Here is a 113693-nt window from a genome sequence, read left to right as displayed (position 1 = left end):
TTTTGATTACCGATTGGCTGAGCAAGACATTGTGGGCTCAATTGCCTGGTCTAAAGCTCTACTGTCGGTCAACGTATTAACAGAAGAAGAGCAACAGAAGCTTGAGTTAGCGCTGAATGAGCTAAAACTTGAGGTGATGGAAGATCCTGAACAGATTCTACGTTCTGATGCAGAAGATATTCACAGCTGGGTTGAGCAACAACTTATCGGCAAAGTCGGTGACTTGGGTAAAAAGCTTCACACTGGCCGTTCTCGTAATGACCAAGTGGCGACCGACCTGAAACTATGGTGTCGTCAGCAAGGTAACCAACTGCTACTGGCATTGGATCGCCTGCAAAGCCAAATGGTGAATGTTGCTTCTCAGCATCAAGAAACCGTGCTTCCTGGCTACACTCACTTACAACGTGCTCAGCCGGTAACTTTTGCTCACTGGTGCTTGGCTTACGTTGAAATGCTTGAGCGTGATTATTCTCGTTTGAATGATGCGATTAAGCGTTTAGATACATGTCCGCTGGGTTCTGGTGCCCTTGCAGGAACAGCTTATCCGATGGACCGTGAAGAGTTAGCTCACAACTTAGGTTTCCGTCGTGCAACACGTAACTCTCTAGATTCAGTATCTGACCGTGACCATGTGATGGAGCTGATGTCGATCGCTTCTATCTCTATGCTTCACCTTTCGCGTCTTGCAGAAGATATGATTTTCTACAACTCTGGTGAATCAAACTTCATCGAGTTAGCGGATACAGTGACGTCAGGTTCATCTCTGATGCCACAAAAGAAAAACCCGGATGCGTTAGAACTTATCCGTGGCAAAACTGGCCGTGTATATGGTTCATTAGCAGCAATGATGATGACAGTAAAAGCTCTGCCTTTGGCGTACAACAAAGACATGCAAGAAGATAAAGAAGGTCTGTTCGACGCTTTAGACACTTGGAATGACTGTATGGAAATGGCTGCACTTTGTTTTGACGGCATTAAAGTGAACGGCGAGCGTACACTTGAAGCAGCGAAGCAAGGTTACGCAAACTCTACAGAGCTGGCCGATTACTTAGTGGCGAAAGGCATTCCTTTCCGTGAAGCTCACCATATTGTAGGTGTAACAGTAGTAGCGGCGATTGCGAAAGGCTGCGCATTAGAAGAATTAACCATCGCAGAGATGAAAGAGTTCTCTGAGGTGATTGAAGAGGATGTGTATGACATCCTGACCATTGAATCGTGTCTTGAAAAACGTAGCGCGCTAGGTGGTGTATCACCACAACAAGTGGCTTACGCGGTTGACCAAGCTGAGAAGCGTTTGGCGCAGCGTGACACCTCAATCGTTAAGGTTCGTCCTGCTCGTTTGACTGACATCGAAGCATTGGAAGGCATGGTGGCTTACTGGGCGAATATGGGTGAAAACCTACCTCGTTCTCGTAATGAACTGGTGCGTGATATTGGCTCGTTTGCGGTCGCAGAGCATCATGGTGAGGTGACAGGTTGTGCATCGCTCTATGTGTATGACTCTGGCTTAGCGGAAATACGTTCATTGGGCGTTGAAGCTGGTTGGCAAGGTCAAGGGCAGGGAACCGCGATTGTTCAGCACTTGGTTGAGAAAGCACGCCAAATGGCCATCAAGAAGGTGTTTGTACTGACTCGTACGCCTGAGTTCTTTATGAAGCATGACTTCTTACCAACATCGAAATCTCTGCTACCTGAGAAGGTACTGAAAGATTGCGACCAGTGTCCTCGTCAACATGCGTGCGATGAAGTGGCTTTGGAAGTGAACTTGGTCGAGCAGATTATCGCTAAGGTGAATGTTGCATAAGGCATTGATTTTATAGTCCCTAAAAAAAAGATCAAAAATCTGATCTTTTTTGGGAACAAATTAAGAAAAGCCCGGTCTATTAAAGTACCACTGCTTTTTCTTAGAATTTTCTAAGAAAGCCCTAGAATCGATTGGTTCTGGGGCTTTTTTCTATCTGCTGTTTGGCAAATTATACTCGTTCGATTGTTGTGACCAATTATCCGAGTATTGAAGCTAGCATCTAACCATTATTGCCTATCCAACAAACACCTCAGCTAACGCTTTTTGTTCCTCAAAGGCAGCACCAAAAATTTCATTATCCAATGCAGCGACAATAAACCACTGAATGCGAAAGCCGCCATCATCAAGGCGATGGCATTGATGGTTTTCGGGTCTTCTCTGAAAAATAACCACCATACTCCCCAGCTCAAGAACGACAGCACCGTGAGCTGATTCATACAACGTTGGCAGCGACCGAGTTTGTTGAAGATTTTTTCATTTTTATTGCAATGAAGACATGTCATCTTGGGCTTGATTCGCGTTATGCTTGTTGCCCTGATAATACCACGTCACAAGATATTGGATCACGGTGACATAGAGAGAGAAGATCGATGATTGAGCGCCAAGAAACCAAGCAACGTATGAGCCGTATTGTTAAACACAACGGTACTATCTACCTATGTGGCCAAGTTTGTGCTGATGCAACTAAAGGCATCACTGAACAAACACAGACAATGCTAGATAAAGTAGAAGCGCTACTTGAGCAAGCAGGCAGCGACAAAGAGCACATGCTGTCAGCAACGATTTACTTGAAAGACATGAAAGACTTCCAAGAAATGAACGCAGTTTGGGATGCATGGGTACCAGAAGGTCACGCACCAGCTCGCGCATGTGTTACTGGCGATATGGCTCGTGAAGCGCTACTTGTTGAGATCTCTGTGATTGCAGCTGAGAAGTAATTCTCTCGTATTTAGCGATAAGTAACGACTTCAAGAGATTCCAGATACCTCGTCCTTCGGTTCTGGAATGACGGATTAAGTTTTGGTTTAACTGGTGTCACTTTGGGTGGGTTCAGCTTAGATGTGTTTTGATAAGTACCGTTACACTGGTTAGTTTCGGGTTTACGGTGTAGGCAAATTATCGTCATTCCCGAAAGCGACGAAGGAGCGTAATCGGGAATCTCTGTTATTTACTCGTTGCCAAAAAGCAAAAAGGAAAGCCATTGGCTTTCCTTTTTAGTATCTAATCTATGTGTTCTGTCTCAATCAACAGAGATTAACAACCAGGACCACAATCTAGACAGTGTTTCACCATCTCTGGGCCAAGGTGCAGTTTCGCATTGAGGTCACGTAGGGCAGTTCGTACACCCTCTTCAATTACTGGGTGGTAGAACGGCATGTCTAGCATTTCAGAAACTGTCATTTTGTTCTGGTGTGCCCATGCTAACAAGTGCGCCAAATGTTCTGCGTTTGGTCCCATCATCTCAGCACCAAGGAAGAGGCCTGTACCTTGCTCACCGTATACGTGCAAAATACCTTTGTTGCGTAACATCACTCGTGAGCGACCTTGGTTCTCGAAAGACACTTCACCCGTTGCGAAACAGCCACATGTGCCTAAACGTGTGGTGATCTCTTTGTAGGTTTCGCCAACCATCGCTATTTGCGGGTCAGAGAATACCGCTGAGATTTTAGAGCGGCGTAGGCCTGCACGAATCTCAGGGAAGCGACCTGCGTTATCACCTGCAATGCGTGCTTGGTCTGCTGCTTCATGTAACAGAGGCAGTTGGTTGCTAGCATCGCCCGCAATAAAGATTGATGGTAACGATGTTTGCAGTGTGTAGTAGTCTGCAACTGGCACACCGCGATCATCAAGCTCTAGAGAGGTATTCTCTAAACCAAGTTTATCCGTGTTAGGACGACGACCTGTAGCTGCTAATACGTACTCAACGACGTTAGTTTCTAGTTCACCTTGTTTATTGATGAACTGGATTTCGACGCGAGCCTCACCCGATTCAGTGGTAATACGTTTCATGCTCTCGATTTTCACGTCGGCATCTAGGTAGAACTCTTCATTGAAGGCTTTATCTGCGTAAGCCATGATCTCTGGGTCGGTTACTGGGCCAACTTGACCACCCAAACCGAACAGTTTGGTCTTCACCCCCAAGCGGTGTAGTGACTGACCAAGCTCAAGACCAATAACGCCAGGGCCAAATACAGCAACTGATTCTGGTAAATCATCCCAGCTGAACACGTCATCGTTAATGATTAGGCGGTCGCCAAGTTCATTCCAAACGGCAGGGTATGCAGGGCGCGAACCTGTCGCGATAACAATACGCTTAGCCGTGACAACCGTGTGGTCATCAATTTGTAGCGTGTTATCGTCTAAGAATTTTGCGTAACCAGAGATCTTGTCTTGCTCTGGGATTTCATCAACGCCTTCTAAAACAAAACCAACAAAACGGTCACGTTCAAACTTAACTCGATCCATCACTTCACGGCCGTTAATCACGATATCGCCTTGTGGGTGAACGCCAAAAGCTGGAGCTTTCTCGATTTGGTGTACGCTTTCTGCAGCTGCAATAAGCAGCTTAGATGGCATACAACCAACGCGAGCACAGGTTGTACCGTAAGGGCCGCCTTCAATCATCACGACACTGTCAGTGTGTGCTTTTGCAGCGCGGTAAGAACCTAGACCTGCCGTACCGCCCCCGATAACTGCTACATCTACATTGACTTGTTTCATAATAATTTTCTCGCAATGGCTGAATTTAGTTTGAACGAACCCCTCCAACTCTGGTGATTTTTTTGAGAGCCAGGATAACGGGTTTGTTTTGTGATTCTGTTTTATTAGGTTTAGCTTGTGGTTCTTAGGTTAGCGAGTCACAAGCTATATTCTTTTTCCAAAGCTCACTTGAGAGTGGTTTGGAATAGCTAACCCACAGAGGGTGGGTTAGCTGATATTGCTAGTTCACTTAACTTAACCTAGGAAAGCTTCTAGTTCTTCGCTGCCACCGATGTGTTTGCCACCGATGAATACTTGAGGAACTGTTGTGCGACCAGAGATTGCACGCAGACTTACTGTTGTTGCGTCTTTACCTAGAACTACTTCTTCGTAGTTTAGACCTTTGTCGATTAGGTTCTGTTTTGCTTTCATACAGAAAGGACAGCCTGGTTTAGTGAATACTGTGATTGACTCTTGCTCTTTGTGCTCAGGAGCAAGGTAGTTAAGCATAGTATCTGCATCAGAAACCTTGAACGGGTCGCCTGGTACGTCTTCTTCGATGAACATTTTCTCTACCACGCCGTTTTTAACCAGCATGCTGTAGCGCCATGAACGTTTGCCGAAGCCGATGTCGTTTTTCTCAACTAGCATACCCATGCCGTCTGTGAAATCACCATTACCATCAGGGATGAATGTGATGTTTTCCGCTTCTTGGTCTGCTTTCCATGCGTTCATTACGAACGTGTCGTTTACAGAAACACAAAGGATGTCATCAACGCCGTTTTCTTTGAACACTGAGTGTAGTTCGTTGTAACGAGGTAGGTGGCTTGAAGAACATGTTGGAGTAAATGCGCCTGGTAGGCTGAATACGATAACTGTCTTGTCTTTGAAAAGCTCTTCTGTCGTTACGTTAACCCATGCATCGCCTTGGCGAGTTGGGAATGTTACTTGAGGGATTGATTGACCTTCTTTAGATGCAAACATATTGATTTCCTTAAATGATATTTTAATTTTGTTCTATTAGAGCTTAACGTTTTTCGTTGCTCTGTTTCGTTTTGTTGAGCCCATTATTAGATAAATTCTTTGATAGCTCTAATCGTTTGATGTTATGGTTTTGATAGGTAAATTCTATCAAGAGCATTTTTCTTTTAAATGTTGCTATGAAAACCCTTGTTCTTATTAAACCTGAGGTAAGAGACTGATCATGAACATTCGTGACTTTGAATACTTGGTGGCGCTCGCAGAGCACAAACACTTCCGAAAAGCGGCAGAAGCGTGCTTTGTCAGTCAGCCAACACTAAGCGGTCAAATACGCAAACTAGAAGATGAAATCGGACTTCAGTTAACCGAGCGTAGTCCAAGGAAGGTCATATTTACAGAATCAGGGTTACAACTTGTTGAACAAGCCAAGCGTATTCTCAACGAAGTGAAGACTTTTAAGGATATGGCGAGTGGACACGGTGAAGCGATGACCGGACCAATGCATATTGGTTTCATTCCAACGGTAGGTCCTTATATCCTGCCTAAGATTGTTCCTCACCTGAAAGAGAGCTTTCCTGAGTTAGAGCTATACCTGCATGAGGCGCAAACTCATCAATTAGTGAGTCAATTGGAAGATGGCAAGCTTGACTGCTTGGTACTGGCTGCGGTTGATGAAACGGCGGTATTCAAAGAGATTGATGTGTATGACGAGCCATTAAGTGTTGCGGTTCCATGTGACCATGAATGGGCTCAGCAGGACACGGTAGATATGCTTCAACTCAATGGACAGACAGTTTTAGCACTTGGTGACGGTCACTGTTTAAGAGACCAAGCCCTAGGGTTCTGTTTTGCTGCGGGAGCAAAAGATGATGAGCGTTTTAAAGCGACCAGCTTAGAGACGCTGCGTAACATGGTCGCGGCAGGCGCGGGGATTACCTTGCTGCCTCAATTATCAGTACCAAAAGAAAAGCAGAAAGATGGTGTGTGCTACGTGCCTGCGGTCAACCCAACGCCTTCACGTCGTATCGTGGTTGCGTATCGTCCGGGCTCTCCATTGAAAGGGCGCTTTGAGCAACTGGCGGAGACGATTCGTACTCAGTTGGAAAAGGTCGTTTAGCTTAACCTCCGTATAGCAGAGACAAAAAAAGGGTTGATATGAATTCAAATCAACCCTTTTTATTTGCTTATGTTGCTAGGTTCAAAGAACTGCTTAGAACAGTTCTTCTACCGTTTCACCTGAAGAGGTGGAGTAGATATCATCATTGAAACGCTCAGTGATGTACTCAGTTGGCTCAGTGCCTTTCTCGAAGTACTCAAACATTGATGAGCTATCGTACTTGTTGGTCAGTAAGCCGGTATCACGGTCAATACGAACGCGAACGATGTTTTCTGGAATCTCTTTGCGTTGTGCTGGAACGCCTGCCAATGCCGTGCCCATGAAGTCTACCCATGCTGGTTCTGCTGTCTTAGCACCGGCTTCCGCACCAGTAATCTGGTTCTTACCAAGGTTAGAGTTCGCTTTAGTGCGACCTAGGTTGCGGTTGTGGTTATCAAAGCCAACCCATACCGTTGCAACCATGCCAGGGCCGTAACCGCTGTACCAAGTATCTTTCGAGTCGTTGGTAGTACCTGTTTTGCCACCAATGTCACGACGCTTCAATGGTTGAGCACGCCAGCCTGTACCATTCCAACCCGTACCTTGGCTCCAGTCACCGCCACCCCAGATGTTGCTGTACATCATTTCACGAACAAGGAAAGCGTTCTGCTCAGAGATAACTTGAGGAGCGTATTGAACTTTCGCATCTACGTCTTGCTCGGCAAACTCATCCGCCATTGGATCGGCAGTAATAGTCTGTTTGCAATCTTCTTTACACACGACTTTAGGTGTCGCTTCAAACTCAGTCTCACCAAATGGAGTCTCAACGCGGCTGATGTAGAAAGGTTCAACGTAGTAACCGCCGTTAGCGAATACTGAGTAACCTTGCGCTACTTTCATAGGTGTTAAGCTACCAGCACCAAGCGCAATAGTCTCAGAACGAGGTACTTCATCAATATCAAAGCCGAAACGAGTTAGGTAGTTACGAGTATCATCCAAACCAACTTCACGCAGTACACGTACCGCCATTACGTTTTTCGATTGAGCTAAGCCAATACGTAAACGAGTTGGGCCAACGTAGGTTGGTGGCGAGTTCTTTGGTCGCCATGCCGTACCTTGGCTCTTATCCCATTGGTTAATCGGTGCATCGTTGATCAATGAAGCCAGTGTTAAGCCTTTCTCAATCGCTGCTGAATAGATAAATGGTTTGATACCAGAACCAACCTGACGAATAGATTGCGTCGCGCGGTTGAACTTGTTGTGTACGAAGTTAAAGCCACCCACCATCGACAATACTGCGCCGTTGTTCGGGTTCATTGCCACAAATGCAGTGTTTGCATTGGGCACTTGGCTTAGACGCCAAACAACAGGTGTTTCCGATTCTGCTGTCGCTGACTCTTCTGTCGGCTCTTCAGAGACTTCGTCACCTGTTACGGCTTCATGACGAACCCAAACTTGCTCACCAACAGCAAGAATCTCTTTTGCTTGCGAAGGAGCGGGGCCTTGTCGGTCGTCTGTTAGGAACTTACGAGCCCAGTTCATGCCTTGCCATTCGATAGTACCCTCGCCTTGGTTTTTAACCCAAACCTGAGCGCTTTTCGAATCAACTGAAGTCACAACCGCAGGGACTAGGTCACCATAGGTTGGTTGAGATTTAAGCTGTTTAACGATCTTTTCATGATCCCAAGCTGATTGCTCGGTTTGCCATAAGACTTTTTCAGCACCACGGTAGCCGTGACGCTCATCGTAGCCAAGCAGGTTCTTAATCGCGGCTTGGTTCGCTGCTTTCTGTAGTTTTGAATCAACGGTCGTGTAGACCTTCATGCCTGATGTATAAGCGGCTTCGCCATAGCGTTCCACCATCCAAGCACGTGCAACTTCTGCAACATACGGAGCACTGAGTTCAATCTCTGCACCGTGGTACTTCGAGATAAGCTCTTCACTGCGAGCTTCATCAAACTCTGCTTGAGTGATGTATTGCTCGTCCAACATACGACGTAATACAACGTTACGACGGTTGGTCGCACGTTCAACAGAATAGATAGGGTTCATTGTCGATGGTGCTTTTGGCATACCCGCAAGTGTAGCTAGTTCACTTAGTGTTAGATCCGGAAGATCCTTACCGAAGTAAACACGCGCTGCTGCGCCGAAACCATATGAGCGGTGGCCAAGGAAGATCTTGTTTACGTACAGCTCCATGATCTCTTCTTTGCTAAGCAGTTGCTCAATGTGGATCGCAATGAAGATCTCTTTAATCTTACGCATGATCTTTTTCTCATTAGATAAGAAGAAGTTACGCGCAAGCTGCTGAGTAATGGTACTCGCCCCTTGTTTTGCAGAACCCGACATAGCAACCACGATCGCTGCACGAGTAATACCGATTGGGTCAATACCTGGGTGTTCGTAGAAACGGCTATCTTCGGTCGCAATCAAAGCCTCAACTAAGTGGCGAGGAATCTCGTCATAAGTGACTGGATTACGACGCTTTTCACCAAATTGAGAGATCAACTTACCGTCTTGACTGAAGACTTGCATCGGCGTTTGGAGTTCTACGTCGCGCAAAGTGGCAACATCAGGCAACTCTGGTTTTACGTAATAATAAAACCCGAAAATTGTACTGACTCCAAGAATCATGCAAATCAATGTAAATATGAATAATCGCTTTATGAACTTCACCGGATAATCCCTGATTAGTTAAGGCTGATAAGCAGCAAACCCTTGTACTCTAGGCTAAAAACTTAGCTTTCGTTTATTAACGCTTATTTAACTAATAATCACAACCCCTAGATAATCAACGAAATGCTTGGCACTTCAGGAGCTAGGTCACATGGGTTCATCATTAATTACAGGTATAGATATAAATCATCACAGCATCAAAGCCGTGGTACTAAAACCCGTGGGGGAGTTGTATGCCCTAGTGGGATACAAAGAGCTGCCGATTTCGGACGACATTTTTACAGCTAACCATACTTTGGAGTATCAGAAAACTGTTAAGAAACTCAAAGAACTTAGGAAAGGACTGCCTTTTGGCTGTCGCAACGTCGCCATTTCGGTACCTGATAACACAGTGATCAGCAAAGTACTGCAAATAGAGAGTGAGTTAGAAGACAGAGAAAAAGAGTTTTCGATCTATCAAACCTTCGCTCACCAGTCTCCCTTTCCTATCGAGGAGCTGAGTTTAGATTTTGTAAAGCTGGAAGACAAACGATTTGGTAAAGGATCGACAAGCAGTTATCAGGTGTATGCCACTCGCAAGGAAGTGGTCGATAGCCGAGCAGATGCACTAACGAAAGTGGGTTTTAAACCTGTGGTCGTCGATACGCAGGCGCATGGGCTGCTTAATATTTGGCAATTGGCTTCGCGCTTGTATCCCGATAAGAAGAACTGGTTGCTGGTGGATGTTGGAATCGACCAAACCTCGCTAGGGGTTATCCCGCAGAGTTCAGCACCTTTCTATAAAGATATCGCCTTTGGTACGCAAGATCTTCGAAGCTCGGATAACCCGAGTGATATAGAAGGCGTGTTCGGCACGGCTGAAGATACCCACCGATTTATTGTCAATTTGATCGAAAAGCTCAAGCGTCAGTTGCAGCTCTATTCTTCAGTTAATGCACTTCAGCCTATTTCAGGGATCTGGCTAATGGGCGAGGGAGCCAGTATTCCGATGGTCACTGAAGAGCTAGAGCACCATTTTCAGCTGAGCTGTGAGTCGCTCAACCCTTTGTCTCTGTTTGAGAACAAGGTGGCGAAGCGACGTCGACTGCCGATGGACTGGCAACACTTTGGCATTGCCGCAGGTATGGCGATGAGTGGACTTAAGTGGCAGGGAGAGAAGCATGTTGCATCAAATTAACCTGCTGCCTTGGCGCGATGAGATTCGGGCTCAACACAAAAAGCGTTTTGTTCATCTAGTCATTCTCGGTGTCATCATTGCGCTTGGTGGGCAATGGGCGGTCGGTAACTACTTTCACGACCAACAAGCCAAGCAGCAAGCGCGCCTTAATTATCTCAATCAATACATCGCTGAGCTTGATCGACAGATTCAGTCATTAAAAATCGCCGAGCAAGAGCACAAAGCCATTCTCACTCGACTGGATGTGGTGGAGTCTTTGCAGCTTGGGCGCAATAAGACCACCGATTTCATGAACCTGATGCCGGAGCTGATTCCTGAGGGCGTGTATGTCGACAAGATAAAGATGAATGGTCAGGAGATTGAGATGTCGGGCATCAGCGACAGTACGGCTCGTCTCGCCACTATGTTGGACAACCTAGAACGATCTGATTCTCTGGAAGGGGTTGAGATGCACTCTATCGTTCATAACCGTAAGCGCTTCAATAAAGAGTTCCAGACCTTCAAGGTCTCTTTTGTTTTCAGTCCCGTTTCTTTAGAAAGCACCACGGCGAACCGTAAAGGGAAGGAGGCGAATCATGGCTAACTTTCAAAATTGGATGAGTTTTCAGGATCTTGATGTTGATGAGATCACCGAGTGGCCGTTGCTACCCCAGCTCTTGGTCATTCTGGTGTTGATGATATTAATCCAAGGTGTCGGCACTTGGCTTTATGTATTGCCACTCGACGATGAACTGCAACAGATGAAGCAACAAGAACAAACCTTAAAGACGACCTTGCGAATAAAGGCCAACAAGGTTGCGGCCTTACCTAAATTGCAGAGCCAGTTGGATGAGCTAACCAGTCGCTACGATTATCTGTTGGAGCAGCTGCCCGTTCAAAAAGAGCTGGCCAGTATGTTGGCGTCTGTGAATGAACTCGGCTTGGATAATTCGTTGACCTTCACTCGAATCGATTGGGGGCAAAAACAGAACAAGGAGTTCCTCTATCGTTTACCGCTCAATATCGAACTGACGGGTGACTACCATGAGATTGGTGACTTCTCAGCGGCTATCGCCAAGCTGCCGCGCATCATTAGCTTTGATGATGTGAACTGGCAGCGAGTCAGTCAAGAAAGTAGCACGCTGCACTTTAGGGTTCGAGCTTATACCTACCAGTTTAAATCGGAGGTCAATGATGAAACCCAATAGCGCGTTTTACTCAATCGTGTTGCTGCTTGCGCTGTCAGGCTGTAAAGCCAATCAAGATTCACTTGAAGATTTTGTGGTGCAGGTTGAAGCCAAGGCGAGAAAAGACGTCGAGCAACTTGTCCCTGCGACTGAGTTCTTGGCCGCGACTTATCAGCGCCGAGCCTTTCGTCCTCCCTTTGAACTCCCTAAAGAAGCCATTGTGCAAAACCAGCCCTTGGTTAAGAAAGACTGCTGGCAACCTAGCGCTCGCTCTCGTAACGGAAAGTTAGAGAAGTACCCACTCAGCAAGTTGCGTTTGAGAGGCGTGATGGGCAGTGGGTCAAGTGTGTTTGGGCTAGTGCAAACACCGAAAGGCAACGTGGTAAACGTCAAGAAAGGCCAGTTTATCGGCCTAAACAATGGCCGAGTTACTAAGGTGACGAGCCAGTACGTTCAGATTAATGAAACTCTTCCAGATGGCTTAGGTTGTTGGCATAAGCGCAACGTTAGGCTGGCTCTGAAGTAAACCAATGTCACATGATGTGGATATGAGATGTAAATATGAATAAAGGAATAAGTGGGTTAATGAGTAAGGCTTTACAAGGTTTTGCTGTGTCTGTGATGTTGGTTTTTAGCGTGCCTAGCCACGCAGAGAGCTTGCCTAATAAATTAGAGAATATTGATTTTAGGGTTAATAAGGATAAAGAGGCCGTCATCATTATTGAGCTAGCCACCACCACTGCGGTGGTCGATGTGCAGCGTGCTCAGGAAGGCTTGAGTATAGAGTTACTTAATACTCAGGTTGATGACGACAAACTCTACCTTCTGGATGTGAAAGATTTCGCCACCTTAGTTGAAGGGATTGAAGTCTACAAAGAGACACCGAGCACTCGGCTTCTCGCGACCATCAATAATGACTACCAGTATGAATACAACCTAAAAGGTCGCTTCATTGAGGTGGTGATCAGTAAGCCGGTTATCGATGAAACGACCGCTGAGAAAAACATCCTAGAGAAAGAGGGTAAGCTGATCTCAATTAACTTCCAAGATATCCCAGTACGAAACGTCCTTCAGTTGATCGCTGACTACAACGACTTCAATCTTGTCGTGTCTGATTCGGTCGCGGGGAATCTGACTTTACGTTTAGATGGCGTACCTTGGCAGCAAGTTCTCGACATTATCTTACAAGTTAAAGGCTTGGATAAGCGTGTGGATGGCAATGTCATCTTGGTTGCTCCGAAAGCTGAGTTGGATCTTCGAGAGCAGCAAGCGCTCGAGAAATCTCGTTTGGAAGAGGAGTTGGGTGAGCTCAAGTCAGAAATCATCAAGATCAATTTTGCTAAAGCCACCGACATCGCTGACATGATTGGCGGTGAGGGGGCCGTGAGTATGTTGTCTGATCGCGGTTCGATTACCATTGATGAGCGCACTAACTCTTTATTGATTCGTGAGTTGGAAGAGAACATTGCGGTGATACAAGGCATCATTGAATCCTTGGATATCCCAGTAAAGCAGGTACAGATAGAGGCGCGTATCGTGACCGTCACCGAAGGTAATCTTGATGAGCTTGGCGTGCGCTGGGGTGTTTCCTCGACTAACGGAAGCTTCACCGTTGGCGGTTCAATTGAAGGTAATCATCCATCACAAATAACACCGTATGACGATGATGGCGGTAATAGTGCGATTGATGACTACCTCAACGTTAACTTGGGTGCGACATCGCCGAATGCATCGAGCATTGCCTTTCAGGTGGCCAAGCTTGGCTCGGATACGTTGCTCGACCTTGAACTGTCGGCACTGCAACAAGAGTCGAAAGCTGAGATTATTTCTAGCCCACGCTTAATCACCACCAATAAAAAGCCCGCTTATATTGAGCAAGGTACTGAAATTCCTTACTTAGAGTCCTCTTCAAGTGGTGCTACATCGGTCGCATTTAAGAAAGCAGTATTGAGTCTTAAAGTGACGCCGCAGATAACGCCCGACAATCGCTTGGTGTTGGATTTGAGTGTGACTCAAGATAGACCTGGCCAAGTGGTGAAAACCGGAACTGGGGAAGCGGTCGCGATAGACACCCAAAGAATAGGTACGCAAGTGCTTGTTAATAATGGTGAAACGGTCGTTCTTGGTGGGATATTTCAACACAGCGTGAGTAGCACAGTCGATAAAGTTCCTGTGTTAGGAGACCTGCCTTTGTTAGGTGCATTGTTCCGTCGCAGCTACGAAAATGTGGGCAAAAGTGAACTGCTTATTTTTGTCACGCCTAAAGTTGTGATTCAGTAATGAACAATTAGATTAAAAATAAAGTTGCATTAGTGGCACCTAACCTTGATAATTTCGGGTCTTATCACGAATTATCTGTGAGGAATCGGTGCCACGGGCCTTTTAATTTCAGTACTTGTACTGACCTACCTTGTGGCGATGTCATTGAATTAACGTTGTAAATTACTGCTAAAAACATGGCTGAGAAACGCAATATTTTTCTTGTTGGCCCAATGGGCGCCGGCAAAAGTACAATTGGTAGACACCTAGCTTCCCAACTTCATATGGAGTTTTTAGACTCTGACACTGTGATCGAAGAGCGCACTGGCGCAGACATCGCATGGGTTTTTGATGTTGAGGGCGAAGATGGTTTCCGTAAGCGCGAAGAATCTGTAATCAACGATCTGACAGAAGAACAAGGTATTGTTCTTGCGACAGGCGGTGGTTCAGTGCTGAGCAAAGAAAACCGTAACCGTCTATCTGCACGAGGCATTGTTGTATACCTAGAGACAACAATTGAAAAGCAACTTGCTCGCACTAACCGCGACAAGAAACGCCCTCTACTTCAAACAGACAACCCGCGTGATGTGCTAGAAGATCTAGCTGTATCTCGCAACGCACTATACGAAGAAGTGGCGGACTACACAGTTCGTACTGACGACCAAAGTGCAAAAGTGGTAGCCAACCAGATCGTAAAAATGCTAGAAGAACGTTAAGTTCATTTTTTCGGAGAGCAAACCCATGGAACGGATTACGGTCAATCTAGCTGAGCGTAGCTACCCAATCTCTATTGGCGCCGGGTTATTTGAAGACCCGGCGTACCTTTCTTTTTTATCAGGCAAACAGAAAGTTGTTGTTATCAGTAATGTGACAGTAGCGCCTCTTTATGCTGATAAAATTTTATCGCTATTGGATCAAGTTGGCTGTCAGACTTCTCTTTTAGAGTTGCCAGACGGTGAACAGTACAAAACCCTTGAAACGTTCAATTCAGTGATGAGCTACATGCTTGAAGGAAATTACAGCCGCGATGTGGTGGTGATTGCTTTAGGTGGTGGTGTTATCGGTGACTTGGTCGGTTTTGCTGCTTCTTGTTACCAGCGCGGTATTGATTTCATTCAAATCCCAACGACACTTCTTTCTCAAGTGGACTCTTCTGTAGGTGGTAAAACCGCAGTAAACCATCCCCTTGGTAAGAATATGATCGGCGCTTTTTACCAACCGAAATCTGTCATCATCGATACTAACTGTTTATCAACGCTTCCTGAGCGTGAGTTTGCAGCGGGTATTGCTGAGGTGATCAAATACGGCATCATTTACGATGAAGCCTTCTTTGATTGGTTGGAAAAAAATCTAGAGAAACTTTATCAACTTGATGAAGAGGCACTGATTACCGCAATTGCTCGTTGTTGTGCAATTAAGGCAGAAGTGGTGGCTCTAGATGAAAAAGAGTCAGGAATCAGAGCGTTATTGAACCTAGGTCATACATTTGGTCATGCGATCGAAGCAGAACTAGGCTATGGTAATTGGCTACATGGTGAAGCTGTGTCGTCAGGCACTGTAATGGCAGCGAAAACTGCTCAATTACAGGGACTGATCTCTCAGCAGCAACTTGAGCGAATTATTTCTATACTCAAGAATGCGAAACTGCCAATCCATACGCCAGAAAGCATGTCTTTTGAAGACTTTATGAAGCACATGATGCGTGATAAAAAAGTGCTGTCTGGTCAGTTACGTTTGGTATTGCCAACAAGTATTGGTACTGCTGAAGTGGTCGCTGATGTGCCTCAAGACATCATTAAACAAGCGATCGATTTCTGCCGTACTCTTTAAATTTGGTTGTGAGGTTGCCTAGTTAAACTCTAGGCAACTGAAGCGTTTTACTGATCGATCTTATCAGTAGGGATCCCCAATGAGTTTGGCTCATGAATTAAGAGTATTAGAGTTAGAATCTCAAGTTGAGCTGCTAGAGCGCTTACAGCTTTTGACTAACTTTGGTTCAAACCTAGTCACGGTTGCTGGTAAAACTGGCTCGGGCCGTTCTTGGTTAGCTCAGCGTTATCTTGAAGCGTGGTCGACAGAAAAAAATCAGTGCTTACTGCTTTGTCACCCAAGCCAAGACGATCAACAACGCCGTGCGCTTATTCTTAGCCAAATTGTTTCCGATCCACTCTTTAATCAACATGACTCTTTATCAGATAGCCTCACTCGGCTACTGGATGGGGATGCGTGTAATGTGGTTATCGTTGTTGATGATGCCCACCGACTCTCTGAGCTATTGGTATCCGAATTATGGATGTTGGTACTGGAAGCTCAATCAAACCCTCAATGGACGATCAATATCGTTCTCTTCTCGGATACGGGTCACTTAGACACGCTATTAACACGTCTGAGTTACGGCCAACCACTCAAGCCTATCGATCTCGAGATCGATGACCTTTCGCAACCAGAAGCTGAACATTTCTTTGAATCACTGGTGATTCGATATGTTGATGATGAGTCTGAAACTCGCGTGCGACGTGCGTTTAGTAAAGCGCAACCTCTGCCCGGCGAGTTAATGGCTTTAGGAGAATTGAAAGTGGAAAAAAGGATTATTATTCGCTCAATCATTGGCTCACCAATCAATATCGCGATTGTGGTGGCCTTGTTGCTGTTGTTAATTGGTGGTGGTTATTGGTGGATGTTCAGTCAACCAACACCAGACGATAAGGCGCAGTCGCTTATCGCACCGATTGAACAGACCGCTATTCCAACCTTTGAAGTGGAAAGCGGCACTGAACAAGCTGGCGTTGATGGATCTGTTGATTCTGAAGCTGAAACCGACATGAGTTACCAAGGTGCCGATGATGATAGCTCGTCTCTGCCACCAACTGTTGTTGAAGATACCGCGAGTGTTGGGGAAGTCGAACAAGATCAGCAACGCGTTGTGATCACCTCTGACGTGGTTGATGCTCTGCTTGATGATAAACCGGAGAGTGCTGATACTAGCGCGATTGACGCGGCTGTTGAGGAAAACACAGGGGCAGCGGTTAGCGCACAACCTGATGCAGCACAAGCCGAGCCACAACCAACAGTCGATGAAGAGTCAGACCTAACTGATTCAACGCCACCGACCAAAAAGATCACCTTCTCATTTGCTCGTGAAGAGTTACAAGCTATCTCGCCACGCGCGTATACCTTGCAGTTGAGTGCGATGACCTCACTGGAAGATGTGCAATCCTTCATTGAAGAGTATGACCTTGAGAACAAGGTTCGTATCTACCCAACACTTCGTAACGACATCAAGTGGTTTATTATCACTTATCAAGATTACCCAACGATTCAAGTGGCGAGAGACGCGGTAAGTGCGTTATCAAAACCCCTTCAACAGTTGGAACCTTGGGCAAAATCGATGAATCAAGTGCATCGAGAGATAGAACGTGCGAAATAACCCTGAGCTTAGCCTCAAAATATGTTACATTCCGCAGCCTTATTTTTGAGTTGATAGATAGAGCAGTAAATGAAAAAGCAGCGTGCCTTTCTAAAATGGGCTGGTGGTAAATATGGCCTAGTTGAAGACATCCAACGTCACCTGCCACCTGCTCGTAAATTGGTAGAACCGTTTGTCGGTGCCGGCTCAGTATTCCTGAATACTGACTTTGAGCAGTACCTGCTTGCAGACATCAATCCCGATCTTATCAACCTGTATAATTTACTTAAAACCGATCCTGAAACTTACATCACGGAAGCGAAGCGCTGGTTCTGCCCTGAGAACAATCGCAAAGAAGCCTTTCTAGATATTCGTGCCCAGTTCAACGATACCGACAACGTCATGTATCGTTCGCTTGCCTTCTTGTATATGAACCGCTTTGGCTTCAATGGTCTGTGTCGATACAACAAGAAGGGCGGTTTTAACGTTCCGTTTGGTTCTTACAAAAAACCTTACTTCCCAGAAGCCGAGTTAGAATTTTTTGCTGAGAAAGCGAAAAAAGCCACCTTCGTCTGTGAGGGATACCATGAAACCTTTAGCCGTGCTCGCAAAGGCTGCGTGGTTTACTGTGATCCTCCGTACGCACCGCTATCGAATACCGCTAACTTTACCTCTTATGCAGGTAATGGCTTCAGCTTAGATGATCAGGCAGCCTTGGCTGATGTCGCTGAAAAAGCCGCAATGGAACGTGGTATTCCCGTTTTGATTTCAAACCACGATACGACCCTAACTCGTCGCTTATATCATGGTGCGGAACTGAACGTGGTGAAGGTGAAGCGCACCATCAGCCGTAACGGCGCTGGGCGTAATAAAGTTGATGAGTTACTGGCGCTTTTCCATAAAGAGAAAAACCAGCAACACGTATCAGCGGAATAGGTCTGGTCAGAATCACCTCCAAACTCATTAAATTGAGTGACCAACGGATACTTTCTTAAACTAATCTTTCGAACTGCTAGGATCTGCTTAGGTGCTTAGGTAGAATTGCACACCAAATAGTCTTGGGCTTGAGTCTTATATTTGTGTATGAGAGAGCACCAAGGCGGTGACATTCGCAATTTACTCACTCTTAAGAGGTTTGGTATGAAAGATTTTTTAATCGCTCCATCGATTTTGTCTGCAGATTTTGCTCGTCTTGGTGAAGACGTAGAAAAAGTGTTGGCAGCTGGTGCTGATGTTGTGCACTTCGATGTGATGGACAACCACTACGTACCTAACCTGACTTTTGGCGCGCCTATCTGTAAAGCGCTGCGTGACTACGGCATTACTGCTCCTATCGATGTTCACCTAATGGTTAAGCCAGTCGACAGCATTGTGCCTGAGTTTGCAAAAGCGGGCGCATCAATGATTACCTTCCACGTTGAAGCATCAGAGCACATCGATCGCACCCTACAACTAATCAAAGAACACGGCTGTAAAGCGGGCGTGGTTCTTAACCCTGCAACACCACTATCTTGCCTAGATTACATCATGGACAAAGTAGACATGATTCTACTGATGTCTGTGAACCCAGGTTTCGGCGGTCAATCTTTCATTCCTCACACATTAGATAAGCTTCGTGCAGTTCGTAAGCTAATTGATGAATCAGGCCGTGATATTCGCCTTGAGATTGATGGCGGCGTGAAGGTTGATAACATCCGTGAAATCGCAGAAGCGGGCGCGGATATGTTCGTTGCAGGTTCAGCTATCTTCAATCAACCAGATTACAAAGAAGTGATTGATGAGATGCGTGCAGAACTTGCAAAAGTTAACGCATAAAAGTAGAACTAGGGTCAGTTGACCTAAAATCAAAAATTTAGATAAAGGGGCTCATTGGCCCCTTTTTTACGTCTTATCGCTCAACACATAAGACGAATATAATTAATAGGAAAGTAAGATGTCATTAAGCTCAATAAAACTGATCGCCTTTGATTTGGATGGAACCTTGTTAGACAGCGTGCCTGATTTGGCTGTCGCCGCTGACCAAGCTTGTCAGGAGTTGGGTTTCCCTTCAGTGAGCGAAGAACAAGTTCGTGACTATGTTGGCAATGGCGCTGACGTGCTTATCGGGCGTTCACTCAGCCGCAATCTAACCGTTGACCCAAGCCTAGAGCCTGAGTTGCTGAAGAAAGCGCGCATCCTGTTTGATGATTTTTACGAACAGGGCGGCCACAAGCTGAGCCACCTTTACCCATCAGTAAAAGAGACGCTGGCTGAACTACATAAAGCAGGTTTTACTATGGCGCTTGTGACGAACAAACCATCGAAGTTTGTACCCGACGTTCTGGCGCAACACGGTATCGATAAGTACTTTGTTGATGTCTTGGGCGGCGACTCTTTCCCAGAGAAAAAACCGAACCCAGTAGCGCTGAACTGGTTGCTAGAAAAGCACAACGTTAAAGCGGAAGAGATGTTGATGGTTGGTGATTCAAGCAACGACATCAAAGCGGCGAAGAATGCGGGTTGCCACTCGTTTGGTCTGACTTACGGCTACAATCACGGTGAGCCAATTTCAGCATCAAACCCTGACTATGTGGCGGATAACGTTGCTCAATTACTAGATGTCGTTCTAGTTTCAGCATAAAGCGTACAAAAGTTAGCTAACCCACTAGCAAAATACTTATCAATGAGTACACTGGATGAGCCGCGCAGAAAGAGCTGTGCGGCTTTTCTATATTTAAGTTAAGAAGCTAAGCGTTCAATAAACTTAGCGAATAAGCAAAGGAATTAAAACCATGAGCAAGCCCATCGTATTGAGTGGTGTTCAACCATCTGGTGAACTAAGTATCGGTAACTACTTGGGTGCTCTACGTCAATGGCAACAGATGCAAGATGATTACGATTGCCAATACTGTGTTGTAGACCTTCACGCAATTACGGTTCGCCAAGACCCGAAAGCACTGCATGAAGCGACTCTAGACGCACTAGCAATCTGTCTTGCTGTCGGTGTTGATCCAAAGAAGAGCACGCTATTTGTTCAGTCACACGTACCAGAGCATGCTCAACTTGGTTGGCTTCTTAACTGTTACACGCAAATGGGTGAACTGAGCCGTATGACCCAGTTTAAAGATAAGTCTGCACGTCACTCAAACGACGTAAACGTAGGCCTATACGACTACCCCGTGTTGATGGCTGCAGACATCCTGCTTTACGGCGCTCACCAAGTGCCAGTAGGTAGCGACCAGAAACAACACCTAGAGCTAGCGCGTGATATCGCCACTCGTTTCAACAACATCTACGGTCCTGAAACGCCTATCTTCCAAGTGCCAGAACCTTACATTCCAACAGTGAATGCTCGTGTAATGAGCCTGCAAGACGCGACTAAGAAAATGTCTAAGTCGGATGACAACCGTAAGAACGTAATTACTCTGCTAGAAGAGCCTAAGTCGATCATCAAGAAGATCAACAAAGCGCAAACTGATGCAGAAACGCCACCACGCATTGCTCACGATTGGGAAAACAAGGCGGGTATCTCTAACCTGATGGGTCTTTACTCAGCAGCGACGGGTAAAACGTTTGAAGAGATCGAAGCGCAATACCAAGGCGTTGAGATGTACGGTCCATTCAAGAAAGATGTAGGCGCAGCATTGGTTGAGATGCTTGAGCCGATTCAAGCTGAATACCACCGTATCCGTGCTGACCGTGCTTACATGGACGCAGTAATGAAAGCGGGTGCTGAAAAAGCGTCTGAGCGTGCTGCAGTAACACTGAAAAAAGCATACGAAGCAGTAGGTTTTGTTACTCGCCCATAGGGTGAACTAACACAACTCGCTTGAGAATTTGAGCCCAAAGTAGCTTCTGTTTACTTTGGGCTTTTTAATGCCCATTCCATTTGCCTTCCTCGAAAACCCCTTGTTTGAATTGATAATTTACGCAGTATCTGACTAGCATATCCATCATGTTAATGCTGTGCCGATGATCTTGTTCAGTACTTCTGGACTTTATAAATTCGCACTCATTTCTATATATGTTGGAAATATATAACGTGCCAAACAATTGATGATTCCAAAGTGATAAGTTCCTCATTTTCTTGCCAACTGACTTATTCCTTTCATAAATAAACCTGATAGTTACCTCAAAATACATGACTGCCCATAGAGGGCAGTGACTATAAATCAATGAACTCAGGTGAAACGGATGGCTCTTTTACACAAACCTTCATTGCTAGCAGTGGCAATTGGTAGCTTGTTAACCACAAGCGCACACGCTGATTTGTTTATTTCACAGTATGTGGAAGGCGGCAGCTACAACAAAGCGGTTGAGATCGCCAATAACGGCGATAGCAGCATTAACTTAGATGGTTACTCACTGGCTAAGTCAGCCAATGGCAACGGATCATGGGGCGCCACTTTACCTTTAGATGGCCAAGTTTTAGCGCCCGGAGAGGTACTTGTTGTTGCTCATACCAGTGCCAGTGATGAGATTAAGGCGGTCGCTGACATTCTCAATGCTTCATTGGCTAATCATAATGGCGACGATCCACTGGCTATCCTGAATTCAGACTCAAGCGTGCTGGATATGATTGGTGTGATGGGTGATGTGGACTGGGGCAAAGATGTTACCTTGGTTCGTGCTGAGCAAACACCTTCGGCGACGTTTGACGCTTCACAGTGGGTATCGCTACCAAAAGACAGCATTGAAGGGCTAGGTTCACTAGACAATGTTGAGCTGCCAGAAGCCTTCGCTTGTACGCAAGATGGCTCTGCACCAGTATTCACCACCATTCAAGAAATCCAAGGTGAGGGCGCAACATCGCCATTCATTGATGGCTACCCGTATATCACCGACGATGAGTATTTCGTAAAAGGTGTGGTTAGCGCAGTGACAACGGGCCTAACCAAAGGCTTTTATCTGCAAGCGCTTGAGGATGACTTCAATTCAAGCACTTCTGAAGGTCTGTTTATTCACACTAACCAATCAAGCTCAGACTTAGCTGCAGGCGATGTGGTGTGTGTGAAAGGTAAGGTTCAAGAATACTACAGCCACACTCAGCTTAAAGTTGAAAACAACCAATGGCTAAAGCAGGGCGAACAACAAGCCCCTGAAGCGACGGCGATTGAAGCGCTAGACAGTGATGAGAACTTCGCTGCAACGCTTGAACGCTACGAAGGCATGTTGGTGAAAACAACCGAAGCGCTTGATATGCGTGTGACGCGTACCTTTGGTTATGACTACGCAGGTCGTCGTAATAACATGGTATTGGCGCATGAGCGTATCAACATGCAACCGAACCAGCTTTTCGCCGCAGGTTCTGATGAAGCGAAACAGCAAACAGAAGACAACGCTGATCGTCGTCTTTTCGTAGAAACGGATCAAAAAGCGGGTGATGGCCAAGTTCCTTTCTACCCAGATTTTGGCCGTACCGACATCGACCAAGATGGTTCGACCGAAGACTACATCCGTATCGATGACACGATTGTCGGCCTAGAAGGTGTGTTGACTTACAGCTACGGTGAGTACCGTTTAATTACGACTAACCAGATCTCGGCTGAAAACTTCGTTCGTAACGACCCACGTACCGACAAGCCAGACATGGATGAAGGTGACCTACGTATCGCGACCTTCAATGTACTGAACTACTTCAACTCTCCATTTGGCGGTGATGCGAACCAACACGGCAACAACCGTGGCGCGAACACCATCACTGAGTTTGAAATGCAGCAAGAAAAGATTGTGAACGCGATTCTTCGTCTAGACGCTGACATCATTGGTTTGATGGAAATTGAGAACAACGGCTTTGGTGAAGGTTCTGCTATTCAACAGCTTGTTAACCAGCTGAATGATCGCATTGAACGTAAGAAAGACCGTTATACGTTTGTCGCTGTTGATTCAAATGAAGATGGCATAACCGACGAGATGGACTCGATTGGTACTGACGTAATCACAACGGGTGTTATCTACCGCAAGAAGGTAGTTAAGCTTAAAGACAGCCGCGTTATCGCGATGCCAAGCCAACAAGCACCAGAGGTGTTAGACGATTCAGGCAAGGTGATTGAGGACGGTAAGAACTACCAGCGTGACTCATTAGCGCCAACCTTCAAGGTCAAAGGTACCAAAGAGAAACTGACCGTAGCGATTAACCACTTTAAATCGAAAGGCTCTAAGTGTTGGGAAGATGCAGCACCGGTTGAGCAGGGCGGTCAAGGTGGTGTTGATGCCGATAAGCAAGGTTCATGTGAGAACTTCCGCGTAGCTGCGGCGGTTGCACTGGGTGAAGCGCTCGATGGCATCAAAGGTCACAAAGTGATTCTGGGTGATATGAACTCGTACGGCATGGAAGATCCAATGCTGGTGCTAACGGATTACTCTGAAGAGAAATACGGTAAGCAAATCAAAGCGGCTCGTAACACTTACATTGATGGTGTTGAGCAGTTTGGTGATAACGGTGCGGTGATTACGAAGAACTACGGCTACATTAATGCTGTCGCTCAAAAGCACCCAGACAGCTGGAGCTATTCATACAATGACGAAGTGGGCGCACTGGATCACCTGTTGATCAGCGATAGCCTGAAAGACATGGTGGTGGATGCAACGGACTGGCACATTAACGGTGGCGAATCGACGTTGTTTGACTACAACGAAGAGTACAAAGGCGATCTGCCTAAGTACCAAGATCACTTCCGTTCATCGGATCATGATCCTGCGGTTCTTGAGCTAAGAGTCGGCGGTTCATTCGGCTTGGGTGCATTGATGTCATTGTTTGGCGTAGCAATGTGGCGTCGTCGCAAGTAGCTAAATCGTAAGTAGATTGGCAAACCATACAAGCAAGCCAATTCCGATAACTTAAAGCTATCTGTAAACAATTAAGGTCAACCTAGGTTGGCCTTAATTATTGGCGAAATGCAGTTTCCACTTGCCTTTCGCTATGGGTATTGCACAATACCGCCCCTATATCTCCCAATCCTTTAGTATTTAGCAAACGATTTCGACCCATGTTACTTATCATCGATAACTACGACTCCTTTACCTATAACTTGTATCAGTATTTCTGTGAGTTAGGGGTAACTGTAAAAGTTGTACGCAACGATGAGATTGATATCGCAGGTATCGAAGCGCTGAATCCTAGTCACCTTGTTATCTCGCCGGGTCCTTGTACGCCGGATGACGCGGGAATCTCTCTGCAAGTCATTGAACACTTCGTGGGTAAGCTGCCGATCTTAGGTGTGTGTCTTGGTCATCAAGCCATTGCTCAAGTGTTTGGTGGTGAAGTAGTGAGAGCTAGACAAGTGATGCACGGTAAAACCTCTCCGATACGCCACAATGGCAAGAGTGTTTTTCAAGGATTGAATAACCCGTTAACCGTGACTCGTTACCACTCACTCGTGGTGAAAAATGGCACGCTACCAGACTGCTTTGAACTGACGTCTTGGACGGAATTTGAAGATGGCAGCATGGATGAAATCATGGGTTATCAACACAAAACCTTGCCGATTGATGCGGTGCAATTTCACCCTGAATCGATTAAAACAGAGCAAGGACACCAGCTTCTCGCTAACTTCCTAGCACGCTAAGTGTTTAAATTTGCCTCTTTCTTCGCCTAAATAAGCCAGTTAAACCTGTCAGCCCATTCGTTAAGCGTTTAAATTCGGGCTTTACGCCTCTCTCTCCCTCTGACGCCGATCACTTTTTATAACATTTCTCTCTCGCTTCGCTAAGTTTTTAGCCTATGCAAAATTATTCGCCTTATTTCCTCTCGAACCCTATATACCGCTGTGCCAGTAAGGCTTTGCTATTGCTGGTTATACGTTTAGGTAAAAAAAGCTTCATAAAACAGATTAATTGATGCATAAATAGTCATAGGTAGTGACGTTTAGCTGGTTGTTAGGGATGGCTAAAGAATAATCTACTATTGAAAAGGTTAATTAAATGTAAATATAATGCTGCAGCGGGATTATGGCGAGACAAAATATCTTTGTCTCACTTATGAACCATTACGCTTATTTGCGAAGCTTGCGGTATCGAGAAGGAATGTACGATGACAGTGGAAAATAAAGTAGAACGTAGTCTGTTTAATGAGGTGATGGTGCCTTGTTATAACCCAATGGAAATGATCCCGGTAAAAGGGGAAGGCGCACGCGTTTGGGACCAACAAGGCCGAGAGTATATCGACTTTGCTGGTGGTATCGCTGTGAGCTGTTTGGGTCACTGTCACCCGGCAATGGTTAACGCCGTTACTGAGCAAGCAAACAAGATTTGGCACCTAAGTAACGTGATGACCAACGAACCTGCACTGCGTCTAGCGAAAAAGCTAACAGATGTATGTTTTGCAGAAAAAGTATTCTTTGCAAACTCTGGCGCGGAAGCGAACGAAGCAGCTCTAAAGCTAGCTCGTCGTTGGGCGGCGGATGTTCACGGTCCTGAGAAATCTGAAATCATTGCATTCAAACAAGGTTTCCACGGTCGTACTTTCTTTACTGTAACGGTTGGTGGTCAAGAAGCTTACTCTGATGGCTTCGGCCCTAAACCGGGCGATGTAACTCACCTGCCTTACAATGATATTGCAGCGCTAGAAGCACACATCTCTGATCGCACTTGTGCCATCATGATGGAACCTCTGCAAGGCGAGGGCGGTATCATTTCTCCAACGTCTGAATTCGTGAACACAGTTCGTGAACTGTGTGACAAACACAATGCACTGCTTATCTTTGATGAAGTGCAAACAGGTAATGGCCGTACTGGTAATTTCTATGCTTACCAAGGTCTAGGTGTAACACCAGACATCTTGAGCACAGCAAAATCTCTAGGTGGTGGTTTCCCTATCGGCGCAATGCTCACAACTTCTGAACTTGCGACACACCTAAAAGTCGGCACACACGGCTCTACTTACGGTGGTAACCCACTAGCGTGTGCAGTAGCAGAAGCCGTTGTTGATGTCGTTAGCCAACCTGAAACTCTGGCTGGCGTGAAAGAGCGTGAAGCTCTGTTCCGCGATGGCCTAGCTAAGATTAACGACAAGTACCAAATTTTCAGTGAAGTTCGTGGTAAAGGCCTATTGTTAGGTGCTGCACTCAACGACGAATGGCAAGGACGTGCACGTGACGTATTAGTAGCAGCAGGCGAACAAGGCTTGATGGTACTGGTTGCGGGTACAAACGTGGTTCGTTTTACTCCATCACTGGTTATCACTACACAAGAAATTGAAGAAGGCTTATCAAAACTAGACAAAGCAATCGCTACGCTAGTTTAGCCTGAGCGGCGTCATAGGAATGATCGCCACTAGAGCGATCCCATGACGTTCTGCTAAAGGCCCAAGCTTCTGGTTTTGGGCCTATTTTGCATCTGGAGGGAATATTGATGCTAGTTGTTCGCCCAATAAAACTATCTGATTACGATGCGCTGCATACCTGCGCCGTTGAGTCAGGACATGGATTCACATCTCTTCCGGTTAACGAAGAACTGTTAACTAATCGTATTACTCATTCTGAATACAGCTTTGCCAAGCAAGACGTGACTGAACCCGGTGACGAAGGCTACCTAATGGTTGGCTTCGACACAGAAACCGGTGAAGTTGCTGGTACCACAGGCATTGAAGCTTCAATTGGTTGGGACGTTCCGTTTTACTCTTACCACATCAGTAAAGTGGTTCACTCATCGCAAAAGCTTGGTGTAAATAACGTCGTGAAGCTGCTGACTTTCGGTAATAACTACACAGGGTGCAGCGAGATTTGTACGCTGTTCTTGCGTCCAGCTTTCCGCGGTGGATTGAATGGTCGTTTGATGTCGAAATGTCGCTTCTTGATCATGTCTGAGCACCCAGAGCGTTTCTCGAAAACGATTTTTGCTGAGATGCGTGGTGTATCGGATGCAGAAGGCAACTCTCCTTTCTGGCAATGGTTGCAAGAGCACTTCTTCTCGATTGATTTCACGCTTGCCGATTACCTAACCGGTATTGGTAAGAAAGGCTTCATTGCCGATCTCATGCCTAAGCTACCTATCTACGTGAACCTATTGAGCAAAGAAGCTCAGGCGGTGATTGGAGAGGTGCATGACAATACGCGTCCTGCACTCAAGCTGCTGGAGCGTGAAGGTTTCACTAACCGTGGTTATGTCGACATCTTTGATGCTGGCCCAACGGTTGAATGTGATCTTAGAAACATCGAATCGGTGCGTCACTCAATTCGAGCACAGGTTCAAATTGCAGAGCACTCTAGCTCTAAAGACTTCCTAATTGGTAATACCTCGTTTGAGAACTTCCGCGCAGTAGCCGCGAAAGGTGCGTATGACCAAGCAAGCGACACAGTGATTTTATCATCTGAAGTAGCAAGCGCTCTTGAAGTAAAAGAAGGCGAATACGTTCGCATGTTGGCTCAATAAGAGCGGCGATTATCTGTCGAAGATTTTAAGGATAGAAGTATGACTCAGTGGATAGCAGGACAATGGGTGGCAGGTCAAGGTGACGCCATGACATCAGTAAGCCCATACAACAACGAAGTAGTGTGGCAAGGTGATAGTGCAACACCAGCACAGGTTGAATCTGCAGTAGCAGCGGCTCGTGAAGCGTTTCTAGTTTGGAAAAAGCTGAGCTTTGCTGAGCGCGAAGCGATCGTGTTGAAGTTCGCGGAAAAAGTGAAAGAGAACAGCGAAGAGATCGCGCAAATTATCGCAAAAGAGACGGGTAAGCCTATTTGGGAAACTCGCACTGAAGCGGGCGCAATGGCGGGTAAGATCGCTATCTCTATCCGTGCTTACCACGAGCGTACTGGTGAAGCTTCACGTGAAGCGGCAGGCAACCAAATCGTACTTCGTCATCGTCCATTGGGCGTGATGGCGGTATTTGGTCCTTACAACTTCCCAGGTCACCTACCTAACGGTCACATTGTTCCAGCTCTGCTATCGGGTAATACCGTGGTATTCAAACCTTCAGAGCAGACACCTTGGACGGGTGAGTTCGCAATGAAGCTATGGCAAGAAGCGGGTCTTCCTGTAGGCGTAATCAACCTAGTGCAAGGCGCGAAAGAGACAGGTATCGCACTGGCTGATGCTAAAGGTCTTGATGGCGTGCTATTTACGGGTAGTGCCAATACGGGTCATATCCTGCACCGCCAATTCGCGGGTCAACCGGGTAAGATGCTGGCACTAGAAATGGGCGGCAACAACCCTATGGTGATCAGTGACCAATACGGTGATGCGGACGCAACGGTATACACCATTATCCAATCGGCGTTCATCAGTGCTGGTCAACGTTGTACATGTGCTCGTCGTCTGTATGTTCCTGTTGGCGAGAAGGGTGACCTACTGCTCGATAAGCTGGTAGCGGCTACGCAAAAGATTCGTGTTGATCAGCCTTTCGCTGAACCTGCACCCTTTATGGGCCCACAGATCTCAGAAGCAGCTGCTAAGTTTATTTTAGATGCACAAGCGAATCTGCAATCGCTAGGTGGTGTAAGCCTAGTAGAAGCAAAAGCGGGTGAAGCGGCGTTTGTTTCTCCGGGTATTATCGATGCAACCAACATTGCTGAACTACCAGATGAAGAGTACTTCGGTCCATTGCTACAAGTGGTTCGTTACCAATCGCTAGAGCAAGCGGTTGAGTTAGCTAACGACACACGCTTTGGTTTGTCTGCTGGTTTAGTATCGACAGACGATTCTGAGTGGGAATACTTCGTTGACCATATCCGTGCGGGTATTGTTAACCGTAACCGCCAACTCACAGGCGCAAGTGGTGATGCACCATTTGGTGGTCCGGGCGCTTCTGGCAACCTACGTCCAAGTGCTTACTATGCGGCGGACTACTGTGCTTACCCAATGGCTTCAATGGAAGGTGGTGAAACTCAGCTGCCAGCTACGTTTAGCCCGGGCATTGAGCTGTAGTTTAGATTGATATTGAGCTAAGGCTCATTCATTAGTTATGAGATAAGGAAGCGGCGTATCGCTTCCTTATTTTAACCACGCTCAGCATCAAGATTGGGCGGTAGATAATAATAGAAAAAGTATGTCACAGGCTGATGGCTGCTGACTCTATGTCCAGCCTCTCCCTTTCTAATCCAAATCACTAGCTTGCTAGAACCTCTGACAAGGAGTCACCATGACGCCCGATCTACTCTTTAAATCACTATGGGATGATTACATTCACAGGCTATGTCCATCGGCTGAGAAAGTACACCACTTGCTGAAAGAAGACGAAGCGCTGATTAACGATCACATTGCGCTACGTACTTTTAATGTTGCCCCGCTGGGTATTGAAACATTGGCTAAGCCTTTCCTTGAGCTAGGTTATAAAGCGTGTGGCGATTACCTGTTTGAGAGCAAGAAGCTAGTCGCGAAGCATTACGAGCACCCAGACCCAAAACAGCCGAAAGTGTTCATTAGTGAATTGAAGGTAGAAGAGTGCTCAAGTGAGCTACAACAGATCGTTGCTAAGCTCGTTGAGCAAGTCGATGCAAGCAAGCTGCAAGGTCATGAATTCCTGTTTGGCGGACGCCTTTGGGATTTAAGCTTCGCAGATTTCCAAGTGCTTGCAAAAGAGAGTGAATACGCGTCTTGGTTAGCGGCTCATGGTTACGGTGCCAACCACTTTACGGTGAGCGTAAATCAACTTAACGCCTTTGATGAAGTACAGGCAGTGAATGACTATTTGAGCGAATCTGGTTTCACTATCAATGCATCTGGTGGTGAGGTTAAAGGCTCTCCAGAGGTCTTATTAGAGCAATCATCAACAATGGCAGACAAAGTGCCAGTTTCATTTGTTGAAGGCAATGAGATGATTCCTGGAGGCTTCTATGAGTTCGCTAAGCGTTATGCGATGACGAATGGTGAGCTTTACACCGGTTTTGTTGCAGCATCGGCGGATAAGATCTTCGAAAGCACTAACGGTTAAAGAAAGATACAAGCACGGGCTTTGCCCTAGAGATGCGGGTACGCTTCGCTTCGAGAGTGTTTACAAGGCGAGAGCCTCATGTGTTCCATTCGTATCTCGTATCTCGTATCTCGTATCTTCTCTCGATAAAGAAAAAGCCACCAAATTTGCATTTGGTGGCTTTCAAATTTTTGGCTCAGTTAATCGAGATTAACGAGTGCCGTATACCACGATAGTTTTACCGTGTGCAGAAATTAGGTTCTGCTCTTCTAGCATCTTCAAGATACGACCTACTGTCTCACGAGAACAACCAACGATCTGGCCAATCTCTTGACGAGTGATCTTGATTTGCATGCCGTCAGGGTGAGTCATTGCATCTGGCTGTTTCGCTAGGTTTAGTAGCGTTTGAGCGATACGACCTGTTACGTCAAGGAACGCTAAGTCACCAACCTTTTGGCTAGTTACTTGTAGGCGGCTTGCCATTTGCGCTGAAAGACGCATCAGGATGTCTGGGTTCACTTGGATAAGTTGACGGAATTTCTTGAAAGAAATTTCAGCTACTTCACAAGGAGATTTAGCACGAACCCAAGCAGTACGCTCTTGGTCTTCTTCGAACAAGCCTAGCTCACCGATGAAGTCGCCTTGGTTTAGGTAAGAAAGAATCATTTCCTTACCTTCTTCGTCTTTGATAAGAACTGCCACAGAACCTTTAACGATGTAGTACAAGGTTTCTGCCTTTTCACCAGCATGAATCAAAGTACTTTTTGAAGGGTACTTATGAATATGACAGTGTGAAAGGAACCACTCTAATGTTGGATCGGTTTGAGGTTTACCTAGAACCATAATATCTCACTTCCTCTGCAGGGTATGCTTGCCGCTTTCCGTATTTTAGCTAAGCCTGGATTGACTTGTAGGATAAGAGCACTCGTTGAGCGCTGCAAGCTATCTTGTGTTTCGTTTAAGAATAGTATCCTTTTTCAGGTACTATTTCTTGATTTTAATCGTGACCAAGCTACGATTTTTTACGCAAAATTGTGCACATGATCACGGTATGAAAAGTAATCAACCAGAATGTCGTTTTGTTAACCTATTTTTCCGGTTTCGATGAGTTGTTGTAGGATTGGTCTTACAATGAGCTCCATAGCAAAACTCATCTTGCCCCCTGGCACCACTAGCGTGTTATGACGAGACATAAATGAGCCGTCAATCATTGCCAAAAGGTAAGGGAAATCGACGTTTTTGATGCCACGCAAACGTATAACTACGAAGCTTTCGTCTAAACTTGGAATCCCTTTGGCGTTGAGTGGGTTCGATGTATCTACGGTTGGAACACGCTGAAAGTTGATATGTGTACGTGAAAACTGCGGGGTAATGTAGTTAAGGTAATCATCCATTGAACGGACAATGGAGTCCATTACCGCTTCACGAGAGTGGCCACGATCGCGTGTGTCACGAACAAATTTTTGAATCCACTCTAGGTTTACGATCGGTACCATGCCAATCAGTAGGTCGACGTGTTGAGAGACATTGATATCGCCATCAACCACACCGCCGTGTAGGCCTTCGTAAAACATCACATCGGAATTTTCAGGGATATCTTGCCATGGCGTGAAGGTGCCTGGCATTTGATTATAAGGAACAGCTTCATCGAAGGTGTGTAGGTAACTACGTACTTTACCGGTGCCTTCGTTCCCGTATTGACGGAAGAACTCTTCTAATGCACCAAAGTCGTTGGCTTGTGGACCAAAGTAGCTAATGTGCTTACCTTGCTCGCGCGCCTTGCGGATCTCGACATCCATTTCTGGTCGAGTGAATCGGTGGAAACTATCCCCTTCAACCCAAGCAGCCTTCACGTCCATCATATTGAACATTTTGCGGAAGGCTTCTGAGGTAGTGGTGGTGCCGGCTCCTGATGAACCCGTCACCGCAATAATTGGATGTTTAGCGGACATGACAACCCTTGTCGTTTGAGTAACTTACTTGTTAGCAATCGTTTTCCACTATAACACGGCTCCTTTCTAAGCGCAGCCTAGAAGCGTTTTGTCACCTGGATATCAACGGTCTCGTGCAGTTCGGAAAACACGATGCTCACATCACCAGAAGCTAATTGATGTTTCACCTGATCAATCTTGCTTTGCAGTGAGATCTCAACGTCGCCATAGTCTGTGCCTTCACGCAGCACGAATTCTTTGATGAGGTTTTCCAGTGTCTCTGGCGCGATGTCTTGCCATGGGATGATCATAAATACTTCTCTCTTTTATGTTCATTGATATGTTGATGAGTGTGTCTAGTGGTGTTTTTAGTACAACCCCAGCTTGGGGCTGCGCTATCTTATCAAGGTTTTGCGTTTATATTTAGCAAGGCTTCGTTGTTATGCAGAACCTTGGATACTTTCATAATACGCAGGTAAGGCTTCTTCTAACCAGAATCGTGGTTTGAGTGTGCTACCAGTGATGAACCCAACATGGCCGCCTTTCTGAAATAGGCGATAATCGATATTATCCGGTAGGACGAATTTTGGAATCACATCATCGGTCATAAAAGGATCGTCTTTGGCGTGAATGATCTGTGTCGGTAGTTTGATTTTATTGAGTTTAGGAAGAGCGGAGCACTGTGCGTAGTAGTCTTGTGCGTTTTTGAATCCGTGCAGGGGCGCAGTAATCCGTTCATCAAACTCATACAGTTTGTCGATCTTCTTGATGGATTCAGCCGTGATGCCGAGTTTCTCTTGCAACAGCTTCACCTTTTTCAAGGCATTCGATTTGAGTGAATTCAGCAGGTACTTCTTATAGAGCTTCGAGAATCCGCGCTCTATGCGACTTGAACAACAGGCTAAGTCAAAAGGTGCAGAGACTATCGTTGCCGCTGACAGTAGTGGGTCATCCGCGTATTCCGCCAAATAATTCGCTAACATGTTTCCGCCCAAGGAGATGCCAACCGCCACCTTTGGATTATTGGGGAACTGAGCGTGCAGATGCCTTAGGAAGAAGCGAGCGTCTTCAACTTCACCGGAGTGATATGCGCGAGCCAAGCGATTCGGTTTACCGCTACAGCCTCTAAAGTGCATCATCACCGACAGCCAACCATCTTTAGCAAACGCATTCATTAGTCCGTTGGCATAAGGGCTCTCAAAACTGCCTTCCAAACCGTGGAACAGCACGAATATCGGCTTGTTCTTAATATCGTCACTATTTGGATTGTCGCCATCTGGCGATTCGCTCCAAGCAAGGTCGAGAAAATCACCGTCGGGTGTTTCTAAGGTTTGCCATTGCGGGTTGAACAACGCCTGCTTTCTAATAAATCGAGGCACTAAGGTTTGTAAGTGCGGATTAGATAGACCAGCTGCTGCGGTAAATATTGTCATAAAACAGTCCATGCTTCTTTTATGGGCTTTGGAAAAGTGTTGAGCTTTTAGCGAAACGCCCACGTTTTTATTTGAGCTTGGTTGATTCTCGGCATAAGCGCAAGGGTTTCACTGATACGGGCAACAAAAACATGCCATGGGTAACTGATTGAATAATATCGGAGTTAGGCTTGTTACCTGTTGTATGAGTGACGTGTTCTACCAATGGTATGTACCCGATATGCAGTAAACATCGATAACGATACCGCTCAAACAAGCTTGGGTCTTGATTGAATAAAAGGGAAAGGAAACGAGTTAGGGCTGTGGTGCTGGTTCAGAAAATGCGTCGTAGAGGTTTTCAGCCCCTAGTAAACGGCAGTACTGAAAGGCGAGAGGCGATTGTTGGTTGGCGTACAACTCTAGGGAGTTAATACAATCGACAAGATCGGATTGCTGTTGTTTCTCAAGCTGCAATTCAAACTGTAAGGCTTCACGGTAAAGTGAATCAACAACGTGTGCCTTGAGATGTTTGCGTAGCTCTCGATAACTATGGAGCAGGGTTTCAGAGCGGCTTAAGCATTGTTGTACTTTGTGCCACTCTTCTTCCGCAAAGGAGAGTTGCTGCTCATCAAGCCATTTGAGAAGCAGCAGTAGATTGACGTTGCCGTGGAACTGGTTTTGCAAAGCTAAGCACGCATCCTTTACACCGCGCACACTGTAATACTGAAGGCTAAATTGCCATAGTCGTTCCAGTGTTAGTGATATTGGGGCGTGCTCTGGGCTCATAAGCTATCCATATCCTGTTCCATCTGCTCAAGCTCTTCTTGAGTGGACATCCAATCCATTTCAACTTCTTCTAGCTGTGACTTACTGCTCGCTTGGAGAGCAAGTACTTTATTCAGTTTAGCCTTATTTTCAGCTTCATACAGTGAAGTGTCGGATAATTCTTGCTCGGCTTCTTCAAGAGCCTGCGTCAGCTTATCCATTTGCTTTTCAAATTGAGTCAGCTTTTTACGCAGTGGCGCAGTCAGTTTTCGGAACTCGGCTTCTTTGCGTTTCTGCTCTTTTTTCGCTGCTGCACTGTTGGCGCCATCTTTTGCTGGTGCCAATGCTTGTGCTTCTTTACGCTCAACTTTTTGTTGTTCGGTTAGCCACTTGTAGTAATCGCTTAGGTCACCATCAAACGGTGCCACTTGGCGATCGTGTACTAAGTACAGGTCATCTGTGGTTGCACGCAGTAGGTAACGGTCGTGCGATACGATAACCATCGCGCCTTCAAACGTCTGCAATGCAAAAGTCAGCGCCTGACGCATGTCGAGATCCAAGTGGTTGGTTGGTTCATCGAGTAGCAATAGGTTAGGTTTTTGCCATACCAGCAATGCCAATACCAAACGCGCTTTTTCACCACCCGAGAATGGCGCTACTTTATCCAGTGCTTTTTCACCTTGGAAGCCAAAGCTACCTAGGTAATCACGCAGTTGTTGTTCGGTGTGCTTAGGCGCAATCTGCATCATGTGTTGCAGCGGTGTTTCTTCTGGGTGCAGGGTTTCTAATTGGTGCTGTGCGAAGTAGCCAATTTTAACGCCTTGCGAATAGCTCAGCTCACCGCCTTGCTGTTTCAGTTCACCTGACAGCAGTTTGATCAGTGTTGATTTACCTGCGCCATTTCGACCAAGCAGACCAATGCGGCTGCCCGGTACCAGGTTTAAGCGAATCTTTTCTAGAATCAGATTGTCATCGTAGCCTGCAGATACCTCGTCCATCATCATGATTGGGTTTGGTAGGGCGTCTGGCTCTCTGAACTCAAAGCTGAATGGGTTATCAAACTGAGCGGGTAGCACTTGCTCCATTTTCTCTAGCGCTTTAATACGGCTTTGTGCTTGGCGAGCTTTTGAAGCTTTGTAGCGGAAACGGTCAATGTAGCTCTGCATGTGCGCCATTTGTTTCTGCTGCTTTTGGAACATGGCTTGTTGCAGGATCAGCTTTTGCGCTCGTTGAGTTTCAAACGATGAGTAGTTACCCGTGTATTCGTTAAGCTGTTGGTTTTCAACATGGACAATACGGTTGACGATAGGATCTAAGAAGTCTCTATCGTGCGAGATTAGCACTAGCGTGCCCGGGTAGGTTTGTAACCAACGCTCTAGCCACATTACTGCGTCTAAATCCAAGTGGTTGGTCGGCTCATCGAGCAGCAATAAGTCACTGCGACACAGTAGGGCTTGCGCTAGGTTCAAACGCATACGCCAACCACCAGAGAACTGAGTCAGGTTCCATGTCATTTGTTCTTGGCTAAAGCCTAGGCCGTCCAACAACTCGGCTGCACGCGCCTTGATGCTGTAACCACCAATGGTTTCGATCTTGCCGTGTATCTCTGCGACCAATGTCCCGTTGTCGGCTTGTTCCGCTTTCTCTAGTTGATCTTCAAGTCCACGGTATTCACGGTCGCCATCGATCACGTATTCAATTGCTGTTCTTTCTAATGCAGGCGTTTCTTGAGCAACCCAAGCCATTTCCCAATGCGCTGGTTTGCTGAATGAGCCAGCGTCAATAGACAGCTCGTCCTTGATTAAGGCGAACAGCGTAGATTTACCACAGCCGTTTTTACCAACCAAACCGATCTTGTCGCCCGGGTGAAGAGTCGCAGATGCTTGGTCAAGGAGTGGCTTACCGCCGCGTAGCAATTGAATATCAGAGAAAGTAATCATATAGAGATAGCATAGAAATTAGAGGTGAACAGACGCCTGCATAGTAGGCTGAAACCAGATAAAAGTCGATCACAATGCAATTTGCGTTATGATGCCAATAACATATTAATAACTTTTGCTTAAATTCTTGTGGCCTTGCCACCGTTTAGCCCTCAAAGGAATGTTTCAAAGGAATGAGTAATACTCCCTCGACAGACAAAGTCGTGCCAAAGGTGTTGATCATCTACGCGCACCCAGAGCCGCAAACTTCTATTGCCAATCAGATGATGATTAAAAAGATAGAGTCGCTCGGTCATGTCAAAATTCATGATCTCTACGCCATCTATCCAGACTTCTTCATCGATGTGCCTTATGAGCATGAATTACTTCTCGAGTTCGATGTGATTGTGTTTCAACATCCTCTGTTTATGTATTCCTGTCCCTCATTATTAAAAGAGTGGTTTGACCGCGTATTGGGCAAAGGTTTTGCGTTTGGTGAACAAAGCGCGCTTAAGGGTAAACACTGGCGTAGCGTTATCACAACCGGTGGTAAAGAAGAGGCGTTTGGTGCCGCAGGCTATAATAAATATCCATTACAAGAGATCTTGCAACCATTCGAACTCACCGCTGCTTTGTGTCAGATGAACTGGATATCACCTCTGGTTTTACACTGGGCACGAAATGTCTCGGATATGACGCGTTACCAACACGCTGAGGCGTATCGAAACTGGTTGCGAGACCCGCTACAAGAGATAGGAGCGAATGATGGCTCTGACTAATGATTTTTTGCAAAGTAGCGTTATATTTCTAGCGGCTGCTGTAGTCGCGGTTCCTATCGCGCAGCGAGCTGGCTTGGGCTCAGTATTGGGTTACCTTCTGGCAGGTGTTGCTATTGGCCCATGGGGGCTTGGTTTAATCAGTGATGTAGAAGCGATTCTCCACTTCTCTGAATTCGGGGTGGTGCTGCTGCTCTTCCTGATTGGTTTAGAGCTTAACCCTAAAAAATTGTGGCAGATGCGGGCGCCTATTCTCGGATTGGGTGGCGCGCAAGTGCTGATCACGACTCTGATTATTACTGCCATCGCCTGCATGTTCGGTTTAACGTGGCAAACGAGCTTGGTCATAGGTATGGGTTTAGCCCTATCTTCGACCGCGATTGCCTTGCGTGTCATTGAAGAGCGAGAGCTCGGTGGTAAAGAAGCGGGGCAGTCTGGCTTTGCGGTGTTACTTTTCCAAGATATTGCAGTAATCCCTATGTTAGCGATGTTGCCTCTCCTTGCGGGTAATACCGGTGGCAGTTGGGCGGACATGCTTTGGATGCTAGGTGGCGTGATTGGCTTGTTGGTCGGTGGTCACTTCTTGTTGAGACCGCTATTCCGATACGTAGTTATGAGTGGCGTGCGTGAATTGTTCACCGTCGCAGCGCTGTTATTGGTGATTGGTATTGCTGTCATCATGCAACAGATCGGTTTATCGATGGCATTGGGTACATTCTTAGCGGGAGTACTTCTGGCTGAAAGTGAATATCGACACGAGCTTGAGATCGCGATAGACCCATTCAAAGGATTATTACTTGGTCTGTTCTTCATCTCGGTGGGGATGGCGGTGAACTTGGGTTTACTGGCTGAAAGCCCATTCGCGATATTGATTGCCGTATCTGCATTGGTCGTATTGAAAGGTTTAGTGCTGTATGCGCTGGCTCGTATCTTTGGTACTCAAGCAAAAGCGCGTAGCCGAATGGCGATGATTCTCAGTCAAGGTGGTGAGTTTGCTTTCGTTATTTTTACCGCAGCAAGTGCTCAAGGCATCTTAAGTGGCGAACAAGTGTCGTTCTTATTGGTGGTTGTGAGTCTATCAATGGTGACCACGCCATTAATGCTAAAGCTGCAAGACCGATTCTTTGCTCGTCAACTGAATCAAATCAGTGAGAACGCGATGTCTTCGGATGTGGTTGATCGCAGTCCTCGAGTGATCATTGCTGGCTTCGGTCGTTTCGGTCAGATCATTGGTCGCTTGATGTATGCCAACAAGATTCGAATTACCGTTCTTGAAAGCGATGCCAGCCAAATACACATTTTGAGAAAGTTCGGCTACAAGGTATTTTACGGTGATTCAACACACCTAGAACTGTTACGTGCAGCTGGTGCTGATAAAGCGGAAGCGATAGTGTTGTGTACGGACTCTCCTGACGAAATCATGAAAACCGTCGATTTGTGTAAGCAGCACTTCCCACGCTTAAAGATCTTAGCGCGAGCACGAAGCCGTGTTGAAGCGTATCAATTACTTAACCACGGTGTGAGTAACTATTCTCGTGAAACCTTCCTTGGGGCTCTCGATTTAGGTCGTCAGACATTGACTGAACTTGGCATGCACCCATATAAAGCGAAGCGAGCAGAAGCACACTTTAGGAAGTTGGATAATGGTATGCTGAAAGAGTTGCTTCCTCAGCATAACGAGGATGCCGAGTTAGCCCAAAGAGCGAAAGAGGCTCGTAAAGAGCTTGAAGAGATCTTTGGACATGAGATGGAAAACGATCACCAATCTCGAAACTATTGGCAGTAGCTAGAGTGAATCGCTAATAGCTTGAGCATAGAAATAACAGTCTATAGAACCAATCTAATAATAAACGCGGTCTCTGTTTCGTCTTTAATAAAGCTAGAACGGAAGAACCGCGAATCCAGAGTAGTAAAGGATATCAACGTGAAACAGAAAAAACGCTTTATCGCAGGGGCGAGCTGCCCAAGCTGCAACACTCAAGACACGCTTCGCTGGTGGGTTGAGAATAATATCGAGCTGGTGGAATGTGTCGATTGTGACTTCACAGAGCAACGTAAACCGAAAACTGTAGAGAAATCTGAACACGCGAATCAAGAAATGATCGGTATTTTTAAGCCAGAATGATTGAGTTTCGTTAATTGATCCCCATAATATCCCGGTACAGAATTTTTCCTAAGCTCAACTGTTCGAGCTTAGTCCAAACCTCCTTGGAGCTCTCATGAAAATTGAAAAGAACGTAGTAGTTAGTGTTGCATATCAAGTGAAACTTGAAGATGGCGTAGTAGTTGACCAATCAACTGCAGAAGCTCCACTAGATTACCTTCACGGTCACAACAACCTAATTACAGGTCTTGAAAAAGAGCTTGAAGGCAAAGTTGCTGGTGACAAGTTCTCTGCAACTGTTACTCCAGAAGACGCTTACGGCGAACACAACGACGCTCTAGTTCAACGTGTTCCTGCTGACGTATTCCAAGGTGTTGAGCAAATCGAAGTTGGCATGCGTTTCCTAGCGGATACTGACCAAGGTCCAATCCCAGTAGAAGTTACTGAAGTAGACGGCGACGAAGTTGTTGTTGACGGTAACCACATGCTAGCTGGCCAAACTCTAACGTTTGACGTTGAAGTTGTAGCGGTACGTGAAGCGACTGAAGAAGAAGTTCAACACGGTCACGTACACCAAGAAGGCGGCTGTGGCAGCCACGGTCACGATCATGACCACGAAGGCGGTTGCTGTGGTGGCGAAGGCCACGACCACGGTGAAGAGAAAAAAGACGGCTGCTGCGGCGGCGGTAGCTGTGGTTCTCACTAATACCGAATTAGCGGTTTAGATTAAGAATCTTGAAAGCCTCCCTTGTGGAGGCTTTTTTCGTATTAGCGCCGAGCTTTTTGCGCCTGACTTTTAATCTACTAAACTAAGTGTCCGTAAATCTAAGCATTCGTAAAAAGTTTGGTTTTTGCTATCAGACATCGAACCGTGGATGTGATATTGATAGGCACAACATTATAAGACGACATCAGTGGAGAGTTCGCATGTCACAACCTTTTTCAATTGCCATTCATGGTGGTGCGGGAACCATCTTGCGAGAGCAAATGAGCGATGAATTAAAAACGGGTATTACTGAAGCTTTAGAGAAATCGGTTCTGGCTGGTTATCAAGTGCTGCAATCGGGCGGTGATGCTCTGGATGCGGTAGTGGCATCCGTTAAGGTGATGGAAGACAGCCCTCATTTTAATGCCGGTAAAGGTTCGGTTCTGACTCATGATGAATTTGTTGAGATGGATGCGTCGGTGATGCACGGCCGTGAAATGGATGCAGGTGCGATTGCTGGTGTCCGTCATATCAAAAACCCGATTGAACTCGCACGTGATGTGATGCTGAAAAGCGACCACGTACTACTGATTGGCGAAGGTGCCGAGAAGTTTGCCTTTGAGCATGAGTACACCTTCACTGAGCAAGATTACTTCTTCACCGAGCGTCGCTATGATCAGCTTCAGTCAATGAAAGAGAAAGGTATCTTTGCCTTGTCGGAAGCGAAATACGACGAGCAACATGCCGAGAAATACCCTGACGACAAAAAGTACGGCACGGTTGGCGCGGTGGCGTTAGACCAAGCGGGTAACCTAGCGGCTGCGACAAGCACTGGCGGCGTGACTAACAAGAAGTATGGTCGTGTCGGTGATTCTCCAATTATTGGCGCTGGTACTATTGCCGAGAATGGTAACGTTGCGATTTCCACTACCGGAATGGGCGAGTTCTTCTTAAGAAAGATGGTTGCCAGTGATGTAGCGGCACGAATGCGTTATCTCAAAGAAGATGTGCACACGGCTTGTGAACATATCATCCAAGGTGAGCTGAAAACCATGGGTGGTGAAGGTGGCTTGATAGCGATTGATGGCCAAGGTGATATCCATTTCGGTATGAACAGTTCAGGGATGTATCGTGCAAGTGTTGATACAGACGGGCGTGTAGAAGTGAAGATTTACACCGATGACTAAACCTTTGGTGGTTTGGTTCTAAATAGCAGGCATAAAGAAAGGGCGACAGAGAATATCTGTCGCCCTTTCTTTTTATTCGTCATCAACAAGCATTTCGATAGCTAACACACTCAATCGTTAGCGAACTGTAGTTGATTTGAAACGCGCTTAATAGTGCGGTGGTGGCGTTTCTTCTGATGCGTCGGCCAAGTTTGAACCATCAATGTTCTTCACTTTACCCACGACATACTTCATCTGGTCTTTCATCTTAGTGATCAACATCTGTTGCTGGCTAAGCGCTTCATTGAGTTCTTCAATGGTCTGTTCTTGGAAAGCTAGCTGACATTCTAAGTCATTCACGCGGCTTTCTAGTTGTTCAACTCGCTTTTCTGTCATCGTTCTTAATCCACATTCCAAGCTTGGGCTATGCCCGCAGAGGTGCCCGATATCACACGGTTCTTATCATCAAAGGCTGCATCATACACTACCGCACGGGGAGGGCGAGCATCTTTTAATGGCTCAGCATCGTGACGAGAAATTCGTTTTCCGTCTTGAGTATTCCACACACTGACTTGGCTCGATGGTGTGCCCGTCACCAACATACTGCCATCATCAGAAAAACGCGCGCTAGAGAAGATAAGTTGTCGCGACCAGCTCTGCAGCTGTGCTTGAGGTTCACCAGTTTCAAGATCCCAAATCATCGCTTGGTTACCGCCATCAGAGGTAAAAGCCAGTTCACCATCGCGCTGCAGCGCAACTCGTACTACTCTTTGTTCATGCTCAAAGGTACGTAATACCAAGCCTGACTCGGTATCCCACAGGTACGCTTTATAGTCGTTACCGCCTGATAATGCGTAGCGACCATTGGAAGAAAGGGAAACAGAATTAACTTTTTCTCGGTGAGCAAGGAACTCAAGACGGCGTCCGGTGACTAAGTCCACATAGATCGCTTTGCCATTAGACAGGCCAAGCAATACTTTTTCACCATTGCTAGAGATATCGACATCGCGAATTAAGCCATCGGAGATAGACCATAGCCCTTCAGCTTGTGTCCAAGAGAGGTCCCAAACGGCGAAGTTCATCTGGCTTGCGGTAATGGCAAAGCGGCCATTGTCCGAGATACGGATACGCGATACTTGGTTTTCTAATTGATCTTGTGGACCGAGTTGAGCTAACTCTTTGTTTTCGGCAAGGTCCCAAAGCAGCAGTTGTTTTTGCTGAGAGTAGAGCAGGGCGAAGCGTCCATCTCTGCTAAGGGCAAAGCTGGTGGCACCATTGGGTTCAATTTCCCAACGTTGCTCATCATCTTGGAAGAAAAAACATCCATTTAACAAGGTGATGACAATTGTACATAGCAATGAGTGGAAAAATATTCGCATCACATCTAATAATCCGGTTTGTGTCGAAAGACATATGACTAGTATATTGTTATAACTAACGTATTCACACCAATCTAATCATTAGATTTGTGCACAATAACCAATGGCTTGGCCATTAATTGGAGAATTCAATGAAATCAGTTTTAAAAGTATCACTGCTTGCCGCAACGGTTATGCTAGCAGTTGGTTGTCAGAAAGAAGAACCAAAGGCAGAAGCTCCACAGGTTGAAGAAGTTAAAGTTGAAGCAGTAAACTTTAAAACAGAAGACGACAAAGCGGCATACGCAATCGGCGTATCTTTCGCTAATTACCTAAGCACAAGCATTGATAAGCCAAGCGAACTAGGCATTAACCTAGACAAAGATATGGTTCTTCAAGGTATCGAAGACGTATTCGCAGAGAAAACTGCACTGAACGAAGAAGAAACTCGCGCAGCTCTTGAAGCTCTAGACAAGCGTGTTGCTGAAACTATGCAAGCACAAGCTGCAGAGAAATCAGCTGAAACTAAGAAAGCAGGTGATGACTTCCGCGCTGAGTTCGCAAAGACTGAAGGCGTAGAGCAAACTGAATCTGGCCTACTTTACCAAGTAATGACAGCTGGCGAAGGCGCTTCTCCAAAAGACACTGATACTGTTCAAGTACACTACAAAGGTACGCTAACAGACGGAACTCAGTTCGACAGCTCTTACGACCGTGGCGAACCAGCAACATTCCCACTTAACCGCGTAATCCCAGGCTGGACTGAAGGCGTACAACTAATGAAAGTTGGTTCTAAGTACAAGTTCGTAATCCCGCCAGAGCTAGCATACGGTGAGCAAGACACACCGACTATCCCAGCTAACTCAACGCTAGTATTCGAAGTTGAACTACTAAAAATTGATAACGCTGAAGCAGCTCCTGCTCAGTAATATCGATTAAAAACCTCGTACTAAAATACGTTGATTGAATAAAAAGCCTAACTTTGAGTTAGGCTTTTTTTATGATTTGAGGCTGAGTATTTGATTTTTAAACTTGTTCTAAATCACTAGTTGCAATGTTAGCTAGGTGTGCAATTAAAATTTTCTGATAAACTTACATAAATTTGTTGATTTTTCACACGAAGGTAAGGAATAAGTGACTACTACAGAAACAGTCAATGCAGATGTGTTACTTGAAATGGAATCAGTCCACGTTATGCCATTCAGTGAACACGATAAAATCATTCTAAGATCTTATGAGGCCGTTGTTGACGGTATTGCGAGTCTTATTGGTCCGTTTTGTGAAATCGTTTTGCACTCATTAGAAGACCTCAATACTTCTGCGATTAAAATTGCCAACGGCGAAAATACAGGTCGTCAGGTTGGTTCGCCGATCACCGATCTTGCATTGAAGATGCTGAAAGATATTGAAGGTTCTAAGCGTAACTTCTCACGTTCATACTTCACTCGCGCGAAAGGCGGAGTGTTGATGAAGTCGATCACGGTTGCTATCCGCAATGGTGAAGACCGAGTGATTGGCCTACTGTGTATTAACGTCAACCTAGACGCGCCATTCTCACAAGTGCTGCAATCTTTCATGCCTACGCAAGACGCAGACGAAGCCGCATCATCGGTTAACTTCGCAAGCGACGTTGAAGAGCTTGTCGACCAAACGGTTGAGCGCACCATTGAAGAGATCAACGCTGATAAGTCAGTATCGAACAATACTAAGAACCGTCAGATCGTGATGGAGCTATACGACAAAGGTATTTTCGATATCAAAGACGCGATTAACCGTGTTGCTGAGCGCTTAAATATTTCTAAGCACACCGTGTACCTATACATCCGCCAACGTAAAACAGAGGATGAAGAGGGTTGTTAAGCTATACACTCTTAGTCAATGGACCTGTTTATGGTTCACAGTCAGCAAGAAGTGCTTACCAGTTTGCCGTGGCTCTGATTAAACAGGGCCACAAACTTCACAGTGTATTCTTCTATCAAGATGGCGTCAGTAATGGCTCCAATCTCACCGTACCTGCTAACGATGAATTCGATTTAGCTTCTGCTTGGCAAAAGCTAGCGGATGAGCATGATGTTAGCTTAGAAACGTGTGTAGCAGCCGCGTTAAGACGTGGTGTGGTTAGCTCAGACGAAGCAGAGCAACACCAACTAAGCGCATCTAACTTAGCGTCAGGGTTTACACAGGCTGGGTTAGGGAGCTTATCGGAAGCGCTACTCACGCAAGATAGGGTGGTACAGTTTTGAGAAAGTTAGCCTTTATATTTAATAGTTTTCCTCATACTACCGCTGCGGGTAGAGAAGGGTTGGACGCATTACTTGCCGCTTCTGCTTACAGTGAAGATATCGCCGTGTTCTTTGTTGGCGATGGTGTGACGCAGCTTCTCAAAGCTCAGCAACCCGACGAAGTCCTATCACGCGACTACATCTCAGCATTCAAGCTTATGGACCTGTACGACATCGAACAGGTGTATGTGTGTCAGCGCAGCCTAAGTCAGTTTGGTCTTTCGACAGACAACCTGTTGATTGATGCAACCGCCGTTGAAGCTGATGAGTTAACGCAGAAGTTAGCTCAGTGCCAACAGATACTGACTTTCTAGGGGACGCTATGCTTCATATCGTAAAATCAGTCGACAAACTTAAACTCGCATTAACCTATTCTCAACCGCAGGATCAGTTCCTTTTGGTCGAAGATGCAGTGTACGTTTGCCTTCCAAATCATGAGTTATTCACTCAAATCAGCGCAGTTGAGCGAGTGTCGGTATTAAAACCGGATCTTGCTGCTCGAGGTCTCCAAGAACTTGCCTCCGATGTCGTTCCGCAAGTGGACTTCGACGGGTTCGTTAAACTGACGGTTTTAAGCGACAAATCAGTCACTTGGTAGCTGTGTTTTATCAGTTTGGTTAAAAGTAGACCATCCTGAGCTCTAGACGGCTAAAAAAGATCTGTATATTTCTTGACACACCTCCCACTGCTGAATAGAATTTTGCGTCCCTAATTACGACTTGTGATTAGGGATAGATTTTTCACAAAGCTTACTTTCAAGTAAATTTCAGGAGCTAGTTAATGGCAACTATTAACCAGTTGGTTCGCAAGCCTCGTGTAAAGCAAGTTGTTAAAAGCAACGTGCCTGCACTAGAAGCGTGCCCACAAAAACGTGGTGTATGTACTCGTGTTTACACTACTACACCTAAAAAACCTAACTCGGCACTACGTAAAGTATGTCGTGTACGTCTAACTAACGGTTTCGAAGTAACTTCGTACATCGGCGGTGAAGGCCACAACCTACAAGAGCACAGTGTTGTACTAATCCGTGGCGGTCGTGTAAAAGACCTTCCGGGTGTTCGTTACCACACTGTTCGCGGCGCACTTGACTGTGCTGGCGTTAACGACCGTAAACAAGGTCGTTCTAAGTACGGTGTGAAACGTCCTAAGTCTTAATGCATTTTCTTTTTTAAAAGAAAGCGTTAAGTAAGGCCAAACACTATTTTATTTATTATTCTGAAAAGTTTTGGAAAAAACCTGAAGAAGACAACGGAGAATATCCATGCCACGTCGTCGCGTAATAGGTCAGCGTAAGATCCTTCCAGATCCTAAGTTCAAATCTGAATTGCTGGCAAAATTCGTTAACATCCTTATGGTTGACGGAAAGAAATCTACTGCAGAAAAAATTGTTTACACTGCACTAGATGCAATGGCTGAGAAGTCTGGTAAAGACCACTTAGCTGTATTTGAAGAAGCTCTTGAAAATGTTCGCCCAGCGGTAGAAGTTAAATCTCGCCGTGTAGGTGGTTCAACTTACCAAGTACCTGTAGAAGTTCGTCCGGTTCGCCGTAACGCTCTTGCTATGCGTTGGGTAGTTGAAGCTGCGCGTAAGCGTGGTGAAAAATCTATGGCTCAACGCCTAGCTGCTGAAATGCTAGACGCGTCTGAGAACAAAGGTACTGCGGTTAAGAAACGTGAAGACGTTCACCGCATGGCTGACGCAAACAAAGCGTTCGCACATTACCGTTGGTAATACCTTTTTAGTGCTGCAAGGTTCCTTGCAGCACTTCTTTAGTTCCTATGCTTATGCTAGGAACTATTGCTATTTCTAGGGCATGCACTTTTTAGCGAAGCATCGCTTTTAACGCACAATCTAGGCATAGCAATAGTCCCTAAGTCTCTAATAAGAGGATTCAACCGTGGCTCGTAAAACTCCTATAGAGCAATACCGTAATATCGGTATCGTTGCTCACGTAGATGCAGGTAAAACAACCACAAGTGAACGTATTCTGTTCTATACCGGTCTTTCTCACAAAATCGGCGAAGTTCACGATGGTGCAGCAACCATGGACTGGATGGAGCAAGAGCAAGAGCGCGGTATTACGATCACTTCAGCAGCAACTACTACGTTTTGGCGTGGTATGGAAGCTCAGTACTCAGACCACCGTATCAACATCATCGACACTCCTGGACACGTTGACTTCACTATCGAAGTAGAACGTTCTTTACGTGTGCTTGATGGTGCAGTCGTTGTGTTCTGTGGCTCATCTGGTGTTGAACCTCAGTCAGAGACAGTATGGCGTCAAGCTGATAAGTACCAAGTTCCACGTATGGTTTTCGTTAATAAAATGGACCGTACAGGCGCAGACTTCTTGCGCGTAGTTGAACAGATTAAGGATCGCCTAGGTGCAACTCCTGTTCCAATTCAATTGAACATTGGTGCTGAAGAAAACTTCCAGGGTGTTGTCGATCTTATCAAGATGAAGGCAATCAACTGGAACGAAGCTGACCAAGGCATGACTTTCACGTACGAAGATATTCCTGCAGACATGCAAGAAATGGCTGAAGAATATCGTACAGAACTTGTTGAAGCTGCTGCAGAAGCAAATGAAGAGCTGATGGATAAGTACCTTGAAGAAGGTGAACTAACAGAAGCTGAAATCAAACAAGGTCTTCGTACTCGTACCCTTAACAATGAAATCGTATTAGCAACTTGTGGTAGTGCGTTCAAAAACAAAGGCGTACAAGCTGTTCTAGATGCAGTAGTTGATTTCCTTCCTTCTCCAGTCGATGTACCTGCAATTAAAGGTATCGATGAAGACGAGAACGAAGCAGAGCGTCACGCGGACGACAAAGAACCGTTCTCAGCGCTAGCATTTAAGATCGCAACAGACCCATTTGTTGGTACTCTAACCTTCATCCGTGTTTACTCTGGTGTTGTAGAAAGCGGTAAAACGGCTTACAACTCTGTGAAGAAACAACGTGAGCGTTTAGGTCGCATTGTTCAAATGCACTCAAACAAACGTGAAGAAGTAAAAGAAGTACGAGCAGGTGACATCGCAGCCATCATTGGCCTGAAAGATGTGACCACTGGTGAAACGCTATGTGATCAGAACCATAAAATTGTTCTTGAGCGCATGGAATTCCCAGACCCAGTTATTCAGATCGTTGTAGAGCCAAGCTCTCAAGCTGATCAAGATAAAATGACTATCGCTCTAGGTAAACTAGCAGCGGAAGACCCATCGTTCCGCGTTGATATGGATGCGGAAACTGGCCAGACACTGATTTCTGGTATGGGTGAACTACACTTAGATATCATCGTTGACCGTATGAAGCGCGAATTTAGCGTGAACTGCAACGTTGGTAACCCGCAAGTGGCTTATCGTGAAACAATTCGTGGTACAGCGAAAGCGGAAGGTAAATTTATCCGTGAGCATGGTGGTAAAGGTCAGTACGGTCACGTATGGCTGAAACTGGAACCATCAGAAACTGGCGAAGGCTTTGTCTTCGTGGATGAAATTGCCAATGGTATCGTACCGAAAGAGTTTATCGCTTCAGTTGCTAAAGGCGTTGAAGAGCAGATGAACAATGGTGTACTTGCTGGCTATCCAGTTCTGGATATCAAAGCTACACTATATGATGGTTCTTACCATGAAACAGATTCAAGTGAGATGGCGTTTACAATCGCTGCCTCTATGGCTTTCAGAGCGGGTGCACTTGAAGCGCAACCAGTTCTGCTTGAGCCTATGATGAAAGTTGAAGTAACTACTCCAGAAGACTGGATGGGTGACGTTGTTGGCGATATTAACCGTCGTCGCGGCATCATCGAAGGTATGGACGAGGGGACAGCTGGCCTGAAGATAATTCGTGCACAAGTTCCGTTGTCTGTCATGTTCGGTTACGCAACTGATTTACGTTCTGCGACACAAGGTCGTGCTTCTTACTCTATGGAGTTTAGTGAGTACGCTGAAGTGCCTAACAATGTTGCAAAAGCAATCATTGCAGAGCGTGGTTAAAAAAAAGGAAGGCATTTTTTTTCATTTTTTGAAAGAACAATGCGTCCAAATATTGCGCTAACGAGAGTTGGCGCATAAAATAGCAATTTCTGGCGCGTCTCGCTCAATAATGAACGTGGCGAATCATAACTAGGAAGGAACACGATTGTGTCTAAAGAAAAATTTGAACGTACGAAACCGCACGTAAACGTTGGTACTATCGGCCACGTTGACCACGGTAAAACAACTCTAACTGCTGCTATCTGTACTACTCTTGCAAAAGTGTACGGCGGTGTTGCTAAAGATTTCGCATCTATCGATAACGCTCCAGAAGAGCGTGAGCGCGGTATCACAATCGCAACTTCTCACGTTGAGTACGACACTCCAGCACGTCACTACGCACACGTAGACTGTCCAGGACACGCGGATTATGTTAAAAACATGATCACTGGTGCTGCACAAATGGACGGCGGTATCCTAGTTGTTGCTGCGACTGACGGCCCTATGCCTCAAACTCGTGAGCACATCCTACTTGGTCGTCAAGTTGGTATCCCTTACATCATCGTATTCATGAACAAATGTGACATGGTTGATGACGAAGAGCTACTTGAGCTAGTAGAAATGGAAGTTCGTGAACTTCTTTCTGAGTACGACTTCCCAGGTGATGACCTACCAGTTATCCAAGGTTCTGCACTTGGCGCACTAAACGGCGAGAAGCAGTGGGAAGACAAGATCGTTGAGCTTGCAGAAGCACTAGATTCTTACATCCCTGAGCCAGAGCGTGCAGTAGACCAACCGTTCCTACTACCAATTGAAGACGTATTCTCAATTCAAGGTCGTGGTACTGTTGTAACTGGTCGTATCGAGCGCGGTATCCTACGTGTAGGTGACGAAGTAGAAATCGTTGGTATCAAAGAGACTACTCTTACTACTTGTACTGGTGTTGAAATGTTCCGTAAACTGCTTGACGAAGGTCGTGCAGGTGAGAACGTTGGTGCACTTCTACGTGGTACTAAGCGTGATGACGTTGAACGTGGTCAAGTACTTTCTGCGAAAGGTTCTATCAACCCACACACTAAGTTTGAGTCTGAAGTATACGTACTTTCTAAAGACGAAGGCGGCCGTCACACTCCTTTCTTCAAAGGTTACCGTCCACAGTTCTACTTCCGTACAACTGACGTAACAGGCGACATCACTCTACCAGAAGGCGTAGAAATGGTAATGCCAGGTGACAACGTTCAAATGACTGTTGAGCTAATCGCTCCAATCGCAATGGACGAAGGTCTACGTTTCGCAATCCGCGAAGGTGGCCGTACAGTTGGTGCTGGTGTTGTAGCTAAAATCTTCGCTTAATAGCATTTAGATTTTTGCACTCTCTTCATTAGAAGAGCACGCATCCAAAAAGGGGAGCTTCGGCTTCCCTTTTTATTTTGGTTATAAGGGAAATTCATCGCACTTAATAACCGCAAACTATATTCTAATTTAAATACAGTTATTTACTGACCTACCTTAATAACCCCCTTCTGTAATACGACCTTCAAAGCCATTTTTACCAATTACTCGCAAAACACTATAACCAATCGATATAACCAAACCTTAAATATGACTGGTAATAAGAATAATTCCTTTTTATATTTAACCCTAAGTTAAAGGTTTAGGTTTTAGTATGTACATTTGTTTATGCCATGGGGTTTCGGATAAAAAAATCCGTAAGCTCGTAATAGAAGAGGGCATTACTGACATCAAAGGAATTAAAAAGTGTACAGCACTTGGCAGTCAATGCGGTAAGTGTGTACGTTCAGCAAAAGAAGTCATTAACGATACTGCGAAAGACCTGTTCAAACAGGCAAGCTAGTTTTGTCCCAAGGGCATTAGCTTTTTTGACACTTCTCGATTTGGTTCTACAGTTAGAAGAGCCAAAGAGGAGGGCTATGTCATGAAAGGCGATCCAATCATCATTCAACATCTCAATAAAATTCTTGGTAACGAACTCGTCGCAATAAACCAATACTTCTTGCATGCTCGCATGTACAAAGATTGGGGCTTAAAGCATCTTGCCGATAAGGAATACCACGAATCTATCGACGAAATGAAACATGCTGACCATCTAATAGAACGCATACTATTTTTAGAAGGCCTCCCAAACCTTCAAGATCTTGGTAAGCTCAAAATTGGTGAAGATACTGAAGAGATGCTTCAGTGTGATTTGTCTCTTGAGATGGAAGCGATACCTGATTTGAAAAATGCCATCGCGTACGCAGAAGATATTCACGACTATGTGTCGCGAGATCTGTTTCAAGACATCCTGGAAGACGAAGAAGATCATGTCGATTGGTTAGAAACCCAACTCGGTTTAATCAAAATGACCGGGATCCAAAATTATCTACAAGCTCAATATGTGGATGAAGACGAAGGCTAAAACTTAGCAATTAAAAGAGGTAACAGCTGAGGCTTAAACAGAGCTGTTACCTTGCTTACAATTTTCAACGGTAGGGCACTACCGCGCAATCGAAACACCCCACTTATCCCCTTAAATCGATTCTGCGATTATTTTTCAAACACAGCTTGCAAGTTAAAGTGTGATCTGTATAATGCATCGCACTGGCTAACGCTGGTTGTGAACCAATGAGCACTGAGGAGTAGGTCTTACCTAGTAATGTATACTCAGCTTATGTTCGCGGTTAATAAAAATAGTGAACTTCTTGTTTGCTTCAAAAGTTAACTGACAATGCGTCCTAATTTTGGATGCTACGGTTTCACATAAATCAATCGGCATTCTCTCGTTTTATCGGGTTTGAGTGGCGATATTGTTTGTGTAATTTTTAATAATTGGAGCTCTGTCTCATGCAGAACCAACGTATTCGTATCCGCCTTAAAGCGTTTGATTACAAGCTAATCGATGCTTCAACTGCGGAAATCGTTGAAACAGCAAAACGTACTGGCGCACAGGTTCGTGGTCCTATTCCACTACCTACTCGTAAAGAGCGTTTCACTGTTCTTACCTCTCCACACGTCAACAAAGATGCACGTGACCAGTACGAAATTCGTACTCACAAGCGTTTGATCGACATCGTTGAGCCAACAGATAAAACTGTTGATGCTCTAATGCGTCTTGATCTTGCAGCTGGCGTTGATGTTCAAATCAGCCTAGGTTAAGGGAGATAAGAATAATGATTGGTCTAGTCGGACGTAAAGTGGGTATGACCCGCGTATTTACTGAAGAAGGCGTTTCTATCCCAGTAACTGTTGTTGAGGTTGAAGCGAACCGTATTTCTCAAGTTAAAACTCTTGAGACAGACGGCTACGCAGCAATCCAAGTAACTACTGGTGCTAAGAAAGCTAACCGTGTAACTAAACCTGAAGCTGGTCACTTCGCGAAAGCGGGTGTAGAAGCAGGTCGCGGTCTTTGGGAATTCCGTTTAGAAAACGGCGAAGAGTTTGAAGTTGGCGCTGAGCTAAACGTAGAACTTTTCAACGAAATTAAAAAAGTAGACGTTACTGGTACATCTAAAGGTAAAGGCTTCCAAGGCGCTATCAAGCGTTGGAACTTCTCTACTCAAGATATGACTCACGGTAACTCTTTGTCTCACCGCGCACCGGGTTCAATTGGCCAATGTCAAACTCCAGGCCGCGTGTTTAAAGGCAAGAAAATGGCAGGTCACATGGGTGCTGAGCGTGTAACGACTCAAAACCTAGAGATCGTACGTGTTGACGCTGAGCGCAATCTACTCCTTATTAAAGGTGCAGTACCGGGCTCAACAGGCGGAAACGTGATCGTAAAACCTGCTGTTAAAGCATAACGTCTAGGAGTAAGTAATGGAATTGATGGTTAAAGGTGCTGATGCACTAACTGTTTCCGAGACTACTTTCGGACGTGACTTCAACGAAGCTCTTGTACACCAAGTAGTTGTTGCATATGCAGCAGGTGCTCGTCAAGGTACTCGTGCTCAAAAGACTCGTTCTGAAGTATCTGGCGGTGGCGCTAAGCCATGGCGTCAAAAAGGTACTGGCCGCGCACGTGCTGGTACAATTCGTAGCCCAATCTGGCGTACAGGTGGTGTTACTTTTGCTGCGAAACCACAAGATCACAGCCAAAAAGTAAACAAAAAAATGTACCGCGGTGCTATGAAGAGCATTCTTTCTGAGCTAGTTCGTCAAGAGCGTTTAATCGTTGTTGATAACTTCTCTGTAGAAGCACCAAAAACAAAAGAACTTGTAGCTAAGCTTAAAGAGCTTGAGCTAAGCGACGTTCTGATTGTGACTGGCGAAGTAGATGAAAATCTATTCTTAGCTGCTCGTAACCTATACAAAGTAGACGCACGTGATGTTGCTGGTGTTGATCCAGTATCACTAATCGCTTTCGACAAGGTTCTAATGACTGCTGACGCAGTTAAGCAAGTTGAGGAGATGCTAGCATGATCACTGAAGAGCGTATCTTAAAAGTTCTACGTGCTCCGCACATCTCTGAAAAAGCAACTATGGCAGCTGAGAAAGCGAACACTATCGTTTTCAAAGTAGCTAAAGATGCAACTAAGAAAGAGATCAAAGCAGCTGTAGAAAAGCTATTTGAAGTTGAAGTTAAGTCTGTAAATACTCTTGTATTAAAGGGTAAGACCAAACGTCAAGGTATGCGTGAAGGCCGTCGTTCAGACGTTAAGAAAGCCTACGTTACTTTGAAAGAAGGTCAAGATCTTGACTTCGTTGGCGGCGCGGAATAACAGGAGTAGTAAAAATGGCTATTGTTAAATGTAAGCCGACTTCCCCTGGTCGTCGTCACGTCGTTAAAGTTGTTAACGCTGACCTGCACAAGGGTAAGCCATACGCACCACTTCTAGAGAAAAACTCTAAGAACGGTGGTCGTAACAACAACGGTCGTATTACAGTACGTCACATCGGTGGTGGTCACAAGCACCATTACCGTCTGATTGACTTCAAACGTACTAAAGATGGCATCCCAGCGAAAGTTGAGCGTCTAGAATACGATCCAAACCGTAGTGCTAACATCGCTCTAGTTCTGTACGCAGACGGTGAGCGTCGTTACATCATTGCACCTAAAGGTGTTAACGCAGGTGACCAGATTCAATCTGGTGTAGATGCGCCAATCAAAGCAGGTAACACTCTGCCGATGCGCAACATCCCAGTAGGTTCTACTGTACACTGTGTTGAACTTAAGCCTGGTAAAGGTGCTCAACTAGCTCGTTCGGCTGGTGCTTATGCTCAAATCATCGCTCGCGATGGTGCATACGTAACTATCCGTCTACGTTCTGGTGAGATGCGCAAAGTACTTTCTGAAGGTCGTGCAACGATCGGTGAAGTTGGTAACTCTGAGCATATGCTACGTGAACTTGGTAAAGCTGGTGCTTCACGCTGGCGCGGCGTACGTCCAACCGTACGTGGTGTAGTAATGAACCCGGTGGATCACCCACATGGTGGTGGTGAAGGCCGCACATCTGGTGGTCGTCACCCAGTTTCTCCTTGGGGCGTTCCTACTAAGGGCTTCAAGACTCGTAAGAACAAGCGCACTGACAAGTACATCGTACGTCGTCGCACTAAATAATTTATAAAGAGGAATCGCCATGCCACGTTCTCTCAAGAAAGGTCCTTTTATTGACCTACACTTGCTGAAGAAGGTAGAGAAAGCGGTGGAAAGCGGAGACAAAAAGCCTATTAAGACTTGGTCCCGTCGCTCAATGATCATCCCAACAATGATTGGTTTGACCATCGCTGTCCATAATGGTCGTCAGCACGTTCCAGTTTTCGTTACCGAAGAAATGATCGGTCACAAACTGGGCGAATTTGCACCAACTCGTACTTATCGCGGTCATGCTGCAGATAAGAAAGCTAAGAAGAAATAAGGAGTAGATGATGGAAGCTTTAGCTAAACATAACTTTGCTCGTATTTCTCCACAGAAAGCTCGCTTAGTTGCAGACCAAATTCGCGGTAAGTCGGTAGACCAAGCTCTAGAAATTCTAACTTTCAGCAACAAAAAAGCTGCTGTATTGGTTAAGAAGGTTCTTGAGTCAGCTATCGCTAACGCGGAACATAACGAAGGTGCAGATATCGACGATCTAAATGTCGCTAAAATCTTCGTAGATGAGGGCCCTATCATGAAGCGTATTATGCCTCGTGCTAAAGGTCGTGCGGATCGTATCTTGAAGCGTTCAAGCCACATCACTATTGTTGTAGCAGATCGCTAAAGACTAGGAGAGTAAGCAATGGGTCAGAAAGTACATCCTAATGGTATTCGTCTTGGCATCGTTAAGCCTTGGAATGCTACATGGTTTGCTAATACCAACGAATTCGCTGACAACCTAGACGGCGACTTCAAGGTACGTCAGTTCCTTACCAAGGAACTACAAAAAGCATCATTATCTCGTATCGTTATCGAGCGTCCAGCTAAGAGCATCCGTGTGACTATTCACACTGCTCGTCCTGGCGTTGTTATCGGTAAGAAAGGTGAAGACGTAGAGAAGCTACGCGCAGCTGTAGCTAAAATCGCAGGTGTACCAGCGCAAATTAACATCGCTGAAGTACGTAAGCCTGAGCTAGATGGTCAGCTTGTAGCTGATAGCATCGCGTCTCAACTAGAGCGTCGTGTTATGTTCCGTCGTGCAATGAAGCGTGCGGTACAAAATGCTATGCGTCTAGGCGCTAAAGGCATCAAAGTACAAGTAGGCGGCCGTCTTGGCGGTGCTGAAATCGCACGTTCTGAGTGGTACCGTGAAGGCCGTGTGCCTCTACACACTCTACGTGCAGACATTGATTACGCAACTTCTTCGGCTCACACTCAATACGGTGTGATCGGCATTAAAGTTTGGATCTTCAAAGGTGAGATTCTAGGCGGTATGCCAGCTGCTAACGCAGTAGAGCCTAAAGGCGATAAGCCTAAGAAGCAGCGTAAAGGCCGTAAGTAAGGAGTCGAACGATGCTACAACCAAAACGTACTAAGTTCCGCAAGGTTATGACTGGTCGTAACCGTGGTCTAGCTAAAGGTACTGAAGTAAGCTTCGGCGAATTCGGTCTTAAAGCTGTTGGCCGTGGTCGTCTGACTGCACGTCAAATCGAAGCGGCACGTCGTGCTATGACACGTCACATTAAGCGTCAAGGTCAAATCTGGATTCGTGTATTCCCAGACAAGCCAATTACTGAAAAGCCTCTTGAAGTTCGTCAAGGTAAAGGTAAAGGTTCAGTTGCGTACTGGGTTGCTCAAATCCAACCAGGCAAAGTTATGTACGAGATGAATGGCGTACCTGAAGAGTTGGCACGTGAAGCGTTCCGCCTAGCGGCACGTAAACTGCCTGTTAAAACTACTTTTGTAACTAAGCAGGTGATGTGATGAAAGCACAAGATCTACGCGAAAAGAACGTTGAAGAGCTTAACGCTGAGCTATTGAATTTGCTACGTGAACAGTTCAACTTGCGCATGCAAGCTGCAACTGGTCAACTTCAGCAAACTCATACTCTAAAAGCTGTACGCCGTGACATCGCACGTGTGAAAACTGTTTTGACTGAAAAGGCAGGCGCATAATGAGCGAAACTAACCGCATCCAGCAAGGCCGTGTAGTAAGCGACAAGATGGACAAGTCTATCGTTGTTGCTATTGAACGCACTGTAAAACACCCAATTTACGGTAAGTTCATCAAACGCACGACTAAAGTACACGCACACGACGAAGACAACACTTGTGGCCTAGGCGACAAAGTTGAAATCGCTGAGTGTCGTCCTCTGTCTAAGACTAAGTCTTGGACATTGGTTAAAGTTCTAGAAAAAGCGAAGATTTAATCTTTGTAATTCTATAACTTATAAGCGGCTCCAAATTATTTTTTGGAGCCGCTTGTTTTTTGTCTACCCAATTTAAAAAAAGGGTGGTACAATTCGCGTCCCTTTTAAAGAGGCAGCCCGACCCGAGAGGGTCTAGTTTTAATATTTAGCGGAGCACTAACAATGATCCAGATGCAAAGTACACTTGACGCAGCAGATAACTCTGGCGCGCGCAAGGTAATGTGTATTAAGGTTCTGGGTGGCTCTCACCGCCGTTATGCACATATCGGTGACGTCATCAAGGTTACAGTGAAGGAAGCGATTCCTCGCGGTAAAGTAAAGAAAGGTGATGTTCTGAAGGCGGTAGTAGTGCGCACCCGTAAAGGCGTTCGTCGCCCAGACGGTTCTGTCATTCGCTTCGACAGTAATGCTTGTGTATTGTTAAACGACACTACTGAGCAACCAGTCGGCACACGTATCTTTGGTCCTGTGACTCGTGAACTTCGTAACGCGAAATTCATGAAGATTGTATCACTAGCACCTGAAGTTCTGTAAGGAGCGGCAACATGGCAGCTAAAATCCGTCGTAATGACGAAGTAATCATTCTTGCTGGTAAAGATAAAGGCAAGAAAGGTAAAGTAACTAAGGTTCTGACAACTGGTAAAGTTATCGTTGAAGGCATCAACCTTGTTAAGAAACACCAAAAGCCGGTTCCGGCTCTAGGTCAACAAGGTGGCATCGTTGAACAAGAAGCAGCTATTGACGCTTCTAACGTTGCAGTTTTTAACGCGGCTACTGGTAAAGCAGACCGTATCGGTTTCCGTATCGAAGATGGCAAGAAAGTTCGTTTCTTCAAATCTAACGGCGAAACTGTTTCTAACTAATTAGAAGTAATTTGGAGTTCTACTATGGCGAAACTGCATGATTACTACAAGTCGTCTGTAGTCGCTGAGCTTACCAAAGAGTTCAGCTACACAAGCGTCATGCAAGTCCCTAGGATTGAGAAAATCACCCTAAACATGGGCGTTGGTGAAGCAATCAACGATAAGAAACTGCTAGAAAACGCAGCAGCTGATATGGCAACGATCTCTGGTCAAAAGCCACTTATCACTAAAGCGCGTAAATCTGTAGCTGGTTTCAAAATTCGTGAAGGCTACCCAATTGGTTGTAAAGTAACCTTGCGTGGTGAGCGCATGTGGGAATTTTTAGAGCGTTTAATCTCTATCGCACTTCCACGTGTACGTGATTTCCGTGGTGTTAGCGCTAAGTCTTTTGACGGTCGCGGTAACTACAGCATGGGCGTTCGCGAGCAAATCATCTTTCCGGAAATCGACTACGATAAAGTCGATCGTGTCCGCGGTCTTGATATCACTATCACGACTTCTGCGGGTTCCGATGAGGAAGGCCGAGCTCTGCTGGCTGCCTTTAACTTCCCATTCCGTAAGTAAGGGTAGGGTTACTGTTATGGCTAAACAATCAATGAAAGCACGTGAAGCTAAACGTGCAAAACTAGTAGCTAAGTTCGCTGAAAAGCGTTCTGCGCTAAAAGTTATCATTAGCGATGTAAACGCATCTGAAGAAGATCGTTGGAATGCGGTTCTTAAACTGCAATCTCTTCCACGTGATTCAAGTGCATCACGTCAGCGCAACCGTTGCAACCAAACTGGTCGTCCACACGGTTACCTACGTAAATTCGGTCTAAGCCGCATTAAGGTTCGTGAAGCTTGCATGAAAGGCGAGATTCCGGGTCTTCGTAAGGCTAGCTGGTAATTGCCACTTAATCATTTGGAGTAAATCTTATGAGCATGCAAGATCCGATTTCGGATATGCTGACCCGCGTTCGTAACGGTCAGGCAGCAAACAAAGTTGCTGTAAAAATGCCTTCTTCAAAGCTTAAAGTTGCAATTGCTGCATTACTTAAAGCTGAAGGTTACATCGTAGACTTCGCTGTAAACAGCGAAGCAAAACCTGAGCTAGAAGTTACTCTTAAGTACTTCCAAGCTAAACCTGTAATCGAGCAAATCAAGCGCGTATCACGTCCTGGTCTAAGAGTTTATAAAAATAAAGACTCTTTACCTACAGTGATGGGTGGTCTTGGTATTGCAGTTGTTTCTACTTCCAAGGGTCTGATGTCTGACCGTGCTGCTCGTAAAGCAGGTCTTGGCGGTGAAATCATCTGTTACGTAGCTTAATAAGGAGTAGATTATGTCTCGTGTTGCTAAAGCACCTGTCGCTATTCCAGCTGGCGTAGAGGTGAAACTAAACGGCCAAGAAGTTACTGTAAAAGGTAGCAAAGGTGAGCTTACTCGCGTTCTTAACAGCGCCGTAGTTATTGCACAGGAAGAAACCAAGCTAACTTTCGGTCCGAAAGAAGGCGTTACTAACGCATGGGCACAAGCTGGTACAGCTCGCGCTCTAGTTAATAACATGGTTGTGGGTGTTACTGAGGGCTTCACTAAGAAGCTAACTCTTAAGGGTGTTGGTTACCGTGCTGCTATGAAAGGCAACTCTGTAGCTCTAACTCTTGGCTTTTCTCACCCAGTAGAGCACGCTCTACCTGAAGGTATTAAAGCTGAGTGCCCTAGCCAAACTGAGATCATCATTACTGGTTGCGATAAGCAAGTAGTAGGTCAAGTTGCGGCTGACATTCGTTCTTACCGTGCTCCTGAGCCTTACAAAGGTAAAGGTGTTCGTTACGCAGATGAAAATGTGCGTACTAAAGAAGCTAAGAAGAAGTAAGGTATCACTATGGATAAGAAAGCATCTCGCATCCGTCGTGCTACACGTGCACGTCGTAAGATTGCAGAACTTGGTGCAACTCGCCTGGTAGTACACCGTACTCCTCGCCATGTTTACGCACAAGTTATCGCGGCAAACGGCTCTGAGGTTATCGCAGCTGCTTCTACTGTAGAAAAAGCGATCCGTGAGCAAGTTAAGAACACTGGTAACGTTGATGCAGCTAAAGCAGTTGGTAAAGCTGTTGCTGAGCGCGCTCTTGAAAAAGGCGTAGCTTCAGTTGCATTTGATCGTTCTGGTTTCCAATACCACGGTCGAGTAGCGGCGCTAGCAGAATCTGCTCGCGAAGCTGGTCTGAAATTCTAAGGTAGGGTTGGAAGATGGCTAAAGAACAACAACAAGCTAATGATTTGCAAGAAAAGCTGATCGCTGTTAACCGTGTATCTAAGACGGTTAAAGGTGGTCGAATCATGAGCTTTACTGCACTAACAGTAGTTGGTGACGGTAACGGTCGCGTAGGTTTCGGTTACGGCAAAGCTCGTGAAGTACCTGCTGCGATTCAAAAAGCAATGGAAAAAGCGCGCCGTAACATGGTTACAGTATCGCTAAACGAAGGCACTCTTCACCACCCGGTGAAAGGTCGTCATTCGGGCTCTAAAGTTTACATGCAGCCAGCTGCAGAAGGTACAGGTGTTATTGCCGGTGGTGCAATGCGTGCTGTACTTGAAGTTGCGGGCGTACATAACGTACTTTCTAAAGCATACGGTTCAACGAACCCGATCAACATCGTTCGTGCAACGATTGGTGCTCTAGTAGACGTTAAGTCACCAGAAATGGTTGCTGCTAAACGTGGTCTAACTGTTGAATCTATTTCGGAGTAAGCACACGATGGCAACTATTAAAGTAACTCAAACTAAAAGCTCAATTGGTCGCCTACCTAAGCACAAAGCGTGTCTTAAAGGTCTAGGTCTTCGTCGCATCAACCATACAGTAGAACTTGAAGATACTCCGTGCGTACGCGGTATGATCAACAAGGTTTACTACATGGTTAAGATTGAGGAGTAATCAGAATGCGTTTGAATACTCTATCACCGGCTGCTGGCTCTAAACCTTCTAAGAAGCGTGTAGGTCGTGGTATCGGTTCTGGCCTTGGTAAAACAGGTGGCCGCGGTCACAAAGGTCAAAAGTCACGTTCTGGCGGCTCTGTTCGTCCAGGTTTTGAAGGCGGTCAAATGCCTCTAAAACAACGTCTACCTAAATTCGGTTTCACTTCTCGTAAGAGCCTAGTGTCTGCTGAAGTTCGTCTAGCTGAGCTAGCGAAAGTAACAGGTGACGTAGTTGATCTTAACAGCCTTAAAGCTGCTAACGTTATCACTAAGAACATCGAATTCGTTAAGATCGTTCTTTCTGGTGACCTAAGCAAAGCTGTGACTGTTAAAGGTCTACGCGTGACTAAAGGCGCTAAAGCTGCAATCGAAGCTGCAGGCGGTAAAATCGAGGAATAATCTCGAGGAACGAGGTACAGATGGCTAAGAAACCAGGACAAGATTTTCGTAGTGCTCAGAGCGGCTTAAGTGAACTAAAGTCGCGCTTATTATTCGTAATTGGTGCACTTTTAGTATTCCGAGCCGGCTCTTTTGTGCCGATCCCTGGTATTGACGCAGCTGTACTTGCCGATTTGTTCGATCAGCAAAAAGGTACCATCGTTGAAATGTTTAACATGTTCTCCGGTGGTGCTCTTGAGCGTGCATCTATATTAGCATTGGGTATCATGCCGTACATTTCGGCATCGATCGTAGTCCAATTGTTAACTGTAGTTCATCCAGCGTTAGCGGAACTCAAGAAAGAGGGTGAAGCAGGCCGTCGTAAGATAAGCCAATATACACGCTACGGCACGCTTGTACTTGCAACATTCCAAGCTATTGGTATCGCAACAGGCTTACCAAACATGGTCGACAATCTGGTTGTTATCAACCAAACCATGTTTACGCTTATTGCTACCGTGAGTTTAGTAACTGGTACCATGTTCTTAATGTGGTTAGGTGAACAAATCACTGAGCGAGGAATCGGTAATGGTATTTCCATTCTGATTTTTGCAGGTATTGTTGCTGGATTGCCTTCTGCAATCGGTCAAACAATCGAGCAAGCGCGTCAAGGTGAATTGCATGTGCTTCTTCTGCTGTTGATTGCTGTATTGTCTTTTGCTGTTATCTACTTCGTAGTTTTCATGGAACGTGGTCAACGTCGTATCGTCGTTAACTATGCGAAACGTCAACAAGGTCGTAAGGTTTTTGCAGCACAAAGCTCTCACTTGCCACTTAAGATTAATATGGCAGGTGTTATTCCAGCGATTTTCGCATCAAGTATTATTTTGTTCCCAGGAACATTAGCACAGTGGTTTGGTCAAAATGGTGAAAGCAGCGCGTTCGGTTGGTTAACTGACGTGTCATTAGCTCTTAGCCCAGGTCAGCCTCTGTATGTAATGCTTTATGCAGCAGCTATAATCTTCTTCTGTTTCTTCTATACAGCGTTGGTGTTTAACCCACGTGAAACAGCTGATAACTTGAAGAAGTCTGGTGCATTCGTACCCGGTATCCGCCCAGGTGAGCAGACAGCGAAATATATCGATAAAGTGATGACTAGACTAACCCTTGCGGGTGCTCTATACATTACTTTTATATGTCTGATTCCTGAGTTCATGATGGTCGCGTGGAACGTTCGTTTCTACTTCGGCGGCACATCACTACTAATCGTAGTGGTAGTTATCATGGATTTCATGGCACAGGTACAGACTCATCTGATGTCACAACAGTATGATTCTGTGTTAAAGAAAGCGAATCTGAAGGGTTACGGCCGTTAATTCGGTGGTGACAATTTCGATTCCATTTACGGAGTTTAGCAATGAAAGTTCGTGCTTCCGTTAAAAAAATCTGCCGTAACTGTAAAGTTATCAAGCGTAACGGTGTCGTTCGCGTGATTTGCAGTGAGCCAAAGCATAAGCAACGCCAAGGCTAATTAGCAGAAATTTTTACTTGAAATACAAGGTAGAGTCGAGTATATTCCTCGGCCTACCTTTTGCGTGCAAAAGAAGTAGTATGCCGCAGCGTATCCATAACGGGCTTTGCTGCGGATAATTCTTTTATGAACCCCTTAGGAGTGAATAATGGCCCGTATAGCCGGCATTAACATTCCTGATCATAAGCATTCTGTAATTGCACTTACTGCAATCTACGGTATCGGTAAAACTCGCTCTCAAGCTATTCTAGCTGAAGTGGGTATTGCTGAAGATGCTAAGATCAGTGAACTAACTGAAGAGCAGATCGATCAACTGCGTGATGGTGTAGCTAAGTACACTGTAGAAGGTGATCTACGTCGTGAAGTATCGATGAACATCAAGCGTCTTATGGACCTTGGCTGTTACCGCGGTCTTCGTCATCGTCGCAGTCTACCACTACGTGGACAGCGTACTAAAACCAACGCTCGCACCCGTAAGGGTCCGCGCAAGCCGATCAAGAAATAGTCGGATAAGGTAGAGTACAATGGCAAAACAACCAACTCGCGCGCGTAAGCGCGTACGCAAGCAAGTAGCTGATGGCGTAGCGCACATTCATGCTTCTTTCAACAACACAATCGTAACTATCACTGACCGTCAAGGCAACGCTCTTGCATGGGCTACAGCAGGTGGTTCAGGTTTCCGTGGTTCTCGTAAATCTACTCCGTTCGCAGCACAAGTTGCAGCTGAGCGTTGTGGTGAAATGGCTAAAGAATATGGCCTAAAGAACTTGGAAGTTATGGTTAAGGGTCCAGGTCCAGGTCGTGAATCTACTGTTCGCGCACTGAACGCTGCTGGTTTCCGTATCACTAACATTGTTGATGCGACACCAATCCCTCATAACGGTTGTCGTCCACCTAAGAAACGTCGCGTTTAAGTTTCGTTTCTAGGAATATTGGAGAAAGATCATGGCAAGATATTTGGGTCCTAAGCTGAAGCTTAGCCGTCGCGAAGGTACTGACTTATTCCTTAAGTCTGGTGTCCGTGCGATCGATACCAAGTGTAAAATTGATAACGCACCAGGTGTACACGGCGCTCGTCGCGGTCGTCTATCTGAGTATGGCGTTCAGCTTCGTGAGAAGCAAAAAGTTCGTCGTATCTACGGCGTTCTAGAAAAACAATTCCGCAACTACTACAAAGAAGCTGCACGTCTTAAAGGCAACACGGGTGCAAACCTGCTTCAGCTTCTTGAAGGTCGTCTTGATAACGTAGTTTACCGTATGGGCTTTGGCGCTACTCGTGCTGAATCTCGTCAACTAGTTAGCCACAAGTCTATCCTAGTTAACGGTAAAGTTGTAAACGTTCCTTCTTTCAAAGTAGCGGCAAACGACGTTGTTTCTATCCGCGAGAAAGCTAAACAGCAATCTCGTATTAAAGCGGCTCTAGAAGTTGCTGAACAACGTGAAAAGCCAACTTGGATTGAAGTAGATGCTGGCAAAATGGAAGGTACATTCAAGCGTATGCCTGAGCGTTCTGACCTATCAGCTGACATCAATGAACACTTGATCGTCGAACTTTACTCTAAGTAAGGTTAAAAAAAGAGAGGACACAATGCAGGGTTCTGTAACAGAATTTCTTAAGCCGCGTCTTGTTGACATTGAACAGATCAATACGACACACGCGAAAGTAACTCTTGAGCCATTAGAGCGCGGTTTCGGCCACACTCTAGGTAATGCTCTTCGCCGCATTCTTCTATCTTCTATGCCGGGTTGTGCCGTAACAGAAGTTGAAATTGAAGGTGTGCTACACGAATACAGCACTAAAGAAGGCGTTCAGGAAGATATCCTGGAAATCCTTCTAAACCTTAAAGGTTTGGCTGTACGCGTTGCTGAAGGCAAAGATGAAGTGTTTATTACACTGAACAAATCAGGCTCAGGCCCTGTTGTTGCAGGTGACATCACCCACGATGGTGATGTAGAGATCGCTAACCCTGAGCACGTAATTTGTCACCTAACGGATGACAACGCTGAGATCGCTATGCGTATCAAAGTAGAACGTGGTCGTGGTTACGTTCCAGCTTCAGCTCGTATCCATACTGAAGAAGATGAGCGTCCAATCGGTCGTCTACTAGTTGACGCTACTTACAGCCCGGTTGATAAAATCGCTTACGCTGTAGAAGCGGCACGTGTAGAACAACGTACTGACTTAGACAAGCTTGTTATCGATATGGAAACGAACGGTACTCTAGAACCTGAGGAAGCAATCCGTCGTGCAGCTACTATTCTAGCTGAACAACTGGATGCGTTCGTAGATCTTCGTGATGTACGTGTACCTGAGGAGAAGGAAGAGAAGCCAGAATTCGATCCTATCCTACTACGTCCTGTAGACGATCTTGAACTAACAGTTCGCTCTGCTAACTGTTTGAAAGCAGAAGCGATTCACTACATCGGTGATCTTGTACAGCGCACTGAGGTTGAGCTACTTAAAACGCCAAACCTTGGTAAGAAATCTCTTACAGAGATTAAAGATGTGCTTGCTTCACGTGGTCTTTCTCTAGGCATGCGTCTAGAAAACTGGCCACCAGCGTCAATCGCTGAAGATTAATCGAAAAGTTAGAAGGATTAGGTCATGCGCCATCGTAAAAGTGGTCGTCAACTCAACCGCAACAGCAGTCATCGCAAAGCGATGTTCAGCAACATGGCTAGCTCTCTTGTTCGTCACGAAGTTATCAAAACTACCGTGCCAAAAGCAAAAGAACTACGTCGCGTAATTGAGCCATTGATTACCCTAGCTAAGACAGACAGTGTTGCTAACCGTCGTCTTGCATTTGCTCGCACTCGTGATAACGAAGTTGTAGCAAAACTATTTAATGAACTAGGCCCGCGTTTTGCGGCTCGCCAAGGTGGTTACACTCGCATTCTTAAATGTGGTTTCCGTACTGGTGATAAAGCTCCAATGGCTTACATTGAGCTTGTAGACCGCCCAGCTGCTGAAGAAGCTGCTGAGTAATCTATACTAGATTCTTAATACAAAAAGCCGAGCATTAGCTCGGCTTTTTTGTATCTATCGAATCTGACAACACGATAAAAATTGCACCACGATGTTTGGCACTTTCACTTGCCCTTTCTAGTATGATTCTCAAAAATATCTCGTATCTCGTATCTCGTATCTCGTATCTCGTATCTCGTATCTCGTATCTCGTATCTCGTATCTCGTCTCTCGTATCTCGTATCTCGTATCTCGTATCTCTTTTCTTTCGTGCACAAAAAAGAGCACCGAAGTGCCCTTATCAAATTCTTAAGCTAGCTATTTGCTATTATTGCCATATAGCCGCAAGTGAGTCCATCAGGCCACTCGTTGCACCTTGTGACTGCAATGCCTGAAGAATGATTGGTGCAAATGTCGTAACCATTGATGGGTCCATACCTAATCCAGAAAATGCACTTTCAACAGCACCTTGTGAACTCAGTAGCGATGATAGACCAGTAGACTCAAGGCTCGACATGCCAGGAATCAGCGTAGCGAGTTCTTTGTTGTCGGTAGAACCAAGAGAGTTTTGTGCAAGGGCTAACATTGAACCAATACCGCCAATAGCTTGATCGGTAGTGACAGACGCTTGGTCGGCAACAGTATCAGCAAGAGGTGTGGTTTCATTTTGTTGAGACCACATATTCACCGCTGCCATTAGTGCAGTTTGTGATAGTTGGGAATAGTTGGTATCTGATGATGAACTGGTTTGTTCAGAGTCGCTAGTGCTCGCGCAAGAGACAACAGCAAGACTGCTTAAAACTGTGATGAGTACTTTCTTCATTATTCGTCCTTAAGTAATAAAGTAATTTACTCTTTCACTATAAACGAAAAACGGCGATGTAGTCACATCGCCGTTGCATTATTTTAATTTTATTTGCCTATAGTATTTTGTTTTACTAAAGGTTTTTATAAAAATTAAAGAATAGCTAGAAGTTCAACTTCAAATACTAGAGCAGCAAATGGTGGGATTGCAGCACCTGCGCCACGCTCACCGTATGCTAGATCTTGAGGGATGTATAGCTTCCACTTAGAGCCAACAGGCATCATTTGTAGAGCTTGTACCCAACCTTGAATTACGCCAGTTACTGGGAATTCAGCTGGTTGACCGCGAGATACAGAGCTGTCGAAAACAGTACCGTCAGTTAGTTCGCCGTGGTAGTGAACACGTACTTGCTTGTCTGCAGTTGGGATCTCGCCAGTACCTTCAGTTAGTACTTCGTACTGAAGACCAGACTCAAGAACTGTTACTTCTGAACGAAGAGCGTTGTCAGCTAGGAAAGCTTCGCCGTCAGCAGCAGCAGCTTTAGCTAGTTCTTGACGTGCAGCTTCACCGCGAGTGTGTAGCTCTTGTAGTGCGTTGTTGATTTCGTCAACTTCGATAGCTGGCATGTCACCAACTAGAGCTGTTGCGATACCAGCAGCGATTGCGTCAACGTTAAGGCCTTCAAGACCAGAACCAGCAAGTTGTTGGCCCATTTGTAGACCGATACCGTAGCTAGCTTTTTGCTCTACAGTTTCAAATTTTACTTCAGACATGAAAAGTCACTCTTTTTGTCAGTACGAAAAGGGTAAGAATACCAGTATTAGCAGCGTGAAGAAACGGCTAGTCCCTGATCACTTGTGCTTTACCGCGTCCAAATCACAGGGATGTCAATTTTCTCCCTTTGAGCCTTGTTGTGACGGAAAGATCTATACTGTTGGTACTTTGGTTTTTATACTGTAGTTATTCAATGTATAGGACGCAGTGGCATGAATCGTCGTCAAAAGAAAAAACAGAAAGTTGACCACTTAGCAGAATTCAAGGATCGACTGAATCAGGTCAAAGAGAAATTGAGTTCGATCGATGTAAATAAAATGAAAGCCTCGACAGTACAAACTTGGGGTTCATTACCGAAATTACACCAAAGACTCTTGATGGTGATTTCGCCGATCGTACTAATATTACTTTTTGTGCCGCTACCAGAACCAAAAGTAGATGTGACTCCAACTACATCGCGCGTTGCGCTTGAGATAAACACGGTTGGGTTAAGCGAACAACAAAATGCCAACAGCAACTCATCAGAACCGAGTAATAATAATTGGCAAGAGTACCTTGTTAAGCAAGGAGATACTCTGGCGCAGGTTTTTCGAAATAACGATTTGCCGTTGTCTGATTTGAACGCATTGGTGCGTATCGAAGGCTCAGACAAACCACTTAGTCAGATCCGTAAAGGTCAACTCGTTCGATTTAAGCTGGCAGAGACCGGGCAACTTGATATCCTGCAGCTAGAGAAAGGCAACACATCGGTGATGTTCTTCCGCTTGTCTGATGGTGGCTTTGGCCGTAGTAAATAAGTGCCTTACTTGAGTGATGAACTCAACAGCATGAACGTGATAGAAAAGAGCTAAGCACTAGCTCTTTTTTTTGGTCGCTTGAAAGGGGCGAGTGGCAAGATGATCAGCATGATACCGATAAAGGTTAATGTATCTGGGATTTCATCGAACCAAATGGCGCCAATTAGCGCGACAAACACCAAGCCTGAATATTCTGCCAAGGCGATTTGGCTTGAGTGTGCTTTCTGATAGGCGGCAACCGCAAGCCCGTTGTAGCTCAAGATGAGTGTTGCGCTGAGCGCTATGTATCCTAAGTGCTCGATAGATACCGGTTGCCAATACAGGAAGCACAATATCAATGATGCCGGAATTGAGAATAACGTTGTCCACCACAGCGTCGTGACCACCGATTGCTCACTCGGGAGCTTTCGAACCAATACATTGAACAGGGCTAGAGTAAGCGCAGTGCCTAATGCAAACAGTGCTGCCCAATGAAATTGAGATGGCCTTAAGACAATCAGCGCACCGATGAAACCTATGGTAGTGGCGAGCACCTTCCCAAGTGCAGGTTGCTCTTTGAGTAGAAACATAGAAAGAGGCAACATCAATAGGGGCGCTACGTAAAACACAGCGTTGGCGGTTGCCAACGTTAAATGAGTGATTGCCACAACCATACACCCACTGCCAATCAATATTAGTTGGCCTCGTATGAAGGTGACTTTGGCTTGCTGTAAGCGTCGTTGTTCCTTTTTCTGCTGCAGCCACAGTGGAGTAATTATCAGCAGAGATATCAACTGTCGGAAAAAGATATATTGAAGAGGCGGTACTTCGCCATTCAATAGTTTTACTGCTACGTCCGAAAGCGAGGCAAACAGGTTACCTGCGATCAGTAGTAGGATACCGACAGTGATATTCGACATTACTTCTCTAATCTCATATCGACGTGCGGAATATCATCTTCCAGATACATCTCAGAGATCGTCTTGAATCCATGACTTTCATAGAAACTTTCTAGGTGCTCTTGTGCACCAATATCGATGGTCGTGCCAGGCCAAAGAGACTCACAGTGTGTTAATGCTTCTTTCAATAATTGGTGGCCTAAGCCATCGCCTCTTGCTGATTGCTTAGTTGCCACTCGGCCGATGCTGGTGTTGTCATAACTCGTGCCCGGCGGCAATAAGCGCGCACACGCCACTAGCTCCTCATCGGCGTAACCGAGAAGGTGGTGAACACCAGCGAGTGTGTCTTTACCGTCAAGCTCTGGATAAGGGCAGGTTTGCTCAACCACAAATACATCTACTCGTAATTTAAGTAGTTGATAAAGCTGATGTGTTGAAAGTTCAGAGAAAGGAATTGAGTGCCAAGTGATCATGTTTACATCCAGAGGTTATCGATGCTCTGAATGTACTATGCACGATGATTGTTGGCATTAACTATTGTTAATTCGACCTTTAATTCTACTCAAGCTTATTGCTGTTATTCCTAAATAGGCGGCAATTTGATTGTCGTTGAGGCGCTGTTCAAGGTCTGGATAGTGTTCGCAGAAAAGCTGGTAACGTTGTTCAGGGGTATAGAGCAGCATGAAACGTTCTTTGTTTTCCTTATGCATCAGTTGTGTTTCTAACAGCTTTAAATACAAAGGGTTATTCGATGCACGCCACTCGATTACCGCATTCATTGGCAGCTCTAACATTGTGATGGGTGTTAGTGTTTCTAATAGGTAAGGGGAAGCTTGGTTTTTTATCAGACTCTCAAAGCCGATGATCCAATCTTGTTCCCAATAGAACTCTTTGCTGTATTGCTTACCATCATTAGTGAGGTAGCAAGCATGACACAAGCCTTCAAGTACGAAGTAGATTGAGCCTGCCATCTCACCTTGGTTAATAAGGATGTGTCTGGTTGGCAGTTCAAGTGGCTTGGCGACAGCGACTAGAGATTCAATCTGACTTTCAGAGAAGTCGAAGCTTTGCAGTTGTTCGATAAAAGAGGTGTGCATGAAAATAACCTAACCCAAATAAGTGTCGAAATCATCGCACTTATTTGAGTGCAGGTACAGAGTGGGCGAAATCAGCGTTGAGCATGTTGCTCTAGATAGTCTTGAGCGAGTTCTCGACCCATGTATTTGACTAAGGTTTTCAGTGGCACCTTCTTAAGGTTCACCACAATCAAACCATCTAACGCGTCATTAAATGATGGGTCGACGTTAAAGCATACTAACTTACCGTTCATCCCAAGATACTGGCGCAATAACACGGGTAGGCCTTTTCCTTGTTCCATACGAGCTAACACTTTAGAAAGTAGGGGCACACTCGCTAGCGACGACAATAGATGATTCTGCCAGAATACATGGCTACTGGTATTGAGCGGTGATGAAGGGGAAACCAGATTGGCCTTTTCCTCATCATAATGGTGAATTGATAAGGTAGTCGCGATCAACAGGCGCGCATTGTGGCTGTAATCATTACTGATACTGACCGGGCCAAATAGGTGGGTGTATTTAGGGTGACGAGACACAAAGGTCGCGATACCTTTCCATAATAGTAACAGTGAGTTAAGGCTCTTTTGATAAGGCTTACTTACCACGGAACGACCAAGCTCAATGCTGTTGTCTAACGTATCGATAAACTCTTGGTTGTAGTTAAACAGGCTACGGGAATAGAGTTGGTCCAACCCGTGCTCTGCGATTAACTTGTCGACCATACCCAGTCGATAAGCGCCGACCAATTCTGCCTTAGTTTTGTTCCATACAAACAGTTGATGGTAGTAAAGGTCATACTCGTCCAAATCACAGGCAAGCCCACTGCCTTCTCCAACTTCGCGGAAACTTTCTTCTCTGACTCGACCAATCTCACGCATTAAGTTGGGAATAGATTGGCTTGGTGTGCAGTAGACTTCGAAGTCTCCTTGCTCGAGCAGCTTCATCTCTTCAGGGAGTGATCCTATCTCTATTGCCAATACTTCGGGTGATATTGGCGCTATCACTTGAGTATCGAAAGAGGGCGCGTGGATTGGCGTGTTCGGACTATCTTGTTGACTCATTAGGTAGGTATTAAGTCGTAGGTAGTTGACGATATCCATCTCTTTTTCAAACGATTTTATCTCTGAATATGGAATCGATGAGCCAATCGAGATAGAGATAGTTGTCGCTTGTTTATTAAGAAGTTCACGCCCGAGTAGAGCGGTTCTCAACAGTGGGTGCACACGACCCGCTTGATAGAAAAGCTCACTGTTTTTGCCGTTGATAAAGATAGGAACCGTAGTGGCTTGATGACGTTTAACGAATTTCGCGACCGATTTGCTCCATTCGATATCCGTTAGTGTTTTTGCCCCTTTACGGTAACTCGATACTTCGCCCGCAGGGAACACAATCAACAGTCCACCGTCTGCTAAATGACGATTGGCATCTCGAATGGCTTTGGCATTGGTGCGTTTCGACTCTTTACTATTAAATACATCGACTCCGATGAAAAGATCATCCAGTTCAGGCAGTCGCTTGAGTAACTCATTCGCTAATACCTTCACATCCTTTCTTACCGATCCTACGAGATCAGCAAGGATCACGCCCTCAATGGCGCCAAGTGGATGGTTCGCCACAATCACGACTGGTCCTTCTTCCGGGATGTTTTCCGTGCTTCCCGATGCAACCGAGTAGTCGATATTGAGCGCCGATAGAGTGTAATTCATGAATTCAAAGCTAGATAACTCGTTTTTTCGATCTTGATAGAGTCGGTCTAGCTTAGATAGCCCAGTTGCCCACTCGACAACAGACTCACCTAAACCAAAAGGCGTGTAACGTGGTAAACGAAAAGGACTATCAATCATAATGAAGCTACCTTATTGACTAAAGTTGTTTAGGAAACCGTCTTGATTCTTGAAATCTTTCACACTTAAAAACGCACCGCATAACCAGACTAGGCATGCCATGCCAAACAATAACCCGCCGTCGTAACCGACAATTTCACCCGCGGCATTGAACTCAGGCATTTGAATACCGAGCGGCGTAAACAGGTGGAAAAATATCGCGCCACTCATGATCCCCACACTCATAATGGCGCCGAGACCATGCCAACGAGTGAACAACAAAATGGCCGCAATCAATTCAGCGAATCCAATCAAGTAGCCGCCGAATGAGCCGAACCAGCTTAAGCCTGACCATGTCGCTAGCGTGCCAAAGATATGCTCTGTCTCGTATGAGCCAGTGAACTTAAAGAACAGCGACTGAATAAATACAAAAGCGATAAATGCTGCCGGGAGATGTTTAGCAGGAGTGAATGTCATGGTTATTCCCTTACTTAATCAGCTGCGGCCAAGCTTTATCGGCTTGTTGAATATGCTGTGCACGGTCTTGCTCCCAAGTGGTTTGAATTTCTTGGTCGTAGTTAAGATAAAGTTTGTCATCAACTATGGTCCAATACTGTGGATCACCTGGTGCGAAGTCGTTTTTGGCTGAAACGGCCCATGCGCAATAACCACCATATTGAGGGGCATATTTTTCAGGATTATTAACAAATAAAGTCAGATTCTTTTCAGAAGAGAAATACCAGTCTGCGCCTTTGTACTCTGTGCTGAACTTCTTGCTCCCTTCAACGGGCTTCCCAGATGTGAAATAAGCCACGGTATCGTAGCCATCGAGTGCCTTACTGCTAAAGAAGCCGGTATAGATTTCATCGGCAGCAAATACGTACGGGCTAACAAGTAGCATGACCATGGTGATTAGTTTTCTCATGATGGACTCCATCTATAGATTGATTGCGGGTGACAAATCGAAGGTAAAGCGCTGCTGATTTATCTGGCATGGGTTTATTGGTTCGCAAGGTGAGCCGGGTGAATAAAACATAGAGACTTGACCGTGCAGATTACGTAAATGGGTAAAGCTGACTGTGTGTGCATCTTCACGATGCATACAGGTTGCTAAATGGGGCTGTTCACTGTGATGGTGAGAATGAAACAGCAGTAAGTTCTGTTGATTCTTGCCTGTTGCCATCAACTGGTCGTATTTAGCTTGTCGGTAGGCTTGCACTCGCTCTAAATCAACACCGGATGAGAACAGTGGTGAATCGGTCTCCACTATTTGCTGTTGAATGCCATCCCACATGTAGGCAATCACCAAACCGTTGTGTTGAGTTAGGTTCGGCGCAAAAGCCAGTAAGGTAAACGGGGCAAAAGAGTGCAGGTCGAGCTTATGGAATGCCTCAGAGAGCTGACTGATATTACGACTCGATGATAGGTTTTTAAGTAACAAACCACGGCTGACCAAAGGACCGACTGGAGCAATGCCTTGATAGTTATTGAGTAAGCATAGCGAAAGCCCGAATTCGTTGATGCTTATCCAGCTACCACCGCCTGTTGGGTCAAGTGGCATGATGATATCGACACCATTGACTCGATATTGCTTCGGTGGCATCGCCAATGCTCGGGTCTTTTGTTCATCACGATTAAAAAAGACCTGATAACCATTTTCTTCAAGTAGCCAAGATACTGAACACATGATTATTGCTCCCTCAGATAGCTACTGGTGGTTGGGGCATAACCAAAGGTGTTACAGGTTTCAATGTCTAGAAAGGTGGTGATCACCTTGATCATCGCGTAATGATGATTGGCATGCAGCGCCGCAAAAGTCACTTCTCTTTCTAGCGTAGAAGGTAGGCTTGCAAACACCTGAGTATCCATCGAAACCTCGGTTTGGATCATGATAGGCGCTTCGAGATCGTTGCGGTCTAATCGTTCAAGCCAGTTGATCACATAGTGGATCTCTTTTACTGCAATTGAGCGATCGTATTCGACTGGGTGACCACGACGACGAGTGTTGTAATCAACGGTCGCGTTCTCTTTTAAAATCAGCGCATGAAAAAGATCGAGCGTGTGGCGAGTGTGTTCACCAATAGAGCTTGTGACGTGCGGCTTCGCTCGTGTTAGGTAGTCGCTGTCAGAAATCGCTAATAGAAACTCTAAACCCTGATTCAATATCTCTACCGCTCCCTTGATACTAGGAGAGAAAGAAGTGAGGGCGCTCGGTTGGGCTATGGGGTTCATTCATGATCCTCGTACAAAGTTAGTCGGTGGTCGGATATTGCTGAACAAGACGTCGCTCTTCTTGCCACGCGTTAAATAAGCTCTTAAAAGAAGGAGGTTGGTGGCCTCTCTGTTTCTGTTGAGCGCCAATATCAAAAAGAATGCGGTATTGAAGAAGTAGCGTGGAAAATATCTCTCGCAGCGGTGTGTTGCGATCCCAGATGTGCCCAGCTTCACTGCTTGCACCATTAACCTCAAGGATAGTGAAATCCTCACCTCTCATTAGGCTGTGCATGTCCTTAAATTTCACATCGAGTCGACCAAAGTGAAAGCCATCGAAGTCGTCGAATATCTCATCTAAACGCTCGGTTAAAGCCTGAGTAATGTATTGATTGCCGTCTCGGAAGATACAGCCACGGCTATGGCTACCTGCGAATGCAAGTTGGAACTCTTCGCCCTCTGCGAGTACTTGATCCAACTTGTCTTCATGTCTTGGTAGATAAAGGTGACTGAGCTGCCCAGCACGCGGGCTATTTTCAATTAACTGTTTGAGTGTTGAGCTACCATCGCCCGTCACCATTGGCGAATATTTGAGGGTGATCGATATGATCTCGCCTTGTTTACTATTCGGGTAACGAACATAGAAAACGCCAGCCTCGGCTTGATAAGGCGCCTTTTCTTGCAGAAGAAAGCGAGCATTGTTTGGGAAGGATTCAACATACTGCTCAAGTTGATCTTGGTTGTTGATCAGCTTTACCCCAACACCTCGGCAACCAAGATCCGGTTTCGCCACAATAGGAAAATTAAGATCCGACTGGATGAGTGCACTGCGCGCATCCTCAGCTTGTTTCTTACTGCTGAGATCGGTTTTGGTTAGAGTGATAAATGGAGAGATCCAACGCTTGCTCGACGATCCGGCTAGGCTCAGTATCTCGTGTTTCGATTCGCCGACCATGCCACTGAGTTTGATGCTCGGGTTGGCGATGAGCGGCAGCGCCCAATCAAAGTGCCGTAACCCTTGCATCAGGCTTTGAATCACGACTGGAGTGTAGAAGAACCACGCCGGAAGAAACTCGTAAGGAGAGACACTGCGCACGGTATCTTTTTCAAGCAGGGGCATGCCTGCATTAATTCGATGTGCTGGAATGATGTGAATATCTTGCGGTGAACTCATGATAATCCTCTAGAGTAGGTTTTATTCATTAATCGATTGCCGACTAGCAGCAAAGCGATGGCACACGGGATGATGATCCATTGATATTCAGAGGCTTGCAGCCACGCTGATGTCCCTAAATAGTAGATGGTAGAGAAGACAACGCCAGTCCAGATTGCGGTAGCGCTAATAACGGCAAACAAGAAAGTAGGCAGTGGTATGGCGAAAAAACCACTTAAGGTAAAACCAACGGTACGAAGGCCCGGTATAAAGCGGATGACAAAAAGACTGCTGAATGCGTTTTGACGTAATTTGGTGCGAAGCGATCGAAAGTATCGGTTAGTGAGGGCTTTGTAACGAACGCCTCTGAAATAACGGCCTGATTTCCCAAGGTAATAAAGGCCAAGATCACCTGTGGCAATACCGATAAAGATCGCAAGTAACGCATATTGAGGTGGGATGAGCCCTTGAGTCGCTAAACCAGCGGCCGTAACGATGGCCAGATCTTCAAGCAGGTAAGAAAGCGCGATAATGCCAAGCATCAGCCATAGCAACGACTCCTCCCCTGAATTTAACCATGCTTGAATGCTCTCGACGGTGCCCATCAAATGTCCTTATCTAACCTATAGATGAATGGCTTATTGGCCATTCATTGAGTGTAGTAAATTAAATAGACAGGAGGAGCTCTGAAAAACTTACAGCGAATTGCTGCTTTTTTACGTTGATTGGATTCAATAGATGATTTGAGATGTGCGATTTAGACAAAGATTGAGCAGGTGTTTAAGGTTCGAAAGTTAAGGCTTTAGACTCTGAATTGAGATAAGAAAAGAAAAAGGCTGAGTCGTTAAACTCAGCCTTTTAGAAGGTTAACTATTGATTACTAGAGTAATCTATTTAGTTAGGTCAATTTGGTAAACGCCGAAACCAACATCGTCAGTCGCAACACGTTTCATTGGGTATTGACCCTTCTCTTTGATGAACTGTGCTGCTTTCTCACTTGGTGATGTTTCAAAGCGGATATCTAGCTTTTTATCCGTTTTGATTGGTGCGAATGACCAGTTGTTGTCAGCCGTTGGGCTCACTTGACCTTGCTCTTTGCTTACGCGAGAGATGTAGTTTGCAAGTACAGTGCGGTTCTCATCTGGTGCATCAAATGCGATGAAGTCTTCACCTGTACCTGGGAACTTAGCACTGTATGCACGGTAGTTGTTGGTCGCGATCAGGAAGTCTTGCTTCATGTCGATTGGCTTACCTTGGTAAGTTAGACCAACAATGCGCTGTGAGTCAGGGTTAACCACTTTACAGTTTGCATCGTATTTTGCAGGTTGAGTTACGTCGATTTGGTAATCCACACCGTCGATAACATCGAAGTTGTAAGTACGGAAGTTATCCCACTCGATCAGCTGCTGTGGTGCTGTTGAGTTCACGTCGATCTGGTTGAATTGACCAGCAGAACACTCAAGCCACTCTTTTACTTCGTGACCCGTTACCTTCATCGCAACTAGCGTGTTCGGGTAAAGGTACAGGTCAGCTGCGTTACGGAATGTCAGTTGACCAGATTCTACTTCAGTGAAGTTCGCTGGGTCATTCTTACGGCCGCCCGCTTTGAATGGTGCAGCTGCTGAAAGTACTGGAGTACCATCTAGGTCTGGGTCACCTTGGATGAATTGCTCAACGTAATCTTTCTGTGCAAGGTTAACAATCTGCACTGTTGGATCGTCTTGTACTAGAGACAGGAAGCTGTACATCACATCGTCTGCTTTACCAATTGGTTGGTTAACAAACTCACGAGTACCTGCGTGGTCTTTTTCTAGTGCTGTTACGATGCCTTCATCAGCTTCAGCAAGCGACTTCTTCTCGATCTTGTCGTAGATAGGGCGTGCTTCAGATTGGCCTTTAACCACTTCCCACTTACCGTCTTTTTGTGCAAGTGTTAGGTCCATAACACCTACGTGGCTACCCCAACGACCTGGCATGACTGCCGCAACACCGTTCATGGTGCCGTTTTCGTTGTCAACGCCTTGGATATTGTCGAAGCCTTTACCTGGGAATACCGCGTGAGAGTGACCGAATGCGATAGCATCAATGCCTTCTACTTCAGAAAGGTAAAGCGTAGAGTTTTCTTCGCCCGCTTTGTATGGGTCTTGAGATACGCCAGAGTGAGGGATTGCAACGATAACGTCTGCACCTTCAGCCTTCATTTGAGGCACTAACTCGTTCGCCGTTTCAATGATGTCGCGAGCAGTAACTTTACCTTCAAGGTTCTTCTTATCCCACGTCATGATTTGTGGTGGAACGAAACCGATGTAACCCACTTTGATCTCATGCTCTACGCCTGCTGTATCTTCAAACGTGTGCGTCTTGATGATGTAAGGCGTGAAGTAATGTTCTTTCGTTTCTGCGTCGTAAACATTAGCACTGATGTATGGGAAATCAGCGTCGTTGATAGACTCTTCTAGGAACTCAAGACCGTAGTTGAATTCGTGGTTACCGATGTTTGCTGCATCGTAGCTTAGTTGGTTCATTGCTTTGTATGCCGGGTGAACTTCACCTGCAACGATGCCTTTGTCTGCCATGTAGTCACCCATTGGGCTACCTTGCAGCAAGTCACCGTTATCAACTAATACGCTGTTTGTTACTTCGTTTTGAGCTTCTTTTACTAAAGTTGCAGTACGTGCTAAGCCGATTTTTTTCGATGGCTTGTCTTTGTAGTAGTCGTAATCCATTAGGTTGGTATGGATGTCCGTTGTCTCTACGACACGCAGTTTAATCACTTCATCGGTATCTGGTGTTGTTGTGCAGCCTGCTAGAGTCAGACCAAGACCTGCAAGTACAGCCAATGATAAAGGTTTCATTGCAACTTTCATTTTGTAGCTCCAAAGTGGATAGTAGAAAATTCGTTGCGTAATGTAACAAAATGGAATGAAACAATGATTACAACGAATGTTAATTCGTGACTTAGATCGATTACTTTATGGTGTTCTGCAAGATGCCTCCCAAACCTGCTCAATCAATGCACAATTGAAATCGATAAGATTACTCCATTCATTTCACCTGCTTATCTATAAATTTAATCCCTTATCAGCTTTTCGAATAAAAAATGAAATTTTAGAATTTCCAGTAATATGAGAGGCTCGTCATAATGCCTATATCAAGGACGTATCAGGCAGATGAATAGCAAGGATAGCTCAAAACGAAGCTTCTGTTTTCTTCTAGTGCCAATACTCCCATTCACTTAAGTGGATGAGTTAAATCCCTTGCTTGGTAAGACCAAGTAATGAATTGCTCGTAACGCGAGCCTTAAAGGAAGCACTGAAATGGACCAAGAACGTTTAACCCACCTAAAACAGCTAGAAGCGGAAAGTATTCATATTATCCGTGAAGTAGCGGCTGAGTTTGATAACCCAGTAATGATGTACTCCATCGGTAAAGATTCTTCTGTGATGCTTCATTTAGCTCGCAAAGCGTTTTACCCAGGCAAGATTCCATTCCCGCTGCTACACGTTGATACGGATTGGAAATTCCGCGAGATGATTGAGTTCCGTGACCGCACAGCCAAGAAGTATGGTTTTGACCTTTTGGTACATAAGAACCCTGAAGGTCTAGCTATGGGTTGTAGCCCATTTGTGCACGGTTCTTCTAAGCACACCGACATCATGAAAACTCAGGGCCTTAAGCAGGCGTTAAACAAGTATGGGTTCGACGCAGCCTTCGGTGGCGCACGTCGTGATGAAGAGAAATCTCGAGCGAAAGAGCGTGTTTACTCTTTCCGTGATAAGAACCACACGTGGGATCCAAAGAACCAGCGTCCAGAGCTTTGGCACACTTATAACGGTCAGGTTAACAAGGGCGAAAGCATCCGTGTATTCCCTCTATCAAACTGGACTGAGCTGGATATTTGGCAATACATCTACTTAGAGAGCATCGATATTGTTCCACTTTACCTTTCAGATAAGCGCCCAGTTGTAGAGCGTGATGGCATGCTTATCATGGTTGATGATGATCGTATGGAGCTGCAAGAAGGTGAAGTGATTGAAGAGAAAAGCGTTCGTTTTCGTACTTTAGGCTGTTACCCACTAACCGGAGCGGTTGAATCTGAGGCGAATACGCTAACAGGCATTATTGAAGAGATGCTGGTGGCGACGTCTAGTGAGCGTCAAGGTCGAGCGATTGACCATGATCAGTCTGGCTCAATGGAGCTGAAAAAGCGCCAAGGTTATTTCTAAGAATCTAAGGAAAGAAAAATGAATAGTGCAGTAGAAGCCGAATTGGCTGAACTAGGGATTGAAGGTTATCTAAGTCAGCATCAGCATAAATCTATGCTTAGATTTTTAACTTGTGGCTCAGTAGATGACGGTAAAAGTACGTTAATCGGTCGCTTACTCCATGATACAAAACAGATTTATGAAGATCAGCTAGCAGCAGTTCACTCGGATAGCCAACGAGTGGGTACGACAGGTGAGAAGCCTGACTTGGCACTGCTTGTTGATGGCTTGCAGGCTGAACGTGAGCAAGGCATCACGATCGACGTAGCTTACCGCTACTTCTCGACGCAAAAACGTAAATTTATTATTGCTGATACCCCAGGGCATGAGCAGTACACGCGCAACATGGCAACAGGCGCTTCAACGTGTGATCTGGCTGTGATCTTGATTGATGCTCGTAAGGGCGTTCTGGATCAAACGCGTCGTCACTCGTTTATTTCTAACCTGCTTGGTTTGAAGCATTTCATCGTTGCAGTCAACAAGATGGATCTCGTGGAATATTCACAAGATCGTTTTGAAGAGATTCGTGATGAATACCTAGAATTTGCTGAAAACCTAGAAGGCGAAACTAACATTCAGATCTTGCCAGTTTCGGCGCTTGAAGGCATCAACGTTGCTGCACCAAGTAAAGAGCTAGCATGGTTCGAAGGTCCGTCTCTACTGGAAGTGTTAGAGAACGTTGACATTGATCAAAAGCGTTCTGCGGGTGAATTCCGTTTCCCAGTGCAGTATGTGAATCGTCCTAATCTAGATTTCCGTGGCTTTGCAGGCACAGTCGCTTCTGGCCGTGTCAGTGTTGGTGATGAAATCAAAGCGCTGCCATCAGGCAAAACGTCTAAGGTTACACGCATCGTGACCTTTGATGGTGATTTGGAATCTGCGCAAGCGGGCTTGGCGGTAACACTGACCCTTGAAGATGAGATCGACATCAGCCGTGGTGATTTGATTGTGTTGGAAAACGCTCAGATTGAATCGACTAACCATGTATTGGCTGACATCGTGTGGATGACAGAGCAACCACTGCAACCGGGCAAAGCTTACGACATCAAGATTGCAGGCAAGAAAACCGTCGGTCAGGTTGAAACCGTTCGTCACCAGTACGACATCAACAACCTGTCGACTCACGCCGTTGATGAGTTGCCACTGAATGGTATTGGTTTGTGTGAATGGTCATTGAACGAGACTGTCGCGCTGGATAAATACCGTGAAAGTGCCGATACCGGTGGCTTCATCGTGATCGACCGTCTAACTAACGTAACGGTTGGCGCGGGTTTGATTCGAGACCGTTTGGACTCTGTTGAACAGCAAGTGGGTAACTTCTCTGCATTTGAACTTGAGTTCAACGCATTGGTTCGCAAACACTTCCCTCATTGGGATGCCAAAGATTTAAGCCAGTTACTGAAGTCATAACGACCAAGTAACAGCTTATTGAATCAGGCGGAAACCGACCGTTTCCGCCATAAAGGACGGGTATATGTGGCAACAAGGATTTGTATTAGCGATTTTGCTCGGCATCATTACTTGCCTGCTCGTTACCCGTATTAAGCCAAGCTTTATCTTTGCTGGCGCGGCGTTCATTGCTTTCATGGGCGGCATGATCGATCTGTCGAGCCTAGCCAATAACTTCACTAACTCCTCGTTACTGACTTTAATTCTTTTGATCCTCGCATCAAGTGCGTTGGAGAAAACTCGCTTAATCAGCTGGGTAAGCCGCAATATCTCTGAAGGTAGGCTAGGCACAGTGGTTGCGAAGTTGGGTATTTCCACAGCGCTACTTTCTTCTTTTACTAATAATACGGCAGTAGTTGTCTCTTTGATCGGGGCGATCAAACGTAACCAACAGCACGCGCCATCTAAGTTACTTATACCTTTGTCATACGCAGCCATTCTTGGTGGAACACTGACATTGATCGGCACTTCAACCAACTTGATCATCAATAGCTTTGTTGAAGATGCTGGACTGCCGAGCTTAAACTTTTTCACACCCACCTTGATCGGTTTAGCGGTTTTGGTCGGCGGTGTGTTGATCCTTATTCCTCTTAGTTATTTTCTACCAAGCTATGATGATGGCTCTCAAGACGATTTGCCTTACTTTTTAGAAGCCAGAGTTGAGCCCGGTTCACCGTTAGTTGGCCGCAGTGTTAGTGAGAACAACCTAAGAGCCTTGAGAAAACTTTTCTTAGCGGAAGTGATTCGCGACGGTAAAACAACCGCATCGATTGACCCTGACTTTATACTGCAAGCTCGTGACCGACTGTTGTTTTGTGGTGATGTAGAGAGTGTTGCAACACTGCAAGAAATCCAAGGCTTAACCCTGTTTGGTCAGCACCATTTGAACGGTCAGAGCTTTGTTGAAGTGGTGGTGAGTTCATCGGCAAGCTTCTGTAATAAAACCTTGAAAACCAGTCAGTTTAGAGACCGTTTTGATGCCGTTGTGGTCGCTATTCGTCGTGGTCATGAGCGCCTTGAGGGTGGTCTTGGAAATATCACACTTACTGCTGGTGACACCTTGATTTTGGTACCCGGTAAACGTTTTGAAGAGCAGCGCCAACAACATAATAAAGAGTTCGTGTTGATGAATGACTTGGACTCAAGTGCCAAGCTTGATGCTGACAAATCGACCTTAGTGTTATTGGGTTTTGCTAGCGTGATTGGTTTAGCGCTTGTTGATGTTGTGCCAATTATCAAGGGGCTCGCAGGCTTTTTACTATTGCTGGTGGCATTTGGTGTGGTGCAGCTTGGTGAACTTCGCCGCCGTTTTCCGGTTGATATTGTGGTGATTGTTGGTTCAGCCCTGTCTATTGCTCAACTGATGATTTCATCGGGTTTGTCTGAGCGTATGGGGTTGATGTTCATGGAAGCCTTTAATGGTTGGGGTGTGTTCGGGGCATTAGTCGCGACCTATTTCATGACCTTGGTGTTGACTGAACTGGTTACTAATAATGCGGCTGCAGCGCTGTCATTTCCTATCGGCTACAGCATGGCAGTAGGTTATGGCGTTGACCCAATGCCGTTCATCATGGCGGTTTTGTTTGGTGCGAGTGCTAGCTTCATTTCGCCATACGGCTACCAAACCAACTTACTTGTTTATAGTGTCGGTAATTACCACCTCACGGATTATCTACGTATCGGTATCCCAATCTCGATTGTTTACTCGGGCTTGGTGCTGACCCTAATTCCTTACTTTTTCCCATTTTAATGCTGTTTATTTAAAGGACTAATTATGACCGCAGTACTCAATCCAAAAGATGAGAATGTTGTGTGGCATCAACACTCGATTGATAAAGCATTTCGCTCTAATCTGAAATCACAAAAACCAGCCGTGCTCTGGTTCACGGGGTTGTCTGGTTCTGGGAAGTCGACAGTCGCAGGAGCATTAGAAAATCGCTTGGCACAGCTTGGTTACCATACTTACTTATTGGATGGTGATAATGTGCGTCATGGCTTATGTAGCGACCTTGGTTTTTCTGAGCAAGACCGTAGAGAGAATATTCGTCGTATTGGTGAACTCGCTAAGTTGATGGCGGATGCGGGCTTGATCGTGTTGTCAGCGTTTATTTCTCCCCACCAAGCGGAAAGACAGTTAGTACGCGATTTACTGCCGGAAGGTGAGTTTCTTGAGGTGTTTGTGAATACGCCATTAGAGGTGTGCGAACAGCGTGATCCTAAAGGTTTGTATAAGAAAGCACGTGCTGGAGAAATCCCGAACTTCACGGGTATTAGCTCAGCTTACGAGGCGCCACATAATCCAGAGATAGATCTACCTGCGGGTGAGAAGACGCTCGATGAGTTGGTCGAACTGTGTATTGATGCTTTAGAGAAGCGTAATATTTTAGCCAATTGAGATCGTTGGTATGACTAAGGCTGCTCAGCTATTTATCTGTTTATTGCCAACGGATGAATAGCACAGCCTTGGTTTACCGAGACAAGAAACCTATCTTCTAGATTCTCAATACTCTTCACTTTTTACACCGTCTATTTCCTAGACTCTATTATCTAGACGGTGTAGTTCACACTGCTTTTCACTTCTGTCTGCACCGTGAATTTTTGGCTCAACAGTGCAATCAATTGGTCGTAATACTGCATGTTGGGTTTGTTGCCAAGTAAGGTACACAGTTCGTTGCCTGTTGGACTGAAGCGGTAGTAAACCAACTTCACCCCTTTGGATATCGGCGCCAGTGACATGCTCTTACCTTGATAGGTCAGTTGCAGTGCTGGGTCGAAATCAATCTCACCAGACTCTAACTCTGTACCAAGGATAATCCCAAGCTCAATTAAATGAAGCAGGCTAGAGTAGGGCAGGTTATGCCCACCAAGGTTGATGGTGTTGGTGGTGTCTCTTTTACCAAAGCTGAACAGCCCTGCGTGAGATTTAAAACCAAGTAATAGCTTTTTGCTGTTATCACTACCAAAACTACAGCCCAATGAAGCCGCTCTTTGTAAAGTCAGTGCTTCCTTTGGTGTCATGTCTTTTAAGATTTGCAGTGCCTTCATCGAGGTCGATCCCGGATTGGTGACTTCTCTTTTCAACACCTGAGCCCATAGTCTTTGCATCGAGGTATTGTGGATCTCTTGTGCCATATCGAAAAAGCGGTACAGCCAGTCCTGATCTGGGTCTCCAGCCGCTTCATCTTTACATGAAGAGTGTGCCAGTTTCAGGATCTGCTCTAAATTCTTTTGGCGTAATTCCTTGCGTTTCTTCTCTCGCAATAACGCTCTCTCAATCAGTGTGCTAGCGGCTTTATCGTTCGCTTTCTCATTATGATTGATTAAGGAATCTAAACCGAAGCTTTGGGCAATGTGCAGCATTCGACTGGCACTGTCGGCAATATGAGGCTTTTTCTCATGCTTGTGCTGTGTGTCGCTAGCATGCTCAATGATCACTGGCTGTTTGGTTTCTGACATAAGAGTACCGTTAGGATGTGACTTAATACCAATCGTAGTTATTCATTGCTCGCCCTAGCTAGTTGAAACGCCATTTCCGAACTCTTACATACTGTGATTGATATAACTGTCTAAAATGTAACTCTTTATCTGATTGGTGGCTAGATTTTGCGTGCAGAGTTGAAGACTTCAACAAAATTTTACTTTTGCTAATGATAATAAAATGTTAAATTTGTTGTAATTCTCAAGGAGGAGTTATGAATCAAGTCAATGATAACAAGCTGAAGAAGCAGCTTAGCATAGGGTTATTACTCGCTACTTACGTAGCTGTTCTAGCTTATTTATCTAATTACATCGCGTAATCTAGTCAAACAATATCGTTATTAAACTGTTATTGAATAATATCTTTTATTCAGTGACGGCAGCTCATCCTTGAGCCACCCTTCTAATGACTACATGTCGTCATATTCTTCTATCGCAGTACCTTCAATAAGATAACCAGTCTGAGCTAAATCGTGACTGATCGATTCTGTTTTCAGTGTACCGACCAAATAGATCACATCCCATAGCTGCTGAATGGGTGCACCTTGTGGGAATTTCACGTAGATAATTTGGTTTGGTGGCGGTGGTGGCACGTGGATACATGCGCCAAAGTACGGCACCAACAGAAACTCAGTGATCATGTTCTCATCGCCTTCCAATGGAATCACAAAGCCCGGGATCTTAACCTTGCTGCCGTTTAACTCAGGGCGAACAGCGCCAAGTGTCGATTGCTGAGGTTTTTCCATGCTGTTGTGGTCTACCATTGGCATACCAAACGAATCTAATTGAGCGCGCTCTGATTCTGGAATTAAATCAATCCATTCGAGTGTTAATACCGATTCCTCATTCTGAGTGGTGTCAGCGTGAGCTGTGCTGATAAATGGGAACATAAGTAGCCCAAGCATCAGTAGGAATTTGCGTTGCATCGTAGGTTCCTATTTTAGATTCGAATAGTCATGCCATCAGATAATGACTGACGGTAAGCCCTGAAAGCGGGAATAAAGCCGATAATGATTCCGGCAACTTGTACCAACATAAGCAGTTTCCACTCATGCGGTGTGATTGCGGATATCGATATGTTGATACCATAACTTTGTTGCACAATAGGAGCAACTACTGCGATCAGAGCAAACAACACGGCAACGCCCAATGTGATGCCTAAGAAGGTCAGGGCACTGGCTTCACTAATCAATAGACCAAACACATGACGAGGTCTTGCCCCCATCGCACGCAGGATAGCCATCTCGCGACGTCTTTCTTGCAAGCTCGTTAGTAGGCTACTCAGCATGCCCAGTAAACCGGCGACCACAACAAACCCTGAAACAATCAGCAATGCTTGTTCTGCCACGGCCATCATGCCCCATAACTCATGCAGAGCAATGCCCGGCATAATTGCGCTCAACGGTTCTTGACGGTAGTTATTGATTTCTCTTTGCAGTGCAAAGGTTTGAATCTTCGAGTTCAGCCCAAGCATCATCGCTGTGATTTGCTGAGGTTGGAAATCGTAGGTCTTCAAGGTTTCTGCATCTGGCGTGTGACCTAGGTTTGCACCCGACTCCCAACCCACGTGAATCGCTTCGATTGCTTCTAATGATACGTGTACGGTTTTATCTACCGGCGTTCCGGTTGGTGCTAGTATTCCAACAATCTTGAAGGGCAGGTTATCGTGACGGCTGAACGCCACATCACTGATACCGTGTGCAAGAATGATCTGGTCACCGATCGTGTAATCCAATTTTTTCGCGACATCGGCACCAATCACCACATCAAATAGCTCATTAAACTCTTTGCCTTGCTGGAAAGTAAGTAATTGCTTACTTCCATAGCGATAGTTTTCAAAGTAGCTATGGTTGGTACCCATCACGCGGAAGCCTTTGTGAGAGTCGCCCAGTGAGATAGGGATCGCCCACTTTACTGCGTTATGTTGGCTAAATTCTTGATAGCTTTTCCAGTCGATATTATTGGTCGCATTACCGATTCGAAATACAGAGTAGAGCAGAAGGTTTACCTGGCCAGAACGGCCACCGACGATAAGGTCAGTACCTGAAATGGTATTGGCAAAACTGCTCTTGGCTTCGGTTCTCACGCGCTCTACACCGAGCAATAGAATGACAGACACCGCCACGGTAAGAATAGTCAGAATAGCAGTGGCTTTACGATTGAGTACGCTTTTTAAGGCTAAGTGAGTAATTACTTTCATACGACAACCTTAGCTTGGTTAACGGTTTTTAAATCTATGGTTCGAGTGAACAATTTTTCGAGTGTTGGATCGTGACTCACAAAGATAAGAGTAGAACCTGCTTGATTGGCTTGTTCTAGCAACAGTTCGATAAAGGCTTCTCGGTTGTCATGATCCAATGCAGATGTTGGTTCATCTGCAATGATAATTTTAGGTTGGCCGATTAGGGCACGAGCTGCGGCGACACGTTGTTGTTGGCCAATACTCAGCTCAGTAACAGGTTTATCCATTAGGGCTTGAGGTAGCTTTAGTCGTAACAATAAATCTTGAGCAGTGGCTTGCAGGCTGTTCTTACTTTCTGTGACTTGTTGCTTGCGAATAGTTGAGAACTGGCAAGGAAGCGTCACGTTGTCGATTACTGATAGGTAAGGAAGCAGGTTAAATTGTTGGAAGATATAACCTATATGGTCGGCTCTGAATTTGTCTCTTTGACGAGGTGTAAGCTGAGTCAGGTCTTGGCCTAAGATAGAGACTTCACCTTGCTCGGCTTGGTTGATTCCGGTCAGCAGGCCCAGCAATGTAGATTTGCCACAACCACTTGGCCCTTTTATGAAAAGGTGCTCTTGAGCTTGGATGTGCAGAGAAGGGATCTCTAGCGTTGGCGGTAATTCTGGCTTCCAACGAAAGCTAATATTTTCGAGTTTGACCACAAGTGATGAACTGTCAGAAGACATGCGAGCTCCAATAATTAAAGCGGTGTATCTACTGGACAGCAATTAGCAGCATAAATTCCCTAGAGCACACCGATTTGAACAGCCAAGTAAGTAGGTACTTACTTGGCTGCTTATTTACGTTTAATCCGATCTAGGAGTGATTAGAATCGGAAACTAATACGCTCTGCGTTAAGTACTTCTTGCACTTGAGCTGTGTCTGTTAGTAGGTTCACCGTCATTTTTTCAGTGTTGCTGAACTTAGAGAACCACTGAGTGCTAACTGTGTCTAGCTTAGCAACATCTGAACATTCATAGTGGTATTCAACAGTGAACTCACCGTGGCCACCTTCTGAGTGATCATGGCCTTCATGGTCGTGGTGATCGTGACCTTCGTGGTCGTCATGATCGTGTTCAGCGTGGTCATGGTCTTTGTGGTCATCATGATCATGTTCAGCATGGTCATGGCCTTCGTGGTCGTCATGATCGTGCTCAGCATGGTCATGGTCTTTGTGGTCGTCATGATCGTGCTCAGCGTGGTCATGGCCTTCGTGGTCATCATGACCGTGTTCAGCGTGGTCATGGCCTTCATGATCATCATGATCGTCTTCTAGCGTGTTAGACACTGATTTAAATTTCAGAGTACAGCTCGCATTGTTAAAGCTAAACAGTTCGTCTGGCTTGTTCAGTTGTGCGATAGCTTGCTCAAACACTTTCTTTTGCTCAGCGGTTTCTGGAGCATGTTCAAAGCCAACCACATCGGCACCTGGCGCAGTTACTTCAACAAGCAGTTCTTGTCCATCTTGAGCGATGTTTACTTCAACTTGACCATGTACGTGCGCACCATGAGAGCGGAATTCTTCGTTTGCTAGAACATTAGTAGAGACAGTCATGCCGATAACAACGGCTAAAATAGAAGGTTTCATGTTTTGTTTCCTGAATAAAGGTTAATTAAAAAGTAGTGGTAATTAAGTGTTTTTGACAGGAGGAGAGCGCGCTAGATAGGCGAAATAGAGGCGCTGTAGTGAGGTTACTGACTCTGTGATAACGGCAGTAAACTCTGAATGAAACTCTGGAACTTGTGGCAGCGAGTGTGCAGTAATGAACTGATTTATCGAAAACAGCTCACAGTGATGCGAGGTATGGTGCTCCGGGTCAATGTCCACCATGTGTGTTGCGGCTAACACGCTTAGCATGAGCATCAGCCCAAGCAAGAAGCCTGTTTTGCGTTTCACATTGTTGGGTGTGTCTTGCCACATGAGGATGATTAACCACAGAATTAAAAAAGGATACTGTTACAATATAACAATATCCTTTGATAAGGTCTCGAAAAAGAGGTGAATATCTGATTAAAGACTCGCTTTAATCAATTCAATGACTTGCGTGACCTCTGATTCGTTAAGCGCACCTTCTTTAACAAACAAGATTTTTCCTTGTTTGTCCTGAACGATAATCGCTGAGCTCTCTTCTTTCAGAGCCCAAGATGAAGCAACGCTGCCATCTTCGTCTAACACCATAGAAGACCATGGAAATTCTTCTTTGCTGCTTTCTGCTGACGATTTAACAAAAGAACCCGTACCCCAGATAGCATCATCTTGGTTGATGATGGTGGTGGTTTGGTAGCTGTCTTCTGAGAACTTCGATGCTGTTATGGCTGCCATCAATGGTGCGTTGAGCTCTTTAGAGCTGCTACGACCAGCGATAGCTTGAACGACGCGAACTTTACCTAGGAGATTGCTGGTTGCCCATGCTTGATATCCGGTATTGCCGTCGTTTAGAACGATTTCACCATAGTTGCTAACATCGACAGCAGGCAGAGTTGATCCTACAGATAGATTGTGAGCATTGGCGAAGAGTGGAGAGGCTGCGGCTAGAAAAGCCAGTAGAGTTTTGTTTTTCATTATATTTTTGTTCCGCTTATTGGTTTGCATTGGAAGTATAATATGAAATTTAAAAAATGCCTCTTTAACTTTTTTATCGTACGATGTAGAAATAAGTTGCGGGCTTGTTATCAAAAGGTATAATGCATCAGTATCAAGATGAACAATAGATTATCTTGCTGTTTACTAAAGGAATTAGCGATTAAATGTGCTTTGAATGCGGTGGTGTTCAGGTGCGTGACTGTAGTACTCAAATGGAATTGAGGTTGTATTATGTTAAGAAAATTTTCTACTTACCGCCCACATCAGGTGGCGCGTTTCGTTAAAGTCCTGTTCAAGGGCCAGTTTGCCATCGAAGGTGTTGGAGAGTTTCGCTTCGACCACGGCAAGGTGCTTCTTCCTGAAGTGTCTGACAAACAAAAGCTTACTATTTTTAAAGAAGTGAACGGCACGATTGCTGCTCTGCCGATGTAACTGAGCTTTATTGATTGGTCTTGCTTCAAATAGATTAACAACGAAAAGGGCTTCCAATGGAAGCCCTTTTTAATGGATATCGTTTGAAATAGGATGCCTAAATGCCTTCTATTGTGGCGGGAAGCAAACCCCTGTTCCACCTAGTCCGCAGTAACCGTTAGGGTTTTTAGCTAGGTATTGCTGGTGGTAGGTTTCAGCAAAAAAATATTTTCCCGCAGGTAGAACTTCCGTCGTGATCTCGTTGCCTAAAGATTCAGTCATTGCTCTTTGATACTCTTGCTTAGAGTGCTCGGCAATAGACTGTTGCTCTTCGCTGAAAGTGTAGATAGCGGAGCGGTATTGAGTTCCCAAATCGTTGCCTTGGCGCATGCCTTGAGTCGGGTCATGACGTTCCCAGAAAGTCTCTAGTATTCGCGCTAAAGAGGTCTGTTCGCTATCGAATATGACACGAACGACTTCAGTGTGGCCCGTTTGCCCAGTACACACTTGCTCATAAGTTGGGTTGACTGTGTATCCGCCCGCGTAGCCAGCGGATGTTGAAATCACGCCATCTAATTGCCAAAACAAACGCTCAGCTCCCCAGAAGCATCCCATACCAAGCAGGACTTCTTGTTGGGAACCTGTAGGAGCATCGAGTAAGTCAGTTTGATTGACGAAGTGGCGCTCAGTAATTTGGATTGGGTCAGCATTTCCCGGTAATGCGGTTGCTGCAGAAACCAGTTGTTGTTTGTTTAGCATGTTATATTCCTTTTCGCATACGTTTACCGCGTTGGCTTTTATGAACTGTAGGTTCATATTAACTGTTGGTTTATATTGATTAAGTCTTTAAATTAGACCGCGTTATTACCAGATTTATTACAGACTCAATGCCTTTTTAGCGGTATTATTTCTTTTCACTTATTAACGTATTGATAACTTCTTCACCAATTAAACATGATAAGAAAAACTTTACCAGTTCTGATTGGCACTCTACTGTCATCGACGCTCGCTTTCGCTGACGTTTCCCTTGAGATTAAAGGGCTAGATGGAGCGCTTGAGGATAATGTTGATGCTTATCTGAGTGCAGTCCCTGAAGAAGAGTATGCAGTTTCTTTAAGGTTCCAATCTCGCGTGGAATCTATGATAAAAGAAGCGTTGAATGCGTTAGGCTACTACCAACCGACGATCACTTTCACTCACTCTGAAGACGACACTGAATTAACTGTTACGGTTGAGCAGGGAGAGCCTGTTCTTATTTACACTTCAGATATTGTGCTGAGTGGGGAAGCTGAAGACGATCCCGACTTTCTGGCGTTGATCGCTAAGAGTAACCTGTCTAAAGGTTCAATCCTGAATCACGGTAACTATGATTCCTTGAAATCGTCGATACGTAACCTTGGATTAGCGAAAGGCTATTTTGATGGTTCGTATGAGGTCAGCAAACTCGAAGTTGCCCCTGAATTAAACCGTGCTTATGTGCGCCTTCATTATAACAGTGGTATCCGTTATCACTTTGGCACCACACAGGTTACGGGCAGCCAAATCGAAGACGATAGAGTGCAATCGCTTAAACCCTTTGAAGATGGCGAACCTTACTCCATTACCAAAGTCGGTGAGTACAACCAAAATCTGTCTAATACGGATTGGTTCTCTTCGGTGTTTGTAGAACCTGATTTAAGCCAGCTCGGTGAAGGCCGTGAAATTCCGATGAAGGTGAGCCTGGCTCCGCAAGCGCGTAACCAAATCGAAACGGGTATCGGTGTATCAACCGACCTTGGCGTTAAAGGTACACTCAAATGGAAGAAGCCTTGGGTTAACGCTCAAGGCCATAGCTTCAATAGCAGCTTGTCGATCTCCAAACCAGAACAGACGATTACCGCAGCCTACAAAATCCCGTTGGACGACGTGCTTAATGACTATTATCAAATTAAGTACGGAATGAAGAATCTAGACAACCGTGATACCAAAAGTTTGGAGTCGAACTTAGCCTTAGAAAGATATTGGCGCTTGGATAATGGCTGGCAACGTACTGTGTTCATTCGATACTTGGTCGAGAACTATGAGCAAGGTTTGCAAGATGACTTGGCGCAATTCGTATTGCCGGGCATCTCTTTCTCACGAACTCGAACTCGTGGTGGTTCGATGCCTATGTGGGGCGATAAGCAAACCGTCATGATTGAAGCGGGTGATGACACCTTGTTGTCTGAAACTAAGGTGGTGCGTTTCCAAGGGCAAACGGCCTGGATCCGAAGTATTGGTAACAATCATCGAGGCTTAACTCGACTTCAATTCGGCGGTAACTTTGCCGATGAATTTGAGAAGCTGTCACCCTCGTTGAGGTTCTTTGCCGGTGGTGATAACAGCATTCGTGGTTATGGTTATGAATCCATCTCTCCTCGTGATGAAAGTGACGCATTAACAGGTGCAAAATTCCTTGCTACCAGCTCATTTGAATACCAATACCGCTTAGTTGGAAATTGGTGGGGCGCAGCTTTCTACGATATTGGTGATGCATTTAATGATAAGCCAGAATGGAAACGGGGTACTGGCGTCGGGGTTCGCTGGGCATCGCCTGTTGGTCCTGTGAGTTTAGATTTTGCTTGGGGTCTAGATGCGGAGAAAGGCGATGAGTTCCAACTGCACTTTAGTTTAGGGCCAGAATTATGATCAAAGTGATGGGCAAATGCATTAAGTGGACGTCGATTTCATTGACGTCTATCTTGCTGTTGTTGATAGCCCTGCTCGGTTTTGTGTTGTTCACTAACCCAGGGTTGAACACAGTGCTATGGGGCGCTGAAAAAGCCTTGCCACAACTGAAAGTGGAGAGCACCCAAGGGGCTCTGTTCCCAAGTTTTACGCTTAATAACGTTCAGTTTAAAGATGACAGCCTGCATATCGATACCAAGGTTCAAAAGCTGAACTTGGCTATTAATCCTCGCTGTTTACTCGACCCTAAGTTGTGTGTCGACCGCTTAGCGATTCAAGGTTTGGACTTCGCATTTACGGAATTACCTCCAGCTTCTGAAGAAGAAACTGAACCGACTCCGCCAGTGACATCGGTGAAAACACCGCTACCAATCGTGATCAATCGCATCGCTTTGTCTGATATCAAACTGAATATCTTGGGCCATGAGATTGAATGGGGTTTGTTTTCAACGGCTTTGAGTATGCAGGGTGAAAAGCTGACGGTATCGCCAACCCTATTTAATGATCTGAAAGTTAAAATTGCTGAATTAACTGAAGATCCAAAACCAGAAGTAGTTGAGCCAGAGCCTGCGGTGAAAACAGCAATTGAGTTGCCTGAGGTCTGGATTCCGTTACAGGTTGTGCTGGAGCGTTTTGATCTAAATCGTTTCACTTTAGAACAAGAAACTCCGATTGTGGTGAACCACCTTGGACTTGAAGCTCAAGCAGGTGGGCATAAAGTGGACGTTTCAACACTTGAGCTCGATATGCCGCAGGCGAACGCGAACGTAGCGACGAAGATTGAGCTCAAAGATGGCTACCAATTAGATCTTTCTTTAGATGCATTAGTGAAAGAAACCGATCTTGCGGGTCAGAAGTTATCACTGAAAGCACAAGGCAGCGTGGCTAAGCTACAGCTCGATTCGCAGTTTTCTGACTTGATAGAAGCAAAGCTCTCTGGAGAACTTCAACCTTTAGAGCCGACTCTGCCATTTGACCTTCTTTTAGAAGATGGTCAAGCGCAATGGCCTCTTTCAGGTAAAAGTGATTACCAAGCTGCAATTGAAAAATTCAAAGCCGACGGCTCATTAGATGGCTTTAATGTGCAGCTTAAAGGTGAAGCGGATGGTAAGGAGATACCGGCCTTAACCATAGACCTAGAGGGAAAGGGCACCACAGAACAGATTGAACTTGAGCGCTTAAAACTGAACACGCTGGGTGGTGAACTCAATGGTGTGGTTAAAGCGAACTGGAAGAAGCTTGTTAACTGGCAAGCCGATGTGACGTTGAAGGATATTCAGCCAGGTCTGCAATGGCCAGAAGCTGAAGGTAACATTAGCGGCAGCATCGTTACTTCTGGTGAGTTGACCGAAGCGGGCGGTTGGGCAATTGAGCTGCCTAAGTTGGATATTGAAGGGATCTTGAGAGAATACCCTCTGGATATCGAAGGCCAGTTGTCAGCGTCGGATCGCAGCGCGAGTGGTGAACCTAAACTGAAAACCAGCGGCTTGAGCTTGGCTCACGGGGTGAACTCGATTAAGGCGCTGGGTGAGCTTGATAAACAATGGGACATGGGCGTTGATATCTTCTTCCCTGATCTCGCACGAAGTGTTCCTGAGTTGAAAGGCAGAGTGATTGGTAACATCCAACTTAGCGGCCCAACGAACGAACCTGAAGTCGACCTAGCTTTAAATGTCGATAAGATTGATTGGAATAGCGAGGCAACACTTGAGTCGTTATCACTTAATGGCTCTGTAGTTCCACTGCCATTACCGGAAGCTCAAGCTGACCTTGTATTAAAAGCGAAGAACTTAACCTACCAAGATCAGAGCGTTGATAGCATTGATTTAACGGTGAATGGCGGTGAGAAGAAGCATACCGTAACACTTGATGTAATATCCGACATTGTGTCGACAAGTTTGGCGATTTCTGGTCAGTTAATTCAGAAACCTTCTCTGATTTGGGATGGCTCGTTAGACAGAGTCAAAATCACCACTCAGCAGGGACCTTGGGTACTAGACCAACCTGTCGCGATTAAGGCGGATGTCGATAAGCAGTATGCCGATGTTCAAGCACACTGTTGGAAGCAGTCGGGTTCGAGCGTGTGTCTGGATGAAGATATTCGAGCCGGGAAATCAGGTGAGGCTAAGCTCGCGATAAACCAATTCGACTTCGAACAAGTTAAAGCCTTTGTACCTAAAGAGACGCAACTGCAGGGTTTAGTGAATGCGACCGCTCATGCCAAATGGTCGGAACAAGGTGAACCAGAAGTGACGGTAAGCGTCGATATGCCCAAAGGTCAGGTTGTTCAACAAGTTGGCGAACCAATCACGCTCGGCTGGGAAAGCGTTGCATTGAATGCACAGTTGAAAGATAACCAACTGAACGCCGACTTTAAGCTCAATGTTTCCGATAATGGTGACCTGTCTGGCACGGTGTCGTTACCGGATATTCTCGCAGAAGACAAAATGGTCGATGCGGCAATCAAGCTGACAACCTTCCATTTGGATTTCTTACAACCTATCCTTGGCGAATACAGTCTGTTGAAGGCCGATCTTGAGAGTGACCTACAGGTAAAAGGCTCTTTGATGCATCCTCAAGTCTTTGGTCAGTTCTCTGTTGATGGCATTCAAGTAAAAGGTGATGTTACGCCTGTAGATGTTAAAGATGGCCGTATTGACTTAGATTTTGATGGTTATAGCGCGAAGCTGGATGCCAATGTCGAAACGCCTGATGGTCACCTTGATATTGAGGGCTCAGGGGACTGGCAGGATCTTCAAGCATGGCACTCGAATGTGAGAGTGTTTGCTGATGAGTTGATGGTTGATATACCGCCTATGGTCAAGGTCAAGGTGGTTCCTGATATGACCATTGATGTTACGCCTGAGCTTGCAAAAATCACGGGTGATATCGCATTGCCATGGGGGCGCATTGTCGTCGAAGACTTACCACCGTCAGCGGTCGGCGTCTCCTCTGATCAAGTGATCTTGAATAAAGATCTTGAGCCAGAGAACGAAGACACGATTCCATTCAATGTGATGACCAATATTAATATCTCTATTGGCGATGACTTTAAACTGTCTGCTTTCGGCCTTGAAGGTGAGCTGGTGGGTAAGCTTAATGTCGCTCAAAAAGACCAAGGCCCATTTATCACCGGTGAGGTCAACATCGTCGATGGTACTTATCAATCATTCGGACAAGACCTGTTGATCGAAGAAGGTAAGATTCTAATGAATGGTCCACCGGATCAGCCATACGTAGCGATCAATGCGATACGTAACCCTGACAATACTCAGGATGACGTGACCGCAGGTATTCGAGTGACAGGCCCAGCGACAGAGCCGACGATTGAGATTTATTCTGACCCTGCGATGCCGCAAGCCAACGCGCTGTCTTATATCTTGCGTGGTCAAGATATTGATGGCGAGTCGAACGGTTCGATGACAACGACCTTAATTGGTTTGAGCTTAGCGAAGAGCGGTAAGGTCGTTGGCGAAATCGGCGAAGCATTTGGTGTACAAGATCTACAACTGGATACAGCAGGTTCTGGTGATGACTCACAAGTAACGGTAAGTGGTTACATTCTGCCAGGCTTACAGGTGAAGTATGGTGTGGGTATCTTTAACTCGTTGGGTGAGTTTACCGTTCGTTACCGATTGATGCAGGATCTCTACGTTGAAGCCGTATCGGGCTTAGACAGTGCGGTAGACCTCCTCTATCAGTTTGAGTTCGAGTAGAACAGTTTGATTCCGAATAGAGCCGTTGGACAGAGAGTATTTTAGCCGTTCATCGAATTGCCGAGATGAACGGCTTATGGAGGGTTTATGCAGCATCTTGTGTTCGTCTATGGCACTTTGAGACAAGGTCAATCCAATCACCACTATTTGCAGAATGGTGAGTTGTTGGGGCGCTTCGATACACCAGAGTCGTTTGCCCTTTTTGATTTAGGTGCTTATCCGGCGATGATTTCTGGAAAGAAAAGTATCGCTGGCGAGGTCTATATCATTAACGACGAAATTTTGGAGTCGCTCGATCGGCTAGAAGATGTACCTGTTGAGTATCGTCGCGAGCAAATAGAGACTATATTTGGATTAGCATGGGTATATTTGTATCAGCTTGATCTAACAGCTAATAAAGAAATACTTTCGGGTAACTGGTGTAAGCGGAGCAACCCGCTATAGTGAATGAACTACTGGAAGCATTCTGACGTAATAGCTAAAAGTCTCAATGTACAGGCTAGTCTTTTCCATCAGGAGGAAATTATGAAATATCTATTATTGGTGCTATCAGTAATGTTATTTGGTTGTGCGCAAACTCCGCCACCAACGTCAATGAACACAACCGATTGGCAGAGCTTTGGCGAAGAAATGGCGCTAAAAGGAAAAACCAAACAGACTGAAGCAAGTTTGGCTGAAGCCGCGTCTTCACCATCAATTGATGCAGACTTATATGCCGCTTATGGCCAAGGCTATGAAGTGGGTAAAACTCAGTATTGTTCTCAAAACCCGAGAGCGCTAGGGCGCCGTGGTGAGACTTACCTTGGGATTTGTGACGACGTCGACAAATGGTTCCGCTTCAACTATGAAAGAGGCGCAGAATCGAAGTTTGATATTCGATAATCGAACGAACCGTTAATTGAATAATAAAAAGCCAGCATGTAGATGCTGGCTTTTTTAATGGTGTTAATTTGAGAATGAAGTGAGAGGATTACTCTGGGTTCAACTCAAGGAACTCTTCTACTTTACGAACCATGTTTGTTGAACCAACAAAGAAAGGTACACGTTGGTGCAGCTCAGTTGGTTTGATGTCCATGATACGTTGAGCACCGTCTGAAGCGATACCACCTGCTTGTTCCATAAGGAAAGCAATTGGGTTGCATTCGTAAAGCAGACGCAGTTTACCTTGTGGGTGGCTTTGTGTGCTTGGGTACAAGTAGATGCCGCCTTTCAGCAGGTTACGGTGGAAATCTGATACTAGAGAACCGATGTAACGTGATGTGTAAGGACGGTTGTCGCTTGGCTCATTCTCTTGGCAGTACTTGATGTACTTTTTCACACCCGTAGGGAAGCGGATGTAGTTGCCTTCGTTGATTGAGTAAATCTTGCCTTCATCTGGAATCATCATGTTTTCATGAGATAGACAGAAGGTACCCAGTGATGGGTCGTAGGTGAAGCCGTTTACGCCAGCACCTGTTGTGTAAACAAGCATGGTTGAAGAACCGTAAATCACGTAACCCGCGGCTACTTGCTTGTGTCCTGGCTGTAAGAAATCTTCTTGTGTCGGTGGCGTTCCAATAGGAGACACACGACGGTAGATAGAGAAAATTGTACCAACAGATACATTCACATCGATGTTTGAAGAACCATCAAGTGGATCCATCAGAACAACGTATTTTGCGTTTTTGTTGAGCTCTTTGTTGAACGCGACTGCTTCGTCTTCCTCTTCACTTGCTACACCACAAACTTGGTCACGAGCTTCTAGAGCCGCTTTAAATTTGTCGTTCGCGTAAAGGTCTAGCTTTTGCTGTTCTTCACCTTGCACGTTGTCTGTACCAACAGCGCCAGTGATGTCGACTAGGCCAGCCTTGTTGATCTCACGGTTAACAATTTTTGCAGCAAGTCGAATAGACGACAAAAGGGATGATAGATCACCGCTTGCATGGGGGAAGTCACTCTGTTTCTCAACAATGAACTCACCAAGGGTGCGCATCTCAGACATGTTATTTCCTTAAACTTCTCTCAATATTAGGGGGGATTTGAGCACTGTAGATTCGGCCTCTTGAGTGGGCTTTATTCATCTAGACGCTTACCTAAATTCTAAAGGTTAGATCTTTTTAATGGTAATGAACTAAGCGACACAGATCTCACTTACTATGTCGACTCAATTTGTTTTGCATTGCCGCTCGCTTTTAATCGTCATTTAATGATAATGAGTGCAAGTAGTTTGATTTAGACATGGTTCATTTAGCCAAGCGTTTGGAAGCAATTTATGCATATTCATATCTTAGGAATTTGTGGCACCTTCATGGGTGGTGCTGCGGTATTGGCTCGTCAATTAGGTCACAAGGTTACCGGTAGTGACGCGAATGTTTATCCTCCGATGAGCACCTTATTGGAGTCTCAAGGAATTGAAATTATTGAAGGGTTCGACCCTAGCCAATTAGAGCCAAGACCAGACCTTGTGGTCATCGGTAATGCGATGAGCCGCGGTAATCCGTGTGTTGAGTATGTATTGGATAACAACCTTAGATACACATCTGGCCCGCAGTGGTTGCAAGAGTTCTTGCTGCACGATCGTTGGGTGTTGGCCGTATCCGGTACGCATGGCAAGACGACAACATCTAGCATGCTAGCTTGGATATTAGAAGACTGTGGCTATGCGCCGGGCTTCTTAGTGGGTGGTGTATTAGGTAACTTTGGTATCTCAGCTCGTCTGGGCGAAAGCATGTTCTTCGTGGTCGAAGCTGACGAATACGACAGTGCTTTTTTCGATAAACGCTCTAAGTTCGTTCATTACCATCCAAGAACCTTGGTCATGAATAACCTTGAATTCGATCATGCTGACATCTTCGATGATCTTGAAGCGATCAAGCGTCAGTTCCATCATTTGGTGCGTACCGTACCAAGCAATGGTCGCATTTTCTCACCTAAGCAAGACATAGCTATTCAAGATGTTCTATCTCGCGGTTGCTGGAGTGAGGCTGAATCGAGCGGTGAACTTGGTGATTGGGATACCAAGAAGCTAGTTAAAGACGGCTCTAAGTTTGAGGTTTACTTCCAAGGCAAATGTGTTGGTACGGTAGATTGGGATTTAGTCGGCGACCACAACGTTAACAACGCCTTAATGGCGATTGCGGCGGCAAGGCATGTGGGTGTGACACCTGACTTAGGGTGTGAATCGTTGGCGAAGTTCATTAACACCAAGCGCCGTTTGGAGTTTAAAGGTGAGGTGTCAGGTGTGTCTGTTTATGATGATTTTGCACATCACCCAACCGCGATTGAACTTACGCTCGGTGGTTTACGTAATAAGGTCGACACGAAAAAAATCATTGCCGTTTTAGAGCCTCGTTCTGCCACCATGAAGCGTGGTGTGCACAAAGAAACCTTGGCTGATTCGCTAAAGCAAGCGGATTCTACCTACTTATTCCAACCGGATAACATTGATTGGTCTGTACAAGATGTCGCAGATGCTTGTCATCAGCCTGCACACGTCAGTAATGACATGGATGCATTCGTTGCTAAAATTGTCTCAGAGGCACAAGCGGGTGACCAAATCTTGGTAATGAGTAATGGTGGCTTTGGTGGTATTCATCAGAAATTGTTGGATGCGTTAGCCCTTAAAGGTTAACCCAATCCAAGACCTTATAATTTGACGTAACTGAGAACATGACAAAACACGATAAAGCGATAACTCTTGCTTTCACTGGCGCATCAGGTGCGCCTTACGGACTGCGTTTACTCGAATGCTTACTGGCAGCCGATTATCAGGTGTATTTACTGATATCGTCGGCTGCGCGAGTAGTCTTAGCAACAGAGCATGAACTTAAGTTACCTGCTGGACCGGAAGCTGCGAAACAAGCTTTGGTTAAGCATCTCGGCTGCGACCCAGAAAAGTTGGTGGTGTGTGGTAAAGATGACTGGTTCTCACCAGTTGCATCTGGTTCAGCTGCGCCGAAGCAGATGGTGGTGTGTCCGTGTTCTGCGGGCAGCTTGGCTTCAATTGCTCATGGCCTATCAGATAACCTGATTGAGCGAGCAGCAGACGTAGTCATGAAAGAGCGAGGTCAGCTGTTATTGGTGGTTCGTGAAACACCATTTTCGACGCTTCACCTAGAGAACATGCACAAGCTCTCAACCATGGGCGTGACAATCATGCCTGCGGCTCCGGGCTTTTATCACCAACCTAAATCGATTGACGACTTGGTTGATTTTATGGTGGCGCGCATTTTGGACCATCTTGGTATCGAGCAAGGTTTAGTGCCACGTTGGGGTTACGATCAACGTAATTGATCCAAACTTGATAGCTTATTGTTAAAATTCGAATTACAATTCTGAACACTCATCGGGGAGCGAACCATTCAAATAATGAATGCGAGCTGAGATCAAGCACATGCTTGGGACCCGTAAACCTGAACCAGATAATGCTGGCGTAGGAATTGAGTTAGGAACAACCTCTACCGTTCTCCTCCCTCAAACCTGTGCCGCTCAGACCATGGAGAGCGTCCAGTGAAATTCACATTAACTACCCTTGCTGTTACTACAGCGATCTCTTTTTCTGCCTTCGCTGCAGACAACACTTTGACTGTATACACCTATGACTCTTTTGCTGCGGATTGGGGCCCTCGTCCTGCCGTTGAAAAAGCATTTGAAGAGAAGTGTGGTTGTGATGTGAATTTTGTCGCGCTTGAAGATGGCGTGTCTATTCTTAACCGCTTGCGTCTTGAGGGCGGTAACAGCAAGGCTGACATCGTATTAGGTCTAGATAACAACCTAATGGCTGAAGCGAAAGTGACGGGTTTATTGGCTGAGCACAAGGTTGATACTTCATCAGTAACACTGCCTAATGGTTGGGATGACAATACCTTTGTACCTTATGACTTTGGTTACTTTGCCTTTGTATATAACACCGATAAACTAACAAACCCGCCTAAGAGTTTGAAAGAGCTGGTTGAGCAGCGTGATGATCTGAAGGTTATCTACCAAGATCCACGCACTTCAACACCTGGACAAGGCATGATGTTATGGATGAAATCGGTTTATGGTGATGAAGCAACGGTAGCTTGGAAGAAGCTGGCTCAGAAAACCGTTACGGTAACCAAAGGTTGGTCTGAAGCTTACTCTATGTTCCTAGAAGGTGAGTCTGACTTGGTTCTGTCTTACACAACTTCTCCGGCTTACCATATCATTGCAGAGAGCGATTCTAAGTACGCTGCAGCGAGCTTCGAAGAAGGACATTACACTCAAGTTGAAGTAGCCGCTAAGGTTAAAGGCAGCAAGAACGAAAAGCTTGCTGATGAGTTTATGGCGTTTATCCTAAGTGATGAATTCCAATCGGCGATGCCTACAGGTAACTGGATGTACCCAGTAACGGCTGTCGAGCTACCAAAAGGCTTTGAGCAGCTAACAGTTCCACAGAAAGCATTGAGCTTTAGTTCTGAAGAGATCGCAGAGAAGCGTAAGCCTTGGATTCGTGAATGGCAGAGTGCACTTACTTTTTAATTTACTTTTAAAAACTCGCTTTCTGTATTTAAAGGTTCATCCGTGATGTTTGGAGTGAACCATTTACGGTAAAAAATCAATTTATGATAAAGAAAACACCTAAGGTCGGGATCTGGGTTGCGATACTCATTACCGCCTTCGTGGTTTCAGCAGTTGGGGCATTGCTTAGCAATGCCCCTTCTCTTGATATCAGCCAAGTATGGTCCGACCCTTACTATTGGCATGTAACGAAATTCAGCTTTTATCAAGCGACACTCTCAACAGTGCTGAGTGTTGGCTTTGCTATACCTATTGCACACGCTCTGTGTCGCAGACAGTTTTTTGGACGAGCCTTGTTGTTAAGGCTATTCGCGTCGACCTTGGTTCTGCCCGTATTAGTCGGCGTGTTTGGTTTGCTAGCGATTTACGGCAACAGTGGTTGGTTCGCTAAATTCTTGGCGAACTTCGACATTGAGCTACCATTCTCTATTTATGGCTTGAATGGTATTTTGTTGGCGCACGTTTTCTTCAACCTGCCTTATGCCAGCCGTTTACTTCTACAAGCGTTAGATACTGTGCCGGCTGAGCAGCATAAACTGTGTGCTCACTTGGGTATGAGTCATTGGAATAAATTTAAATGGGTTGAATGGCCGAGGCTAAGACAGCAGTTGCCGCATGTGTGTGGCTTGGTCTTCATGTTGTGTTTCACCAGCTTTGCTACCGTGATGGCGCTGGGTGGTGGTCCGAAATCAACCACCATTGAGCTCGCCATCTATCAAGCAATCAAATTTGACTTTGACCTGCAAGCTGGCGCGTTACTCGCGATATGGCAAATGCTGTTGTGTGCTGTATTAGCGGTGAGTATTCAGCGTTTGTCTAAGCCTATATCTGTGACGGCTAGTCAGCTGTCGGAAGAGAAGTATTTGGTTAAGGACAGCTGGTGGTCAAAAGCTTGGGATAGCTTTTGGATCATCATAGTCTCAATGCTGGTATTGCCGCCATTAGCCATGGTTATTCTAAGTGGTGTTAACTCTCAGGCGCTCACTGTACTGAGCAGCGAGCCATTTTGGGCAGCGTTAATGACCTCGGTTCGTGTTGCTTCCCTCGCAAGTATTATTGCCGTTGGTATTGGTATCGCGATCTTGCTAACCAGTCGCGCATGGCGTTTGCAGAATAAGAACTTTAGAGCGGATAAGATTGAGCTGATTGGCACTATCATTTTGGTGACGCCGGGCTTGGTGATAAGTACAGGCCTGTTCTTATTATTGCGTTCATTTACTGATGTGTTCAGCTTGGCTTTCTTTATCGTGATTGCCGTAAACAGTTTGATGGCGTTGCCTTACGTGATTAAAACCTTGGCTCAACCTATGCTGCATCTTTCTCAGCAGTATCAGTATGTGTGTGCAAGCTTAGGAATGACAGGGTTCACTCGTTTTAGACTGGTAGAGTGGCGTGCGCTACGTAAACCAATGGCGCAAGCACTCTCAATCAGCTTTATGCTGGCGATGGGTGACTTAAGTGCGATTGCCTTGTTTGGTAGCCAAGACTTTAGAACTTTGCCTTTGTATCTATTCCAACTGTTAGGTAGCTATCAAATGGAAGCGGCGGCAGTGGTGTCAGTGAGTTTGCTGTTACTGAGTGTGGGCAGTTTTAGTCTGATTGAATTTTTGTTTACTCGAAGCTCAAAGCTAAAGAGTTAAGGAACCGATGATGTTAGTGATGAAAGATGTGGATTACCACTATCACCAAGAGTTGTTTAGTTTTGATTTCCAAGCAGAGCAGGGCGACATTGTTGCTCTAATGGGACCAAGTGGTGCGGGTAAATCAACGCTACTTGCATTGGTTGCTGGGTTTATTGAGCCGACATCGGGAAATATCTCGGTGGCAGGACAATCATTGATTGGCAAAGAAGCGCACCAACGCCCGCTGGCGATGTTGTTCCAAGAACACAATCTATTTGCTCACCTCACTGTGCGTGAAAATATTGGCTTAGGCTTGCATCCGGGGTTAAAGCTTACCGCAACCCAAAAGCTCGACGTTGAGCAAGCGGCTGCACAGGTGGGTGTAGCGGAGTACTTAGATAGGCTGCCTGAACAATTGTCTGGTGGGCAACGTCAGCGTGTCGCACTGGCGCGTTGTTTTGTTCAACCACACGATATTTGGCTGCTTGATGAACCTTTCTCTGCGCTTGACCCTTTGCTACGCGAAGAGATGTTGAGCTTGGTAAAACGATTAGCAGCAGAGCGCAACATTACCGTCTTGATGGTGACACATCATTTGGGAGATGCTCGCAGCATTGCGAACAAGTTTGTGTTTGTGGCACTGGGGAAGGTGTTGGTTGAAGACTCGATAGCCGAGCTTACCGCTGACCACCCACAACCAGAACTCAGTTCGTTTGTGAAAGCGGGTGAGTGATAGCTTAGTTTTAACATTGAATATGTTGTGATACTGAGTACGTCGAAAACAAAAAGACCTAGCATGCGCTAGGTCTTTTATTATCTTACAGAGTAAAGCGACAAAGATTAGTCTTCTAGCTTTAGCTCTTTTAAGATTTGGAAGATTTCACGAGAAGCCTTTGCTGGCTTGTTCGCTGATTTCTCTTTGTTAGCTTGGCGAGCTAGCTGACGAAGACGCTGACGGTCTGCTTCAGGGTACATGTCCATGACTTCTGAAATAGCAGCATCGCCTTCAGCAACAACGCGATCACGCAGTTGCTCTAGCTTGTGCAGTTCAGCGGTTGCTTGCGAGTGCTTGTTACGCACTTTATCCAAAGCCGCTTGAATTGGCTCAGGATCAACATTGCGCATTACTTTACCAATGTATTGAAGTTGACGGCGCTTCGCTTCATTTTTAAAGCGTTGTGCATCTTTAATCGCTTGTGCCAAATCTTCAGACAGAGGAAACTTGTCTAATACAGAAGGCTTCAGGGAAACAAGTTCTTCCCCCAGTTTTTGTAGCGCTTCCATGTCGGTTTTCATTTCTGTCTTACTTACCCAGATGATTTCTTCTTCTGGTTCCCATGGGGCTTTTTGGTTTTTGCGAGCCATCTTTTCTGCCTATGTCACTATCTCAAACGAATATATTGCCTATTTTAGCAAGAATCTTGGGGAGAAAGCGAAATTCTTGTTATCCTACGTAATATTGACCTACAAAATTAGAATAGATATGGATGTAAAACAGCAAGTCGCCCAGCAAAGAGTTGAGCTAGAAGCCGCAGTAGCAAAAGCGTTGGACATGGCCTCTGTGAGTGCCGACGCCGCTGAAGTTGCTATTACTAAGTCAACGGGTTTAAGTGTTTCAACACGTATGTGTGAAGTAGAAAACGTTGAATTTAATAGTGATGGTGCACTTGGTATTACTGTTTATCGCGGCCAGAAAAAAGGCAGCGCATCTACATCTGATCTGAGTGAGAAGGCGATTGCTCAAACGGTAGCAGCCGCGCTTGATATCGCTCAGTACACGTCTGAAGACCCGTTTGCAGGTCCTGCAGCAAAAGAATACATGGTAAAAGAAATTCCAGACTTGGATCTTTTCCACCCTGACGAGCCTAACCCTGACTATGCCGCTGAGATTGCGATTGCAGCTGAGAAGCAAGCGCTCGCTTATAGCGACAAGATTAAACAGAGTGATGGCGCAAGCTACGACAGCCACTACGGCGTTAAGGTTTATGGTAATAGCCATGGCTTACTAGCAAGCTACGCTTCAAGTCGTCATAGCACGAGCTGCTGCGTGATTGGACAAGGCGCTAATGGTGAAATGGAACGTGACTATAGCTACACCGTGGCACGTCACCGTGACGAACTGTGGACGCCTGAGCGTGTAGGTCAGGAAGCTGCAGAAAAGACGATTAGCCGTTTGGATGCGAAAAAGCTACCAACAGGCCAATACCCAATTATGTTCGCTAACGATGTTGCGACAGGTCTTATCGGTCATCTTGTGATGGCGATCAGTGGCGGTAATCTTTACCGCAAGTCGTCGTTCTTGTTGGATCATTTAGGTCAAAAAATCCTACCTGATTGGTTCAATATCTCTGAGCGTCCTCATATCCTGCGTGGTTTGGCTTCAAGCCCATTTGATAGCGAAGGTGTGTTCACTCAAGATCGTGAAATCATCACTGATGGTGTGTTAGCGACTTACCTGCTAACGAGCTATGCCGCACGCAAGATGGATATGACGCCAACCGGTCATGCTGGTGGTATTCATAACTGGTTCGTTAAATCGACCGGTCAAAACTTCGAGCAGATGCTAAAAGAGTTGGGGACTGGCTTCCTAGTCACTGAAGTGATGGGGCAAGGCGTAAACACAGTAACGGGTGATTACTCTCGTGGCGCTGCAGGTTTCTGGGTTGAGAACGCAGAGATCCAATACCCAGTATCGGAAGTGACGATTGCGGGTAACCTAAAAGATATGTTTAATCAGATCGTTGCAGTCGGTAACGATGTTGAAACGCGTTCACAGATTCAAACAGGTTCTATCTTGCTTGAGTCGATGAAAGTCGCGGGCGAGTAATTCAATTCAATCTGATGAATTAAAAAAGGGAGCCAATGGCTCCCTTTTTGTTTTCTGTATTTCGTCAAAAAATGGCTAGCTGCTTATGATAACTAGATCAGTATGGTTGCTAAGCCTAGGAACACCGATAGGCCAATAACATCAGTAACTGTTGTGAGTGCCATACCACCTGCCAATGCCGGGTCGATATTCATCTTCTTCAGCATCACAGGGATGGTTACACCAGCGATACCAGCGACAATCAAGTTGGTCATCATCGCTGCTGAGATGATGCCTCCCAGTATCCAGTTACCTTTCCAAGCTACCACGATACCACCAATGATAACGGCCCATAGAACGCCGTTGAGGAAGCCGATTGCTGCTTCTTTTAGTAGTAGTTCGCGTTTGTTACTGTCACCGATATGACCGAGCGCTAAACCACGAATCACCAGTGCAACGGTTTGGTTACCGGCAACCCCGCCCATAGAAGGTACGATAGTCATCAGAACTGCAATCGCTGCCATTTGGTCGAGCGTTGCTTCAAACATATTGGAAACAGATGCCGCCGCCAATGCCGCGAGTACATTAGCACCAAGCCAGACGCTACGACGACGAGCGGATTTTACGACCGGAGCGAAGGTATCTTCGTCATCGTCCATACCCGCCATACTCATCATTGAGTGTTCAGCATCTTCACGGATAACATCAACCACATCATCGATGGTGATACGACCCACAAGGTGCTGGTTACTATCGACGACAGGTGCAGAAACCCAGTTACGACGTTCAAACAGGCTCGCGATATCTGAAGCACTGGTTTCAACCGCGATCGCTTCGTCGGCATCATCCATCACTTCTGATACTGGAACATCAGGCTGAGTTGTGACTAGCGTAGTAAGCGATAGGTTACCGATAAGACGTTCTTCTTCATCGATAACATACAGCGCATCGGTTGCATCGGGCAATTCACCACGCATTCGCATGTAGCGTAATACAACGTCGACATCGACATCACCACGAATCGTGATTACGTCGGTATTCATGATCGCACCCGCTGAATCTTCAGGGTACGACAGTGCGGTTTCAACTAGAGCACGATCGACGGAGTCCATTTGAGAAAGGACTTCGCGAGAAACATCGTCGGGTAGGCTTCGAAGTACGTACGCGACGTCATCGGTTTCCATGCCTTCGGTTGCTTCTGCCAAGGTCTCGGGTGCCATTTTTGACACAAGAGCATCTTTGACGTCTTCGTTTAGTTCATCAAGAATTTCACCGTAGTCTTCTGGATCGGTGAGTTGCCAGAGTACGTCACGACTTTTGCGAGGGGAGGCTTCTAAAAGGTGTGCAATATCCTCAGGTTCCATGTCCTGAAGTTGTCGGCGTACGTGAACAAATCGGCCGTTTTCTAGGGCTTCGCTGACTTCTTGGAGGGTTTGGTGAGCTTGGTCGAATTCTAATTGCTCTGCCATATTTTCCTCCTATCTCATTATTCTAACAATGCTTGGAATAGTAACTTAATTCTGGGGCTTATTTAAATCATAAACTTAGGTAGAACTAAGATTTAATATTGGTTGGTTCGCTGTTTGAGTTTTGGGTGTTGTAAACGAAGCGCTTTCGCTACTCACCTTCATCAAACTTGTCTTCAATTAGATGACAGACGGCATCCAGTGCTTGCTGTGAATCGGTGCCAGCAGCTTGAATGGTAATGTGTTGCCCCTGTGCTGATTCCAGCATAAGCAGGCCCATCACGCTGTCTGCTGTCGCGCTTTTATCTTCTTCACTATGGATAGTGATGGTCGCATCAAAGCTTTGTGCAAGCTCAACCAACTTTACGGCTGCTCTAGCGTGAAGACCCAAGCGGTTTTGGATCAGTACAGTTCGAGTTAATTCCATGGTTAGCCCTGTTGGTGCTTCTCTAGGGAGGCGTGTCTGATTTGAACTTGGTGGCCAAGTTGTTCGAAGTACTCACCAATTTTCTGAGTTAGATAAACCGAGCGATGCTTACCGCCAGTACAACCAATCGCGACTGTTAAGTAGCTGCGATTATTCTTTTCTAACATTGGCAACCACTGCTCAACAAAGCCTTGAATCTGTTGCTTGAGTTCAATTACTTCTGGGTGTTTTTCTAGGAAAGAGTGAATCGGAGCATCGAGGCCCGTTAATGGTCGTAAATCTGGTTCCCAATGAGGGTTAGGCAAGAAGCGAACATCAAACACATAGTCAGCGTCACTTGGCAGGCCATACTTAAAACCGAACGATTGAAAGACAATGATCAGCTCTTGCTTCTCTTTGCCTTCAACTTTAAAGCGAACCTTTTCACTCAATTCATAGAGGTTGCAGTCACTACTGTCGATCACAATGCTGGCTTGTTCAGCAAGAGGTGTCAGGAGTGTCTTTTCTAAATCAATCGCTTGTTCAAGAGAGAGCTTTTCTCGGCCGATTGATAGAGGGTGGATTCTGCGTGTTTCGCTGTAGCGCTTGAGTAACGTCTGCTTGCTTGCATCGAGGAACAAGACGTTCACGTCAATATCAGTGGCAGCTTCAAGTTGCTCTAGCGTGTCTGTGACTAACTGAGGTTCTTTCGGTAGGTTACGAATATCAATGCTCACGGCTACGTTTTGATTGATCTCGCGTACCGATTCGACGAAGTCGTTGAGCAGATTTACGGGTAGGTTATCAACACAGTAATACCCCAAGTCTTCAAGGACTCGTAGCGCAACACTTTTACCGGCCCCGGATTGGCCACTAACCACGATTAATCGCATGTTATTGCTCGCAAGTTGGCACTTGAATCATGATGTCGTAAAGCTCTTGATCGCTTTGAGCATTACGCAACTGTTTAAGAGTCTGCTTGTCGTTAAGTCGTTCTGCCATACATGAAAGGGTTTTTAGATGCTCCTTACACTGTTCACTTGGAACAAGCAGAGCAAATAGGAGGTCGACAGGACGATTATCAATAGCATCGAATTCGATTGGGTCTTGGCATTGCAGTAATACAGCAATCGCTTTATCACTGACATTCATACGAGCATGGGGAATAGCAATGCCATTACCAATACCTGTACTGCCCATTTTCTCACGGCTCAACATGCACTCAAACAGTTCTGTTGAATCTTGACCACAACTTTCTGCTGCGATCTGACTGATGAGCTCAAGGGCTCTTTTTTTGCTTGTGCATTGGACTGCACTTTTGGTGCAGTCCAATGAAAGTACTTCGCTTAATTGCATGTTAGTGACTACTTAGCTTTTCTTTGTGCTTGTTGAGTTGGCGAACGAGTTTATCAACCAATGAATCAATCGCGGCATACATGCTTTCATCTGTTGCTGTCGCATGGATTTCCCCCTGATTTATATGCAGGGTAGCTTCTGCGATTTGATTGATTTTCTCAACTTTTAATACAACCTGAACGCTATTGATATGATCAAAGAAGCGCTCAAGTTTGTCGAATTTGGTGTGAACATAGTCTTGCATTGAATCGGTAAGATCAACGTGATGGCCTTGAATATTGATTTGCATAGACTTTCCTTTTCAGTTGGTTACCTAGTTATAAAAAATAGCCGACTTAACTACTGGCTAAATTATTTTATAACAGGCGTTTACGCTGACTCGATGGGGCAATGCCCAGAGACTCACGGTATTTCGCTATCGTACGTCTAGCTACCTGAATTCCTTGGTCAGCCAGTAAAGCAGCAATCTTGCTATCACTTAGAGGTTTCGCGGTATTTTCTGCCGCGACGAGCTTCTTAATGAGCGCGCGAATTGCTGTAGATGAACATTCACCGCCATTGTCAGTACTGACATGGCTTGAGAAAAAGTATTTAAGTTCGAAGATGCCACGAGGCGTGTGCATGAATTTTTGAGTCGTCACACGAGAGATTGTGGATTCATGCATATCAACGGCTAATGCAACGTCGTTAAGCACCATAGGCTTCATCGCTTCTTCGCCATGTTCGAAGAAATCACGCTGATGTTCAACAATGCATCGCGCAACTTTGAGTAGCGTCTCATTTCGGCTTTCTAAGCTTTTGATTAGCCACTTCGCTTCTTGCAAGTTTGAACGGATATATTGGTTGTCAGCGCTGTTGCCTTTGCTACCTAGATCGGCGTACTGCTGATTCACTTTCAGCTTAGGCACGCTATCAGGGTTAATGGTCACTAACCATTTGCCAAGGTCTTTGAATACAGACACATCCGGAACCACATATTCGGTTTCATCAGGTGTAATCTTGCTGCCAGGTCGTGGGTCCAGTTGTTGAATAAGCTGTAGAACTTCACGCAGTTCTGCTTCTTTCAACTTAGTCTCTTTGATAACGAGTTTGTAATCACGATTACCAAGTTGGTCGATATGGCTAGTAAGCACTAACTTAGCTTCTTCAAGCCAAGGTGTGTCTTGTGGGAAGGTGGCCAGTTGCAGTAACAAGCAATCTTGCAGGTTCACCGAGCCAACGCCTAATGGATCAAATTGCTGAATTCGTTTGCGAACGGCTTCAATCTCATCAAGCTCGATCTCTTCGTTATCGAAGTTTTCAAGGATGTCCTCACAAGATACGGTGAGGTAGCCATAGTCGTCGATGGCATCAATGAGCGCGAAAGCAATGCTTCGGTCAGTATCTGTGAAGGGGGTTAGATCGAGTTGCCAAAGTAGGTAATCGTGCAGGCTTTGTGTGGTCTCGCCTTGATAAACAGGCATGTCATCATCAATCGCAATGCCAGTGTTACCGGTATTTGCGCTGTAGACATCTTCCCAAGTGGTGTCGATTTCGAGTTCGTTGCCAATCTCTGATTTTTCGATTAAGTCTGAGCTATCAGGTAAGTCTTGCTCTGTGGCTTCAACTGTTTCTTTCTCGTCACTGCTAGGTTTTTCTTCCGATGTTGGCGTATCTTCATTGCCTTCTTCGACATCGAGTAGTGGGTTAGATTCAAGTGCTTCTTGGATCTCTTGTTGCAAATCTAAAGTAGACAATTGCAACAAACGAATCGCTTGCTGCAATTGAGGAGTCATTGCTAACTGTTGGCCTAGCTTAAGTTGTAATGAGGGTTTCATTCAGTGTTACTTACCTAGTTATTATTCTTAGAACTCTCGATACTCTCTATATAATCATAGACGGAATTGTTCGCCTAGATAAACTTGTTTAACTTGTTCGTTATTGAGAACATCTTCAGGAGTACCCTCAGCGATCAGGTGTCCTTGGCTTACGATGTAAGCTTTTTCACACACGTCTAAAGTTTCACGAACGTTGTGGTCGGTAATCAAAACGCCCAAGCCGCGATCGCGCAGGTGAACAATGATTTTTTTGATATCGATTACTGAAATTGGGTCAACACCGGCGAATGGTTCATCCAATAGAATGAACTGCGGGTTTGCTGCTAGAGCTCGAGCAATCTCAACACGACGACGCTCACCACCCGACAGAGCCATACCATTACTAGTGCGGATATGTTGGATGTGGAATTCTTCTAGCAGGTCTTCCAGCTTATCTTGACGCTGTTCGTTGGTCATCTCATCACGGGTTTGTAAAACTGCCATGATGTTGTTCTCTACAGACAGCTTACGGAAGATTGACGCTTCTTGAGGCAGGTAACCGATACCAAGACGTGAACGACTGTGCATTGGCAAGATACTAATGTCTCGGTCATCAATACTGATGGTGCCTTCATCACGCGCAACCAGGCCAACAATCATGTAGAACGACGTGGTTTTACCTGCACCGTTTGGTCCAAGCAGGCCAACGATCTGACCTGACTCCACCTGCAAGCTAACGTCGGTTACTACCTTACGCTTGCTGTATGTTTTCGCTAGGTTTTTTGCTTTTAAGACAGCCATTGTTACTTATTCACTTCCGTTGGTTGTAGAACCGTTGACACTCGTTTGTTCTCACCACTGTCAGCGACTAATTTCTGAGAGCCGATCTGGTAAGTGATCTTAGAGCCACGAATGATGCTGCCATCTTGAGATAGCATCGCATTCTTGGTCATGATCAATCGGTCAGCAACAAGCTGGTAATGCAGGTCGTCAGCCTCACCGTAGAGTGTCTTCCCGTCGTCAGTAAGCTGAGAGAAGGTTGCTGGCTTACCGAAGCCTTGAATTTCTTCAATCTCACCATTTACGGCGTTACGAGTAACAATAACCTTATCGGCATTGATGTTGATGCTACCTTGCTTAAGGTTTACATCACCAAGGAAAGTCACTTGGTTACTTTTCATATCCAATTGCTGGCTGTCTGAGTCAATGTAGACAGGCTGCTCGCTATCCGAAGAAAGAGCATAGACATTAGGCGCCGCAAGGGTCAAAGCGAATAAACTAAGGTGTAAGAGTTTCATATCTACCTTGAACAGAATTAAAGAGGGTTGCATTGTTGGTACCGAAGTTACCCTTCATTGCTTGTCCCTCAGTTTCAAAAAATGTACCGATCATATGGACCGGAGTCTCTGAATAAAAATCTCGGCTAGTCAGCTCAACAACCATTTTATCTGTGGTCATCGTATCGAAGCTCGCTTCTGGCAGCAGGTTCTTTGCCACTACGTTGTCATAAAAAGTGACAACTTGATTCTCATCCATAATCGCGCGATCAGCAGTGACTTGCCATTCAATCGTGTGCCCTTCACGGAATACCGAAAGGACTGGGTTTTGAAAGTGCGTGTCGCCAACCACTGAGTAGTGTTCTAAATAGGTCGATTCAACTTGATAACTACGGATACCAGATTGGTCATAGCTAATGTTGTTCAGACTTTTGCCACTAAACGCGGGCAGCTCCAAATTTGGAGCCACTTGTATCGTCGATGTTTGCTCTTTGTCGTACAGATAATAGGTCGACCAAGAGGCAATAAATATCAGTATTAAATAGATAATACGAGTAAAACTCATATGCTTAAACCTTTATGCACGTCGAGTTCATTTCTTGCTTGTAAAATAAGGTCGCAGACTTCACGTACAGCACCATGACCACCGTTAATGGTTGTCACGTAGTTTGCACGCTTTGCAAGTAGCGGGTGACCATCTGCTACACATACCTTCAAGCCAACTTTTTCCATTACAGGCCAGTCGATCAGATCGTCTCCGATGTAACCTGTATTTTCAGGGCTTACAGAAAGCTTATCGCAAATATCTTTGTATGCCTTAACTTTATCGTCTTGGCCTTGATAAATAAGTTTGATACCGAGAGCCGTCATTCGATTTTCAACAATCTGAGATTTACGGCCTGTGATGATTGCGATTTCAATGCCTGCGTTCATCAGTGATTTGATGCCGTAACCGTCACGAGTGTGGAAGGTTTTCAGCTCTTCACCGTTGTTGCCCATGTAGATGCGACCATCTGAGAATACGCCGTCTACATCGCAAATTAAGAGTTTGATCTCTTTTGCTACTGCAAATACATCAGCATCGACTGTGCCGTAGAGAGTTTCGACTGTCTGTGTCATTACATTACTCCTGCTTTCAGTAAGTCATGCATGTTTAGCGCTCCAACCAGTTTACCTTCTTGGCACAACATCAAGCCATTGATGCTCTTCGCTTGCATCAAGTTTAGGCCCTCAACCGCAAGCATGTTGGGTTCAGCTACCGTCGGATTAAGTGTCATTACATCGCCGATCTGAGTGTTATGAATATCAACGCGTTTATCTAAGATACGGCGTAAATCACCATCAGTAAAAATACCGGCCATTTGACCATCTTGATCCACGATGGCTGTCATACCCAAGCCTTTCTGAGATATCTCTAGTAGAGCGTCCCTTACTAATGCGTCGGGTGCTACAACAGGAAGTGCATCGCCTGTATGCATGATGTCGTCGAGCTTCAACAACAGTTGACGCCCTAAAGCGCCACCTGGGTGAGACAGTGCAAAATCTTGAGCAGTGAAGCCTCGCGCTTGTAAAAGAGCAACGGCTAATGCATCACCCATAACCAAAGTTGCTGTGGTACTTGTGGTGGGTGCTAAGCCTAGTGGACACGCTTCTTCTGGTACTGAAATTTGTAAATGGATATCAGATAAGGTCGCCATGTTCGATGCTGGCTTACCTGTCATGCTGATAATCTTTATGTTCAGGCGCTTTAATACTGGGAATAGGCTGAGGATCTCTCCTGATTCACCTGAGTTGGATATCGCAATCACAATATCACCCGGCTCGATCATGCCTAAGTCACCATGCGCAGCTTCACCTGGGTGTACAAAGAAAGCCGATGTACCAGTACTTGCCAGCGTTGCCGCGATTTTGTTGCCAATGTGGCCTGATTTGCCCATACCCATCACAACAACTTTGCCTTTGTTGTTCAAGATAAGGTCACAAGCCTTGCAGAAATCATCATTAAAATATTGGTCTAATTGAGTAAGACCTGCAACTTCGGTTTCCAAAACTTGTTTGGCAACACTGCGATAATCAAATGGCTGAGACATCAAATACTCCAAGTACGGGAAGTTAAATCAAC

At 45.6% G+C, this 113693-nt stretch carries 127 protein-coding genes and 1 riboswitch (1 of these 128 running past the window's edge); of the genes, 81 read left to right on the top strand and 46 right to left on the bottom strand.

The genetic code is table 11. The annotated features are described in order from the left end of the window. Positions 1–1804: the 3' portion of an argininosuccinate lyase gene (gene argH / locus OCV12_RS14850; RefSeq protein ID WP_048659175.1), read on the top strand. The gene continues 71 nt to the left of window position 1, outside the view; the window shows 1804 of its 1875 coding nt (coding positions 72–1875); its start codon lies off the left edge, out of view; the stop codon is at positions 1802–1804. A gap of 254 nt (positions 1805–2058) precedes the next feature. Here argH and OCV12_RS14845 read toward each other — a convergent pair whose 3' ends face one another. Continuing rightward, complete coding sequence (locus tag OCV12_RS14845; protein ID WP_261884961.1) at positions 2059–2307, bottom strand: DUF3624 domain-containing protein; 249 nt, start codon at positions 2305–2307, stop codon at positions 2059–2061. Between the two features lie 87 nt (positions 2308–2394). Between OCV12_RS14845 and OCV12_RS14840 the strand changes: the two genes are divergently transcribed. Then, the gene (locus tag OCV12_RS14840; RefSeq protein ID WP_004737155.1) at positions 2395–2742 is read left to right on the top strand and encodes a RidA family protein; all 348 of its coding nucleotides are present in this window, start codon (positions 2395–2397) and stop codon (positions 2740–2742) included. Positions 2743–3058: 316 nt separating this feature from the next. Here the strand turns inward: OCV12_RS14840 and OCV12_RS14835 are convergent, their stop codons facing one another. After that, complete coding sequence (locus OCV12_RS14835) at positions 3059–4525, bottom strand: dihydrolipoyl dehydrogenase (RefSeq protein ID WP_261884960.1); 1467 nt, start codon at positions 4523–4525, stop codon at positions 3059–3061. Between the two features lie 234 nt (positions 4526–4759). Continuing rightward, the gene (locus OCV12_RS14830) at positions 4760–5488 is read right to left on the bottom strand and encodes a glutathione peroxidase (protein ID WP_048659171.1); all 729 of its coding nucleotides are present in this window, start codon (positions 5486–5488) and stop codon (positions 4760–4762) included. A 220-nt stretch (positions 5489–5708) separates the two neighbouring features. On the opposite strand from OCV12_RS14830, the gene oxyR reads away from it, so the two are divergent. Then, entirely contained in the window at positions 5709–6602 is an 894-nt protein-coding gene (gene oxyR, locus OCV12_RS14825) for a DNA-binding transcriptional regulator OxyR (protein WP_004737158.1), read from the top strand. A 93-nt stretch (positions 6603–6695) separates the two neighbouring features. On the opposite strand, the gene OCV12_RS14820 is transcribed toward oxyR, so the two are convergent. Continuing rightward, positions 6696–9257, bottom strand: a complete 2562-nt coding sequence (locus OCV12_RS14820) for a penicillin-binding protein 1A (protein ID WP_261884959.1) — start codon at positions 9255–9257, stop codon at positions 6696–6698. Positions 9258–9408: 151 nt separating this feature from the next. Here OCV12_RS14820 and pilM point away from each other — a divergent pair, with 151 nt between their 5' ends. The 18 genes from pilM (at position 9409) to OCV12_RS14730 (ending at position 30118) form a co-directional block, all read left to right on the top strand. Beyond that, the gene (pilM, locus tag OCV12_RS14815; RefSeq protein ID WP_261884958.1) at positions 9409–10434 is read left to right on the top strand and encodes a type IV pilus assembly protein PilM; all 1026 of its coding nucleotides are present in this window, start codon (positions 9409–9411) and stop codon (positions 10432–10434) included. Next, complete coding sequence (locus OCV12_RS14810; RefSeq protein WP_261884957.1) at positions 10418–11017, top strand: PilN domain-containing protein; 600 nt, start codon at positions 10418–10420, stop codon at positions 11015–11017. The genes pilM and OCV12_RS14810 overlap by 17 nt, the downstream gene beginning before the upstream one ends. Next, the gene (gene pilO, locus OCV12_RS14805) at positions 11010–11621 is read left to right on the top strand and encodes a type IV pilus inner membrane component PilO (RefSeq protein WP_261884956.1); all 612 of its coding nucleotides are present in this window, start codon (positions 11010–11012) and stop codon (positions 11619–11621) included. Before OCV12_RS14810 ends, pilO begins: the two co-directional genes overlap by 8 nt. Further along, complete coding sequence (locus OCV12_RS14800; protein WP_261885964.1) at positions 11608–12126, top strand: pilus assembly protein PilP; 519 nt, start codon at positions 11608–11610, stop codon at positions 12124–12126. Before pilO ends, OCV12_RS14800 begins: the two co-directional genes overlap by 14 nt. A 59-nt stretch (positions 12127–12185) precedes the next feature. After that, entirely contained in the window at positions 12186–13880 is a 1695-nt protein-coding gene (locus tag OCV12_RS14795; protein ID WP_261884955.1) for a type IV pilus secretin PilQ, read from the top strand. A 176-nt stretch (positions 13881–14056) separates the two neighbouring features. Beyond that, the gene (aroK, locus tag OCV12_RS14790) at positions 14057–14575 is read left to right on the top strand and encodes a shikimate kinase AroK (protein WP_009848907.1); all 519 of its coding nucleotides are present in this window, start codon (positions 14057–14059) and stop codon (positions 14573–14575) included. 25 nt (positions 14576–14600) lie between these two features. Continuing rightward, positions 14601–15689 carry a 3-dehydroquinate synthase gene (aroB, locus tag OCV12_RS14785; RefSeq protein ID WP_261884954.1) on the top strand — a complete coding sequence of 363 codons (1089 nt, stop codon included), beginning with the start codon at positions 14601–14603 and terminating at the stop codon, positions 15687–15689. 79 nt (positions 15690–15768) lie between these two features. After that, a complete protein-coding gene (locus OCV12_RS14780) occupies positions 15769–17286 on the top strand; it encodes an SPOR domain-containing protein (RefSeq protein ID WP_261884953.1) in 1518 nt (505 codons plus the stop codon). A gap of 69 nt (positions 17287–17355) precedes the next feature. Next, entirely contained in the window at positions 17356–18201 is an 846-nt protein-coding gene (locus OCV12_RS14775) for a Dam family site-specific DNA-(adenine-N6)-methyltransferase (protein WP_017632098.1), read from the top strand. 204 nt (positions 18202–18405) lie between these two features. Next, entirely contained in the window at positions 18406–19080 is a 675-nt protein-coding gene (rpe, locus tag OCV12_RS14770; RefSeq protein WP_017068835.1) for a ribulose-phosphate 3-epimerase, read from the top strand. Between the two features lie 118 nt (positions 19081–19198). After that, positions 19199–19885 carry a phosphoglycolate phosphatase gene (locus OCV12_RS14765; protein WP_061033626.1) on the top strand — a complete coding sequence of 229 codons (687 nt, stop codon included), beginning with the start codon at positions 19199–19201 and terminating at the stop codon, positions 19883–19885. 151 nt (positions 19886–20036) lie between these two features. Continuing rightward, on the top strand, positions 20037–21053 hold the full coding sequence (gene trpS / locus OCV12_RS14760) for a tryptophan--tRNA ligase (RefSeq protein ID WP_016796005.1): 1017 nt from the start codon (positions 20037–20039) through the stop codon (positions 21051–21053). A 385-nt stretch (positions 21054–21438) separates the two neighbouring features. Further along, the gene (locus tag OCV12_RS14755) at positions 21439–24033 is read left to right on the top strand and encodes an ExeM/NucH family extracellular endonuclease (RefSeq protein WP_261884952.1); all 2595 of its coding nucleotides are present in this window, start codon (positions 21439–21441) and stop codon (positions 24031–24033) included. Between the two features lie 200 nt (positions 24034–24233). Further along, on the top strand, positions 24234–24812 hold the full coding sequence (locus OCV12_RS14750) for an aminodeoxychorismate/anthranilate synthase component II (protein WP_009848915.1): 579 nt from the start codon (positions 24234–24236) through the stop codon (positions 24810–24812). Between the two features lie 464 nt (positions 24813–25276). Further along, positions 25277–26488: an aspartate aminotransferase family protein gene (locus OCV12_RS14745; RefSeq protein ID WP_017632103.1), complete on the top strand. Its 1212-nt coding sequence runs from the start codon at positions 25277–25279 to the stop codon at positions 26486–26488. Between the two features lie 107 nt (positions 26489–26595). Beyond that, positions 26596–27615 carry an arginine N-succinyltransferase gene (gene astA, locus OCV12_RS14740; RefSeq protein ID WP_016796008.1) on the top strand — a complete coding sequence of 340 codons (1020 nt, stop codon included), beginning with the start codon at positions 26596–26598 and terminating at the stop codon, positions 27613–27615. 39 nt (positions 27616–27654) lie between these two features. After that, positions 27655–29112 carry a succinylglutamate-semialdehyde dehydrogenase gene (gene astD / locus OCV12_RS14735; RefSeq protein ID WP_261884951.1) on the top strand — a complete coding sequence of 486 codons (1458 nt, stop codon included), beginning with the start codon at positions 27655–27657 and terminating at the stop codon, positions 29110–29112. A gap of 214 nt (positions 29113–29326) precedes the next feature. Continuing rightward, positions 29327–30118, top strand: coding sequence for a DUF1338 domain-containing protein (locus OCV12_RS14730; protein WP_261884950.1), 792 nt, complete (start codon positions 29327–29329; stop codon positions 30116–30118). Positions 30119–30307: 189 nt separating this feature from the next. On the opposite strand, the gene crp is transcribed toward OCV12_RS14730, so the two are convergent. The 6 genes from crp to OCV12_RS14700 form a co-directional block, all read right to left on the bottom strand. After that, complete coding sequence (gene crp / locus OCV12_RS14725; protein WP_004410522.1) at positions 30308–30940, bottom strand: cAMP-activated global transcriptional regulator CRP; 633 nt, start codon at positions 30938–30940, stop codon at positions 30308–30310. Between the two features lie 239 nt (positions 30941–31179). Next, a complete protein-coding gene (locus tag OCV12_RS14720; RefSeq protein WP_017632107.1) occupies positions 31180–32049 on the bottom strand; it encodes a phosphoribulokinase in 870 nt (289 codons plus the stop codon). A 77-nt stretch (positions 32050–32126) separates the two neighbouring features. Next, positions 32127–32339, bottom strand: a complete 213-nt coding sequence (locus OCV12_RS14715) for a YheU family protein (protein ID WP_017632108.1) — start codon at positions 32337–32339, stop codon at positions 32127–32129. A gap of 129 nt (positions 32340–32468) precedes the next feature. Next, positions 32469–33461: a hydrolase gene (locus tag OCV12_RS14710; RefSeq protein ID WP_017632109.1), complete on the bottom strand. Its 993-nt coding sequence runs from the start codon at positions 33459–33461 to the stop codon at positions 32469–32471. Between the two features lie 294 nt (positions 33462–33755). Beyond that, positions 33756–34226, bottom strand: a complete 471-nt coding sequence (locus tag OCV12_RS14705) for a TIGR02444 family protein (protein WP_261884949.1) — start codon at positions 34224–34226, stop codon at positions 33756–33758. Further along, positions 34223–36145, bottom strand: coding sequence for an ABC transporter ATP-binding protein (locus tag OCV12_RS14700; RefSeq protein ID WP_017632111.1), 1923 nt, complete (start codon positions 36143–36145; stop codon positions 34223–34225). Before OCV12_RS14700 ends, OCV12_RS14705 begins: the two co-directional genes overlap by 4 nt. 173 nt (positions 36146–36318) lie before the next feature. On the opposite strand from OCV12_RS14700, the gene kefG reads away from it, so the two are divergent. The 5 genes from kefG to OCV12_RS14675 all read left to right on the top strand — a co-directional run bounded on the left by kefG (position 36319) and on the right by OCV12_RS14675 (position 40897). Next, complete coding sequence (gene kefG, locus OCV12_RS14695; protein ID WP_261884948.1) at positions 36319–36903, top strand: glutathione-regulated potassium-efflux system ancillary protein KefG; 585 nt, start codon at positions 36319–36321, stop codon at positions 36901–36903. Beyond that, positions 36890–38686, top strand: a complete 1797-nt coding sequence (gene kefB / locus OCV12_RS14690; RefSeq protein WP_123297262.1) for a glutathione-regulated potassium-efflux system protein KefB — start codon at positions 36890–36892, stop codon at positions 38684–38686. Before kefG ends, kefB begins: the two co-directional genes overlap by 14 nt. A 138-nt stretch (positions 38687–38824) precedes the next feature. Then, positions 38825–39025: a YheV family putative zinc ribbon protein gene (locus tag OCV12_RS14685; RefSeq protein WP_017632113.1), complete on the top strand. Its 201-nt coding sequence runs from the start codon at positions 38825–38827 to the stop codon at positions 39023–39025. Between the two features lie 94 nt (positions 39026–39119). Continuing rightward, on the top strand, positions 39120–39710 hold the full coding sequence (gene slyD / locus OCV12_RS14680; RefSeq protein ID WP_123284307.1) for a peptidylprolyl isomerase: 591 nt from the start codon (positions 39120–39122) through the stop codon (positions 39708–39710). 221 nt (positions 39711–39931) lie between these two features. Beyond that, positions 39932–40897: an isoaspartyl peptidase/L-asparaginase family protein gene (locus OCV12_RS14675; RefSeq protein ID WP_261884947.1), complete on the top strand. Its 966-nt coding sequence runs from the start codon at positions 39932–39934 to the stop codon at positions 40895–40897. Between the two features lie 147 nt (positions 40898–41044). Here the strand turns inward: OCV12_RS14675 and OCV12_RS14670 are convergent, their stop codons facing one another. Both OCV12_RS14670 and OCV12_RS14665 read right to left on the bottom strand, forming a co-directional pair. Continuing rightward, positions 41045–41272: a SlyX family protein gene (locus OCV12_RS14670; RefSeq protein ID WP_017632115.1), complete on the bottom strand. Its 228-nt coding sequence runs from the start codon at positions 41270–41272 to the stop codon at positions 41045–41047. A 5-nt stretch (positions 41273–41277) separates the two neighbouring features. Then, positions 41278–42255: a WD40 repeat domain-containing protein gene (locus tag OCV12_RS14665; protein WP_176680929.1), complete on the bottom strand. Its 978-nt coding sequence runs from the start codon at positions 42253–42255 to the stop codon at positions 41278–41280. 131 nt (positions 42256–42386) lie between these two features. Here OCV12_RS14665 and fkpA point away from each other — a divergent pair, with 131 nt between their 5' ends. From fkpA to rplQ, 39 genes are all read left to right on the top strand, one after another. After that, positions 42387–43163, top strand: coding sequence for an FKBP-type peptidyl-prolyl cis-trans isomerase (gene fkpA, locus OCV12_RS14660; protein WP_017632116.1), 777 nt, complete (start codon positions 42387–42389; stop codon positions 43161–43163). Between the two features lie 205 nt (positions 43164–43368). Further along, on the top strand, positions 43369–44094 hold the full coding sequence (locus OCV12_RS14655) for a helix-turn-helix transcriptional regulator (RefSeq protein WP_004729851.1): 726 nt from the start codon (positions 43369–43371) through the stop codon (positions 44092–44094). Next, positions 44088–44477, top strand: a complete 390-nt coding sequence (gene tusD / locus OCV12_RS14650; protein ID WP_261884946.1) for a sulfurtransferase complex subunit TusD — start codon at positions 44088–44090, stop codon at positions 44475–44477. Before OCV12_RS14655 ends, tusD begins: the two co-directional genes overlap by 7 nt. Beyond that, complete coding sequence (tusC, locus tag OCV12_RS14645; RefSeq protein ID WP_239830766.1) at positions 44474–44830, top strand: sulfurtransferase complex subunit TusC; 357 nt, start codon at positions 44474–44476, stop codon at positions 44828–44830. Before tusD ends, tusC begins: the two co-directional genes overlap by 4 nt. Positions 44831–44838: 8 nt before the next feature. Beyond that, positions 44839–45114, top strand: coding sequence for a sulfurtransferase complex subunit TusB (tusB, locus tag OCV12_RS14640; RefSeq protein ID WP_176680513.1), 276 nt, complete (start codon positions 44839–44841; stop codon positions 45112–45114). Positions 45115–45296: 182 nt separating this feature from the next. Next, positions 45297–45671, top strand: coding sequence for a 30S ribosomal protein S12 (gene rpsL, locus OCV12_RS14635; protein ID WP_004737194.1), 375 nt, complete (start codon positions 45297–45299; stop codon positions 45669–45671). Between the two features lie 106 nt (positions 45672–45777). Further along, the gene (gene rpsG / locus OCV12_RS14630; protein ID WP_004737195.1) at positions 45778–46248 is read left to right on the top strand and encodes a 30S ribosomal protein S7; all 471 of its coding nucleotides are present in this window, start codon (positions 45778–45780) and stop codon (positions 46246–46248) included. Between the two features lie 166 nt (positions 46249–46414). Next, complete coding sequence (gene fusA, locus OCV12_RS14625; protein ID WP_261884945.1) at positions 46415–48511, top strand: elongation factor G; 2097 nt, start codon at positions 46415–46417, stop codon at positions 48509–48511. 147 nt (positions 48512–48658) lie between these two features. Continuing rightward, the gene (gene tuf / locus OCV12_RS14620) at positions 48659–49843 is read left to right on the top strand and encodes an elongation factor Tu (RefSeq protein ID WP_010435158.1); all 1185 of its coding nucleotides are present in this window, start codon (positions 48659–48661) and stop codon (positions 49841–49843) included. A 313-nt stretch (positions 49844–50156) separates the two neighbouring features. Continuing rightward, positions 50157–50345, top strand: coding sequence for a (2Fe-2S)-binding protein (locus OCV12_RS14615; protein WP_017629804.1), 189 nt, complete (start codon positions 50157–50159; stop codon positions 50343–50345). A gap of 81 nt (positions 50346–50426) precedes the next feature. After that, positions 50427–50909, top strand: a complete 483-nt coding sequence (bfr, locus tag OCV12_RS14610; RefSeq protein WP_017629803.1) for a bacterioferritin — start codon at positions 50427–50429, stop codon at positions 50907–50909. A gap of 425 nt (positions 50910–51334) precedes the next feature. Further along, positions 51335–51646 carry a 30S ribosomal protein S10 gene (gene rpsJ, locus OCV12_RS14605; RefSeq protein WP_004736761.1) on the top strand — a complete coding sequence of 104 codons (312 nt, stop codon included), beginning with the start codon at positions 51335–51337 and terminating at the stop codon, positions 51644–51646. 14 nt (positions 51647–51660) lie between these two features. Beyond that, positions 51661–52290, top strand: a complete 630-nt coding sequence (gene rplC / locus OCV12_RS14600) for a 50S ribosomal protein L3 (protein ID WP_004736763.1) — start codon at positions 51661–51663, stop codon at positions 52288–52290. 16 nt (positions 52291–52306) lie between these two features. Then, entirely contained in the window at positions 52307–52909 is a 603-nt protein-coding gene (rplD, locus tag OCV12_RS14595) for a 50S ribosomal protein L4 (RefSeq protein WP_004738803.1), read from the top strand. Then, a complete protein-coding gene (gene rplW / locus OCV12_RS14590) occupies positions 52906–53208 on the top strand; it encodes a 50S ribosomal protein L23 (protein ID WP_004736765.1) in 303 nt (100 codons plus the stop codon). Before rplD ends, rplW begins: the two co-directional genes overlap by 4 nt. A gap of 14 nt (positions 53209–53222) precedes the next feature. Then, complete coding sequence (gene rplB / locus OCV12_RS14585; protein WP_017629802.1) at positions 53223–54047, top strand: 50S ribosomal protein L2; 825 nt, start codon at positions 53223–53225, stop codon at positions 54045–54047. Positions 54048–54066: 19 nt separating this feature from the next. After that, entirely contained in the window at positions 54067–54345 is a 279-nt protein-coding gene (gene rpsS, locus OCV12_RS14580; RefSeq protein ID WP_004736729.1) for a 30S ribosomal protein S19, read from the top strand. Positions 54346–54355: 10 nt separating this feature from the next. Then, positions 54356–54688 (top strand): 50S ribosomal protein L22, encoded by a 333-nt coding sequence (rplV, locus tag OCV12_RS14575; RefSeq protein WP_004736732.1) that lies wholly within the window; start codon positions 54356–54358, stop codon positions 54686–54688. Positions 54689–54706: 18 nt separating this feature from the next. After that, positions 54707–55405, top strand: coding sequence for a 30S ribosomal protein S3 (rpsC, locus tag OCV12_RS14570; protein ID WP_004736734.1), 699 nt, complete (start codon positions 54707–54709; stop codon positions 55403–55405). 11 nt (positions 55406–55416) lie between these two features. Next, positions 55417–55827 (top strand): 50S ribosomal protein L16, encoded by a 411-nt coding sequence (rplP, locus tag OCV12_RS14565; RefSeq protein WP_004736736.1) that lies wholly within the window; start codon positions 55417–55419, stop codon positions 55825–55827. Next, positions 55827–56018: a 50S ribosomal protein L29 gene (gene rpmC / locus OCV12_RS14560; protein WP_004736737.1), complete on the top strand. Its 192-nt coding sequence runs from the start codon at positions 55827–55829 to the stop codon at positions 56016–56018. Before rplP ends, rpmC begins: the two co-directional genes overlap by 1 nt. Next, a complete protein-coding gene (gene rpsQ / locus OCV12_RS14555; protein ID WP_004736739.1) occupies positions 56018–56272 on the top strand; it encodes a 30S ribosomal protein S17 in 255 nt (84 codons plus the stop codon). Before rpmC ends, rpsQ begins: the two co-directional genes overlap by 1 nt. 162 nt (positions 56273–56434) lie before the next feature. Beyond that, the gene (rplN, locus tag OCV12_RS14550; protein WP_004736740.1) at positions 56435–56806 is read left to right on the top strand and encodes a 50S ribosomal protein L14; all 372 of its coding nucleotides are present in this window, start codon (positions 56435–56437) and stop codon (positions 56804–56806) included. An 11-nt stretch (positions 56807–56817) separates the two neighbouring features. Then, positions 56818–57135, top strand: coding sequence for a 50S ribosomal protein L24 (gene rplX, locus OCV12_RS14545; RefSeq protein WP_004738792.1), 318 nt, complete (start codon positions 56818–56820; stop codon positions 57133–57135). A 24-nt stretch (positions 57136–57159) separates the two neighbouring features. Then, positions 57160–57699: a 50S ribosomal protein L5 gene (rplE, locus tag OCV12_RS14540; RefSeq protein WP_004738790.1), complete on the top strand. Its 540-nt coding sequence runs from the start codon at positions 57160–57162 to the stop codon at positions 57697–57699. Between the two features lie 16 nt (positions 57700–57715). Beyond that, positions 57716–58021 (top strand): 30S ribosomal protein S14, encoded by a 306-nt coding sequence (gene rpsN, locus OCV12_RS14535; protein WP_004738789.1) that lies wholly within the window; start codon positions 57716–57718, stop codon positions 58019–58021. A gap of 29 nt (positions 58022–58050) precedes the next feature. Then, positions 58051–58443 carry a 30S ribosomal protein S8 gene (rpsH, locus tag OCV12_RS14530; RefSeq protein ID WP_017061309.1) on the top strand — a complete coding sequence of 131 codons (393 nt, stop codon included), beginning with the start codon at positions 58051–58053 and terminating at the stop codon, positions 58441–58443. A 13-nt stretch (positions 58444–58456) separates the two neighbouring features. After that, entirely contained in the window at positions 58457–58990 is a 534-nt protein-coding gene (gene rplF, locus OCV12_RS14525; RefSeq protein WP_017629801.1) for a 50S ribosomal protein L6, read from the top strand. Positions 58991–58999: 9 nt separating this feature from the next. Next, positions 59000–59353, top strand: coding sequence for a 50S ribosomal protein L18 (gene rplR / locus OCV12_RS14520; RefSeq protein WP_004738784.1), 354 nt, complete (start codon positions 59000–59002; stop codon positions 59351–59353). A gap of 14 nt (positions 59354–59367) precedes the next feature. After that, positions 59368–59868, top strand: coding sequence for a 30S ribosomal protein S5 (rpsE, locus tag OCV12_RS14515; RefSeq protein ID WP_017061307.1), 501 nt, complete (start codon positions 59368–59370; stop codon positions 59866–59868). Positions 59869–59875: 7 nt separating this feature from the next. Continuing rightward, positions 59876–60052 carry a 50S ribosomal protein L30 gene (rpmD, locus tag OCV12_RS14510; RefSeq protein WP_004736756.1) on the top strand — a complete coding sequence of 59 codons (177 nt, stop codon included), beginning with the start codon at positions 59876–59878 and terminating at the stop codon, positions 60050–60052. A gap of 5 nt (positions 60053–60057) precedes the next feature. Beyond that, positions 60058–60492, top strand: a complete 435-nt coding sequence (rplO, locus tag OCV12_RS14505) for a 50S ribosomal protein L15 (protein ID WP_004736758.1) — start codon at positions 60058–60060, stop codon at positions 60490–60492. A gap of 20 nt (positions 60493–60512) precedes the next feature. Then, positions 60513–61847, top strand: a complete 1335-nt coding sequence (gene secY, locus OCV12_RS14500; RefSeq protein WP_004738781.1) for a preprotein translocase subunit SecY — start codon at positions 60513–60515, stop codon at positions 61845–61847. Between the two features lie 41 nt (positions 61848–61888). Then, positions 61889–62002: a 50S ribosomal protein L36 gene (gene rpmJ, locus OCV12_RS14495; RefSeq protein WP_000868186.1), complete on the top strand. Its 114-nt coding sequence runs from the start codon at positions 61889–61891 to the stop codon at positions 62000–62002. Between the two features lie 148 nt (positions 62003–62150). Continuing rightward, on the top strand, positions 62151–62507 hold the full coding sequence (gene rpsM, locus OCV12_RS14490; protein ID WP_004738779.1) for a 30S ribosomal protein S13: 357 nt from the start codon (positions 62151–62153) through the stop codon (positions 62505–62507). A gap of 19 nt (positions 62508–62526) precedes the next feature. Further along, on the top strand, positions 62527–62916 hold the full coding sequence (gene rpsK, locus OCV12_RS14485; protein WP_004738778.1) for a 30S ribosomal protein S11: 390 nt from the start codon (positions 62527–62529) through the stop codon (positions 62914–62916). A 31-nt stretch (positions 62917–62947) separates the two neighbouring features. Further along, positions 62948–63568: a 30S ribosomal protein S4 gene (gene rpsD, locus OCV12_RS14480; protein WP_004738777.1), complete on the top strand. Its 621-nt coding sequence runs from the start codon at positions 62948–62950 to the stop codon at positions 63566–63568. Positions 63569–63590: 22 nt separating this feature from the next. Next, positions 63591–64583, top strand: a complete 993-nt coding sequence (locus tag OCV12_RS14475; RefSeq protein WP_004729813.1) for a DNA-directed RNA polymerase subunit alpha — start codon at positions 63591–63593, stop codon at positions 64581–64583. Positions 64584–64607: 24 nt separating this feature from the next. Continuing rightward, positions 64608–64988: a 50S ribosomal protein L17 gene (rplQ, locus tag OCV12_RS14470; RefSeq protein ID WP_004729812.1), complete on the top strand. Its 381-nt coding sequence runs from the start codon at positions 64608–64610 to the stop codon at positions 64986–64988. A 307-nt stretch (positions 64989–65295) separates the two neighbouring features. On the opposite strand, the gene OCV12_RS14465 is transcribed toward rplQ, so the two are convergent. Both OCV12_RS14465 and OCV12_RS14460 read right to left on the bottom strand, forming a co-directional pair. Continuing rightward, positions 65296–65790, bottom strand: coding sequence for a DUF2780 domain-containing protein (locus OCV12_RS14465; protein WP_239830715.1), 495 nt, complete (start codon positions 65788–65790; stop codon positions 65296–65298). A 134-nt stretch (positions 65791–65924) separates the two neighbouring features. Continuing rightward, positions 65925–66545 (bottom strand): FKBP-type peptidyl-prolyl cis-trans isomerase, encoded by a 621-nt coding sequence (locus tag OCV12_RS14460; RefSeq protein ID WP_008220519.1) that lies wholly within the window; start codon positions 66543–66545, stop codon positions 65925–65927. A gap of 213 nt (positions 66546–66758) precedes the next feature. Between OCV12_RS14460 and OCV12_RS14455 the strand changes: the two genes are divergently transcribed. Then, on the top strand, positions 66759–67343 hold the full coding sequence (locus OCV12_RS14455) for a LysM-like peptidoglycan-binding domain-containing protein (protein ID WP_261884944.1): 585 nt from the start codon (positions 66759–66761) through the stop codon (positions 67341–67343). A 50-nt stretch (positions 67344–67393) separates the two neighbouring features. Here the strand turns inward: OCV12_RS14455 and OCV12_RS14450 are convergent, their stop codons facing one another. From OCV12_RS14450 to OCV12_RS14400, 11 genes are all read right to left on the bottom strand, one after another. Beyond that, a complete protein-coding gene (locus OCV12_RS14450) occupies positions 67394–68242 on the bottom strand; it encodes a DMT family transporter (RefSeq protein ID WP_261884943.1) in 849 nt (282 codons plus the stop codon). Continuing rightward, positions 68242–68694 (bottom strand): GNAT family N-acetyltransferase, encoded by a 453-nt coding sequence (locus tag OCV12_RS14445; RefSeq protein ID WP_213865256.1) that lies wholly within the window; start codon positions 68692–68694, stop codon positions 68242–68244. The genes OCV12_RS14450 and OCV12_RS14445 overlap by 1 nt, the downstream gene beginning before the upstream one ends. Before the next feature lie 57 nt (positions 68695–68751). Continuing rightward, positions 68752–69318, bottom strand: a complete 567-nt coding sequence (locus OCV12_RS14440; RefSeq protein WP_239849217.1) for a Crp/Fnr family transcriptional regulator — start codon at positions 69316–69318, stop codon at positions 68752–68754. Between the two features lie 71 nt (positions 69319–69389). Then, positions 69390–71144, bottom strand: a complete 1755-nt coding sequence (locus OCV12_RS14435) for a lysophospholipid acyltransferase family protein (protein WP_261884942.1) — start codon at positions 71142–71144, stop codon at positions 69390–69392. A gap of 12 nt (positions 71145–71156) precedes the next feature. Then, positions 71157–71600, bottom strand: coding sequence for a hypothetical protein (locus OCV12_RS14430; RefSeq protein ID WP_055319933.1), 444 nt, complete (start codon positions 71598–71600; stop codon positions 71157–71159). 10 nt (positions 71601–71610) lie between these two features. Next, positions 71611–72048 (bottom strand): YHS domain-containing (seleno)protein, encoded by a 438-nt coding sequence (locus tag OCV12_RS14425; protein ID WP_123322759.1) that lies wholly within the window; start codon positions 72046–72048, stop codon positions 71611–71613. Between the two features lie 12 nt (positions 72049–72060). After that, positions 72061–72810, bottom strand: coding sequence for an NRDE family protein (locus tag OCV12_RS14420; protein ID WP_261884941.1), 750 nt, complete (start codon positions 72808–72810; stop codon positions 72061–72063). Positions 72811–72812: 2 nt separating this feature from the next. Further along, positions 72813–73355: a DinB family protein gene (locus OCV12_RS14415; RefSeq protein WP_261884940.1), complete on the bottom strand. Its 543-nt coding sequence runs from the start codon at positions 73353–73355 to the stop codon at positions 72813–72815. Positions 73356–73374: 19 nt separating this feature from the next. Continuing rightward, positions 73375–74508: an ATP-grasp domain-containing protein gene (locus OCV12_RS14410; protein ID WP_261884939.1), complete on the bottom strand. Its 1134-nt coding sequence runs from the start codon at positions 74506–74508 to the stop codon at positions 73375–73377. Next, entirely contained in the window at positions 74505–75092 is a 588-nt protein-coding gene (locus OCV12_RS14405; RefSeq protein WP_261884938.1) for a DedA family protein, read from the bottom strand. The genes OCV12_RS14410 and OCV12_RS14405 overlap by 4 nt, the downstream gene beginning before the upstream one ends. Positions 75093–75377: 285 nt before the next feature. Next, the gene (locus OCV12_RS14400) at positions 75378–77354 is read right to left on the bottom strand and encodes a bifunctional 2',3'-cyclic-nucleotide 2'-phosphodiesterase/3'-nucleotidase (RefSeq protein WP_210450334.1); all 1977 of its coding nucleotides are present in this window, start codon (positions 77352–77354) and stop codon (positions 75378–75380) included. Between the two features lie 450 nt (positions 77355–77804). Between OCV12_RS14400 and cysD the strand changes: the two genes are divergently transcribed. The 4 genes from cysD (at position 77805) to cysC (ending at position 82596) form a co-directional block, all read left to right on the top strand. Continuing rightward, a complete protein-coding gene (gene cysD / locus OCV12_RS14395) occupies positions 77805–78713 on the top strand; it encodes a sulfate adenylyltransferase subunit CysD (RefSeq protein ID WP_017632955.1) in 909 nt (302 codons plus the stop codon). An 18-nt stretch (positions 78714–78731) separates the two neighbouring features. Beyond that, positions 78732–80162 (top strand): sulfate adenylyltransferase subunit CysN, encoded by a 1431-nt coding sequence (gene cysN / locus OCV12_RS14390; RefSeq protein ID WP_261884937.1) that lies wholly within the window; start codon positions 78732–78734, stop codon positions 80160–80162. Positions 80163–80226: 64 nt separating this feature from the next. After that, a complete protein-coding gene (locus OCV12_RS14385) occupies positions 80227–81951 on the top strand; it encodes an SLC13 family permease (protein ID WP_017632263.1) in 1725 nt (574 codons plus the stop codon). Positions 81952–81975: 24 nt separating this feature from the next. Next, complete coding sequence (cysC, locus tag OCV12_RS14380; RefSeq protein ID WP_261884936.1) at positions 81976–82596, top strand: adenylyl-sulfate kinase; 621 nt, start codon at positions 81976–81978, stop codon at positions 82594–82596. A 152-nt stretch (positions 82597–82748) separates the two neighbouring features. Here cysC and OCV12_RS14375 read toward each other — a convergent pair whose 3' ends face one another. The 7 genes from OCV12_RS14375 to OCV12_RS14345 form a co-directional block, all read right to left on the bottom strand. Then, entirely contained in the window at positions 82749–83657 is a 909-nt protein-coding gene (locus tag OCV12_RS14375; RefSeq protein WP_261884935.1) for a TIGR03899 family protein, read from the bottom strand. 431 nt (positions 83658–84088) lie between these two features. Beyond that, on the bottom strand, positions 84089–84604 hold the full coding sequence (locus tag OCV12_RS14370) for a DUF3299 domain-containing protein (protein ID WP_261884934.1): 516 nt from the start codon (positions 84602–84604) through the stop codon (positions 84089–84091). A 14-nt stretch (positions 84605–84618) separates the two neighbouring features. Continuing rightward, positions 84619–85878 (bottom strand): ABC transporter permease, encoded by a 1260-nt coding sequence (locus OCV12_RS14365; RefSeq protein ID WP_261884933.1) that lies wholly within the window; start codon positions 85876–85878, stop codon positions 84619–84621. Continuing rightward, entirely contained in the window at positions 85875–86591 is a 717-nt protein-coding gene (locus OCV12_RS14360) for an ABC transporter ATP-binding protein (protein WP_017632268.1), read from the bottom strand. The genes OCV12_RS14365 and OCV12_RS14360 overlap by 4 nt, the downstream gene beginning before the upstream one ends. A 140-nt stretch (positions 86592–86731) precedes the next feature. Continuing rightward, the gene (zrgA, locus tag OCV12_RS14355) at positions 86732–87493 is read right to left on the bottom strand and encodes a zinc uptake protein ZrgA (protein ID WP_261884932.1); all 762 of its coding nucleotides are present in this window, start codon (positions 87491–87493) and stop codon (positions 86732–86734) included. A gap of 42 nt (positions 87494–87535) precedes the next feature. After that, entirely contained in the window at positions 87536–87826 is a 291-nt protein-coding gene (locus OCV12_RS14350; protein WP_176680494.1) for a DUF2607 family protein, read from the bottom strand. A 90-nt stretch (positions 87827–87916) separates the two neighbouring features. Beyond that, positions 87917–88468, bottom strand: a complete 552-nt coding sequence (locus tag OCV12_RS14345; RefSeq protein WP_239849226.1) for a YtfJ family protein — start codon at positions 88466–88468, stop codon at positions 87917–87919. A gap of 252 nt (positions 88469–88720) precedes the next feature. On the opposite strand from OCV12_RS14345, the gene OCV12_RS14340 reads away from it, so the two are divergent. Beyond that, positions 88721–88921, top strand: a complete 201-nt coding sequence (locus OCV12_RS14340; protein WP_017632273.1) for a DUF1107 family protein — start codon at positions 88721–88723, stop codon at positions 88919–88921. A 108-nt stretch (positions 88922–89029) separates the two neighbouring features. Here OCV12_RS14340 and msrA read toward each other — a convergent pair whose 3' ends face one another. Continuing rightward, entirely contained in the window at positions 89030–89659 is a 630-nt protein-coding gene (msrA, locus tag OCV12_RS14335; RefSeq protein WP_261884931.1) for a peptide-methionine (S)-S-oxide reductase MsrA, read from the bottom strand. 195 nt (positions 89660–89854) lie between these two features. Here msrA and tamA point away from each other — a divergent pair, with 195 nt between their 5' ends. The 4 genes from tamA (at position 89855) to OCV12_RS14315 (ending at position 96204) form a co-directional block, all read left to right on the top strand. Then, positions 89855–91567, top strand: coding sequence for an autotransporter assembly complex protein TamA (gene tamA / locus OCV12_RS14330; protein ID WP_261884930.1), 1713 nt, complete (start codon positions 89855–89857; stop codon positions 91565–91567). Further along, entirely contained in the window at positions 91564–95322 is a 3759-nt protein-coding gene (gene tamB, locus OCV12_RS14325; protein WP_261884929.1) for an autotransporter assembly complex protein TamB, read from the top strand. Before tamA ends, tamB begins: the two co-directional genes overlap by 4 nt. An 87-nt stretch (positions 95323–95409) precedes the next feature. Beyond that, complete coding sequence (locus tag OCV12_RS14320) at positions 95410–95766, top strand: gamma-glutamylcyclotransferase family protein (RefSeq protein ID WP_261884928.1); 357 nt, start codon at positions 95410–95412, stop codon at positions 95764–95766. 81 nt (positions 95767–95847) lie between these two features. Beyond that, on the top strand, positions 95848–96204 hold the full coding sequence (locus OCV12_RS14315) for a DUF2799 domain-containing protein (RefSeq protein ID WP_017633399.1): 357 nt from the start codon (positions 95848–95850) through the stop codon (positions 96202–96204). 88 nt (positions 96205–96292) lie between these two features. On the opposite strand, the gene fbp is transcribed toward OCV12_RS14315, so the two are convergent. Beyond that, positions 96293–97303: a class 1 fructose-bisphosphatase gene (gene fbp / locus OCV12_RS14310; RefSeq protein ID WP_017633404.1), complete on the bottom strand. Its 1011-nt coding sequence runs from the start codon at positions 97301–97303 to the stop codon at positions 96293–96295. Positions 97304–97573: 270 nt separating this feature from the next. Here fbp and mpl point away from each other — a divergent pair, with 270 nt between their 5' ends. The 5 genes from mpl (at position 97574) to thiQ (ending at position 103197) form a co-directional block, all read left to right on the top strand. Beyond that, positions 97574–98932 (top strand): UDP-N-acetylmuramate:L-alanyl-gamma-D-glutamyl-meso-diaminopimelate ligase, encoded by a 1359-nt coding sequence (gene mpl / locus OCV12_RS14305; protein WP_261884927.1) that lies wholly within the window; start codon positions 97574–97576, stop codon positions 98930–98932. 38 nt (positions 98933–98970) lie between these two features. Beyond that, entirely contained in the window at positions 98971–99594 is a 624-nt protein-coding gene (locus tag OCV12_RS14300) for a flavin prenyltransferase UbiX (RefSeq protein WP_261884926.1), read from the top strand. Positions 99595–99637: 43 nt separating this feature from the next. Next, positions 99638–99757: riboswitch (TPP riboswitch) on the top strand. A 53-nt stretch (positions 99758–99810) separates the two neighbouring features. Then, the gene (gene thiB, locus OCV12_RS14295) at positions 99811–100803 is read left to right on the top strand and encodes a thiamine ABC transporter substrate binding subunit (protein ID WP_261884925.1); all 993 of its coding nucleotides are present in this window, start codon (positions 99811–99813) and stop codon (positions 100801–100803) included. Between the two features lie 83 nt (positions 100804–100886). Next, positions 100887–102482, top strand: a complete 1596-nt coding sequence (gene thiP, locus OCV12_RS14290) for a thiamine/thiamine pyrophosphate ABC transporter permease ThiP (RefSeq protein WP_261884924.1) — start codon at positions 100887–100889, stop codon at positions 102480–102482. A 10-nt stretch (positions 102483–102492) separates the two neighbouring features. Then, complete coding sequence (gene thiQ, locus OCV12_RS14285; protein WP_261884923.1) at positions 102493–103197, top strand: thiamine ABC transporter ATP-binding protein; 705 nt, start codon at positions 102493–102495, stop codon at positions 103195–103197. A 107-nt stretch (positions 103198–103304) separates the two neighbouring features. Here the strand turns inward: thiQ and yjgA are convergent, their stop codons facing one another. Next, entirely contained in the window at positions 103305–103829 is a 525-nt protein-coding gene (gene yjgA, locus OCV12_RS14280) for a ribosome biogenesis factor YjgA (protein WP_017069408.1), read from the bottom strand. 118 nt (positions 103830–103947) lie between these two features. Here yjgA and pmbA point away from each other — a divergent pair, with 118 nt between their 5' ends. Next, entirely contained in the window at positions 103948–105291 is a 1344-nt protein-coding gene (gene pmbA / locus OCV12_RS14275) for a metalloprotease PmbA (protein WP_261884922.1), read from the top strand. Positions 105292–105383: 92 nt separating this feature from the next. Here pmbA and mgtE read toward each other — a convergent pair whose 3' ends face one another. The 11 genes from mgtE to kdsD form a co-directional block, all read right to left on the bottom strand. Next, entirely contained in the window at positions 105384–106739 is a 1356-nt protein-coding gene (gene mgtE / locus OCV12_RS14270) for a magnesium transporter (protein WP_017632278.1), read from the bottom strand. A 148-nt stretch (positions 106740–106887) separates the two neighbouring features. Then, a complete protein-coding gene (locus tag OCV12_RS14265) occupies positions 106888–107163 on the bottom strand; it encodes an HPr family phosphocarrier protein (RefSeq protein ID WP_017063734.1) in 276 nt (91 codons plus the stop codon). Positions 107164–107165: 2 nt separating this feature from the next. Then, positions 107166–108035 (bottom strand): RNase adapter RapZ, encoded by an 870-nt coding sequence (gene rapZ / locus OCV12_RS14260; RefSeq protein WP_261884921.1) that lies wholly within the window; start codon positions 108033–108035, stop codon positions 107166–107168. A 1-nt stretch (position 108036) separates the two neighbouring features. Then, on the bottom strand, positions 108037–108498 hold the full coding sequence (gene ptsN / locus OCV12_RS14255; protein ID WP_004738707.1) for a PTS IIA-like nitrogen regulatory protein PtsN: 462 nt from the start codon (positions 108496–108498) through the stop codon (positions 108037–108039). 1 nt (position 108499) lies between these two features. Continuing rightward, on the bottom strand, positions 108500–108787 hold the full coding sequence (hpf, locus tag OCV12_RS14250; protein WP_009847742.1) for a ribosome hibernation promoting factor: 288 nt from the start codon (positions 108785–108787) through the stop codon (positions 108500–108502). 67 nt (positions 108788–108854) lie between these two features. Then, positions 108855–110315 carry an RNA polymerase factor sigma-54 gene (locus OCV12_RS14245; RefSeq protein ID WP_017632280.1) on the bottom strand — a complete coding sequence of 487 codons (1461 nt, stop codon included), beginning with the start codon at positions 110313–110315 and terminating at the stop codon, positions 108855–108857. 54 nt (positions 110316–110369) lie between these two features. Next, entirely contained in the window at positions 110370–111095 is a 726-nt protein-coding gene (gene lptB, locus OCV12_RS14240) for an LPS export ABC transporter ATP-binding protein (protein WP_004735304.1), read from the bottom strand. 2 nt (positions 111096–111097) lie between these two features. Continuing rightward, a complete protein-coding gene (lptA, locus tag OCV12_RS14235; RefSeq protein WP_017058914.1) occupies positions 111098–111592 on the bottom strand; it encodes a lipopolysaccharide transport periplasmic protein LptA in 495 nt (164 codons plus the stop codon). Next, complete coding sequence (gene lptC, locus OCV12_RS14230) at positions 111573–112136, bottom strand: LPS export ABC transporter periplasmic protein LptC (RefSeq protein ID WP_017632282.1); 564 nt, start codon at positions 112134–112136, stop codon at positions 111573–111575. Before lptC ends, lptA begins: the two co-directional genes overlap by 20 nt. Continuing rightward, positions 112133–112690: a 3-deoxy-manno-octulosonate-8-phosphatase KdsC gene (kdsC, locus tag OCV12_RS14225; RefSeq protein ID WP_239849236.1), complete on the bottom strand. Its 558-nt coding sequence runs from the start codon at positions 112688–112690 to the stop codon at positions 112133–112135. The genes lptC and kdsC overlap by 4 nt, the downstream gene beginning before the upstream one ends. Continuing rightward, positions 112690–113661, bottom strand: a complete 972-nt coding sequence (kdsD, locus tag OCV12_RS14220; protein ID WP_261884920.1) for an arabinose-5-phosphate isomerase KdsD — start codon at positions 113659–113661, stop codon at positions 112690–112692. The genes kdsC and kdsD overlap by 1 nt, the downstream gene beginning before the upstream one ends. Positions 113662–113693 lie beyond the last annotated feature (32 nt).

The organism is Vibrio pomeroyi, from assembly GCF_024347595.1.
GTDB lineage: Bacteria > Pseudomonadota > Gammaproteobacteria > Enterobacterales > Vibrionaceae > Vibrio > Vibrio pomeroyi.
This window is presented reverse-complemented; position numbering and strand designations above follow the sequence as displayed.

Bases quoted from the DNA above. Each gene is read 5' to 3' on its own strand.
- rapZ (WP_261884921.1), bottom strand. From the start codon at position 108,035: ATGCGATTAATCGTGGTTAGTGGCCAATCCGGGGCCGGTAAAAGTGTT.
- OCV12_RS14755 (WP_261884952.1), top strand. From the start codon at position 21,439: ATGGCTCTTTTACACAAACCTTCATTGCTAGCAGTGGCAATTGGTAGC.
- OCV12_RS14810 (WP_261884957.1), top strand. From the start codon at position 10,418: ATGTTGCATCAAATTAACCTGCTGCCTTGGCGCGATGAGATTCGGGCT.
- OCV12_RS14775 (WP_017632098.1), top strand. From the start codon at position 17,356: ATGAAAAAGCAGCGTGCCTTTCTAAAATGGGCTGGTGGTAAATATGGC.
- rplB (WP_017629802.1), top strand. From the start codon at position 53,223: ATGGCTATTGTTAAATGTAAGCCGACTTCCCCTGGTCGTCGTCACGTC.
- rplP (WP_004736736.1), top strand. From the start codon at position 55,417: ATGCTACAACCAAAACGTACTAAGTTCCGCAAGGTTATGACTGGTCGT.
- OCV12_RS14375 (WP_261884935.1), bottom strand. From the start codon at position 83,657: ATGTCAGAAACCAAACAGCCAGTGATCATTGAGCATGCTAGCGACACA.
- OCV12_RS14445 (WP_213865256.1), bottom strand. From the start codon at position 68,694: ATGATCACTTGGCACTCAATTCCTTTCTCTGAACTTTCAACACATCAG.
- OCV12_RS14765 (WP_061033626.1), top strand. From the start codon at position 19,199: ATGTCATTAAGCTCAATAAAACTGATCGCCTTTGATTTGGATGGAACC.
- bfr (WP_017629803.1), top strand. From the start codon at position 50,427: ATGAAAGGCGATCCAATCATCATTCAACATCTCAATAAAATTCTTGGT.
- rpmJ (WP_000868186.1), top strand. From the start codon at position 61,889: ATGAAAGTTCGTGCTTCCGTTAAAAAAATCTGCCGTAACTGTAAAGTT.
- OCV12_RS14435 (WP_261884942.1), bottom strand. From the start codon at position 71,144: ATGATTGATAGTCCTTTTCGTTTACCACGTTACACGCCTTTTGGTTTA.
- rpmD (WP_004736756.1), top strand. From the start codon at position 59,876: ATGGCAACTATTAAAGTAACTCAAACTAAAAGCTCAATTGGTCGCCTA.
- OCV12_RS14710 (WP_017632109.1), bottom strand. From the start codon at position 33,461: ATGACAATATTTACCGCAGCAGCTGGTCTATCTAATCCGCACTTACAA.
- OCV12_RS14430 (WP_055319933.1), bottom strand. From the start codon at position 71,600: ATGACATTCACTCCTGCTAAACATCTCCCGGCAGCATTTATCGCTTTT.
- OCV12_RS14475 (WP_004729813.1), top strand. From the start codon at position 63,591: ATGCAGGGTTCTGTAACAGAATTTCTTAAGCCGCGTCTTGTTGACATT.
- OCV12_RS14465 (WP_239830715.1), bottom strand. From the start codon at position 65,790: ATGAAGAAAGTACTCATCACAGTTTTAAGCAGTCTTGCTGTTGTCTCT.
- aroB (WP_261884954.1), top strand. From the start codon at position 14,601: ATGGAACGGATTACGGTCAATCTAGCTGAGCGTAGCTACCCAATCTCT.
- cysD (WP_017632955.1), top strand. From the start codon at position 77,805: ATGGACCAAGAACGTTTAACCCACCTAAAACAGCTAGAAGCGGAAAGT.
- OCV12_RS14665 (WP_176680929.1), bottom strand. From the start codon at position 42,255: ATGCGAATATTTTTCCACTCATTGCTATGTACAATTGTCATCACCTTG.
- OCV12_RS14360 (WP_017632268.1), bottom strand. From the start codon at position 86,591: ATGTCTTCTGACAGTTCATCACTTGTGGTCAAACTCGAAAATATTAGC.
- rplW (WP_004736765.1), top strand. From the start codon at position 52,906: ATGATCACTGAAGAGCGTATCTTAAAAGTTCTACGTGCTCCGCACATC.
- pmbA (WP_261884922.1), top strand. From the start codon at position 103,948: ATGGATGTAAAACAGCAAGTCGCCCAGCAAAGAGTTGAGCTAGAAGCC.
- OCV12_RS14345 (WP_239849226.1), bottom strand. From the start codon at position 88,468: ATGAAAAACAAAACTCTACTGGCTTTTCTAGCCGCAGCCTCTCCACTC.
- cysC (WP_261884936.1), top strand. From the start codon at position 81,976: ATGACCGCAGTACTCAATCCAAAAGATGAGAATGTTGTGTGGCATCAA.
- OCV12_RS14700 (WP_017632111.1), bottom strand. From the start codon at position 36,145: ATGATTACTTTCTCTGATATTCAATTGCTACGCGGCGGTAAGCCACTC.
- OCV12_RS14245 (WP_017632280.1), bottom strand. From the start codon at position 110,315: ATGAAACCCTCATTACAACTTAAGCTAGGCCAACAGTTAGCAATGACT.
- kdsD (WP_261884920.1), bottom strand. From the start codon at position 113,661: ATGTCTCAGCCATTTGATTATCGCAGTGTTGCCAAACAAGTTTTGGAA.
- ptsN (WP_004738707.1), bottom strand. From the start codon at position 108,498: ATGCAATTAAGCGAAGTACTTTCATTGGACTGCACCAAAAGTGCAGTC.
- mpl (WP_261884927.1), top strand. From the start codon at position 97,574: ATGCATATTCATATCTTAGGAATTTGTGGCACCTTCATGGGTGGTGCT.
- rpsN (WP_004738789.1), top strand. From the start codon at position 57,716: ATGGCTAAACAATCAATGAAAGCACGTGAAGCTAAACGTGCAAAACTA.
- OCV12_RS14830 (WP_048659171.1), bottom strand. From the start codon at position 5,488: ATGTTTGCATCTAAAGAAGGTCAATCAATCCCTCAAGTAACATTCCCA.
- OCV12_RS14670 (WP_017632115.1), bottom strand. From the start codon at position 41,272: ATGACAGAAAAGCGAGTTGAACAACTAGAAAGCCGCGTGAATGACTTA.
- slyD (WP_123284307.1), top strand. From the start codon at position 39,120: ATGAAAATTGAAAAGAACGTAGTAGTTAGTGTTGCATATCAAGTGAAA.
- trpS (WP_016796005.1), top strand. From the start codon at position 20,037: ATGAGCAAGCCCATCGTATTGAGTGGTGTTCAACCATCTGGTGAACTA.
- OCV12_RS14420 (WP_261884941.1), bottom strand. From the start codon at position 72,810: ATGTGTTCAGTATCTTGGCTACTTGAAGAAAATGGTTATCAGGTCTTT.
- rplQ (WP_004729812.1), top strand. From the start codon at position 64,608: ATGCGCCATCGTAAAAGTGGTCGTCAACTCAACCGCAACAGCAGTCAT.
- OCV12_RS14720 (WP_017632107.1), bottom strand. From the start codon at position 32,049: ATGTCCGCTAAACATCCAATTATTGCGGTGACGGGTTCATCAGGAGCC.
- OCV12_RS14315 (WP_017633399.1), top strand. From the start codon at position 95,848: ATGAAATATCTATTATTGGTGCTATCAGTAATGTTATTTGGTTGTGCG.
- OCV12_RS14450 (WP_261884943.1), bottom strand. From the start codon at position 68,242: ATGTCGAATATCACTGTCGGTATCCTACTACTGATCGCAGGTAACCTG.
- astD (WP_261884951.1), top strand. From the start codon at position 27,655: ATGACTCAGTGGATAGCAGGACAATGGGTGGCAGGTCAAGGTGACGCC.
- kefB (WP_123297262.1), top strand. From the start codon at position 36,890: ATGGCTCTGACTAATGATTTTTTGCAAAGTAGCGTTATATTTCTAGCG.
- msrA (WP_261884931.1), bottom strand. From the start codon at position 89,659: ATGCTAAACAAACAACAACTGGTTTCTGCAGCAACCGCATTACCGGGA.
- OCV12_RS14425 (WP_123322759.1), bottom strand. From the start codon at position 72,048: ATGAGAAAACTAATCACCATGGTCATGCTACTTGTTAGCCCGTACGTA.
- OCV12_RS14800 (WP_261885964.1), top strand. From the start codon at position 11,608: ATGAAACCCAATAGCGCGTTTTACTCAATCGTGTTGCTGCTTGCGCTG.
- rplF (WP_017629801.1), top strand. From the start codon at position 58,457: ATGTCTCGTGTTGCTAAAGCACCTGTCGCTATTCCAGCTGGCGTAGAG.
- OCV12_RS14385 (WP_017632263.1), top strand. From the start codon at position 80,227: ATGTGGCAACAAGGATTTGTATTAGCGATTTTGCTCGGCATCATTACT.
- thiP (WP_261884924.1), top strand. From the start codon at position 100,887: ATGATAAAGAAAACACCTAAGGTCGGGATCTGGGTTGCGATACTCATT.
- OCV12_RS14615 (WP_017629804.1), top strand. From the start codon at position 50,157: ATGTACATTTGTTTATGCCATGGGGTTTCGGATAAAAAAATCCGTAAG.
- rpsC (WP_004736734.1), top strand. From the start codon at position 54,707: ATGGGTCAGAAAGTACATCCTAATGGTATTCGTCTTGGCATCGTTAAG.
- fkpA (WP_017632116.1), top strand. From the start codon at position 42,387: ATGAAATCAGTTTTAAAAGTATCACTGCTTGCCGCAACGGTTATGCTA.
- tusB (WP_176680513.1), top strand. From the start codon at position 44,839: ATGCTTCATATCGTAAAATCAGTCGACAAACTTAAACTCGCATTAACC.
- OCV12_RS14455 (WP_261884944.1), top strand. From the start codon at position 66,759: ATGAATCGTCGTCAAAAGAAAAAACAGAAAGTTGACCACTTAGCAGAA.
- rplO (WP_004736758.1), top strand. From the start codon at position 60,058: ATGCGTTTGAATACTCTATCACCGGCTGCTGGCTCTAAACCTTCTAAG.
- rpsM (WP_004738779.1), top strand. From the start codon at position 62,151: ATGGCCCGTATAGCCGGCATTAACATTCCTGATCATAAGCATTCTGTA.
- OCV12_RS14845 (WP_261884961.1), bottom strand. From the start codon at position 2,307: ATGACATGTCTTCATTGCAATAAAAATGAAAAAATCTTCAACAAACTC.
- rpsD (WP_004738777.1), top strand. From the start codon at position 62,948: ATGGCAAGATATTTGGGTCCTAAGCTGAAGCTTAGCCGTCGCGAAGGT.
- fbp (WP_017633404.1), bottom strand. From the start codon at position 97,303: ATGTCTGAGATGCGCACCCTTGGTGAGTTCATTGTTGAGAAACAGAGT.
- rplN (WP_004736740.1), top strand. From the start codon at position 56,435: ATGATCCAGATGCAAAGTACACTTGACGCAGCAGATAACTCTGGCGCG.
- yjgA (WP_017069408.1), bottom strand. From the start codon at position 103,829: ATGGCTCGCAAAAACCAAAAAGCCCCATGGGAACCAGAAGAAGAAATC.
- OCV12_RS14415 (WP_261884940.1), bottom strand. From the start codon at position 73,355: ATGAACCCCATAGCCCAACCGAGCGCCCTCACTTCTTTCTCTCCTAGT.
- rplV (WP_004736732.1), top strand. From the start codon at position 54,356: ATGGAAGCTTTAGCTAAACATAACTTTGCTCGTATTTCTCCACAGAAA.
- rpsH (WP_017061309.1), top strand. From the start codon at position 58,051: ATGAGCATGCAAGATCCGATTTCGGATATGCTGACCCGCGTTCGTAAC.
- OCV12_RS14370 (WP_261884934.1), bottom strand. From the start codon at position 84,604: ATGCAACGCAAATTCCTACTGATGCTTGGGCTACTTATGTTCCCATTT.
- rpsL (WP_004737194.1), top strand. From the start codon at position 45,297: ATGGCAACTATTAACCAGTTGGTTCGCAAGCCTCGTGTAAAGCAAGTT.
- OCV12_RS14780 (WP_261884953.1), top strand. From the start codon at position 15,769: ATGAGTTTGGCTCATGAATTAAGAGTATTAGAGTTAGAATCTCAAGTT.
- rplE (WP_004738790.1), top strand. From the start codon at position 57,160: ATGGCGAAACTGCATGATTACTACAAGTCGTCTGTAGTCGCTGAGCTT.
- kdsC (WP_239849236.1), bottom strand. From the start codon at position 112,690: ATGACACAGACAGTCGAAACTCTCTACGGCACAGTCGATGCTGATGTA.
- mgtE (WP_017632278.1), bottom strand. From the start codon at position 106,739: ATGGCAGAGCAATTAGAATTCGACCAAGCTCACCAAACCCTCCAAGAA.
- rplX (WP_004738792.1), top strand. From the start codon at position 56,818: ATGGCAGCTAAAATCCGTCGTAATGACGAAGTAATCATTCTTGCTGGT.
- OCV12_RS14705 (WP_261884949.1), bottom strand. From the start codon at position 34,226: ATGAGCCCAGAGCACGCCCCAATATCACTAACACTGGAACGACTATGG.
- oxyR (WP_004737158.1), top strand. From the start codon at position 5,709: ATGAACATTCGTGACTTTGAATACTTGGTGGCGCTCGCAGAGCACAAA.
- OCV12_RS14730 (WP_261884950.1), top strand. From the start codon at position 29,327: ATGACGCCCGATCTACTCTTTAAATCACTATGGGATGATTACATTCAC.
- OCV12_RS14715 (WP_017632108.1), bottom strand. From the start codon at position 32,339: ATGATCATCCCATGGCAAGACATCGCGCCAGAGACACTGGAAAACCTC.
- OCV12_RS14440 (WP_239849217.1), bottom strand. From the start codon at position 69,318: ATGCACACCTCTTTTATCGAACAACTGCAAAGCTTCGACTTCTCTGAA.
- thiQ (WP_261884923.1), top strand. From the start codon at position 102,493: ATGTTAGTGATGAAAGATGTGGATTACCACTATCACCAAGAGTTGTTT.
- OCV12_RS14750 (WP_009848915.1), top strand. From the start codon at position 24,234: ATGTTACTTATCATCGATAACTACGACTCCTTTACCTATAACTTGTAT.
- OCV12_RS14460 (WP_008220519.1), bottom strand. From the start codon at position 66,545: ATGTCTGAAGTAAAATTTGAAACTGTAGAGCAAAAAGCTAGCTACGGT.
- OCV12_RS14840 (WP_004737155.1), top strand. From the start codon at position 2,395: ATGATTGAGCGCCAAGAAACCAAGCAACGTATGAGCCGTATTGTTAAA.
- rplC (WP_004736763.1), top strand. From the start codon at position 51,661: ATGATTGGTCTAGTCGGACGTAAAGTGGGTATGACCCGCGTATTTACT.
- OCV12_RS14795 (WP_261884955.1), top strand. From the start codon at position 12,186: ATGAGTAAGGCTTTACAAGGTTTTGCTGTGTCTGTGATGTTGGTTTTT.
- rpsE (WP_017061307.1), top strand. From the start codon at position 59,368: ATGGCTAAAGAACAACAACAAGCTAATGATTTGCAAGAAAAGCTGATC.
- OCV12_RS14365 (WP_261884933.1), bottom strand. From the start codon at position 85,878: ATGAAAGTAATTACTCACTTAGCCTTAAAAAGCGTACTCAATCGTAAA.
- lptC (WP_017632282.1), bottom strand. From the start codon at position 112,136: ATGAGTTTTACTCGTATTATCTATTTAATACTGATATTTATTGCCTCT.
- lptB (WP_004735304.1), bottom strand. From the start codon at position 111,095: ATGGCTGTCTTAAAAGCAAAAAACCTAGCGAAAACATACAGCAAGCGT.
- OCV12_RS14320 (WP_261884928.1), top strand. From the start codon at position 95,410: ATGCAGCATCTTGTGTTCGTCTATGGCACTTTGAGACAAGGTCAATCC.
- rplD (WP_004738803.1), top strand. From the start codon at position 52,307: ATGGAATTGATGGTTAAAGGTGCTGATGCACTAACTGTTTCCGAGACT.
- rpsS (WP_004736729.1), top strand. From the start codon at position 54,067: ATGCCACGTTCTCTCAAGAAAGGTCCTTTTATTGACCTACACTTGCTG.
- rpe (WP_017068835.1), top strand. From the start codon at position 18,406: ATGAAAGATTTTTTAATCGCTCCATCGATTTTGTCTGCAGATTTTGCT.
- kefG (WP_261884948.1), top strand. From the start codon at position 36,319: ATGAGTAATACTCCCTCGACAGACAAAGTCGTGCCAAAGGTGTTGATC.
- tamB (WP_261884929.1), top strand. From the start codon at position 91,564: ATGATCAAAGTGATGGGCAAATGCATTAAGTGGACGTCGATTTCATTG.
- OCV12_RS14350 (WP_176680494.1), bottom strand. From the start codon at position 87,826: ATGTGGCAAGACACACCCAACAATGTGAAACGCAAAACAGGCTTCTTG.
- lptA (WP_017058914.1), bottom strand. From the start codon at position 111,592: ATGAAACTCTTACACCTTAGTTTATTCGCTTTGACCCTTGCGGCGCCT.
- OCV12_RS14835 (WP_261884960.1), bottom strand. From the start codon at position 4,525: ATGAAACAAGTCAATGTAGATGTAGCAGTTATCGGGGGCGGTACGGCA.
- pilM (WP_261884958.1), top strand. From the start codon at position 9,409: ATGGGTTCATCATTAATTACAGGTATAGATATAAATCATCACAGCATC.
- OCV12_RS14675 (WP_261884947.1), top strand. From the start codon at position 39,932: ATGTCACAACCTTTTTCAATTGCCATTCATGGTGGTGCGGGAACCATC.
- rpsJ (WP_004736761.1), top strand. From the start codon at position 51,335: ATGCAGAACCAACGTATTCGTATCCGCCTTAAAGCGTTTGATTACAAG.
- rpsG (WP_004737195.1), top strand. From the start codon at position 45,778: ATGCCACGTCGTCGCGTAATAGGTCAGCGTAAGATCCTTCCAGATCCT.
- rpsK (WP_004738778.1), top strand. From the start codon at position 62,527: ATGGCAAAACAACCAACTCGCGCGCGTAAGCGCGTACGCAAGCAAGTA.
- aroK (WP_009848907.1), top strand. From the start codon at position 14,057: ATGGCTGAGAAACGCAATATTTTTCTTGTTGGCCCAATGGGCGCCGGC.
- OCV12_RS14410 (WP_261884939.1), bottom strand. From the start codon at position 74,508: ATGAGTTCACCGCAAGATATTCACATCATTCCAGCACATCGAATTAAT.
- zrgA (WP_261884932.1), bottom strand. From the start codon at position 87,493: ATGAAACCTTCTATTTTAGCCGTTGTTATCGGCATGACTGTCTCTACT.
- astA (WP_016796008.1), top strand. From the start codon at position 26,596: ATGCTAGTTGTTCGCCCAATAAAACTATCTGATTACGATGCGCTGCAT.
- OCV12_RS14265 (WP_017063734.1), bottom strand. From the start codon at position 107,163: ATGGAATTAACTCGAACTGTACTGATCCAAAACCGCTTGGGTCTTCAC.
- cysN (WP_261884937.1), top strand. From the start codon at position 78,732: ATGAATAGTGCAGTAGAAGCCGAATTGGCTGAACTAGGGATTGAAGGT.
- rplR (WP_004738784.1), top strand. From the start codon at position 59,000: ATGGATAAGAAAGCATCTCGCATCCGTCGTGCTACACGTGCACGTCGT.
- OCV12_RS14300 (WP_261884926.1), top strand. From the start codon at position 98,971: ATGACAAAACACGATAAAGCGATAACTCTTGCTTTCACTGGCGCATCA.
- secY (WP_004738781.1), top strand. From the start codon at position 60,513: ATGGCTAAGAAACCAGGACAAGATTTTCGTAGTGCTCAGAGCGGCTTA.
- OCV12_RS14405 (WP_261884938.1), bottom strand. From the start codon at position 75,092: ATGGGCACCGTCGAGAGCATTCAAGCATGGTTAAATTCAGGGGAGGAG.
- OCV12_RS14745 (WP_017632103.1), top strand. From the start codon at position 25,277: ATGACAGTGGAAAATAAAGTAGAACGTAGTCTGTTTAATGAGGTGATG.
- rpsQ (WP_004736739.1), top strand. From the start codon at position 56,018: ATGAGCGAAACTAACCGCATCCAGCAAGGCCGTGTAGTAAGCGACAAG.
- tamA (WP_261884930.1), top strand. From the start codon at position 89,855: ATGATAAGAAAAACTTTACCAGTTCTGATTGGCACTCTACTGTCATCG.
- OCV12_RS14400 (WP_210450334.1), bottom strand. From the start codon at position 77,354: ATGAAAGTTGCAATGAAACCTTTATCATTGGCTGTACTTGCAGGTCTT.
- crp (WP_004410522.1), bottom strand. From the start codon at position 30,940: ATGGTTCTAGGTAAACCTCAAACCGATCCAACATTAGAGTGGTTCCTT.
- hpf (WP_009847742.1), bottom strand. From the start codon at position 108,787: ATGCAAATCAATATTCAAGGCCATCACGTTGATCTTACCGATTCAATG.
- pilO (WP_261884956.1), top strand. From the start codon at position 11,010: ATGGCTAACTTTCAAAATTGGATGAGTTTTCAGGATCTTGATGTTGAT.
- rpmC (WP_004736737.1), top strand. From the start codon at position 55,827: ATGAAAGCACAAGATCTACGCGAAAAGAACGTTGAAGAGCTTAACGCT.
- OCV12_RS14340 (WP_017632273.1), top strand. From the start codon at position 88,721: ATGTTAAGAAAATTTTCTACTTACCGCCCACATCAGGTGGCGCGTTTC.